95 protein-coding genes and 3 pseudogenes (1 of these 98 running past the window's edge) are annotated in these 115,343 nt (G+C 39.6%); 30 read left to right on the plus strand and 68 right to left on the minus strand.

Annotated features, from left to right (window positions below; translation table 11 throughout):
* The coding region (locus H6G69_RS10015; RefSeq protein ID WP_242072021.1) for a hypothetical protein at positions 1 to 209 on the minus strand (209 nt) is incomplete at its 3' end.
* Between the two features lie 1,558 nt (positions 210 to 1,767).
* Between H6G69_RS10015 and H6G69_RS10020 the strand changes: the two genes are divergently transcribed.
* A complete protein-coding gene (locus H6G69_RS10020; RefSeq protein WP_190685377.1) occupies positions 1,768 to 2,268 on the plus strand; it encodes a sterol desaturase family protein in 501 nt (166 codons plus the stop codon).
* Between the two features lies 1 nt (position 2,269).
* Here the strand turns inward: H6G69_RS10020 and H6G69_RS10025 are convergent, their stop codons facing one another.
* The gene (locus tag H6G69_RS10025; RefSeq protein WP_190685380.1) at positions 2,270 to 3,232 is read right to left on the minus strand and encodes an RNA-guided endonuclease TnpB family protein; all 963 of its coding nucleotides are present in this window, start codon (positions 3,230 to 3,232) and stop codon (positions 2,270 to 2,272) included.
* A 197-nt stretch (positions 3,233 to 3,429) separates the two neighbouring features.
* Here H6G69_RS10025 and tnpA point away from each other — a divergent pair, with 197 nt between their 5' ends.
* A complete protein-coding gene (gene tnpA, locus H6G69_RS10030; protein ID WP_277883370.1) occupies positions 3,430 to 3,699 on the plus strand; it encodes an IS200/IS605 family transposase in 270 nt (89 codons plus the stop codon).
* Between the two features lie 413 nt (positions 3,700 to 4,112).
* On the opposite strand, the pseudogene H6G69_RS10035 reads toward tnpA, so the two are convergent.
* The 4 genes and pseudogenes from H6G69_RS10035 to H6G69_RS10045 form a co-directional block, all read right to left on the minus strand.
* Positions 4,113 to 5,300, minus strand: a pseudogene (locus H6G69_RS10035) (RNA-guided endonuclease InsQ/TnpB family protein); the annotation flags it as partial.
* A 24-nt stretch (positions 5,301 to 5,324) separates the two neighbouring features.
* Positions 5,325 to 5,450, minus strand: a complete 126-nt coding sequence (locus tag H6G69_RS33840; protein WP_242072023.1) for a helix-turn-helix domain-containing protein — start codon at positions 5,448 to 5,450, stop codon at positions 5,325 to 5,327.
* A gap of 218 nt (positions 5,451 to 5,668) precedes the next feature.
* Positions 5,669 to 5,947, minus strand: a pseudogene (locus H6G69_RS10040) (colanic acid biosynthesis acetyltransferase WcaF); the annotation flags it as partial.
* A 23-nt stretch (positions 5,948 to 5,970) separates the two neighbouring features.
* Positions 5,971 to 6,549, minus strand: coding sequence for a YdcF family protein (locus H6G69_RS10045; protein ID WP_190685385.1), 579 nt, complete (start codon positions 6,547 to 6,549; stop codon positions 5,971 to 5,973).
* Positions 6,550 to 7,142: 593 nt separating this feature from the next.
* Here H6G69_RS10045 and H6G69_RS10055 point away from each other — a divergent pair.
* The gene (locus H6G69_RS10055) at positions 7,143 to 9,776 is read left to right on the plus strand and encodes a DUF4082 domain-containing protein (protein ID WP_242072024.1); all 2,634 of its coding nucleotides are present in this window, start codon (positions 7,143 to 7,145) and stop codon (positions 9,774 to 9,776) included.
* Positions 9,777 to 9,862: 86 nt separating this feature from the next.
* Here the strand turns inward: H6G69_RS10055 and H6G69_RS10060 are convergent, their stop codons facing one another.
* From H6G69_RS10060 to H6G69_RS10190, 27 genes are all read right to left on the minus strand, one after another.
* A complete protein-coding gene (locus H6G69_RS10060) occupies positions 9,863 to 10,882 on the minus strand; it encodes an SGNH/GDSL hydrolase family protein (RefSeq protein WP_190685388.1) in 1,020 nt (339 codons plus the stop codon).
* The gene (locus H6G69_RS10065) at positions 10,882 to 11,667 is read right to left on the minus strand and encodes a glycosyltransferase family 2 protein (protein ID WP_190685391.1); all 786 of its coding nucleotides are present in this window, start codon (positions 11,665 to 11,667) and stop codon (positions 10,882 to 10,884) included. Before H6G69_RS10065 ends, H6G69_RS10060 begins: the two co-directional genes overlap by 1 nt.
* Positions 11,667 to 12,854 (minus strand): glycosyltransferase, encoded by a 1,188-nt coding sequence (locus H6G69_RS10070; RefSeq protein ID WP_190685394.1) that lies wholly within the window; start codon positions 12,852 to 12,854, stop codon positions 11,667 to 11,669. Before H6G69_RS10070 ends, H6G69_RS10065 begins: the two co-directional genes overlap by 1 nt.
* Before the next feature lie 17 nt (positions 12,855 to 12,871).
* Positions 12,872 to 14,698: an asparagine synthase (glutamine-hydrolyzing) gene (gene asnB, locus H6G69_RS10075; RefSeq protein ID WP_190685396.1), complete on the minus strand. Its 1,827-nt coding sequence runs from the start codon at positions 14,696 to 14,698 to the stop codon at positions 12,872 to 12,874.
* A gap of 9 nt (positions 14,699 to 14,707) precedes the next feature.
* Positions 14,708 to 15,859: a glycosyltransferase gene (locus tag H6G69_RS10080; RefSeq protein WP_190685398.1), complete on the minus strand. Its 1,152-nt coding sequence runs from the start codon at positions 15,857 to 15,859 to the stop codon at positions 14,708 to 14,710.
* A gap of 68 nt (positions 15,860 to 15,927) precedes the next feature.
* Positions 15,928 to 17,283: a hypothetical protein gene (locus H6G69_RS10085; RefSeq protein ID WP_190685400.1), complete on the minus strand. Its 1,356-nt coding sequence runs from the start codon at positions 17,281 to 17,283 to the stop codon at positions 15,928 to 15,930.
* Complete coding sequence (locus H6G69_RS10090) at positions 17,283 to 18,290, minus strand: glycosyltransferase family 4 protein (protein WP_190685401.1); 1,008 nt, start codon at positions 18,288 to 18,290, stop codon at positions 17,283 to 17,285. Before H6G69_RS10090 ends, H6G69_RS10085 begins: the two co-directional genes overlap by 1 nt.
* A gap of 143 nt (positions 18,291 to 18,433) precedes the next feature.
* Positions 18,434 to 19,333 carry an FkbM family methyltransferase gene (locus H6G69_RS10095; RefSeq protein WP_190685403.1) on the minus strand — a complete coding sequence of 300 codons (900 nt, stop codon included), beginning with the start codon at positions 19,331 to 19,333 and terminating at the stop codon, positions 18,434 to 18,436.
* A 161-nt stretch (positions 19,334 to 19,494) separates the two neighbouring features.
* Positions 19,495 to 20,574, minus strand: a complete 1,080-nt coding sequence (locus H6G69_RS10100) for a glycosyltransferase (protein ID WP_190685406.1) — start codon at positions 20,572 to 20,574, stop codon at positions 19,495 to 19,497.
* Between the two features lie 128 nt (positions 20,575 to 20,702).
* Complete coding sequence (locus tag H6G69_RS10105) at positions 20,703 to 21,902, minus strand: glycosyltransferase family 4 protein (RefSeq protein ID WP_190685410.1); 1,200 nt, start codon at positions 21,900 to 21,902, stop codon at positions 20,703 to 20,705.
* 44 nt (positions 21,903 to 21,946) lie between these two features.
* Positions 21,947 to 23,143: a glycosyltransferase family 4 protein gene (locus H6G69_RS10110; RefSeq protein ID WP_242072025.1), complete on the minus strand. Its 1,197-nt coding sequence runs from the start codon at positions 23,141 to 23,143 to the stop codon at positions 21,947 to 21,949.
* A 44-nt stretch (positions 23,144 to 23,187) separates the two neighbouring features.
* Positions 23,188 to 24,255 carry an NAD-dependent epimerase/dehydratase family protein gene (locus H6G69_RS10115; RefSeq protein ID WP_190685413.1) on the minus strand — a complete coding sequence of 356 codons (1,068 nt, stop codon included), beginning with the start codon at positions 24,253 to 24,255 and terminating at the stop codon, positions 23,188 to 23,190.
* Positions 24,256 to 24,443: 188 nt separating this feature from the next.
* On the minus strand, positions 24,444 to 25,496 hold the full coding sequence (locus tag H6G69_RS10120; protein ID WP_242072026.1) for a glycosyltransferase: 1,053 nt from the start codon (positions 25,494 to 25,496) through the stop codon (positions 24,444 to 24,446).
* A 100-nt stretch (positions 25,497 to 25,596) separates the two neighbouring features.
* Positions 25,597 to 26,685, minus strand: a complete 1,089-nt coding sequence (locus H6G69_RS10125) for a glycosyltransferase family 4 protein (RefSeq protein ID WP_190685418.1) — start codon at positions 26,683 to 26,685, stop codon at positions 25,597 to 25,599.
* Positions 26,686 to 26,758: 73 nt separating this feature from the next.
* Positions 26,759 to 27,706 carry a glycosyltransferase gene (locus H6G69_RS10130; protein ID WP_190685421.1) on the minus strand — a complete coding sequence of 316 codons (948 nt, stop codon included), beginning with the start codon at positions 27,704 to 27,706 and terminating at the stop codon, positions 26,759 to 26,761.
* 103 nt (positions 27,707 to 27,809) lie between these two features.
* A complete protein-coding gene (locus H6G69_RS10135) occupies positions 27,810 to 29,465 on the minus strand; it encodes a glycosyltransferase family 4 protein (RefSeq protein ID WP_190685424.1) in 1,656 nt (551 codons plus the stop codon).
* Positions 29,466 to 29,781: 316 nt separating this feature from the next.
* Positions 29,782 to 30,978, minus strand: coding sequence for a DegT/DnrJ/EryC1/StrS aminotransferase family protein (locus H6G69_RS10140; protein WP_190685427.1), 1,197 nt, complete (start codon positions 30,976 to 30,978; stop codon positions 29,782 to 29,784).
* Positions 30,971 to 31,945, minus strand: coding sequence for an NAD-dependent epimerase/dehydratase family protein (locus H6G69_RS10145; protein WP_190685429.1), 975 nt, complete (start codon positions 31,943 to 31,945; stop codon positions 30,971 to 30,973). The genes H6G69_RS10140 and H6G69_RS10145 overlap by 8 nt, the downstream gene beginning before the upstream one ends.
* A complete protein-coding gene (locus H6G69_RS10150) occupies positions 31,935 to 32,903 on the minus strand; it encodes a methionyl-tRNA formyltransferase (protein WP_190685431.1) in 969 nt (322 codons plus the stop codon). Before H6G69_RS10150 ends, H6G69_RS10145 begins: the two co-directional genes overlap by 11 nt.
* A gap of 10 nt (positions 32,904 to 32,913) precedes the next feature.
* Positions 32,914 to 33,921: a hypothetical protein gene (locus H6G69_RS10155; protein ID WP_190685434.1), complete on the minus strand. Its 1,008-nt coding sequence runs from the start codon at positions 33,919 to 33,921 to the stop codon at positions 32,914 to 32,916.
* Positions 33,921 to 35,030, minus strand: coding sequence for an aminotransferase class I/II-fold pyridoxal phosphate-dependent enzyme (locus H6G69_RS10160; RefSeq protein ID WP_190685437.1), 1,110 nt, complete (start codon positions 35,028 to 35,030; stop codon positions 33,921 to 33,923). The genes H6G69_RS10155 and H6G69_RS10160 overlap by 1 nt, the downstream gene beginning before the upstream one ends.
* Positions 35,027 to 36,064 carry a Gfo/Idh/MocA family protein gene (locus H6G69_RS10165; protein ID WP_190685439.1) on the minus strand — a complete coding sequence of 346 codons (1,038 nt, stop codon included), beginning with the start codon at positions 36,062 to 36,064 and terminating at the stop codon, positions 35,027 to 35,029. Before H6G69_RS10165 ends, H6G69_RS10160 begins: the two co-directional genes overlap by 4 nt.
* Before the next feature lie 121 nt (positions 36,065 to 36,185).
* On the minus strand, positions 36,186 to 36,689 hold the full coding sequence (locus H6G69_RS10170) for an acyltransferase (protein ID WP_190685442.1): 504 nt from the start codon (positions 36,687 to 36,689) through the stop codon (positions 36,186 to 36,188).
* A 34-nt stretch (positions 36,690 to 36,723) separates the two neighbouring features.
* The gene (locus tag H6G69_RS10175; protein WP_190685446.1) at positions 36,724 to 38,010 is read right to left on the minus strand and encodes a polysaccharide ABC transporter ATP-binding protein; all 1,287 of its coding nucleotides are present in this window, start codon (positions 38,008 to 38,010) and stop codon (positions 36,724 to 36,726) included.
* A gap of 15 nt (positions 38,011 to 38,025) precedes the next feature.
* Positions 38,026 to 38,868 (minus strand): ABC transporter permease, encoded by an 843-nt coding sequence (locus tag H6G69_RS10180; RefSeq protein WP_190685448.1) that lies wholly within the window; start codon positions 38,866 to 38,868, stop codon positions 38,026 to 38,028.
* A gap of 35 nt (positions 38,869 to 38,903) precedes the next feature.
* Positions 38,904 to 39,332: a hypothetical protein gene (locus tag H6G69_RS10185; protein ID WP_190685451.1), complete on the minus strand. Its 429-nt coding sequence runs from the start codon at positions 39,330 to 39,332 to the stop codon at positions 38,904 to 38,906.
* Positions 39,333 to 39,725: 393 nt separating this feature from the next.
* Positions 39,726 to 41,075 carry a glycosyltransferase family 4 protein gene (locus tag H6G69_RS10190; RefSeq protein WP_190685454.1) on the minus strand — a complete coding sequence of 450 codons (1,350 nt, stop codon included), beginning with the start codon at positions 41,073 to 41,075 and terminating at the stop codon, positions 39,726 to 39,728.
* Between the two features lie 1,332 nt (positions 41,076 to 42,407).
* Between H6G69_RS10190 and H6G69_RS10195 the strand changes: the two genes are divergently transcribed.
* The 4 genes from H6G69_RS10195 to H6G69_RS10215 all read left to right on the plus strand — a co-directional run bounded on the left by H6G69_RS10195 (position 42,408) and on the right by H6G69_RS10215 (position 49,064).
* Positions 42,408 to 44,576, plus strand: coding sequence for a polysaccharide biosynthesis tyrosine autokinase (locus H6G69_RS10195; protein WP_190685790.1), 2,169 nt, complete (start codon positions 42,408 to 42,410; stop codon positions 44,574 to 44,576).
* 575 nt (positions 44,577 to 45,151) lie between these two features.
* A complete protein-coding gene (locus H6G69_RS10205) occupies positions 45,152 to 47,311 on the plus strand; it encodes a Tex family protein (RefSeq protein ID WP_190685459.1) in 2,160 nt (719 codons plus the stop codon).
* 253 nt (positions 47,312 to 47,564) lie between these two features.
* On the plus strand, positions 47,565 to 48,524 hold the full coding sequence (locus H6G69_RS10210) for a GDP-mannose 4,6-dehydratase (RefSeq protein ID WP_190685462.1): 960 nt from the start codon (positions 47,565 to 47,567) through the stop codon (positions 48,522 to 48,524).
* 276 nt (positions 48,525 to 48,800) lie between these two features.
* Positions 48,801 to 49,064: an ArsR/SmtB family transcription factor gene (locus tag H6G69_RS10215; RefSeq protein WP_397326915.1), complete on the plus strand. Its 264-nt coding sequence runs from the start codon at positions 48,801 to 48,803 to the stop codon at positions 49,062 to 49,064.
* A 4-nt stretch (positions 49,065 to 49,068) separates the two neighbouring features.
* Here H6G69_RS10215 and H6G69_RS10220 read toward each other — a convergent pair whose 3' ends face one another.
* A complete protein-coding gene (locus H6G69_RS10220; RefSeq protein ID WP_190685468.1) occupies positions 49,069 to 49,863 on the minus strand; it encodes a metal ABC transporter ATP-binding protein in 795 nt (264 codons plus the stop codon).
* Between the two features lie 45 nt (positions 49,864 to 49,908).
* A complete protein-coding gene (locus tag H6G69_RS10225) occupies positions 49,909 to 50,859 on the minus strand; it encodes a metal ABC transporter substrate-binding protein (RefSeq protein ID WP_190685793.1) in 951 nt (316 codons plus the stop codon).
* A 390-nt stretch (positions 50,860 to 51,249) separates the two neighbouring features.
* On the opposite strand from H6G69_RS10225, the gene H6G69_RS10230 reads away from it, so the two are divergent.
* Positions 51,250 to 52,941 (plus strand): iron uptake porin, encoded by a 1,692-nt coding sequence (locus tag H6G69_RS10230; RefSeq protein ID WP_190685470.1) that lies wholly within the window; start codon positions 51,250 to 51,252, stop codon positions 52,939 to 52,941.
* 550 nt (positions 52,942 to 53,491) lie between these two features.
* Here H6G69_RS10230 and H6G69_RS10235 read toward each other — a convergent pair.
* Complete coding sequence (locus H6G69_RS10235) at positions 53,492 to 55,219, minus strand: NFACT family protein (protein ID WP_190685473.1); 1,728 nt, start codon at positions 55,217 to 55,219, stop codon at positions 53,492 to 53,494.
* Between the two features lie 159 nt (positions 55,220 to 55,378).
* A complete protein-coding gene (locus tag H6G69_RS10240; protein ID WP_313950518.1) occupies positions 55,379 to 56,077 on the minus strand; it encodes a choice-of-anchor W domain-containing protein in 699 nt (232 codons plus the stop codon).
* Positions 56,078 to 56,099: 22 nt separating this feature from the next.
* Here H6G69_RS10240 and H6G69_RS10245 point away from each other — a divergent pair, with 22 nt between their 5' ends.
* Positions 56,100 to 56,426, plus strand: coding sequence for a hypothetical protein (locus H6G69_RS10245; protein WP_190685827.1), 327 nt, complete (start codon positions 56,100 to 56,102; stop codon positions 56,424 to 56,426).
* 325 nt (positions 56,427 to 56,751) lie between these two features.
* On the opposite strand, the pseudogene H6G69_RS10250 reads toward H6G69_RS10245, so the two are convergent.
* The 3 genes and pseudogenes from H6G69_RS10250 to H6G69_RS10260 form a co-directional block, all read right to left on the minus strand.
* Positions 56,752 to 57,147 (minus strand): annotated as a pseudogene (locus H6G69_RS10250) (glycosyltransferase); the annotation flags it as partial.
* Between the two features lie 162 nt (positions 57,148 to 57,309).
* A complete protein-coding gene (locus tag H6G69_RS10255) occupies positions 57,310 to 57,987 on the minus strand; it encodes a (2Fe-2S) ferredoxin domain-containing protein (RefSeq protein ID WP_190685479.1) in 678 nt (225 codons plus the stop codon).
* Between the two features lie 81 nt (positions 57,988 to 58,068).
* Positions 58,069 to 58,317, minus strand: coding sequence for an Asr1405/Asl0597 family protein (locus tag H6G69_RS10260; RefSeq protein ID WP_190685482.1), 249 nt, complete (start codon positions 58,315 to 58,317; stop codon positions 58,069 to 58,071).
* A 673-nt stretch (positions 58,318 to 58,990) separates the two neighbouring features.
* On the opposite strand from H6G69_RS10260, the gene H6G69_RS10265 reads away from it, so the two are divergent.
* The 6 genes from H6G69_RS10265 (at position 58,991) to H6G69_RS10290 (ending at position 67,313) form a co-directional block, all read left to right on the plus strand.
* On the plus strand, positions 58,991 to 59,545 hold the full coding sequence (locus H6G69_RS10265; protein ID WP_190685485.1) for a Dps family protein: 555 nt from the start codon (positions 58,991 to 58,993) through the stop codon (positions 59,543 to 59,545).
* A 727-nt stretch (positions 59,546 to 60,272) separates the two neighbouring features.
* A complete protein-coding gene (gene carB / locus H6G69_RS10270) occupies positions 60,273 to 63,536 on the plus strand; it encodes a carbamoyl-phosphate synthase large subunit (RefSeq protein ID WP_190685488.1) in 3,264 nt (1,087 codons plus the stop codon).
* Between the two features lie 748 nt (positions 63,537 to 64,284).
* A complete protein-coding gene (locus tag H6G69_RS10275) occupies positions 64,285 to 65,241 on the plus strand; it encodes an RNA polymerase sigma factor, RpoD/SigA family (RefSeq protein WP_190685491.1) in 957 nt (318 codons plus the stop codon).
* Between the two features lie 193 nt (positions 65,242 to 65,434).
* A complete protein-coding gene (locus H6G69_RS10280; protein ID WP_190685493.1) occupies positions 65,435 to 65,782 on the plus strand; it encodes a DUF760 domain-containing protein in 348 nt (115 codons plus the stop codon).
* A 477-nt stretch (positions 65,783 to 66,259) separates the two neighbouring features.
* Entirely contained in the window at positions 66,260 to 66,670 is a 411-nt protein-coding gene (mutT, locus tag H6G69_RS10285; protein ID WP_190685497.1) for an 8-oxo-dGTP diphosphatase MutT, read from the plus strand.
* Positions 66,671 to 66,707: 37 nt separating this feature from the next.
* Positions 66,708 to 67,313 carry a Uma2 family endonuclease gene (locus H6G69_RS10290; protein WP_190685499.1) on the plus strand — a complete coding sequence of 202 codons (606 nt, stop codon included), beginning with the start codon at positions 66,708 to 66,710 and terminating at the stop codon, positions 67,311 to 67,313.
* Positions 67,314 to 67,436: 123 nt separating this feature from the next.
* Here the strand turns inward: H6G69_RS10290 and H6G69_RS10295 are convergent, their stop codons facing one another.
* The 7 genes from H6G69_RS10295 to H6G69_RS10325 form a co-directional block, all read right to left on the minus strand.
* Positions 67,437 to 67,634, minus strand: a complete 198-nt coding sequence (locus H6G69_RS10295; RefSeq protein WP_190685502.1) for a hypothetical protein — start codon at positions 67,632 to 67,634, stop codon at positions 67,437 to 67,439.
* 112 nt (positions 67,635 to 67,746) lie between these two features.
* On the minus strand, positions 67,747 to 68,376 hold the full coding sequence (locus H6G69_RS10300; protein ID WP_190685505.1) for a low-complexity tail membrane protein: 630 nt from the start codon (positions 68,374 to 68,376) through the stop codon (positions 67,747 to 67,749).
* Between the two features lie 122 nt (positions 68,377 to 68,498).
* Entirely contained in the window at positions 68,499 to 71,618 is a 3,120-nt protein-coding gene (gene infB / locus H6G69_RS10305; RefSeq protein ID WP_190685507.1) for a translation initiation factor IF-2, read from the minus strand.
* A 479-nt stretch (positions 71,619 to 72,097) separates the two neighbouring features.
* On the minus strand, positions 72,098 to 72,373 hold the full coding sequence (locus H6G69_RS10310; protein ID WP_190685510.1) for a YlxR family protein: 276 nt from the start codon (positions 72,371 to 72,373) through the stop codon (positions 72,098 to 72,100).
* Between the two features lie 252 nt (positions 72,374 to 72,625).
* The gene (gene nusA / locus H6G69_RS10315; protein ID WP_190685513.1) at positions 72,626 to 73,936 is read right to left on the minus strand and encodes a transcription termination factor NusA; all 1,311 of its coding nucleotides are present in this window, start codon (positions 73,934 to 73,936) and stop codon (positions 72,626 to 72,628) included.
* A 106-nt stretch (positions 73,937 to 74,042) separates the two neighbouring features.
* Positions 74,043 to 74,504: a ribosome maturation factor RimP gene (gene rimP, locus H6G69_RS10320; RefSeq protein ID WP_190685516.1), complete on the minus strand. Its 462-nt coding sequence runs from the start codon at positions 74,502 to 74,504 to the stop codon at positions 74,043 to 74,045.
* A 152-nt stretch (positions 74,505 to 74,656) separates the two neighbouring features.
* On the minus strand, positions 74,657 to 76,105 hold the full coding sequence (locus tag H6G69_RS10325) for a hypothetical protein (protein WP_242072027.1): 1,449 nt from the start codon (positions 76,103 to 76,105) through the stop codon (positions 74,657 to 74,659).
* A 412-nt stretch (positions 76,106 to 76,517) separates the two neighbouring features.
* On the opposite strand from H6G69_RS10325, the gene H6G69_RS10330 reads away from it, so the two are divergent.
* Positions 76,518 to 77,204, plus strand: coding sequence for a peptidoglycan-binding protein (locus H6G69_RS10330; protein WP_190685519.1), 687 nt, complete (start codon positions 76,518 to 76,520; stop codon positions 77,202 to 77,204).
* Positions 77,205 to 77,225: 21 nt separating this feature from the next.
* On the opposite strand, the gene H6G69_RS10335 is transcribed toward H6G69_RS10330, so the two are convergent.
* Positions 77,226 to 78,119 carry an SDH family Clp fold serine proteinase gene (locus H6G69_RS10335; protein ID WP_190685522.1) on the minus strand — a complete coding sequence of 298 codons (894 nt, stop codon included), beginning with the start codon at positions 78,117 to 78,119 and terminating at the stop codon, positions 77,226 to 77,228.
* Positions 78,120 to 78,329: 210 nt separating this feature from the next.
* Positions 78,330 to 79,127, minus strand: a complete 798-nt coding sequence (locus tag H6G69_RS10340; protein ID WP_190685525.1) for a Uma2 family endonuclease — start codon at positions 79,125 to 79,127, stop codon at positions 78,330 to 78,332.
* Between the two features lie 465 nt (positions 79,128 to 79,592).
* On the opposite strand from H6G69_RS10340, the gene H6G69_RS10345 reads away from it, so the two are divergent.
* Positions 79,593 to 80,060 (plus strand): hypothetical protein, encoded by a 468-nt coding sequence (locus H6G69_RS10345; RefSeq protein ID WP_190685528.1) that lies wholly within the window; start codon positions 79,593 to 79,595, stop codon positions 80,058 to 80,060.
* A gap of 9 nt (positions 80,061 to 80,069) precedes the next feature.
* Here H6G69_RS10345 and H6G69_RS10350 read toward each other — a convergent pair whose 3' ends face one another.
* Positions 80,070 to 80,261 (minus strand): hypothetical protein, encoded by a 192-nt coding sequence (locus H6G69_RS10350; RefSeq protein WP_190685531.1) that lies wholly within the window; start codon positions 80,259 to 80,261, stop codon positions 80,070 to 80,072.
* 236 nt (positions 80,262 to 80,497) lie between these two features.
* On the opposite strand from H6G69_RS10350, the gene H6G69_RS10355 reads away from it, so the two are divergent.
* The 4 genes from H6G69_RS10355 to H6G69_RS10370 are packed head-to-tail and all read left to right on the plus strand — an operon-like array spanning position 80,498 to position 84,143.
* A complete protein-coding gene (locus H6G69_RS10355; RefSeq protein WP_190685535.1) occupies positions 80,498 to 83,071 on the plus strand; it encodes a tetratricopeptide repeat protein in 2,574 nt (857 codons plus the stop codon).
* Positions 83,072 to 83,096: 25 nt separating this feature from the next.
* Positions 83,097 to 83,378: a hypothetical protein gene (locus H6G69_RS10360; protein ID WP_190685539.1), complete on the plus strand. Its 282-nt coding sequence runs from the start codon at positions 83,097 to 83,099 to the stop codon at positions 83,376 to 83,378.
* Positions 83,379 to 83,413: 35 nt separating this feature from the next.
* The gene (locus H6G69_RS10365) at positions 83,414 to 83,668 is read left to right on the plus strand and encodes a UPF0175 family protein (protein ID WP_190685542.1); all 255 of its coding nucleotides are present in this window, start codon (positions 83,414 to 83,416) and stop codon (positions 83,666 to 83,668) included.
* Positions 83,658 to 84,143 (plus strand): DUF3368 domain-containing protein, encoded by a 486-nt coding sequence (locus H6G69_RS10370; RefSeq protein WP_190685546.1) that lies wholly within the window; start codon positions 83,658 to 83,660, stop codon positions 84,141 to 84,143. Before H6G69_RS10365 ends, H6G69_RS10370 begins: the two co-directional genes overlap by 11 nt.
* Before the next feature lie 75 nt (positions 84,144 to 84,218).
* Here the strand turns inward: H6G69_RS10370 and H6G69_RS10375 are convergent, their stop codons facing one another.
* The 3 genes from H6G69_RS10375 to radA form a co-directional block, all read right to left on the minus strand.
* Positions 84,219 to 84,488 (minus strand): hypothetical protein, encoded by a 270-nt coding sequence (locus tag H6G69_RS10375; protein ID WP_190685549.1) that lies wholly within the window; start codon positions 84,486 to 84,488, stop codon positions 84,219 to 84,221.
* A gap of 302 nt (positions 84,489 to 84,790) precedes the next feature.
* Positions 84,791 to 85,546 carry a Uma2 family endonuclease gene (locus H6G69_RS10380; protein ID WP_190685552.1) on the minus strand — a complete coding sequence of 252 codons (756 nt, stop codon included), beginning with the start codon at positions 85,544 to 85,546 and terminating at the stop codon, positions 84,791 to 84,793.
* A gap of 47 nt (positions 85,547 to 85,593) precedes the next feature.
* Entirely contained in the window at positions 85,594 to 87,171 is a 1,578-nt protein-coding gene (gene radA / locus H6G69_RS10385) for a DNA repair protein RadA (RefSeq protein ID WP_190685555.1), read from the minus strand.
* A gap of 176 nt (positions 87,172 to 87,347) precedes the next feature.
* Between radA and rpaB the strand changes: the two genes are divergently transcribed.
* From rpaB to H6G69_RS10400, 3 genes are all read left to right on the plus strand, one after another.
* Complete coding sequence (rpaB, locus tag H6G69_RS10390; RefSeq protein ID WP_010997963.1) at positions 87,348 to 88,076, plus strand: response regulator transcription factor RpaB; 729 nt, start codon at positions 87,348 to 87,350, stop codon at positions 88,074 to 88,076.
* Positions 88,077 to 88,215: 139 nt separating this feature from the next.
* Entirely contained in the window at positions 88,216 to 88,872 is a 657-nt protein-coding gene (locus H6G69_RS10395) for a cofactor assembly of complex C subunit B (protein WP_190685558.1), read from the plus strand.
* Between the two features lie 16 nt (positions 88,873 to 88,888).
* Positions 88,889 to 89,407 (plus strand): DUF456 domain-containing protein, encoded by a 519-nt coding sequence (locus H6G69_RS10400; protein WP_190685561.1) that lies wholly within the window; start codon positions 88,889 to 88,891, stop codon positions 89,405 to 89,407.
* 21 nt (positions 89,408 to 89,428) lie between these two features.
* Here H6G69_RS10400 and H6G69_RS10405 read toward each other — a convergent pair whose 3' ends face one another.
* Both H6G69_RS10405 and H6G69_RS10410 read right to left on the minus strand, forming a co-directional pair.
* Positions 89,429 to 89,674 (minus strand): DUF6887 family protein, encoded by a 246-nt coding sequence (locus H6G69_RS10405; RefSeq protein WP_190685563.1) that lies wholly within the window; start codon positions 89,672 to 89,674, stop codon positions 89,429 to 89,431.
* Positions 89,658 to 89,882 carry a DUF6888 family protein gene (locus H6G69_RS10410; RefSeq protein ID WP_199335907.1) on the minus strand — a complete coding sequence of 75 codons (225 nt, stop codon included), beginning with the start codon at positions 89,880 to 89,882 and terminating at the stop codon, positions 89,658 to 89,660. Before H6G69_RS10410 ends, H6G69_RS10405 begins: the two co-directional genes overlap by 17 nt.
* A gap of 352 nt (positions 89,883 to 90,234) precedes the next feature.
* On the opposite strand from H6G69_RS10410, the gene H6G69_RS34775 reads away from it, so the two are divergent.
* Positions 90,235 to 91,635, plus strand: a complete 1,401-nt coding sequence (locus H6G69_RS34775) for a protein kinase domain-containing protein (protein ID WP_190685566.1) — start codon at positions 90,235 to 90,237, stop codon at positions 91,633 to 91,635.
* A gap of 267 nt (positions 91,636 to 91,902) precedes the next feature.
* The gene (locus H6G69_RS10420) at positions 91,903 to 93,264 is read left to right on the plus strand and encodes an S-layer homology domain-containing protein (RefSeq protein WP_190685568.1); all 1,362 of its coding nucleotides are present in this window, start codon (positions 91,903 to 91,905) and stop codon (positions 93,262 to 93,264) included.
* Here H6G69_RS10420 and H6G69_RS10425 read toward each other — a convergent pair.
* From H6G69_RS10425 to psaA, 9 genes are all read right to left on the minus strand, one after another.
* The gene (locus H6G69_RS10425) at positions 93,257 to 94,633 is read right to left on the minus strand and encodes an AtzE family amidohydrolase (protein ID WP_190685571.1); all 1,377 of its coding nucleotides are present in this window, start codon (positions 94,631 to 94,633) and stop codon (positions 93,257 to 93,259) included. The two genes, H6G69_RS10420 and H6G69_RS10425, sit on opposite strands and share 8 nt — an antisense overlap.
* Positions 94,630 to 94,818, minus strand: coding sequence for a DUF4089 domain-containing protein (locus tag H6G69_RS10430; protein WP_190685575.1), 189 nt, complete (start codon positions 94,816 to 94,818; stop codon positions 94,630 to 94,632). Before H6G69_RS10430 ends, H6G69_RS10425 begins: the two co-directional genes overlap by 4 nt.
* A gap of 57 nt (positions 94,819 to 94,875) precedes the next feature.
* On the minus strand, positions 94,876 to 95,427 hold the full coding sequence (locus H6G69_RS10435; RefSeq protein ID WP_190685577.1) for a Uma2 family endonuclease: 552 nt from the start codon (positions 95,425 to 95,427) through the stop codon (positions 94,876 to 94,878).
* Positions 95,428 to 95,495: 68 nt separating this feature from the next.
* Positions 95,496 to 95,969, minus strand: coding sequence for a hypothetical protein (locus H6G69_RS10440; protein ID WP_190685580.1), 474 nt, complete (start codon positions 95,967 to 95,969; stop codon positions 95,496 to 95,498).
* Positions 95,963 to 96,523, minus strand: coding sequence for a DUF433 domain-containing protein (locus H6G69_RS33860; RefSeq protein WP_242072028.1), 561 nt, complete (start codon positions 96,521 to 96,523; stop codon positions 95,963 to 95,965). Before H6G69_RS33860 ends, H6G69_RS10440 begins: the two co-directional genes overlap by 7 nt.
* Positions 96,524 to 96,582: 59 nt before the next feature.
* Positions 96,583 to 97,092, minus strand: a complete 510-nt coding sequence (locus tag H6G69_RS10455; protein WP_190685583.1) for a hypothetical protein — start codon at positions 97,090 to 97,092, stop codon at positions 96,583 to 96,585.
* Positions 97,092 to 97,496: a deaminase gene (locus H6G69_RS10460; protein WP_190685586.1), complete on the minus strand. Its 405-nt coding sequence runs from the start codon at positions 97,494 to 97,496 to the stop codon at positions 97,092 to 97,094. The genes H6G69_RS10455 and H6G69_RS10460 overlap by 1 nt, the downstream gene beginning before the upstream one ends.
* Positions 97,497 to 97,836: 340 nt before the next feature.
* Positions 97,837 to 100,062: a photosystem I core protein PsaB gene (gene psaB / locus H6G69_RS10465; RefSeq protein WP_190685589.1), complete on the minus strand. Its 2,226-nt coding sequence runs from the start codon at positions 100,060 to 100,062 to the stop codon at positions 97,837 to 97,839.
* A 125-nt stretch (positions 100,063 to 100,187) separates the two neighbouring features.
* On the minus strand, positions 100,188 to 102,446 hold the full coding sequence (gene psaA / locus H6G69_RS10470) for a photosystem I core protein PsaA (RefSeq protein ID WP_190685592.1): 2,259 nt from the start codon (positions 102,444 to 102,446) through the stop codon (positions 100,188 to 100,190).
* A gap of 516 nt (positions 102,447 to 102,962) precedes the next feature.
* On the opposite strand from psaA, the gene H6G69_RS10475 reads away from it, so the two are divergent.
* Positions 102,963 to 104,453 (plus strand): hypothetical protein, encoded by a 1,491-nt coding sequence (locus H6G69_RS10475; protein WP_190685595.1) that lies wholly within the window; start codon positions 102,963 to 102,965, stop codon positions 104,451 to 104,453.
* 66 nt (positions 104,454 to 104,519) lie between these two features.
* Here the strand turns inward: H6G69_RS10475 and glsA are convergent, their stop codons facing one another.
* A complete protein-coding gene (glsA, locus tag H6G69_RS10480) occupies positions 104,520 to 105,419 on the minus strand; it encodes a glutaminase A (RefSeq protein ID WP_190685597.1) in 900 nt (299 codons plus the stop codon).
* Positions 105,420 to 105,530: 111 nt separating this feature from the next.
* Here glsA and H6G69_RS10485 point away from each other — a divergent pair, with 111 nt between their 5' ends.
* The 3 genes from H6G69_RS10485 to H6G69_RS10495 all read left to right on the plus strand — a co-directional run bounded on the left by H6G69_RS10485 (position 105,531) and on the right by H6G69_RS10495 (position 110,016).
* On the plus strand, positions 105,531 to 107,051 hold the full coding sequence (locus H6G69_RS10485) for a thioredoxin-like domain-containing protein (RefSeq protein ID WP_190685600.1): 1,521 nt from the start codon (positions 105,531 to 105,533) through the stop codon (positions 107,049 to 107,051).
* 28 nt (positions 107,052 to 107,079) lie between these two features.
* Complete coding sequence (locus H6G69_RS34645) at positions 107,080 to 108,132, plus strand: DUF952 domain-containing protein (RefSeq protein WP_190685602.1); 1,053 nt, start codon at positions 107,080 to 107,082, stop codon at positions 108,130 to 108,132.
* A 330-nt stretch (positions 108,133 to 108,462) separates the two neighbouring features.
* The gene (locus H6G69_RS10495; protein ID WP_190685605.1) at positions 108,463 to 110,016 is read left to right on the plus strand and encodes an NAD(P)H-quinone oxidoreductase subunit N; all 1,554 of its coding nucleotides are present in this window, start codon (positions 108,463 to 108,465) and stop codon (positions 110,014 to 110,016) included.
* Between the two features lie 70 nt (positions 110,017 to 110,086).
* Here H6G69_RS10495 and H6G69_RS10500 read toward each other — a convergent pair whose 3' ends face one another.
* The 3 genes from H6G69_RS10500 to H6G69_RS10510 form a co-directional block, all read right to left on the minus strand.
* Positions 110,087 to 111,385: a response regulator gene (locus H6G69_RS10500; protein WP_190685606.1), complete on the minus strand. Its 1,299-nt coding sequence runs from the start codon at positions 111,383 to 111,385 to the stop codon at positions 110,087 to 110,089.
* A gap of 272 nt (positions 111,386 to 111,657) precedes the next feature.
* Positions 111,658 to 112,890 carry a response regulator gene (locus H6G69_RS10505; RefSeq protein ID WP_190685609.1) on the minus strand — a complete coding sequence of 411 codons (1,233 nt, stop codon included), beginning with the start codon at positions 112,888 to 112,890 and terminating at the stop codon, positions 111,658 to 111,660.
* A gap of 28 nt (positions 112,891 to 112,918) precedes the next feature.
* Positions 112,919 to 115,343 carry the 3' portion of an ATP-binding protein gene (locus H6G69_RS10510; RefSeq protein ID WP_190685612.1) on the minus strand. It continues 326 nt past the right edge of the window, so only the last 2,425 of its 2,751 coding nucleotides appear in the window; the start codon falls outside the window, past its right edge — the gene reads right to left on this strand; its stop codon occupies positions 112,919 to 112,921.

Below are 115,343 nucleotides of genomic sequence, written 5' to 3' on the forward strand. Positions count from 1 at the left end.
AAGGCGATTTTTGTGACTGCTCTTCCTGTGTCTATTTTTAATCTTTGTTTTTCTTTGCCGTTTTCTGGATTTAGCAGTACTATTTCACCATTTTTTTTGCCGGCTGCTAGGGTTTGTCCATCTGCACTGAACGCTATGGTTTCTATTCCTGCTTTTGTTGTCTGAACTGCTGTTTGCTGCGCTACTGTGTATTCTGCTGTGTTTCCCAAATATAGGACTAATATTATCGTGCAGCAAATAAGAATCAAGTATTTAAATTTTTGCTTCATATTTTATTTGTCTTGCATTTTTGCTGTTTAACTTATCTCCAACCTACATTTTTGTGCTTTTTTGACTGATCACTCCTCCTTATATTTATTCACCAACAACAGTAAAATCAATTCCAGATTTTATGATTTAGAGTTTTACTTTGATTCTAAAAAATAAAACTTCAAAATCGTAAATTTGCAAAAGATATTCTTCACCCATCAAACAAAACTCCATGAAAATTTCACAGGCGTTTCGGTTTTTCACACCTGTTTACTTCAAAGAGTGGACTTTTTATCTATAGCAATCCTATTTGATTTGTGAAAATTAGTGAGATTCATATCCCCGACTTCTGCAAGAAGTTGGGGAGATTGTGCTTCACGAATGATTTAGGATTGCTATATGTAACATTACTTTGCTTGGTTCATGTCTAGAATTTTTCAATGATTATGACTATTTATTTGAACAGGAAAAATTTTCTGGCACTCATAAAAGTGTCAGATGCTTAACATGAATAACTTAAGACTAGCCATTAATAATAGGGAAATACTTATAAGTCAAGCTAGTGAATAGCAGCTATAAACTTAGACTGTTGGCATCTTGATAGTAGGCTATTAAATTAGTACATCTGTAGTTTTTATCTCATAAAATAATCTTGAAAGAAAATTGAAGAGAAGAAATCCACAGACGCTACAGTTTGCTTAAATACATTGTAAGTATACTCTCCATGAATATACGTAAAGATTGGATGAACTTTTCCATAATCATAATTAAGTAGATTGACAAAATACAGCTATTAGTATGTTATTGATATTATCTTCTCTATATCAAACAGAGAATTGAAGAATCTTCTGAATCAATGATTTGGGTAAAAAAGCCAACTATTCATTGTAGACTGCTAAACCTTCTCCTTCAGAGAATCTGCGCGAAGGATTTAGCGGGGGCTATTAAACTCCTGCAATTCATCCATGAGTAGCACAGAATCTATATCCAAGTCTGGCTCATCTGCAAATATATTCTATTTTAATAAAATGGTAGTCCTGGTCATTACATAACAGCATTGTTAGTTAGTATTCACTTTACAACCAACTAGCGATCGCACCTGTCAAGCTGATAAGACAAAAATCAAAAACAAATTTAGTCTAATTATTATATTCCAGTAATTATTGAAGATAGTCTGAATTACTGAATAAAACCTTAACCTAAATTTTCCCAAATTTTAAATTCTTCTTTGCTTATTGAGCATCTTTTAATAAGAAGATTATGGAAAAACATAAAAGGTCACTAAATCTATCGAGATTAAGATGTAAATATTTGTTGCCAAAAAAGACGAATTTGATTTTTCAAATTCAAGAATTTAATTCAGAAGCGGGTATGAGGGAAAGTGCAATTTCTCAAGTTAGACATACTCTTAGCCTCAATTACACTTTCTGCCCAGATCAAAGTGTATTTCTCTTTTAACTATTTCAACTAACTGCCGAAATTTTCGGTGAATTTTCTGGACTGATGTGAGGAGTAAAAATGCTTGAGACTATTGCTATTGCGTGGCTATTATTATTTTTTGGTGATTTTTTCTCTACATTCATTTACCACATACCTGAACACGTTTTTGGTAGTCTGCATTTAAAAACACACCACTCTTGGAAGAAAGACTTTCGCCACTATGCTATATTGACTGCTAATTTCCAAGTGTTGCTAGATGGGATTTTAGGAGCTTTACCTTATTTATTGATGGCATTTATATTCTGGTCTTTCTCTCCAAGTGGTGTAATTTTAGGACTGATACTAGGCCAGTTCCATGTATGGTGGAGACACGTTATTGTTTTGGGTTGGAATACCCCAAAGATAGTAAATATTGTGTGCCAAATTTTATTTATCACTACTCCAGAAAGACATTGGTTACACCACCAAAAAACAAATATGGGTTTTGGTGATATTTTTACTTTCTTTGAACAACCTGCACAAACTTGGTTGCGTTGGTTGCGACTTTTAAGGTTACGTCTGCGTTATTCACGTACTTAGGTCAACCGCCCCATCCCCTTGTGGATGGGGCTTGTAACTGACCGAGAGAATCGGTCGAAACATCCGGCATATTGACTGATGCCTGCTCCTCTGTCCCTTGGGTAGAGTAGAGAATGTAGTCATCCCTGATATTCTTGGCAGCATTGAGATCCGCGTGTGTCCGATGTCCACAATTTTTGCAATGGAATCTAGACTTGTGACGGTTTGTCCGTCGAATGTGCTTACAAATATTGCACTTGGCGGACGTGTAACGAGGATCTTGGTGAACTACTCGTTTACCCAATGCTTCTGCTTTGTAACTCAGGAATTGCTCTTGTTGGTAAAAAGCCCAACTACCCAACCATTTATTCATTTTCTTGCCTCGTCGCTGTGTGCGAATACTGGACAAGTCCTCTAGTACAAAAACTGCTACTCCTGGTTGGTTGGACAACTTTTTACTTACACAATGATTCGTATCCTTCATGAACCGCTTCTCACGTCCAGACAAGTTCAGCTCGGAGGAAGCCTCCGCTCTGACTTTGCGCTTAGTGTTCTTGGTGTAAGTGACAGTTGCTCCACAAAAGTCCCAAGTTTCAAAAACTTCTCTGAAATATTCAGGGACATCAAGAATTAAAGTGACTCGTTTACCAATACAACTAAGAGTTAATTGCTTACCTCTTAGCGTCATTGTGCGCTTATCGTACCTTAATCCTGACGTTGGTTTTTTCTTGGGGATGCTTTTAAACTTTGTAGCTTTGATTGCCTCAAGTGCGTTATCTCGAACTGTCTGTAACAAAGCAGAAGGCACACTGGGAAACTGAACCCTTAGTAGGTGATACAGTTCCTTGTGTGCCTTGTTTTTGTTGTAGGTACTGTTAGCAATAGACCAGTCAACATGTGCATTAAATATCTCTGCACACTGATTCATTAAAGGGAAAAACCTTTCTGATGGTAATTCAACTGGGATGCTAACAGTACGTTTCATTATGCTGTTTGCCTTTGCTCAAACTGCTTAAATATTGCCAGTTTTTGCAACTGAGGAGTTATTACAGAAATAGCATTGACTGGTATGCTTGCTGACTGCAAAATACCTATGGTTTCAAGTAATTCATTGTATGAATGACATACCTTAACCAAGTAAACTAGATTGGTCTGTTTTGGGTTTCTAGGATTATTTTCGCGTTGGAAATCATGCCTGACCACGTTCATGTATTCGTACAGGCAGATCACACAACTGCACCAGTAGAAATTGCTAAAACCATGAAATCAATTTCTGCTGTGCATATATTTAATACATTCAAAGACCTGAAAAAACGTCGTTTTTGGGGTTCTGCGATGTGGAGTGATGGCACGTTTTACTCATCTGTTGCTGGAGTCTCGGAAGAAGCAGTGAAGCGGTACATCGAAACTCAAAAACAGCGAGGTGATGCGTCTACCCAGAAACATAAGTAACTCATTGAGAAAAAAACGAACTATGTTAAGAAAAGTTAATTAACCTAAAACCCTTTTCCCTCCTGCCTTCTGCCTCCTGCCTGCTGCCTTTTCCCAGCTATAAATATTTACGCTGCTCTACTTATTGCTAATTAAGGGGGTATCGTTAGCGAAGCGGTAGCGAGGAACGAGCTTCACCCCCTTAATTCACGCCGCGCTTACATCTCCACCCACAAGGGGATGGGGTTTTACGCGCGATCAATAAATTTTATCAGAATTGCCTCCTCTCTAGGGAGGCATAAATTTAATTTCTGTGAATTTTCAATTAATCAAAGATTATAGTTTTCTCTGTTTAATAGGTTGAGCCGGATTACCTGCATAATTGACATCCTCCCACCGCTAACCCTTCGGGTGTAGCGGGGGATTCCCAAACCTCACGATTCGGGTTTCTGTTTCCTTCCCTTACGGGTTTTTCGCAACTGCCCTTTAGACTTATGCCTATCAGGTCTTATGTTCGCTCCACAGACTGTAACGGTGTGTCCCACCGCCACGCCAGTTGCCTCAAGTCGGGAAACCCGCCCACGGCACTGGCTCAAAATATTTCGACTGGCGTTGATGTCTCGGTCGTGGTGTGTTTCGCAGTTGGGACAGTCCCACTCCCTAACATTCAACGGCAGTTTATCAACAATATGTCCGCAGTTGCCACAGCGTTTAGAACTGGGAAACCATCGGTCAATTTTTACCAAGGTTCGACCATACCATTTGGCTTTGTATTCCAGTTGTCTCACCAACTCACCCCACGCAGCATCACTGATGGCACGAGCAAGTTTGTGATTCTTGACCCTTACGGGTTCGCCAGTCGCTTCAAGTCGGGAAACCCGCCCAACGCGCTGGCTCACCATATTCTTAACTGCCAAATCCTCCACCACTATCGTTTGGTTTTCACGAATCAGTCGAGTTGTCAGTTTGTGCAGATGGTCAATTCTTGTGTCAGAGATTTTGGCTTGAAGGCGGGCAACTTTGAGTCTTGCTTTGTCTCGATTACGAGAAGCTTTCTGTTTCCGACTCAAAGACTTTTGGGCTTTCCTCAACTTTTGATAGTGCTTGTCAAACGCTTTGGGATTAGCAATCTTTTCACCCGTACTCAGGGTAACGAGACTGCTAATCCCGACATCCAATCCGACAGCACTGTCAACGGTTCGGCTACGCTCACCGTTGACCCTGAGCGTAGCCGAAGGGTCAACTGGTTGCAAAGTTTCGTCAGTCGGATCATTAATCCGCAAACTGACAAACCATCGTCCAGAAGGTTCAAGCCTAACTGTGATGGTACTAGGTTCACACCCCTTTGGAAGTTGCCTAGACCATTTAATAGGCAATGGTTCAGAACACTTAGCCAAATAGACTTGTCCATCCTTCCACCGGAAAGCAGACTTGGTAAACTCTGCACTACCACCGCTACGTTTCTTTTTAAAGTTGGGATATTTAGCCCTACCTGCAAAGAAATTAGTGAAAGCAGTTTGCAGATGTCGCAAGCCTTGTTGCAGTGGTACACAGCTAACCTCATTCAAAAACTGGAGGTCATCAAGTTTCTTCCACTGCGTCAACATGGTGGAGGTTTGAGCGTAATCTACTCGCTCTTGCTTCTGCTACCAAGCCTCAGTTCTCGCCGCCAAAGCTTTGTTGAATACCAACCGCACACACCCAATTGTCCGGCGCAATATCTGTTCTTGCTCGGTGGTTGGGTAAAAACGGTAGCGGCAGGCTTTTTCCATGCTTCACATTTTACCATTAAATCTGTGAAATACATAAAACCCGCTATGTACCAAAGTTTATTTACTCACTCGCGGTCACTGAGCTTTGTCGAAGTGTCGCTCACCCCGTCGTCTGTTGCTGCTCCGCAACAACTCGACTCAGGGGTGAATCTCCTCGCTCGTCCCCATTCCTCTCACCGCCAAGCTGACGCTGTGGCGGTAGTCTCCTGGGGGTGCCAGATGATTACAGGAGCGAGGTTATCTATCCAAGCATCTTCTCCTAGCCAAACATAATCACCTATAATTAATCTCCAAGGAAACTTAATGCGGACTCCTGGCTTTATACGTACACCTTGACCAATTTGCGCTCCAAAGCGGCGAAGTATCCAAATTTTAAAAGCTGATATAGTCAGCCAGCGGTTTTGTACTAAAGGTGAGCCTAAGAAGTACCAGAAAACTTGTTTCCATAAAGATGCACCAGGAGTATAAGTACCAAGAGTATAGTTATTTAACCGCATATATCAACTAAATAAACAGTTAATTAAATACTTGCACCTGTATAACCTGTGAATACCCATAAAATAGAGCGTGCAATATCACGAAGAATGCTTAAAACCGATTCTTTCGCCTGGTCTGATGGTACAGCTAGCGAGGTAAAAGCAATTCCTTGACTACCAAGAACTATAGTAGCGATCGCCCTAGCTCTGGGAATATGTTCTTGAGATGTAATTAAATAAATATGCTGGATTTTACGATGTTTGAAGTCTGATACTAAGGTCGTGAAGTTAGTGACTGTATCAACAGCACGATAGTCAAGATGAAGTCGCCTATCAGGTATACCAGAAGCACGAAAAATTTGACGTGTTCTGATAGGGGTAAGACCAGAGGAAACCCAAATTTCTAGAGACGGATACCAGCGGGCAAATTCTGCGGTAAATGTTTCTCTTTCTCCTAATGCAGTACCACCAAGCATAAGAATAGCTTGGGGTTGAGGTGCTTGATGAAATGCGATCGCTAAACGTATAGGAATAAAAAGTACTAGGGTAAGGAAAAAAGTTATTGCAGCCAAAATCAAATATTTCTTGAGTTGGCGTGTAGATAGTTTTACCCAGATTCCCATCGATTTAACATAGGTTTTTCATAAAGAAGTTTACCATCATCTTGATGAGCAACGGTATAAAATCTATGGAATTAGATACAACAAAGCTAAAAAATTCATTGATTGATCACCATAAACTGAAACTTTATAATTCGTCTGAATACTTACCAGTTTTAGCTTTTAGGATTTATTGCTGTAGCTAAAGTCACGTAGATTTACCAGCATTCGATTTTATGGTATATGAATTTATGGTAAATTTACCCAGGCGGAATTTAAAATCTTCATGTTTATTGGGGAGGTAACAGTAATGACTGTTCACGGCATCTTTTTGATTTGAGCGATCGCATTCAAAACCAATGCCATCAAACCTAAGTTTTTCATCGATTTAACTTAGTGTTAGCCGCAAGTTTAATATTTCGGCATAAGTTTATTCTGCCAGTAAGATTTAAATCTTACTTGAATCTTACTCGAAAGAATTATTTGTCAAAAGTCTGCCAAAGAGTGGTACTTTTGTACGAAATCATGTTTTTTGTGTGCATCCCTAAATAGTTCTAAACCATCTGATTTATCAGATAGAAGTGTGTTTCCTTGATGACAATAGGCTGAGAGGTTCTATGAAGCTTTTTAATAATATTCTGACAGTAGTTTATTCTCCTACTGTTCTGTTGCTTGCTGCTTTCTTGGGGGCAGTTCCCTCCAATGCTGCTAATTTCACCCCAACGAACGCATACCAAACAACCTATTCAATTAAAATCAAAGACAGCAGCAATAACTCTGCTCAAAATGTTGGTATCAAAAAATTTCTGTCCAACATCCAATTAGCACAGGCAACAGTAAGCACAGTTTTTACAACTCAAACTCCTAGTACTTTCAAGACTGATAACTATCCCTACGAATTAGGGATGAAATTCCGCAGTACTACAGACGGAAAGATTACCGCCATTCGCTATTGGAAACCTGCTGGCGAGACCACAACTCAAACTTCACCTCACATTGGTAAAATCTGGTCAGCAACAGGAACTCTTCTGGCCAGTGTCACTTTTACTAACGAGACTGCTTCTGGTTGGCAAAAACAGGCTTTAAGTACACCACTAAATATTAAAGCTAATACGACTTATGTGGTGTCTGTGAATGCGAATAGCTACTATGCTTACACACAAAATCAACTAGCTACTTCAATAGTCAATAGTAATCTTCGCTCAGTTGCTGACGGTAACAATGGAGTGTTTGACTTAACTCGTGGAAATTTCCCGAAGAACTCCTACCGTAATAGCAATTATTTTCGTGACATCGATTTTGTTGCTGTTTCCCAAACACCAACACCAACACCAACACCAACACCAACACCAACACCAACACCAACACCAACACCAACACCAACACCAACACCAACACCAACACCAACACCAACACCCACTACTTCCTGGAAAGAGCGAATTCTCAACGCTGATGGCACTATAAATTGGACAGAATACACAAACGTAGCCAATAACTATCACAAGCGTGAAATGATTGATTATCGTTTCGGCCCTAAATATAGCGACTTTCACACCACAGAAGAATCTTTCCCGACGGTATATCAGCCATCAAGTGATGGCATCATTCGCAAAAACGCTGGTGCTTGGTGTCGAGTTGACCCAGGGCCAGATGGTGATCCAGGAGCTGCTTGGATGACATCGGGACAGATGCTATTTTCACCTGATACAGATGCACCAGCTGAGTATCAGTACGGCTCATCAAATATGCGAAATTCTGACGGTGCGATTAGCTTTACTGATAATGGATTGTGTTTAAGGGCACGCGCAGAATGGCTCGGGGATTGGTGGAATCGAAATAATATTAGTACCCCTACGACTCCATCAGTCAAGCAATATTCTGATGCCTCAGGCGGCACACTGCCTTTACCACCAATTGCAACTACTCGTTCAGTTGGTAGTTCTTTAACTGGTTTTTTGGCTTTCCAAAACGGAAAAATAATCTCTGCGGGTACTGGAAACGACGGCTATACCCAAGAAGGCGTGAGCTACGTTTCAGCAGCACTTGATAATGGCAAAGTGCCAACAGCCATAGTGGCTAGCAACAACAACGAATTTTTATTTGTAACCGTTTGGGACACTATTAACCGCAAAGGACAGTTGGCAGTAATAGCAGTCAAAACTCGTCAAATGGCTCAAGAGAACAGATTTTATTGGGGACTACCAGGTTGGCCTACTGTAAAAGGACTAAAGGTAATTGGGTATATTGATTTGCCATTTGCTGCACCAAATGCAGTTGATGTGACAGTAAGTACAAGGTTAGGCAATCCTCGTGGTTATGGTGATAACGCAAACGACGATTTGAACTTGCAGTCTGTACGTGATAAGTGGTATAGCACAGCGTGGGATACTTCCTACGGAGATAACTATTGGAAGCAGACTGCTCAAAGTGGATATGCAATTGTCAGTTCAAGAGCTGAAAATAAAGTTGCAATTATCGACATCCGCCCTCTGCTGAAGTACTACCGTAAAATGTACTTGACTACCCAAGCTAACTTTGATCAAACCAAGAATGAAGGTACAGCAGCTAATCAGTGGCCGCACACATTTAGTTATGCACCAGAACAGACCCCAGTTGTATCAAAAGTTTTAACTATCAGTCAGCCCACTGCTGTAGCAACAGGAAACAGATGGAATGGTTTTAAAGCACCAAGATCAGAATATAACGGGGAAGTTCAGAAGCCTTTAAAGACAGCTTATATTGCTTCTATGGATGGTACTGTACGTATGTATAATGTGGAGTCACTAATTCTTCCTAGTACTACAGCATCCGTTCCTGATAGCCCGTTTAAATCTTTCCAAGTAGGTAGAAATCCAGTGCAAATGTTTCATGGATTTCATAGCACTTCATGCGATGACTACTACATTGTAAGCCGTGGAGATCGAGCTATTTACTACACACAATACGACGGTACAGTTAGAGGCATTTTACGTGATTCCCGCCTCAAAGATCCTGTAAATGTTGCGGTGTCTTTCGATCAGGCTGGATATAGTGGCTCTGGTGCCAGCAAGTCAATGTATTCATACGTGATGTCTGTACTTGACTATGATGGCAAACAAGTTGTTGACTATATGGTGCAAGACGGGTTTAACTGGAACGGAGAACAGATAAAATTTACTGGGCCAAATGGAGAAAACTTAATCTTTATGCATGGATTTTCCAATCCAACTAAGGGTAAACCTTTTATGGTTAACTTCGATGAAGTTATTTAAAAGTTGTCTTCATAAAGAGTGAAATAATTTCAACTTTAATCTAAACCTTGTATATAACGTTATATACAAGGTTTTTTCTCATCAAGTTACAATTTTGTTGATGGTGATGCTAAAAAACAACCTTGAAATTTTTGCTGTATACAAAGCTGTTGAAAAATTAAATCAGCTGCTACTTGATAGCCTACTGCACTTAAATGAACTTCGTCTCGAAAGTAAGTTTCAACAACATTAGTAGGTAATTTAGACCAAGCATCGTAAGTATCAAAGATTTGTATTTGTAGCGACTTCAGCACTTGCATAAACTCCGGTTTATAAGGTGGAGTTGCAGGTTTGGGAATTAAGTCGTAACGATTAGGTGTAAAAAGTACGTAAATGGGTATTTTTTTATCGCGCACAAGCTTGGCTGCTGTTTTGAAAAATTCCATATTTTTTTGAAATTGCTGATCTACTTGTGCAGGAGATATCTGAGGAATTTCTTGATTAGAAAATGGGTTTAAGTTCACATTTCCGAAAACCCGAGGTATTATATAGCGATTCAAAGCTTCTTGAATTGCTGAAAGCGGAGGGTGATCTGGGTAGTTAGGATCTTTTCCTACACGTTCACTTGTGCTAGTAGGTTGAGTCAGGTCATGTGTGCCAATTTGCAAAATTACAGCATCACTGTTAAAAGTGCCGAACTCTTTTAAATAACCTAAGTGATTACCAATTCCCCATGAACCAGCAGAAGCATTCAAAACTTCTGTAGGTTGTCCTGAAGCTTGGATTTTAGCTTTTAATTGTTCTGTAATTATTTGTTTTTGGTCAATAGGATTGCCGCCATTCAGAACAGAGTCTCCAATCATTAATATTCTTAAACTTCCTTTAGCTTTTTGCAATTTTATGGGTTCAGAGCGTTGAGAATACTGGTTATATTCTATTCTTTTGCCAAAGCGAACTAATGATTGGTTGGGTTGAAAACGGTAGCCTGTATAAGTATCAGCTTGACTTAAAACCGGACTACCCAGCCCAAATAAAATTCTTAAAGCAAACTCAATACTGACTAAATTAAAAACGATAAATAATAATATTTTTTTATATTTACGCACTTTAGGAAAATTTTTCTGCATTAATCTTTGTGAGTCGAACTTTGATAATATTTTTCATATTCTATCAAGCGGATTGATAACAAAGTTTCGGCTAGCATTCGCTGGAAAGCATAGTAATAACCAGCCCATCCGTCTAAAATTCCTCCTTTGAGAATTAGACAATAAAATAAGATAACAAATGGAGCAAATAGTTTTTGTCTGCGGATGCGATCGCCTAAACTGAGTTCATCTACTGGAGTCTCCAGTAATTTCTTGACTTCAATTACCATATAGCGATCCTGCGCCCACAACCAACGACTCAAAGGTTTGCGATCATCATGATGAATATAGCTAGAAAGCATTGCTGATTCACCATTCACTTGCAAAAGCTGAGTGTGTCCATCATCTATATAAATTGCTTTATCTTTGCGAAAGAGAACTTGACGAGGCGGAAGTATTGTACCTCTTAAAGGTTTGCCAAACACACAGTATTTAAATCTGGTGAAGTAACCATTTATCTGGCTGTCTGCTGGTAAAGCCACAATTTCCGCAACTAGTTCATCTGTCACAATATAATCTGCATCTAAAGACAGTACCCATTGAGATTGTATTTTTTCCAAACCATAATTCCATTGAATAGCATGGGTATCAAATTTTCTTTGGAATACTTGTACTTGTGGATAAGATTGCAAAATTTCTAGAGTTTCATCATTGCTATAGCTATCAACAACTACAATTTTTGTAGCCCAAGCCAGATGTTGGAGAGTGCGTCCAATATTGGGTGCTTCGTTGTAGGTGAGAATCAGAGGGGTAACTTCTTGTAGCATCAATCCAAAAAATGCGCTTTTTTGATAATTTTGGTGTAAATGTCAACCATTTGACAAGCAATATTTTTCCAGGTGTATTGATCTAAAACTACTTGACGAGCGCGATCGCCCATCTCTTGAGATAATTGAGGATGATTTAAAAACTTCTCAATAGTATCAGAAATTTTTAAGATATCTTGGGGAAGGACATAACCAAGCTGATATTTTTCGACTACCGAAGCCAACGCTACACAAGGAGTAATCAGCACAGGAACGCCTGCGGCTAAAGCTTCTAAGACTGCTATACCAAAGTTTTCTGAATGAGAAGTTAAAGCGAATAAATCTGCACCTTGAAGATATAAATCTTTAGTTTCATTTTCTATGAATCCAGCAAAATGGGTGCGATCGCTAATACCTGTTGAAACAACCAAAGATTTTAGTTGCTCTGTGTATTCAGGAGAACCACTACCTGCGATCACAAGAGTAAAACGATAATTCTGGAGTTTACATAAGGCTGAGATTAAATACTCTAGCCCTTTTTTAGGATGTAAGCGAGACAAAAACAAGATAATGGGTTGATCAATAGGAAGATTCAAATGTTGACGTAAACGAAGACGTGCATCAGAAATAGTAGGAGGAATAGAGAGTCCATGTGGTAGGACAAAGCCACTAACTCCTAAATTTAATCTTTCAGCTTCTTGCTGTTCTAGTTCCGAAGTAAAATGAACTGCTTGACTATATTGTAGATTTGACCTTTCAATTAAATTAAGATAAACCTGTTTTTTTCTAGTACTTTGCTCAAGCGACCATTTACACAGCTGTCCTAAAGGACGAACAATATATGGGACATTTTTAAAACGGGCGATCGCCATTGCTATTGTAGATGGATAAGAAAAAATAGCATGAACGTGCAACAATTCATATTTATCAATGTTTTGCCATAACCATGTAGTCAGTTGACTGGAAAAAGCAAACTCCCGTATAGCATTAACTTTAGGGGAAAAGCGGTTAAAAAATCGAACAGGAACATCATTGTATTTTATAAGTTGAGCCAGAGGCACATCTAATAAATTATTACCGTTATCATTAGTTGTGACAATTTCAACATCAACATCAAGAGTTAGCAGTTCTTTCACTATTTCCTGCACTGCTTGACTTGGCCCACCTCTAACTGAGGCTACAGAGGGAATTACATGAAGAATTTTCATGTTTTTAACTTCAATAGCTATTGGTTAATTTTTTGCCACCAGTAATCTAGTATTGCTAAACTCCAACGCCGATACCAAAGTCTCATATCAACTTCTTGAGCTAATGGAGGAACTTTAAAATAATCATGCCAATCTTGATCTATCCATTTTTGAAAAGGAAATGAAAATCCTCTTTTAGGCAGATTAATTAACCAAGTTGGTAGTTCTGGAACTGATTGAATTAATGATTTCTTTTTGGATTCTAGACGTATGCTACTGGGAATAGAAGCGATAGTTTCTAGTAAGACCCTATCAACTAAAGGAACTCTTAATTCTAAACCCCATGCCATACTCATAACATCACTGTCTCGCAACAATTGGTTACGCATATAGCAGCTGAGTTCTAACAAACTTACTTCATCTTCTAAGGAAGGAATATTAGTATAATTGCTCCTATTTGTAAAAATGCAGCTTTCCCAATTGAGATTAGCAATTGTCGAATTAGATAAAGAATCTTTTAGATAATACTGAATAATTGTGTTAGCTTCTTTGTAGGAGAAAATTCCTCTATAACTACCATAGGCTGATGTAGTTGTTGGCTTTTGTTGTAAAAAATCTCCTAGACGCTTTTGTTGTGGAGATTTGCCCCAAGATGCTAATCCATTACCTAATACACCTGTTATAGGTTGAATTTTTTGCAGTTGTTGCCCCCAATGAACCATTCTTGGTATTTGTTGAAAGCTTTTATAACCTCCAAATAGTTCATCTCCTCCTAGACCTGATAAAACTACTTTGGTACCATCTTGATGCGCGACTTGGGAGACGCAAAAACTATTGAATCCATCTATACTTGGTTGATCAATACTTTGTAAAAATTGAGGTAATAAAGCTCTTCCCAAAGGTGCTGTTATTTTATATTCTGTATGCTCTGTATCAAATAGATCAGCAATTTTTTGGGCTATTTCTCCCTCATTCCATTCATTTTCTTCAAAAGCAATTGAGTAGGTGCGTAACTTACCTTTTTGGGTTTGACGTGCTAAAGCAAGCACAGAACTTGAGTCAATTCCTCCACTAAGGAAGATACCTACTGGTACATCACTTACAAAATGGTGTTGAATCGAATCAACTAAGGCATTTCTAATCTTTTCATTTGCTTCTGCCGCAGAAATTGCTTCTGGAGTGAAATCAATTTGCCAATATTGTTGTTGATGGATTTTACCTGCTTGCCAATATAAATAATTACCTGCATTTAAGCAGTATATACCTGCAATTAAAGTGTGTGGCTCTGGTACAGAGCCACTAATTAAATAACCATATAATCCCTCTACACTCCAGTTAATTGTGGGTAAACGGGATGCAAGGATAGATTTAATTTCAGAAGCAAAAACTAATGTTGAGCCTGATTGCCAATAATAAAGTGGCTTGATGCCCAGAGGATCACGTGCTAAAAAACAAGTTTTTTCTAGATCATCCCAAATTGCAAAGGCAAACATACCGCGAAAATAGCGGACACAATCAGTACCTACTCTTTGATAAAGTTTGAGAATTACTTCTGTGTCTGTTTGGGATTGAAACTGTTCACCTTGGGTAATTAGATCCTGGCGAATTTTTTCAAAGTTATAAATTTCACCATTGAAAACAATCCAGTAACGTCCATCAGGTGTAGACATGGGTTGATGTCCGGCAAAGCTGAGGTCGAGAATTGCTAAACGAGTATGGGCAAGTGCTGCTTGTTTTTCTTGAGCAATATAAATACCCAAATCATCAGGGCCACGATGTCGTATAGCAGCTTGCATTCCCTGAATAATAGTTTGCAAGTTATCTTGATAACGATCAATTGTCAGAATCCCAGCAATACCACACATTTTAAAATTTTAGCTCCTTACACTTGCTTGGAAATACTCATCCAAATAGCTAGTTAGAGTCGCTTTAAAACGCTCATACCCAAAAGTGTCAATTACTTTAGAACGCAATGCTTGAGGTTGATACATTAAAGCATTAGGATAAGTACCTTGTAAAATTTGATCTAGCGTCTGAGCAATTTCTTCTATATTATCAGGATTAACTAATGCCCCAAGTTCACCATCACAAAGCGCATCAATTGCGCCATCCTGGTTTCCTCCTAGTGTAGGCTTTCCACAAGCTAAGGCTTCCAGATAAACAATTCCAAAACCCTCTCCTTTACTTGGCATAGCAAATACATCACACAAGTTATAGTGAGGTACAAGTTCTTCATCTGGAATAAAGCCAGTCAAAGTTACATAATCTTGCAAGTTAAGGCTTTTAATTAGTTCTTCAATTCGCGGGCGGTCATTACCTTTACCTACTATTAAATAATGAACATTGGGAATTTCCTGGCGAATTTGGGGTAAGGCTCGAATAACTTGGTCATACCCTTTATAACCTTCACTACTAGATAATCTGGCTACGGTTAAAATTATTGGCTGTTCTGGAGTTAAACCGTATCTTTCTAGCAGTTGCTTGGGTTTAGGAGCAATTTTAAACTTAGATGGATCGAAAGTAACTGGTAAAAGGGAAATCAATTGTGGGTTAAGGTTTTGTTCTTTTAGGATGCGATCGCGTGTATAGTTGCTAACTGAAAGTATTTTTGTTGCTGCTTGTAAAGCGTTTTGTTTTATCGGATTTTTTAAATCCCATACATCAATACCATGAACTATTACCCAATAAGGAATTCCTGTTAAGCGATAAATCCAATAAGCGACAGGAGCAAAGTTAATATGACCAGTTAAAATTAAATTTGGTCGTCCTTTGATTGCCCCTACAAGCAGAGCTATAGCAAAATAAAGACTTCTAAAACTAGGGGGTATGTTTCCATAAAAATGGAAGGAAATATTTCTTTTTAAAAGTTTATTTTCTTTGGGTTGCTCACTATCAAGTTTGTTATAAACCTCTATTTTTGAATTAATAAATTTATCAGATATGGCCATTAAAAAAGCTTGTAAATAACTTTGTATACCTCCTTTTGTGTCAAATATATTTGGAATCCAAAAATGAAGCTTTATCATATAATTTTAAAATATATGTATATATAATAATTAAACTATTTATATTTCCTATGAAAATCAAATTTATACTATGTAAAATAATTTTTCATATCTAATTTTGGCAATAAAAATATAAATCCACTAAAGAACCAATAATAAACCACAGAAAGAGGATGAAAAACTACTTGACCTGGAAGAAATTGCAAATGTATAAAAAAAGCTACTAACGCCATATCTTTTAAGAAAGGACTGTAGAGATTTTTATATATAAACCATAATGCCATCATTAATGTAATCCTCATTCCATACCAAAATACAACACCAACTAACCCTACTTCGATAGTCATTTTGTGCATTTCTGCTTCTGCGCTAGGAGGTGTTGAACCAGGAGGTAAAGATAATAGTTTTTTGATAGGCTGCGCTCCTGACTGAGTTGCACCAGTACCATAGCCGTCCATAATAGATTTTCCAGGTACAGAATGAATGGATAAAGCATAGCCTATCCGTTCAGAAAATTCACCTGAAGATCCGCCGCGAGTTACAAAGGCATCAATTGCTGGAGCAAAATAACGAGACAAAAGTAGTACTACAATTACAGCAGGAACCGTAAGTTTTTTCAAAAATTTTAAAATTATTGCGAAATTATCAATACTTTTGACAACCAAATAACCTACGAAAATTAATGCTGAGTTTACCATTACTCCGCGAGAACCAGTCATAAAAAAATTAGCTATCAATAAAAATAGTTCTAAGAAGGTGATGATTCTCCAAAAATTTGATTGTTTTATCTGTCCTGTGAGTAAAGGTAGTAAAAAACCAAAACATACTACCAAATAAGCCGTATAAATATTAGGAAAAGCAAATACGCTTGATATACGGATTTTGCCATTTGCAAAGCCAAGTGCTTCTGAAGCTTCTTCTCCTCCTGGGGCAATATTGAGAAAACTAGAGGGAGGACTATAAAATTGAAATATTCCCAAAATACAAACTGGAATTAAGCAAAGAAGATAATTGCGTAAAAATTTAATAAAATCTTCTTCTGATTTAAAAATATATGGAAGTAGCCACATTAAAGGAACATAAAGTAAATAGCGACTAAGACCAAATATTCCAATAATAGGTGAGCCTAGATCAGGATTAAAAGACTGAAAAATTAACCATATTGAAGAGATAAATAAAAATATATGAACAATAGATGTGTATTTATTTTTAATTAGTTGAAAATCTGTACGGTAAAATAGAAAAAATTTTATATAAGCAATCAATAAAACTATATCTTTAAAAAGATATATTACATTGCTGGCTTGAGGTAATATCCATTTTCGCATAACACCATCAAATACTATTAAAAATAGTGTGGCTTTCACTAATTGCCGCCAATTAAGATTAGTAAATATTATACATATTATTATTAATAAAGTTAGAGCAAGAAGTATTTTATCCACTACATTATTGCTTCTATAGTTTGAAGATATGCTTTGGCAACTGTCTTTTTCTGGTGTTTTGCTAAATGGATTTGTCGATTGGTTTTGTCTAAATTGATTTTTTTAGGATGAGTTAATATATCTGCTAGTACTGTTGTCAAATTTTCTACATTTCCATTGAGAAATGTTAAGCCACATGAACCAATAGCGTCTTTTAATCCTCCTTCCTTTGAACCAACAACCAGACACCCACAGGCAATTCCCTCCAATGCGACAATTCCAAAAGGTTCCTGCCATTTAGAGGGAACAACTAATATTTTATGAGCATTTAGCAATCGAGCTAGAGTTTCTCCGCGCTGAGTTCCCATAAATTGGACTTGATCTGCAATCTCAAGATTTTTGGCTTGTTGTTGAAGATGAGTTTCTTCCGGCCCTTGACCGATAATTGTTAAACTGGGTTCCAACCCTTGTTGTTTAAGTTTTGCTAGTGAAGTGAGTAATAAATCAGCACCCTTATCCGAAACTAAACGCCCCAGAAAAACTAAGTCGCGATCGCGGGGAATTTCTGGCATTTCATAAAATACATCATCCTCGTAAGAATTAGGAATCACTTTGACTAAACCTGGGAGTTGATCGGCGATCGCTTGACTAGGAGCAATGTTAGTAGTGAAGTAAGTTATCCAATGTTTCAAGGCTGTTGGCAAAGTGAGTTTAGTTCCTGGATACCTATACCATGTTTGATGGGTAACTACTAAAGGTTTTTTGAGGAGTAAAATTGGCCAAATTGCCTTTAAGCTAATGCAGCCGTGAAAGCAAACATCACACCAAAGGATTAACTCGAATAACTTACTAATCGAAGGACAGCGAATCACTTCAAAGGGTAAATCATCAGCTTTATCTGTAGGTGTTTGCGTTACCAACTTGACATGATGTCCTTGTAAGGTAAATTCATGCGATAAATCAGAAATAACTGCTTCTAAGCCACCTATACTCGGATAAAATGCAGATGAGTATATTAAGATTTTCATAAATTTAATTTTCTCAATTAAAAGCCGATATGGCTCCCATCTAACTTTTTAAGTTAAAAATAATTTTAAGTCTTTTACGCCTGCGAAGGTAAGCTTTATAAGTTAGTTGTGATTTTAACTGTTAGACACAAGATATGTATTGTTTATTTACCATTCAGAGACATCCAACCGCTTTTTTGTAACCTGGTTTTGACTCTTTTTTCATCAAGAGTCGCCAGAAAACTAGGTGGTTCCCAAGGATGAATATAATTTTGTTCAGGAGAATGTAATATTGGTTTCCAAAAGCCTTTCCAAATTCTAAAAATTTTATAACCTTGAGCTTCTAAAAAGTCAGAGACTGAGCTAGGGTAGCCTTTATGTTCTTCAAAAACTATATCTCTAATTCGATTATGAGTAATCAGTTTGGTTGCACCTTGTAAAACTGACAATTCATGACCTTCAACATCAAGTTTCATAACTCCGATATCATCATTTATTACTTCATCCATTCTTTTGATGGTGACATTATATGTTTGTTCATAGTTAGTCGATGAGTTACTTACAGATGCTTCTGTCAGTTTTCCTGCTTCTCTATTTTCAGATACACACAATAGACCAATACCTGTACGATCAGATAAAGCTATTTGCTCTAAATTGATATGGTTCCAACCTAAATTTGATTGCCATTCATGAATATTCTTCAACAACTCCCTGTAAACTTCTGGGTTTGGTTCAAAACTGTACACTTTGCCAGTTTTTCCAGTTCTAGCTGCCATTAAACCAGTCATATAACCAATGTTTGCACCCACATCGACGGCAGTCTCGCCAGAATCTAATAATCTCCATAATATCTCAGTAACAATTAGATCATAAACTCCAGTACGACTGACTGCAAGATTGACAGGATCATATATGTTTGTAGAAATATTTATATTGACTCCCCAAGGAAATTTAACAAATTTATATTCTTTTGATTTGTCTTGGTTAGTTGCTAAGATGCGATTTATTACTTGCTGTGGTCTAAAAAAATATTCAGGTCTGTTTAAGTAATGTATTATATTCACAAATCTTTTCCTTAAAATATTTTAATGCGTAATAATTAATAGATTTAAAAAATTTTTATTTAACTCAACATATGAGATGTTACAGATATCAAAATCATTGATTTTATTGCATAAATTAAAGAATTATCTTGTATAAAATTCAGACTCTTATACAAGAATATTTAAAGTATGTTCGCAAATAATTTAGTTTGAATATTGAGATTATGAGTGTGATACCATAGATGAGCATTGTGAGCGATCGCTTCTCCTAAAGATAAAGTCAATTGCTTATGATTGTGGTTATCTACTAACCAATAATGCTGGTTTTCTTCTAATCCATCTTGCTCTTTTCCCCAAGCATAGTAGCTAGTACCAACTGGTATAACGCCATGAGCGCAGTAGGCAGCATATATAGTTGAGCGCGTTAGAAAATCTAGAGGATAATGAAAAAACCCTACCCATGATTCTTGCAAGATACTGCTGACTTTTTCCATAGATTGTTGCCCTAATGAAACTATAGGTATATTATTAATTTCAGCAATTGGCAGGGTTATTGGTGGGCCAATATCAATGATTTCTTGAATATTTAGTTCTAGACACACACGTTTCAAAGCAGATAAAGATTTCTCATAAACATTTGAGCGATTACCAGCACCACCAAAAACCACAACTTGTGGTTTTCGCTTATTTAGCGGCTCAATTGTTTCTGGCTCACCAACATTTGAAAACACAGGCAAGATAGGAATTTGCTGCTTTCTATTTGAGCCAAGTTTTTGCAGTATCTTGGCATATTCACGCTTATTAGTAACCGCATGATCGCTCATATTTACCAGACGAGCTACCAGGTATTTTTGTACTGGTTCTGTCCAAAATGCGCTACTCCAAATTGGATACCCAACAGCATAAAGTTCATGAAACATGGTCACTAAAATACCTTTATGCTTTCTGCTTTGCCACTGGTGTAATCCATCTATCAACCAAAAAGGACAACCCCGTAAGGCATAACCATAGCCTACATAATGTAGCAGGATATTAGTGACATTAACTTTTTCTAAGACAGAAACTAAGGCTTTTGCAGAACGTTCATCAACTTTGTGAATTGGGAAATTTTCTATTTCTGTAGCTCCATTCCAATTAGGATCGCCCACAAAAAAACAGGTTGTAATCCCAAAATCTTGACGCAATCGCCTAGCTAGAGCTAGGGAATAATCACCAACTCCGTTAGGGAATGGTGGCATTTGTGGAACAATCTGGATCATCATTTAGCGAGATTAATTGTTTTTACAAAAATAGATAATGTAATGAAGATATGTAAAAATGCTTAACTTGAGATAGCTAAATCTTTAATTATTCTGGCAAATTTTACCTAATGACCTTTCCCATACTATCTTTATGAGAAAATTTTCTGGAATAAATCTTGTAAACGTTCACGATAAAGTTTAGCAGTAAATTTTTGAGAAAATTGAGCAGCAATTTCACCTAAGCTGGCACAGTATTCTCGATTGTCTCTTAAAGTTAATAGTTTTGCGGCGATCGCTTCGGCATTCATAATCGGCACTCGCCAATTCTCATCAGGAACAGGTACACCGCAGTTGTCACTGACAATTACAGGTAAACCACAAGCCATTGCTTCCATAGCTACCCAACCAAAGGTATCAACTAAGGAAGGCAGAACGAGAACATCCGACTGCCAGTAATATTCGCGCAGTTGAGCTTTAGTCATCGTTGGCACATAATTAAATTTGCCCTCTGCTTTGTCCAAAAACTCAGTAATTTCTGAAGTTTTCGCACCAATTAAAGTCAGTTCCACACCAGAACCACATAAATCTATTGCTTGTAATAAGTAGGGAACTCCCTTACGTAAGCAGAGTCCACCTACAAATAACACACGCAATACATTAGAGTTTTTTGTAATTGGTGCTGGCGGTGGATAAAAGATATTTGTATCAGCCCATAACGTGATTGCTTCTAGTTTATTGGCAGCAAAGCCAGCCTCTAAAAAACTTCGTTTTTGTGGTTCGGAAATCACTAACAAAAAATCTGCCAGTTCAAATTCCTGTAATTTTTGTTTGCGCCAAGTCGGAGTATCTATATTTTCTGGTATAGGAATACTTAAATCTGATGCAGCTTCAGCGATAACTCTATCTAAAAAGTCAGGATGTACTTGATGACAATCTAAAAGAGTTTTCATACCGCGTTGATGGGCAACTTCCAAACACTGCAAAGCACAAGTTTCTACACCGACAAAAAGTTGGCTAGTGGCAGACTTTAATTGGCGAGCCGCCCATTGATCAAATAGATTATTGGTGGCTTCCCAATCAGATGCCTCTAACCTTTTACGCTGTATTTGTTTGAAATACTGAATTGCCAGAGGCCAGGGGTACTCTTTTACATGATGCAAATCCATTTCTGGACAACGACGATTAATTAAGCGATCGCTTCCAAACAGCAGAGAAAACAAACTGCCCCATTTACCTGGAGCATCAATGACAGAGCAGAAAAAGTTATCCAGTTCGCCTAGTTCTTGAGCAGCTAGAGCAATCTGATATATCTGATGAACGCTGCTATAGGCAATACTAATTCCTGACACGGTAAAACCTAATTGAATTTTTACGGTGGATACTATGAAATCTGCTAGTTATAATTAGCCCTACTGTAACGTTCTAATGCATCTGCTACTCCATCGGCACAAACACTAAAATCCATTTCTTCGCTTAACTTCCGGGAGGCTTGCCGCATTTGTTGTACCTGTTCTGGTTGTTGAGCTAAAGATACTATACACTGGGTTAGTGCTTCAACATTGTGGAAGGGGTAAATCAAACCATTGACTTCTGGATGTACCATATCTCTCCATCCCAGCACTTGGTCAGATGAAATTACTGCTAAACTTGCAGAAATTCCCTCATTAATTGCACATCCCCAAGTTTCTGATGATGGATGAATGAGAACATCACCTGTTCCTAAATAACCTGGATATTTTGACTGTGGAATTAAACCAGGAAAGTAAATACGCCGTCCATCAGCATGAGCTTGAGCATAAGTTTCCAATTCTGGACGTAGCACCCCGTCACCTAACACCAATAAAGCTGCATTCAGTTCTTTAGGAATTTGGCAAAACGCTTGTATAACATCCATTGGATAGCGATCTGGGCGGTGTTTAGAAGCCATAACAAATACAACTGTATTTTTATCTAGCCCTAATTCAGCCCGGATTTGCGTTCTAAATTCTAAACGCTCTGGTGTTTGGACATTAAACCAGTCATTATCAACGTTGTAAGGTACGTAGAAAAGACGTTCCTCTGGAACATGGTGATTAAGATAAAACTCTTTGTTATAGGAACCAATATATAAAGCTGCTGCAATGCGGTTAAGAAAAACAGACAGCCCCAAATCTCGAATCTGGTTCTTCCATGTAGCTCTAGGGAAAAAGTCTTCACTTTCTCCGCGCAAAAATAAAGGAGTTCCTGTGGCTTGGCAAGCTAAAAGTGCTAACCAGCAGGTTGCATAGCCGTAACCATGTACCCATACTGCATCAAATTTTTCTTGGGCGATCGCTTTATGAACGCCCAAATTCAAAAGTGTCCAAAAACTACCACCATCATCTGTAATCGGGGAGTGGTTGTCTAAAAATACATAATCATATCCCTCTAAGACTGGAATATCCCATTTCAGAGTCATTTTGAGTTGAGGATTATAAAACGCTTTTACTCCTCGCTGAGACATATACATCACTTTGAAACGAAAGCGACTGTCTTTTGCCAAAAATTGAAATAGGGGTGCATGATATTGAACCGGGCTTTCCATTAGGATGCCGATATACGGTGTCTTCATTTTATATCTGCTTTCAACAGTGAAATTTGCTCAGAATTTTTTGTTTACCCAACTGAAGCTAGAGAGTCGACTTTAGGCAATTGCAAGAATTGCTGCATGGTTTCTTTGAGAGAAATTTGAATTTTCCAGTTGGGGTAGTCAGTTTGGAAACTAGTCAAATCGCTGATGTAACAGATGTGGTCGCCGACCCTGTTTTGATCGATGTATTCTGTCTTGATAGATTTGCCAAATAATTCTTCAAAAGAAGCGATCGCTTCTATAATCGAAGTGCTATTCTCTCTTCCACCGCCTAAGTTATAAACTGCTCCACATCTCGGAGATTCGTAGAAGGTATAAAAAGCGGTGCAAACATCATAAGAATGAATATTATCTCTAACCTGCTTGCCTTTATAGCCAAAAATTCGATAATTTCTACCTTCACGGAAGCAACGAGCAAGATAAGCCAAGAAACCATGCAATTCTGCACCTGAATGGTTAGGGCCTGTTAAACATCCACCCCGGAAGCAGACAGTCGGCATACTAAAGTAGCGGCCGTATTCTTGTACCAGAATATCAGCAGATGCTTTAGAAGCACCAAACAAGCTGTGCAAGCAAGCATCAATGCGACAGCTTTCACTGATACCATTCCAATCTTCTGGACGTGCATACTCCCAACGAGTTTCTTTTTCAATTAAAGGTAATTCATTAGGGGCATCACCATAAACTTTATTAGTACTCATAAAAATAAATGGTGACTCTGGGCAAGCTTGTCTAGTAGCCTCTAACAAATTAAGCGTACCCACTGCATTAATATCAAAATCGTCAAATGGTCTGTCTTTAGCTAAATCATGGGATGGTTGAGCCGCGCAGTGAATGATGGCATCAGGACGAATTTCTTTGAATAGGTCTAAGATTTTAGCGCGATCGCGAATATCTAAGGTATGATGTTCAAATTGTTCACAAGCTTGTTGTAAGCGTTGCAGATTATGAGTTGTATCACCATCCGGCCCAAAGAAATCTCGCCGCATATTGTTGTCAATGCCATGCACTGACCAACCCTTTTGATCAAAAAAAGAAACTGCTTCAGAACCAATCAGTCCAGAGGAACCAGTAACAATAACTTTCCGCTTCATAGTGTATTAATTAGTTTGTAATTTGTGTTAACTTTTCTAATGGTAAACTGGCAAATTATATCTAAAAAATAAGGTTTAGAGATTTTATTTGCTTTCTATGTGAAATTATTTCTACTAAGTGTTAGTGACTTTTAAGGTAATACACTAATATCACTATACATGGATTTTAGGTAAGTGTTAGTCAATTTTTATTGTGTTAAATCTGCTATTTTTACATCTTGATTTTTCATCAAAAATTTACCATAATCATCGGCTGTTTTCTCCCATGTAAAAGTGTTGTAGTAACCATCCATATCATTAGAGTTTATTATTTCACTAAAGGTTTTTTGAAGTTGTGGAGGAAAAGGTTGCAACATATCTTCAAAGAATGGTTGTAAGTCAAGTACTCCTCCAGCTAAGGTTGCAAAAACTGGCATTCCAGACTCTAACATTTCATTCAAAACCAGTCCCCAACCTTCTACTCTGCTAGTAAACAAGCCAGAGTCATGGTTTGCCAGTAAATTACTAAGTTGGCTTCTTTCAAAGGAAGGTATAATTTTTAGCCTACCTGACTGAATCATATCTATGGGAAAATCTTTTTCAGCAGCAGTACCACATCCAGCAATTGTGAAAGAGTCTTGAGGATTTGATGCTGCTCTTTGAATTATAAAATTAACGAGTTCCTTAATTCCTTTGTGGGCTGCCCAGCGACCAATCCAGAGAAATCGCATTCCTGTTTGTGCGTTGTTTGTGCGATGAATCCGAATCTGTGTGAGTTCTACTTGTTCTGCTTTTGAAAGTGCATTATTATAAGAAAATAATTTATTTCTCCACCACGGAAACCACTTTTTCATCCATTGTAATTCTAAACTACCAAGACAAAGAATGTATTTAGCTTTTGACCATCCTAGAAGTAATAAAATTATATTGACTAACGCAAATAAATAGCCAAATGGCAATAGCAATATTTCTTTTATTTTTTGAGGATTATTTAAATTATTTACTATATATAAAATATCAGGCTGAACACTCCGAGCTACTACTAAACCTGAATTAGCAACTTGCTTTGTAATAAATGGAGCGTAACAATCAATTACATCAAAAGGTTGTTGCGTCTGAAGAAATTCATCTAGCTTTGTTCGCATAAGTTGAAGGTTTTGAAGACCTTGCCACCATCTTGTTTGACCAGGCATCGGATAAGGAGACCACAAAGTAACATCATGTCCTTGTTTCCGAAATGCATCTGCTAGATTAATTGCCATCTGACCAGCACCAAATTCAGGTGCTAGGGGCGAGTGTGTAGCTATGAGTATACGCAAAGGTCGCATAATATTAAAATATAACTCAATTACTATAAATTACTTAGTTATTTTGATAAATATCTAAATGTTTTTTAACTACATTTGACCAACTCAAAGTTTCTATCCACTCTCGGCACTGAGTTTGATATACTGAATACTCAGATGTAGATAAATTTACTAGAAAATTCAGAGCTTCTGCGATCGCCTCGCCAGAGTTTTGCTTGACAACCAAACCAGTATTTCCCTTATCCACAAACTCGTGCATTGCTCCTGCGTCTGTGCAGATGGTTGGAGTTCCACAAGCTTGAGATTCTAGTAATGTAAAACCCATTAATTCTGGGATAGAGCTGTAGTTACCATAGCAGTCGGTGTGAACTGAAGGTAATAAGGTTACTCGTGCAGTGCGGTATTCTTGTAACAATTGGCTATCATCTGCATTATGAACAAATTCTACAGATAAGCCTTTTGCCAAGTCTTTAAGATAGTCGTAAAATTCCTGGTTATAAACTCTACCTATAATTTTTAGTTTGTAATCTGGGCGGTTTAAAATGCGCAAAGCATCAATTAGATAATTGATACCTTTATGGGGTAAGATTCTTCCGACATACAGAATTTGGTTTTGTTTTTTTAAGGCTAAATCAGGGCAAAATTTATCTGTATCGATACCACCTTTAATTAAAACTGATTTTTTTTGCAATTCAGGTGGAATAAAGTCTAAACCAAATCGAGAATAAGCGATCGCATTTTTATAGCCTTTGAATACTGGTAGTTTATGATTAAGTACGAAACTTCCACCACCACCGTAGTCTGTAACAAAAACTCGTTTACCTAGCAAAGAAGCTGTTAAGCATCCTAGATCGGAAACTAAAGTATAGATATGGTGAATATGTACTATATCGGCATTTAAAATTGAACTTAAGTACTGGAAACTAAGAGGATTAATCTTGTTTCCATGAATTAAATGCTTAACTGGATAGATTTCAATTTTGAGATTATCTTGACTATAAGATTTGCGTACCGATGAAAAACTTATAAGAGTAGTATCTACAAATTTTGACATCCAAGAAGCCAGTTCAGTAGGATAGCGTTCGCCACCACCTATAACTGATGAATTATCAAAATAAGTTGGGGTAATATGAACAACTTTCATGCATTTGGCTCAATTAATCTAAAATCATAAAATATAATATTCAACAGCAAGTAATTTCTAGTAATTTAATTTTTTAACTGGATAAATCTGTGTTTAGATTAGCCACATTTTCCCAATTGGCAATTTCTTTAAGAGCTAAACGAATACCTTGTTGTGAGGCTTCATGGAAGTGGCAAGTCCTTGAACCAAATCGCCAACGTAGATATAGTGAATATATTTTTGATGATCTCCAAGAAAGCTGAGGAATTTTTTGATACCATAGATAGTTCAAAATAGTTCCCGAATAATGTGTTCCTTTTATCATACGTAGAAGATAATCTTCTTTGAGGCGACTTGATGGCATAATGTGGGTCATCTTCAAAGATGTAAACTGTCCTGTACCCAAACCCATATGACAGGCTGTTAAAGCAATATCTGTGTCCCCACAACTAGATAGAAGTTTTCCCTTGCGATCCATATTCATCCGTCTAGAGTCATGACTAATCAATTTGGCATATTGATCAGCGACAATTTTCCGAACACAAAGCCCCGCTCCACAGGGAATAGTTTCATTATTTTGCAATACATTCGACCAACTGTCTCGCTGAAATTCTCTAATTGCTAAATATGGTAGTAAAGGTTTTGTCCACTCTGGAGGTGGTTCTTCAAATTCAGGTCTTATTTGTCCACCCCAAGCCCCTATTATTGTATAGTCCTTGCTAATTTTTAAAGCAACTTCTAAATAGTCTGAGTCTAAAATATTATCATCGTCAACAAAGACTAAAGTTTCAGATGTTGCCTCTTTAATGCCTCGCAACCTTGCAGGAGTTAAGCCTAATTGTTCTTCACGAATATGGCGAGCTTGAGAATGCCAGCTTAAGTCAATTTCTGATGAAATAACTCGGTCACTAGCATTATCAACAAGTAATAATTCCCATAAATTTTTTGGTAAGCTTTGTATTTTAAGTGCCGAAATCGCTTTTCTAATGTAATCAACTTTGGGATTATGACTACAAATAATTACACTTATAAATGGTTGCATAATTTAGATTTAGTTTTTCATTACTTAATTTAGAAAATTAGTTTACTAAAAAGCTTGAAATATTTGGTAGTCCATAAAAATGGTTTTTGTTAAAAATTTAAATTTAATTTTTTGATAAAAAATTTTGTAAATGCCATAACATCTCTTCTGGCAATAATCGACTTATGTGGCCCATTTTCCCAAAATTATCCATCTTGATCATTTTAAGCCAAATATGCAGTCGTTGATCTAGTGGCAAAAGATGAGTATTGAACTTAATCAATTCATAAGGGTCTATATTTACGCTTGAAGTGGAGAACCAAATTGGCATATAGACATCAGGTTCACCAAGAAACATTTCGTCTGTTCCGATTGAAGCTACTGGTATAGTTACTGGAGGCAAAGTAGCACTATGCAAGTATATATCTTCCAAAAATTGCAGCCAGTTGCTTCCCATATGTGTTTCTGTAATTTTTCTTCTAGTAGCTTCTCCAAGAGAGATTCGGAATTGCGCATCTTCGATCAATTGCGCAATAACTTTTGTATACTCCTCCAAATTCCGTACCCGAATCATATTACCTGTCAAACCAGGCATATCAGCAGCCAGAATTTCACATGTATTAGAAAATATAGAGCGAGTCACCAAGGGTAAACCATAGCATCCAGCTTCCAGTAATGATGTATTCGAGATAAAAGGGAACGAGTCAACATAGATGTCAGCTGCTTGATAAAATATAGCTGTGTCTGCGGACTGTCCAAGTACTTGAATTCTCCCCTCTGTTTGCTGGATGGCTGCTGACCAATCTTCACTATCACCTGGGCCAATCACAAGTAGTATGGCTTGCTTATGCTGCTTCAGTAATGGAACATGTGCTTCGGCAAAATTGATGCCGTCAATTGTCTTATATTTAGGGCCCCTAGCAATGGAGAGCAGAAGGACACTATCTTTAGAAATACCAAGATGTTCCTTTGCCTCTGCGCGGGAAAGCTTCCTGTGCATAGGCTCAATAACGGTAGGAAGGAGCATGTTCCGATGTGGCTCTATTCCTCTACGTTCTTGGGTAAGCCGCATCCCAGATTCACGAAGATTGACTATAACATCGCTGATAATGCCTCCAAACCAAAAGCAGTGATCACCATGATTCACCCGAAGAACAGGTGGACATTGATCTTTATTTGCAAAAGCAATAGTAGGAATGACATCGTGTTCCCAAGTATGCAGCACAACCATGTCAGCAAATGTTGCATATTTGCGTAGTCTTTTGGCTCTGGAGACATAGCTACTAGTGCCTGCATTCAATCGGTATATCTGACCTTGACTTTTCAAAACGGCATTTTTGAACTCTTGTGGTATCTGAGATGGTACTTGCCGTGTTAACACAAGTGAATGCGAACGCTCCGTATCCTGTTCAATCCAACGCCGAAGCAATCTAGGAATTCCACTAAAAGGACTAAAAACATTGGTAGCAACATGTAGTATGTTCTTTGGTTTCGTAGAAAATGAGTTGTTTTGATTAGGAGGAATACTTTTTGGTATAGTTTTTTGCCCAATCGTCAGGAGAATATGTTCAAGTTCGGGACTTACAAAAAAACCACAATGATTATTCTGAGCATAAAGACCTGCTATTTGGGCATATGCGGCAGCGGCATTATAATTGGACTGCATTATATGATCTCTTGCCTGTGCAACAAGACAACGAAAAACTTGGAAGTTCTGTTTAATACGTTGGTTGCCTTCTTTTCGCCAAAGACTAAGTGTATCGCTAGCCCATTCTTCCATACAACTATCTTGCTAACTCCTGCTAACTGTTGCTAATTTTATGAAGCATCTGCATATCCTTTGAGAATTTTATCTCTTAACTACAAAAACAGAAAACTTTGTTAATTGGAATCACTACCCAATCATCATCAAGTCCCGGAAAGATATAGCTACGAATTACCTAAATTCATCTGGTTATAAGGGAATATACTCACCGCTCTCTACTGACTTTTCAGGGTTTTCTCTGTTCTTTATTTTATTTATAATGCCCGAAAAGTAACAGAACAGAGATAGTCCTTAACACACCATCAACCCTCTAACAATGGTGATTTGATACTTAACACGCCTTTTTTAGCAACTCTATTACCCGCTCCTGTTCTTGCTCAGTCATCTGATGGAATAGTGGTAAGATGATCGCACGCTCTTGAGCTTGTTCACTCTCAATCAAACGCTGACAACTTCCTGGTTGGCAATTACAAGCATCAGCCTCAACACCACAAGACCAAGGTTCTATGCTATAGGCTGGTTCCCTGTGAGCGCACATGATTCCCCGGCGGGTAGAGACACCAACATCTAACATTGCCTGCATCACTTGTACTTGATCGCATTTCTCTGGTAGGCGTACACAGAAGCTTTGCCAGTTACTTCTTGCCCAACTTGGTTCTGTTGGTAATTTTAATCCTGGCACATCTGCCAGCAGTTCTTGATATTGCTGTGCTAGGTAACGGCGACGTTCAACAATTTCTGGTAGGCGTTTGAGTTGTTCTCTACCAACAGCTGCTTGAATGTCAGTCATGCGGTAGTTGTAACCTAACATGGGGTAAGACTCAAATATTACCTGTTTGGCACCGTGGCGCACGGTATCAGGTACGCTCATTCCATGTTGTCGCCAAAGACGAAATTGCTTGTCCCATTCTGGGTTGTTGGTAGTTAGCATTCCACCGTCACCAGTAGAGATGATTTTGCGGGGGTGGAAGGAAAAACAAGCAATATCTCCGTGGGGTTTACCGATTTTTTCCCATTGCCCATCCCAGAGAATTTCACTACCGATCGCACAAGCCGCGTCTTCAATTACTGGTAAATTATGACTACGAGCAATATCTAGAATTACCTTTAAGTCGCAAGGCATTCCCATCTGGTGAACTACCAAGATGGCACGAGTGCGATCGCTAATCACATCCTCAATTAACATTGGATTGATGTTGTATGTCTGTGGTTCAATATCCACAAACACCGGGATCGCACCGCAGTAGCGAATACTGTTGGCAGTGGCAATGTAGGAATGGCTGACGGTAATTACTTCATCTCCAGGTTGCACACCTACAGCTAACAATGCCAAATGCAAGGCTGTGGTGCAATTAGATACAGCACAAGCATACTTGCCGCCTACGTAAGCTGCGAATTCTTGCTCAAATGCAGCTACTTCTGGCCCTTGAGTCACCCATCCTGCTAAAATCGGACGCTTCGCAGCTTCGGCTTCAGCCTCACCCATCCAGGGTTTGGCAATGGGGATAGTTTGGATTTTTTCAGACATTGCTTGCTTCCTTTGTTAGCTTTTGTTCACGCCACCAAGCTACTAACCGTTCTAATCCTGCTTCTAAAGATACTTGCGCCTCAAAGCCTAAAAGTTCCTTAGCTTTGCTCACATCTGCTAACCGACGCTGTACAGGGTTAACTTTACGCTCTGGGCCATATTCTGGCTGTAAATCTGACCCCATAACTTTTGCCAAACTATAAGCTAGGTCATTTAAGCTACTTTCCACACCGCTTGCAATGTTAAATACTTCGTCGGTAACATCAGCTTTAGCAGCAAGAATGTTAGCTCTGGCAATGTCCTCGATATAGACAAAATCCATCGTCTGTTTGCCATCGCCAAAAATTAATGGTGGTTGACCTGTAGCAATGCGCTCCATCCAGCGAATCAGCACTTCAGTGTATACACCGTAAATATCCATCCGTGGGCCATAAACGTTGAAGTAGCGTAATGCTACATAATCTAGCCCATACATATCGTAGAAACTACGCAATAAACCTTCATTAAAGACCTTAGCTGCACCGTAAAGAGTGCGGTTGTTGTAGGGATGATGTGATTCGGTAGTGGGGAAATCTTCTGCCATACCGTAGATGGAAGCAGAAGAAGCAGCTACTACCTTTTTCACTTTGGCTTTGACTGCTGCTTCTAATACGTTGAAAGTTCCATCGGCTAGAACTTCCAAGGCTAGACGTGGTTCTTCAGCACATTGGGTAATGCGGATGGCTGCTTGATGAAAGACTACATCCACACCTTGCATAACTTCTCCTAGGAGTTTTTGATCCCGGATATCGCCTTCCACAATTACTAAAGGGCCATGCTCTTTTGCCCAAGCCAAGTTGTTGATTTGCCCGCGAGTGAAGTTATCCAGAATAATAATTTCTGAAGCCCCTTCTTTCACCAGTAAATCGGCAATGTGGGAGCCTACTAAACCTGCACCACCTGTAATTAATACTCGTTTATTTTGCATTTTCTTTTAGTTTGGTAATTTCCGCTTCAAGAGTTTGAATACGATTTAGTAACTCTGATGTACGTAAGCCTAAACTTGTTTTTATAGACTTAATTATATGGGCTGCGTCTGTTCTTGCTTCACCTACTAATTGAACTTCATAAATTCTTAGTACACCATCACCAGTCAGAATATCGACAAAACCTTCTGTTTTAGACCTTGCAATCACTCTACCAGGTATTCTACCTACATAAACTGGTGGATTGTTTACAGGCTTGGCTTGCCAAATTAACAGTTTTTTACCTTGAAAATATGTATAAGCTCCTGGAAAAGGAGGAACTAATGAGCGAATTAAACAATCGATACTGCGAGTAGAATTTGCCCAGTCTATTTCTCCATCTTCAGGAAGGCGAGTACAGCCATAAGTTGCTTCAGCGTTATTTTGTTTTATGCCTTCATAACCATGAAATGTCTTAATAACTGTCTCACCTAAATTTTGCTGCTGAATTTGATTTAATCTGTCATACAAATCAGCTACTGTATCATCCATGTGAATAGGAATTAATTCTTGAAATAAAATATTCCCTTCATCTAAATCAGGGGAGATTCTATGAATACTAATTGCCGCACAAGGTTCATCATTAATAATTGCCCAATTAACGTTAGCCCGTCCTCGATATTGGGGTAACGGAGAATAGTGAACATTGATGAATGTAGATAGTTCAATCAGTGATAGTGGCAAGATTTGATTGTAAGAAGAAACTACCACGCAATCAGGCTGAAGCTTGAGAATGAGTTCTTTGATTGCTTTTTGTGAGGTATCGGGAAATACTGGGATATTGGCTTGTTTTGCCAAATTAACTACAGGATCATCTATATCAGCATCACGTACTACTCCTTGAACTTGACACTTAGATATTAAAGATTCTAAGGCAGTTAAGGTAGTAGTACCTATACCAATGAGCAGTACGTTTGCCATTACTACTTCCTCACAGGAGTTGCACAAATTCCAACTCGGATGTTTGAGACTGCAAGCCTCCTCGCCAAATCACTTCAGCAGCTTTGAGTCCTCCTGTTTGCAGGCGCACAATAGGTTCAGGGCCAACGGCTGACGGGAGGATGCCCATATGTCCTGGTTTTGGTTCAATTTCGGGACAGACTGGGATGTAATGAGCCGCAAAAGCAGACCTTTCAATGTCACCCCAGTATTGAGCGACTATTGTACCAGGCCAGTATTTAGCGATCGCCACAGCATCTTTTTCTGTCAAGATTGGCTCTAGCCGTGGTTGTAAAGCTACTAAAATGGCATCATAATTTTTATCTGTGGATGCCTCAACCAAGCTATCAACAGTATCTACTGTTGCGCCTGCTTGAACTAAACCACGCTCAATAAAGCTGCGAAAAGGATTGTCGCACAACAATAAAATATTGCTGGTATAAACTGATATGCCCGCATCAAGCAAGAGTTTGGCTGCCATAATTCCCAAGAAGGAAAATACATCCACTCCTGGGTGACGTTCGTTTACGCCTACCACTTGGATATCTTTGAGGCGACAAGCAATCAAATCCACGTCTTCTGGTCTAAACTCCCAAGCTTCGTACATCAAACCAATGACAGCACTGGGTTTCATCCAGCCAATCATCTCGCCGTTAATGGGGCGGACGTGTCCACTGTTAGTGATGATGTCTGCTTGAGCAACTATTTCTGGAGTTTTTTGGGTGATGAATTCGATGCGATCGCTAACTCCAGCAATATCACTGAGTTGCTGTGTTAAAGCTTTAACTTGCTCTTCAGTCCCATAGCGAGTAGTACGGGTAACGGCATAGACCTTTTTCGCTCCAGCCATCGCTGCTACCACGGGTGTGACTGCATAAGCTCCAGTGGCTGCTTCTGTCAGGACGATCGCATTTTGCAATTGTAAATTGCAACGCTCGATAGCTTGACGCATCAAAGCAACGAGGCGATGAGGGTTTAAACCAGGACGTGTATCGCTCATTAAGCTGGCACTCCTTGGAGAAGGTTCTGGAGGCTTTGGGCAACGGTGCTTACCTGTGTAGGGGTGAGTTCTGGATACATAGGTAAAGACAGAACTTGTTGAGCAGCTAATTCTGAGTGGGGGAAATCACCAGCTTGATAGCTTAAATCAGCGTAAGCCTTTTGTAAATGCACCGGGATGGGATAATGAATACCTGTTTGAATTTCTTGCTGGTTGAGTTGCTGCTGTAGCCATTCCCGCTGAGTAGTGCGGACTGCGTAGACGTGATAAACGTGACGGTTATGGGGTAGAGCTACAGGTGTAGTTAAACCAGAGTTTGCTAAAAGTTGATTGTACTGCGCTGCGTGGGTTCTTCTAGCTTCTGTCCAGGCTTCAATGTAGCGTAACTTAACTCGTAAGATTGCGCCTTGAATACCATCCATACGATAGTTATAGCCTTTGAGGATATGGTGATATCTGGTTTCTTGACCCCAGTCCCGCAGCATCTGCATGGTGTGAGTGTATTCGGGATTGTTGCTGACAATCATACCGCCTTCACCGTAAGCCCCTAAGTTTTTGCCTGGGTAAAAGCTAAAACAACCAATATCGCCAATACTACCGACACGTTGCCCTTTATACTCAGCCCCATGTGCTTGGGCAGCATCTTCAATGACTACCAAACCATGACGACGGGCAATTTCCATAATTGGAGCCATATCTGCGGGTTGACCGTATAGATGTACAGGCAAAATGGCTTTGGTGCGTTCAGTTATGGCTGCTTCGATTTGGTTGACATCGATAGTGTAGGTAATAGGGTCGATATCAACAAAAACAGGTGTCGCTCCGGTGTAGCAAATTGCGGCTGTGGTTGCCACAAAGGTAAAAGGTACAGTAATTACTTCGTCGCCAGGGCCAATTCCCGCAGCTAATAACGCTAGATGCAAGGCACTAGTACCTGTATTGACAGCAATACCATAATCTGCATTACAGTAACTAGCAAATTCGGCTTCTAAAGCTTTAACTTCACTACCTAAAACGAATTGGGTACTTTCCAGGACTTTTAAAACGGCACTGTCAATTTCGTCTTTGATGCTAAGATATTGAGATTTTAAGTCTACAAATGGAATCACGCTGCTACCTCTGCTAAATTCAGTTCAATTAATCGACCTTGTTGTTTTAAAGACTGGGTAGCAGCTTCGAGAATTCTGACTATCCGCAGTCCTGCTTCCCCACCGGTAATTGGGCGATCGCCTTTGGTAATACAATCAATAAAATGTAAGCCTTCAGTTCGTAATGCTTCGCTCATATCTAACTTGGGCGACCACATATCCCCTGTGCGATAGCCAATCAACATTTGGTAAACGCTTTCCGAATTCCCATTCAGGGTGATTCCCTTGTCGTAAATTTTGATTTTTTCGCTGGGTTCTAAGTCATCGTAAACAATCATTCGTTGACTACCACCTATTAGCGTGCGGCGGACTTTGACAGGTGCTAGCCAATTGACATTAATATGAGCAATTAAATTATTTTCAAAGAATAAGGTCAAGTAAGCTATATTTTCAGGTTCCCCTGGTACGTGACTGATACCTGTAGCGGAAACGGCGTAAGGCTGAGATGGCAAAACATAGTTCATGATGGAAAGGTCGTGAACTGCCAAATCCCAGATTACATTCACATCATGCTGAAACAGTCCCAGGTTGACGCGGACAGAATCATAATAATAGATATCGCCTAGCTGTTTAGTAGCAATCAAGTCGTGCATTTTGCGGACAGCACCGGTGTAGACAAAGGTGTGATCTACCATCAACACTAGGTTGCGTTTTTCTGCTTCCTCAATCAAGCGCATCGCTTGTTCGGAGGTGGTAGTCATAGGTTTTTCTACCAGTACGTGCTTGCCAGCTTTTAATGCTGCCAATGCTAAATCAAAGTGGGTAGAAACAGGGGTAGCAATAGCGATCGCATCAATGGTTGGATCTTTTAGTAAGTCTCGACTATCTGTAGTCACATTCACTGCTGGATAGCGAGCTTGTACTTTAGCTAATAGTTCTGGCTTAAAATCACTAACACTAGTAACTTTAGCTCCTGGAATTTCCGCAAAGTTTCTTACTAGGTTAGGGCCCCAGTAACCATAACCAATCACACCGATATTAATGTTGTTCCCCATTGTTTGTTACTAATTAAAATGTGTATTTCTATGAATTGGCAGGCAATAAAGTGAATGAAGAGAAAATAACTTCATTCTGATTAACCTATAAAGATTTAAGTAAAATTCCTGCTTTTTAAAATTAGCTAACTGATATCTCCAGATTTTGAGAACGATTTCTCACGTCCCCAATCACACGAGCCGGAACCCCTGCCACAATTGCATAATCAGGAACATCGTGGGTGACTACTGCACCAGAACCAATAATGGCTTTTTCACCAATAGTTACTCCAGGCAGGATAGTAGCGTTACTACCAATAGAGGCAGCGTGCTTCACCAAAGTTCTGATTGTGTACCAATCATCGGCTGTTTTTAAACTGCCATCTTCATTGGTAGCGCGGGGATAAAGGTCATTGGTAAACATAACTCCATGACCGATGAATACTTCATCTTCTAGAGTTACGCCCTCACATAAAAAGCTATGTGATGAAATTTTACATCTGCTTCCAACTCTGACATCATTCTGAATTTCCACAAATGTCCCAATTTTGGTTTCATCACCGATTTCGCAACCATAAAGGTTAACAAGATTGGGATGAAAAATTTTGACATCTGTGCCTAATTTGACATCATTATTTACTGGCATTTATTGTCTACCTGTCGCTTACTAAAGCTGATAATTAAACTTTTTCTACAGATTTCCAAACTGCGTCTTCCAAATAAAGGCATTCATCTGCTTGCCATTGATACTCTGGACGCTCAAATTTGTGCATGGTTACTTCAAAGGGGCAAATTTCTCTGAGGTTCTCAAGTAAAGTCTCACTGCGCCGTTCAGAAAACCATGTAGTTAAGGTGTATGAACCCATATACAGTCTAGACTTGGGTAGTTCACAGCGTAAAATGTATGTTCCTGGCTCACGGCGAAATGGCGCATCCGGCTCATAAAACCAGAAAATACAAATAGGTTGTTGCAAAGCACTAACTATTTGAAAAGAAAACCACAAACTTTCATGGGGTTGAGTAACGTGTAGTGCAAACTCAACAGTAATCGGCTGTCCCCAGGCGTGAACGCCTTCAGCCTCAGAAGTATGTACTCTTGCCCAAGCTACATAGTTGCCAGTTTTAGTTACAGGTGCTTGATAGTAAGCTGGTTGCTCAGAATCATCTTTTTGTCCAACTAGATATAGTTGAACTGCTTTGCTAGTATTGCCATCAAACTGCACATTACCTTTAGATAGTAGTATGCAACGTTTGGTTAGTTGGGCGATCGCCTGCATACTATGACTAACGAATAAAACAGTGCGTCCCTCTTTAGTGGAGACATCACCCATTTTTCCTAAGCACTTTTTCTGGAATGCTGAATCACCCACAGCCAAAACTTCATCAACAATTAAAATTTCTGGCTCTAAATGGGCAGCTACAGAAAAAGCTAGTCGCACATACATTCCTGAAGAATAACGTTTGACTGGGGTGTCTAAAAACTTTTCTACTTCAGCAAAGTCAACTATTTCATCAAATTTTTTCTTAATCTCAACTCTACTCATCCCCAGTACAGAACCGTTGAGATATATATTTTCTCTTCCTGTTAGTTCTGGGTGAAATCCCGTTCCAACTTCCAACAGGCTAGCCACTCGCCCTCTGATTGCTATACGGCCTTTGGTTGGTTCGGTAATGCGACTAAGAACTTTTAAAAGTGTAGATTTACCTGCGCCATTACGCCCAATTACGCCAATGGCTTCGCCTTGTTTAATCTCAAATGAAACATCGTTTAATGCCCAAAATTCTTCACGAGTTGGGTCGGCTATTTTTTTTCCAGATGGTTGGAGAAATTTCTTAGTTAATGACTTAGCACCATCAGCAATGACATCACGTAGAGCTTTATAACGGTAGAAACCGGAATTTTCCTGCTGGTGACTAATAATGTATTTTTTACTGAGATTTTTGACACTAATTACAACATCAGACATCTGCTTTTCTCCTTTTTAAATTACATCAGCAAACGTCCGTTCCATTTTGCGGAAATACCAGATACCACTTATTAGTAAAAGTACAACTAATCCCAGCGATAGTGTAAATCCTGGCCAGTAGATTTTGGCATCACCCCCAATAATCGCCCAACGAAAACCATCAATCACTCCCACCATTGGATTTAGAGAGTATAGTAAACGCCATTGTTCTGGTACCACGTTACTACTAAAACCTACAGGCGATATATATAATCCAAATTGGACTATGAATGGCACAACATAACGAAAATCTCGATATTCCACATTTAATGCTGCAAACCATAATCCAACACCTATAGAAGCAGCAAAAGCGACGGCAATAAATAAAGGCAGTGTCAATATTCGCAAATCAGGAACAAAGTTGTACCAAGCCATTAATCCCAGCATAATCATGCCAGAAATCATAAAATCTACAAAGCTAACAATTACGGAACTAATGGGTACAATCAACCGAGGAAAATAGACTTTAGAAATTAAATTGGCGTTACCAATTAAGCTATTACTACATTCACTCAAGGCTGTAGAAAAAAACTGCCAAGGCAACATAGCCGCAAATACCAAAATGGGGTACGGTACTCCTTGTGAAGGTAGTTTTGCTAAATTGCCAAATACAACAGTAAATACCACCATTGTCAAAAATGGTCGGATCAATGCCCAGGCTATGCCTATTGCAGTTTGCTTATAACGCACTAAAATGTCACGCCAAGCAAGAAAATACAACAGCTCTTGATACCGCCATAGGTCTTGCCAATATTGGCGCTCTGTGCGCCCAGCTTCAAGCACTAGCTCTGGCTTAGACGCTATACCTTCATTACTCATAGTGATTTTTAAATAAGATGCTATTTAATTAACTGTTAGCTAACAAATTGAAAATCTTTCATACTAGAAGCGTTCAGCAGCCGTGAATGTCTGCGCGTAAACTCTCCAACAGACGGGTTCCCTTGGGGATCAATCACACCTGTTACCTGCTGCCATAATTCTGGTGGAGCTAGCTTAATTTCATAAACGCGTTCATCAGTTTTACGGACGTGATACCACTTTGTTTGCTGGCACTGATCACACCAGAAAGCTTCTAACCATTCTCCTTCAAGATGAACTGCGGTTTGACTAGCTACTAGCATTAGGGCATTTCGCCGATTTATTCCTCTTTGCTGCAACTGCCCGGCTTGATCGGCAAATAGATTGTATTTTTGACTCATACTATCGAGATAGCAACCATGTATGGGGCAGTAGATAGCTCTTCTTTTAGAACGCTTGCGATTTCGGTCACATCTTCTCTGCAATTCGGCCTCCCAGATTAATCAATAAAATAACGAAATAAGGAAGGTTACGTTGGAGAGGCTGAGATCAAAAAGACCATCAAAGCCCAACTCCTAAAACTTGAATACAATATATTTTAGTTGTGATGAGTTTATTTTCTTTGTTAATTGCTAAAGGCTATTTTTTAAATCCTTATAGCTATTGAGTTTGATTTGATTTTTGTATTAAAAAAAATAATTTTAACGTAAATTTTTAAGTTTTTTTATAATATAGATATATTTAGCCTCCTTAGATTCAATTATGAGTATTTTATTTGTCTAAACTGTATCATACATTTCATGTATTTTAGACGAAATTGATTGAAGTTTTTCAGAAGAGAATGTGATTTCTTTTCTGAAAACTTCTGCCTACAATAGTTAATTCGTATGACTTTGAGATACAGCAATCGCCTCATCAGAAGATACTACTTGCTGCAAAACATCAAGATATTGTTGCGAGATTAATTTAGGCGTAAAATGCGATCGCAAATATTGACGACCAGATTTACCCATACGTTCGGCTAATTGGGGATCACGGCTGATTAAGCGAATAAATTGAGCCAAACCGTGACCGTCCCCATTATCAAATGTCCCACCACAGTTAGCTTCTGCGATCAATTGTCTAAGATATGAATACGGAGAACAAATAACTGCTATTGGTCTTCCAGCTGCTAAGGCTGAGTAAAGCTTACTAGGTACAACTAGGCCTTCTGTTGTTTCATCTACACTCACGAAAGATAAATCACAGGCTGTTAATGAGTAAGGAAGTACCTTTTTATCTTGATAGGGCAAAAATGTAAAGTTTCTCAGACCTAATCTATTAACTTCACTAATTAATTCTTCTCTCTTGGCTCCACCACCTATGCAAACAAACTGAATTGGTTCATCTTGTAACTCTTTAGCAGCTTCTAGCATAGTGTCAATGTCGTGACAGCGACCCATATTGCCAGAATAAAGTACTGTAAATTTATTGACGAGGTTGTGTTTCCAAGCAAACCAGTTTTCTTCCTTGGCAATGGGGACAATCAACTCTGGATTAGCCCAACTGTGAATGACAGAAATTTTATCTTCAACCTGAGGACAATGAGCTAATACTCGTTGCTTCATCGCTGGGCTTAGAACTACAATGCCTTTGGCATTTAACCAGACTTGTCGATTAATAGCGTGCCAAACCTTTACTAGCCAATGACGCTTGGAAACTACTCCTAAAGCGATCGCAATGTCTGGATAAAGATCATATATGATGCAGACATACGGCAATCTAAACAATAAATACGCTAAATATCCTACAAGAGGCAAAAAAGGAGGGGCTGTCGTTATTAACATTACATTATTTCGTTGCCATGCTCTCAGCACATAAAGCACAGCGCGTAAAGTATATAGAACACCATTAACTGCTTTACCACGAATTCTCCCAGGCCAAAGTTGGGCAGTCCGTGAGCGTTTAACGCTAACCCTTTCTACTCGCTCTACAGATGGTGCTTTTTGGGTGTGAAACGCATAACCAGGTTGACTAGTAAAAACTTCAACATCTACCCCTTGCTGACCTAGTTGTTTCACTAGTTCCTCAATTAATTGTCCTGTTGCAGCAAAGTCTGGCGGAAAATATTGAGTAACTACAGACAATTTAATCGCTTGCTGAGTATTTATAGAATGCTCATTTTCTGCTTCTAACCGAGTAGAAATGGATTGTGAGAATTTTTGGTTAATCCATTCATTAAGTCTCATCGGCTGTATCCTACTTGAGAATCTAAAGAGTTTTAAGGAAATACTACTGAACTACTAAAGCCATTAGTCTATAAATTCAATGTTTATGAGTGACTGTTTTCAGCCGGAAAAATACTAAATGTATTAATCACTTGCCATACCTCTATTTCCTGAAGTTTGACTATAATACTAGTAAACTTCATTACTGGAATTAGACAGTCAAAATTTAATACTTGGTACTTTAAAATACATTAAATACAGAACACACACTAAAATATGAAGCCTGATCTTCTAAAAAATCTTTCTTGATCTTGATATTGATATTTAGAAAGAAATTTGTATTGTTGTACAGGGTATCCTTAATGCAAATAGATAAATTTACGGATGATGTCTATTCTAATTTACAACAGACTATTCGTTATCTTACATGGACTTCGACAAGAATACTGAACTTTACGTAATTAAAATTTTACCTTCATTTTTTCATCATTAACTTTGCTTGTTCCTGGTTAGTTTTATGTAACTTCTAATTATTGACACTCTATTATGGTGAGATTTTAAATCGTAGAATACCATGATTCAAAATGGACTGTCATGCTTCATCAAAAATTTATCTTGCTTAAATTGCTTTAAACAAAATCTTTATAATTTTTTTTTAAATCTCATAATTAATTTTTATGTATGTCCAATTATTATTTTTTTATTAAGATTAGTGCCGTCTCATTTCATCTAATCCTTTAGTTATTCTTAGTATATTATATTATCTTATGTGACTAATCTATTTCTATAGACAGAGGCTAAATTAATAACAAGTTAGCTACGCATTTATTTTTTCCATATTGTCAAAATTTTTATATTAGCAGACTTTATAAAATTATAAAGATATAGTTGATGAAAACATAAAAATTTTCTACGAATATGAATAATAGTTTTTAATCATAACATAAAAAGTACACATTTTTTATTACGTCTTAACTACAATTGTACTGAAAATATGTATTCTGAAACTCTAATAAATTTATGACAAGTTATTGAATAAGTTAGATAAAATTTACTATAAGTTGCTGAACAATAATTTTTCAACATAAAGTTTGAATACTTCAATGATAATACTAAGTAAAAAAATATCATTTTATACTTTTGAGTATTTTGTTTTCATACAGGACTTACGCAAAATTATGAAAAAACGAACCGCAAAGGGCGCAAAGGACACGAAGTTATAAGAGTTCGAGAGGGTTCTTGCGTAAGTCCTATCATAGTTATTTTTCTCTTTATTATTTAGATAAGACCTAATTTTAAAGAAAAAATTGTTATAAATAACTTGTATTGTTTATTACCAAACATTCATCAATGATGGAAAATTATCCTTCTCAATTCTCAAACTCTGGACATACTAATAACTCTGGACATATGGTAATTCAGAATCAATCTCTCGCTTGGGCAGAAGAGCAAGAAGGAGGTTGGAATTTTCAAGAAATACTCGGCATTTTACAGCGCAGATGGCTAATTATTTCTGGAGTTGCGGCTGTTGTAATGGCTGGTATTGTGGTTGGCTTAACACTGAATCCAACCAAGCCAGAATATGAAGGAGGTTTTCAGCTTTTAGTAGAACCAGTAAATGAAGATAGTCAAACTGTAGATGTTGTCAAAGAAGACAAAGGTTCAAATCAGTCTGGTTTAGATTATGATAGTCAAATTCAAATTCTCAGGAGTCCTGTGATTTTAGGAGATATTTTAAAGCAAGTACAAGTAAATTATCCAGATATAAACTATGATGCACTATCTCAAAATTTAAATGTTTTTCAATTAGAAAAAACAAAGATTATACAAGTTACTTATCGAGGTGATAATCCAGATCAAGTAAAAGTTATCTTGGATAAAACTGCTCAATATTATCTAGAATATAGTAAAGAAAAACGGCAAACGAAATTACGCCAAGGGCTTCAGTTTGTAGAGCAACAATTGCAAATTGCTCAAAATCGAGTAGATCAGTTGCAAAAACAACTACAAGCCTTTAAACAGAAGTACGACCTTAATGATCCGGAAACAGAGGCACAAGCTTTAGATTCGGAAAATGTAACATTGGCTGGACAAAAGCAGACCATTAATGTTCAGTTAGCACAAGCTCGTCTTAATTTAGCCCTTTTGCAAAAGCCTGATGGTGAGAAAGCTGCACTCATTAATGCTTCTTTGTATCAGCAGTTAATTAATCAAAAAAATCAATTAGATGTTCAGGTAGCTGCGGAATCTACTCGCTTTCAACCAAATAATCCCACACTTCAATCACTAAAAGAAAAGAGAGATAGCCTTTTACCTTTGATTAACCAAGAAGCAAAGCGTATTTTAGATACTAAGCGTGCTGAAATAGTTACTGGTATAAGAATTTTAGAAGTACAAAATCAGGCACTAGCAAAAAGGGAACAAGAGCTAGCACAAAAACGCCAACAGTTGCCTGTTTTGTCTCGACAATACGTTAATTTGCAAAGGAGGTTACAGGTTGCAGTAGAAAGCCTTAATCGTTTTTTATCTACTCGTGAGACCTTGCAAATTCAACGCTCGCAAACGGAATTTGGTTGGCAATTAATTCAACCACCAGTTAAACCAGGATATCCAGTTACATCGTCAAGTTTAAAACGTAATCTGATCTCTGGATTAGTAGCCAGCATTCTGACAGGAATTGGTGTAGCTTTACTATTAGAAAAATTAGATAGTACATATAATACAATCAATGATTTAAAAGAAAAAGTAAAATTGCCTGTGTTAGGGAATCTACCTTTTGAAAGGCAAATTCAAACTGAGCAAGAGCGAAATTTTGTGCAGAATATTCCTCTAATCAATTTACCTAAATATTTTTCGGAATTTTTGCCTGATTCCAATGTTGCTACATTGCAAGAAAGTAGCAATTACTCTACGAATTTCTTAGAATCTTTACGGGTACTCTATACCAATATTCAACTATTAAGTTCTGATCGCACAATTAAGTCTATCGTTATTAGTTCAGCTATGCCAGGTGACGGTAAATCTACGGTTGCTTTTAATCTAGCTCAGATAGCTACAGCTATGGGTCAAAAAGTATTACTGGTAGACGCAGATTTACGCAGACCAACAATCCATAATTTGGCAGATTTAAATAATCTTTGGGGCTTGAGTAACTTAATCTCCACAAACTTACCAATGGGAGAAGCCATACAGCAAATACCTACATTGAGTAACTTATCTGTAATTACTTCTGGGCCAATACCGCCTGATGCTACTAAATTGCTCTCATCTGAAAAAATGAAGCGGTTGATGGCAGAATTTCATACTTCTTTTGATTTAGTAATTTATGATGTTCCTCCATTAGTTGGACTGGCTGATGTAAGCTTAATTGCACCACAGACAGATGGTATTTTGATGGTTGTGAAGATTCGCAAAACTGAATCATCCATTTTAAGACGTGCTTTAGAAAACTTAAAAATTTCCCGCTTAAATGTTTTAGGTATGGTTGGTAATGGTGAAAAAACTCCCTTCCCTCGGTATTGATTGATACTGAAGATGACTATCTTTCAACGTACAGTATGATACAAAAAATCATGCTTCAATGAATTGCAGAATTCACTGATGAAAAATTGTCACTACTGACTTAGCTATTTTTTAGCGATTTGCCTTTGTTTATTCTCATTTTTCTGTAAAAGTCTATGGGTACTGATGAGAACTATAACAAGTAGTATCAGTTGTATCTGCCAAGGGGCCAATACCAAACTGACAAATAAACTGATGGCTGTAAATACACTTATCAAATAAGCAACTTCATCATGGCATTTTTTCGATAAATATCCGGTTACTAAACCAGTAAATAAAGGAACTAAGAACAACAAAGGCATAGCTGACTATCTCCTAAGCTAAATGTAAATTATTTATGAAGTTAAAATAAAGTTTGCTTGATAATTGTGGTTAATTTTACATCTAAAGATGTTTAAGTCACAATACTCTAAATAAACAATCAACTAGTAAAGATTCCGCAATTATTCGGTAAATAAGCTTAACATCCAGTGTTGTTAGTGCCGTAACGATTTAGCATATTAGCTTTAGATGTAACCTTTTCCAGTGAATTTCCGATGCTGAACATTCCTCAACTATTGGCAACTGAACTAGACCTCAAACCTTATCAGGTGCAGAACGCTCTGGAACTTTTGGCGGAGGGTGCAACAGTCCCGTTTATTGCACGTTACCGTAAAGAGCGCACTGGTGAGATGAATGAAATTCAATTGCGCGATTTGTTTGATAAGTATAATTACTTAACAGAATTAGAGGAACGTAAAGCAGTAATTTTAAATACGATCGCAGAACAAGGTAAGCTGACTGATGAATTGAAAGCGAAAATTACTGCTTGCCTACAAAAAACTGAACTTGAGGATTTATACTTACCTTATCGACCAAAGCGACGTACTCGTGCCACAATTGCTAGAGAGAAAGGATTAGAACCACTAGCTGAATTCATCAAATCTCTGAATACAAAAAACGGCATCTCGGCCTCTTTAGAAACAGAAGCAACCAAGTATATCTCTGAAGAAAAGGGTTTAAAAACTGCGGATGACGCTCTTAAGGGTGCATCTGATATTTTGGCAGAAGAAGTAGCAGAGCAATCTCAACTACGAGCTTATTTACGCGATTTTTTCGTAGAAACAGGAGTATTTGTTTCGCGCATTAAGGATGATTATCCTGAAGGTACAACTAAATTTGAAATGTACCGAACTTATCAAATCAAAGTCAAAAATATTGCTCCACATAATATGTTGGCTTTATGTCGAGGTGAAGCTGAAGGTATCTTGAGCTTTGACATAATCTTTGATGAAGATGTGGTACTTGGTTATTTAGAATCTCAGGTTATTAAGACAAAAGTCCGCTCAATTAGAGATTTTTATCAGGTAATGCTGAAAGATGCATTCAACCGTTTGATGAAAGCTTCCCTCACAGGAGAAGTAATTGCTGAAAAGAAAAATTATGCAGATATAGAATCAATCAAAACTTTTGAGTCCAACCTGCGAGAATTATTGCTATCTGCACCAGCAGGGATGAAACCAACACTGGCAATTGATCCTGGTTTTAGAACTGGTTGTAAAGTAGCAGTTTTAGATGAAACTGGAAAATTTTTAGAATATCAAGCAGTTTTCCCTCACCAAGGTGCGGAACAACGTATAAAAGCAGCACAAACTGTTAAAAGCTTAATTGAAAAATACAAAATTGAGCTAATTGCCATTGGCAATGGTACTGCATCTCGTGAAACTGAAGAATTTGTCGCCCAAGTATTACAAACACTAGACCGTAAACCTATTAAAGTTGTGGTTAATGAATCGGGTGCATCGATATATTCTGCGAGCAAAGTAGCTCAAGAAGAATTTCCTGATTTAGATGTGACAGTTCGGGGTGCTATTAGTATTGGCCGGCGTTTGCAAGATCCTTTAGCAGAACTAGTAAAAATTGATGCTAAATCAATTGGGGTGGGACAATATCAGCATGATGTTGATCAAAAGTTATTAAAAAAGAAACTGGATGAAACTGTAGAAAGTTGTGTGAATTACGTGGGTGTAGATTTAAACACAGCCTCTAAGGAGCTTTTAACTTTTGTTTCCGGTATTACAGCCACAGTTGCTAATAATATTGTGAGTTATCGTAATCAAAATGGCGCATTCAAAAATCGGCGACAATTGTTAAAAGTAACTAAGTTAGGGCCGAAAGCCTTTGAGCAAGCAGCAGGATTTTTACGGATTCGGGATGGGGAGAATCCATTAGATAATACAGCCGTGCATCCAGAAAGCTATCCAGTGATTGAGGCGATCGCAGCTGATCTCAATGTACCATTACATCAGGTGAGCCAAATCGCTGAAAAACTAAAAAAAGTCAACCTGAAAAAATATATCACTGACACTGTTGGTGAACCTACACTACGTGACATCCTCAGCGAATTAGAAAAACCAGGCAGAGATCCTCGCGCAGAATTTAAATATGCCACCTTTAAAGAAGGAATCAAAGAAATTAGCGATTTACAAGTAGGAATGGAACTAGAAGGAATAATTACTAATGTTGCTAATTTTGGAGCTTTTGTCGATATTGGTGTACATCAGGATGGTTTAGTACATATTTCTCAACTAGCCGATAGGTTCGTAGATGACCCCAAAAAAATTGTTAAAGTAGGGCAAGTTGTAAAAGTCAAAGTTCTAGAAGTGAATGAAAAACTTAAAAGAATTAGTTTGTCGATGAAAGCTCTCAAGCAATAGCTTCTCCATCGATAGCAGCTAAAGCTAAAATTTATCAGAAAACAGATACTAGAAAACTATGAATAAGTTTTCTGTTTGCTGATTTTCAGTTTCGCTGCATCTTAATTATCTAAATTGTGAAAAAATAATTAAAATCAACACTATCAAGAATTACTAAAACGAGCCAAATTTTTTGATCAGAGGTATACTTTGTCTGAATATGTCAAACTATGTTATTGACATCTAAAAAGCCATTTTCATGAAATAAAAACATATGAAAAAAGCAATTATCTGTGGAGTTTCCGGGCAAGATGGAGCTTACTTAGCACAGTTATTACTGAAAAAAGGATATTTCGTCTGTGGGACTTCGCGGGATGCTCAAATGTCTTCATTTCAAAATTTAGTGCGTTTGGGTATCCGCGACCAAGTGAAATTAGAATCTGTTTCACTGACTGATTTTCGCAGCGTATTACAAGTGCTAACCAAAATTCAACCTGACGAAGTGTATAATTTGGCAGGACAAAGTTCTGTCGGTTTGTCTTTTGACCAACCAGTCGAAACACTCGAAAGCATTGCCACTGGTACACTCAATTTGCTAGAAGCAATTCGGTTTATCGGTGCGCCAATTAAAATTTACAACGCTGGTTCTAGCGAGTGCTTTGGTAACACTGGCGAACAATCGGCAGATGAAACTACACCATTTCGTCCTCGTAGTCCTTACGCAGTTGCGAAAGCGACAGCATTTTGGGAAGTAGCCAACTATAGAGAAGCTTATGGCTTGTTTGCCTGCTCTGGTATTTTATATAACCATGAATCTCCATTGCGACCAGAAAGATTTGTAACACAAAAAGTGATTACAGCTGCATCTCGCATCGCTAATGGCAGTCAAGAAAAATTATATTTAGGAGATATTTCTGTTCGACGAGACTGGGGTTGGGCGCCTGAATACATTGAAGCAATGTATTTGATGTTGCAACAAAACGAGCCAGATGACTATGTAATCGCTACTGGAGAAAGCAACAAATTAGAAGATTTTGTTATAGAAGCCTTTACCTGTTTAGGTTTAGACTGGCAAGAATATGTAGTTATTAATAATAGTTTATTTAGACCTACTGACATTACATTCGGTCAAGGAAACCCAAATAAAGCTCAAGAAAAATTGGGATGGCAAGCTCAATATAAAATGAGGGACGTTGTACGTATGATGGTAGAGGCCAAGCTAAAATCTCTGTAAAAAGGATTAGCTTAATTTCTATCATTGTAAATAAAAGCAGCAGTTTCAAGTGAGGGATGAGATTGGCTGCTGCAAATGATTTATAAGAGATTAATTTTATCTAGTGGGGTGATTGGCTCGGCTATTTATATTATCTAACCAAAAGATTTTATAATAGTTGTTTAGTTAGCAGTTAATTAATTAAAAATGAGTCAATCTCATCAAATATCTCCCAGAGATAGGGATATTATATCATCGCCAATCGACCAAATTCTGAGTATTGAAAAGTCTCAAAGGATGGCAGAATTTTTTAGCTTCCTGGGAGATGCTAACCGTCTGCGGATACTTTCTGTTTTGGCACAAAAAGAACTTTGTGTGAGTAACTTAGCGACATCACTAGATATGAGTGAGTCTGCTGTCTCTCACCAATTACGTAATTTACGAGCTATGCGTTTAGTTAGCTACCGCAAGCAAGGGCGGAATGTATTTTATCGACTCCACGACAATCATATTTTTCATCTTTACCAAGCTGTAGCTGAACACTTAGATGAACCAGATTAAAATTTTAATTGTGATTGTGATGATAGCGGCTAAACCCTGGGCCATAAGTTGCTAAGAGGTTTTCGGGTGACAAGGCTATTTCAGGTTGACCAGTACAAACAACTGTTTGGTTAAGGCAAAGGACGCGATCGCAATGGCGACTTACCATATCAATATCATGCGAAACTTGTAATATCGTCCAGCCTTCTTCTTGCTTCAACTGGTTTAATAAAACATAAAAATCTGCTGCACCTTGCATATCAACTCCAGCAAAAGCCTCATCTAATACCAAAAGTTTTCGCGGCATTACTAAACAATAAGCTAGTAACACCCGCTTCAGTTGACCACCACTGAGAGTTCCAATAGGTTGGTTTCGCAAATGATAAACCCCAGTTCGTCGTAAAGCTTCTGTTATCGCCGTTGTTTTTTCTCGATTGCGTCTCCAGACTTTAGCAAACAGGGAATCTTCGGTTTTACTTTTGAGACTTTGACTTTTAATTTCATTACTCCATCCCAAACCAATTAATTCACTTACCGAAATTGGGAAACTGCGGTCAAAGATGAAATTTTGTGGCATATAGCCCAAAAAATGGCGTAAATTACCCAACTTTGCCAAGGGGCGACCAAAGATTTCGACTTTGCCAGCACTACGGGGGAGTAATTCTAAAATTGCCTTAACCAAAGTACTTTTACCCGCACCATTAGGCCCAACTATTGCCGTATCTGTTCCTTGTAATAATTCAAAAGAAACATCTCGAATAGCTAAATATTTACCCTGATATACTGTTAATCCATCTACTTTTAAAATAGTTGTCGTCATATTTTTCAGTAATTTAATTATTAATTAATTTGGTTTTGCACAATCCTATTTACAAGACGCTTCTATCGTTTTTAAATTTAATCTCATAGCTTGGAAATAATATTGCGGATCTGTCTTACCTGTTTCTAAGGAATCTAATGTTTGCAAATCTAACTTTAAATCTTGTGCCAGGCTTTTCAATAATTTATTATCGATTCCTGGTTCACTAAATAAAGCTTTAACTTTGTATTGTTTGACTGTGTTTACTACCTTCTGCACATCTGATGGCGATAATTGATCTTCGGGAATTTGGACTACAGCCACTTGCTTGAGGTTATAGCGTTGTGCCAAGTACGGATAAGCATCATGAAAAGTTACAAAAGTACAGTTTGGGTTTTTCTGTAAAGTTTGCTGAAATTCATTATTTAACTTTTCTAATTCCTGGATATAACCCGCAGCATTAGCTGTATAAGTAGCTTGATTTTGAGGATCAGCAGCAATTAACCCATCACGAATATTTATGACCTGCTGTTTTGCTAATACAGGATCTAGCCAAACGTGCGGATTACCTTCTGTATGTTCGTGTGCGTGGTCTTCTCCTTTTTCTTTGACAGTTTCGACAACTGGTGAAATTTCATTCACAGGTTTAATACCTTTACTAGCATCAATTTCAACCAATTGTGAATTTTGGGAATTTTTGACTGTGTTATCGAGAAATTCTTCCAAGCCTAAACCATTTTTCACTAAAACTTTAGCTGTAGCGATCGCTTTTACATTATTTGGTGTTGCTTGGTATTCGTGTACCTCCATACCTGGTGGTACTAAAATTTCTACCTCTGCTGCATCACCAGCCACAGCCTTAGTAAACAGGTAAATCGGTAAAAACGTTGTCACAATTTTAGTTTTGCCTAACTGTGATGATGGCGTTGATGCAGCCTCCTGCGCTTGTGGCGAATTTTCACTACTGGCTTGTAGTGTTGATTTTGATACAGTACAGCCAGCATTTAGTAAACACATTAGTAAAGCACTTAAAGCTAGAAAGCTACTTCCTCGCGTACTTTTGAGCGCAGATGCACGCTTACTACTCACCGTGTTTTCTCCTTGCAACAATAGTAATCTTACGTTTGGGAAATTTTTTGATAATGAAACTTATTCTAACAAGAATATTATAATTATTATCATTCTCAAGTGAGATTTTGCAATTTTATTTGTATAAATTACAACTCAAGATTTTGGAGTGTAACTTTTTTGCTGCTGATAAATACTTAAAAAATTCAATATTTCTTGACTTTATTTGTTAAAAAAGCTGCCTAATACTGATAAGATTTTGAGATACTTTTTTAAAAGTTGTATTCTCAGTAGCATAGTTTTATATACTACTGAAATAAAAAGTGTGAGGATAAACAAATGCGCAAACAATGGCAATACTGGCTGATTAGTTCAGCCTTTTTTAGCAGCATAGTCTCTGTCAGTGGAAATACTTTGGCAGAAGAAATATCAACTACATCAAATATAAGCACTCAACCATTTACTGAAGTTAAATCTGAAGAAATAATTGATAATAATCCTCAAGAAAAAGTAATTGCACAAGTGACCTCTGTGTCTCAGTTATCAGATGTACAACCTACAGACTGGGCATTTCAAGCCTTACAATCTTTAGTAGAGCGATATGGTTGTATTGCTGGTTATCCCAACAGTACATATCGTGGTAGTCGCGCCCTGACACGCTATGAGTTTGCTGCGGGTTTAAATGCTTGTTTAGATAGAGTTAATGAATTAATTGCTACCGCCACAAGTGAATTAGTTACAAAACAAGACTTAGCCACACTACAAAAACTACAAGAAGAATTTGCCGCAGAACTCGCAACATTAAGAGGTCGTGTAGATGCGTTAGAAGCACGTACCTCTGAGTTAGAAGCCAATCAATTTTCCACCACCACTAAACTGAGTGGAACTGTCATTATTGCGCCTATTGGTATTTTTGCAGGTGATAATGCCAATGGCGACAGAATTGATAGAGTACCTTTTTTAGGGGATAGAGTACGTCTTGATTTAAACACTAGTTTTACAGGTAAAGACCTGTTAAGAACTCGCTTACAAGCTACAAACTTGAATGCTTTATCTAGCTCAACCCTAACACCAGAGGGTGATTTGCGATTTACTGCTGGTACTTTTAGCACTGACAATAATAATGAAGTGGCGATAGACGCACTATTATATAGCTTCCCTCTGGGTGAAAAAACAACAGTTGTACTAGAAGCCAATGCTGGTGCTGCGGATGACTTTACAAATACAGTCAATCCCTTTTTTGACGGTGACGGTGATTTTGGTGCTTTGTCTAACTTTGGTACACGCAACCCTATTTACTATCCCGTTGCTGGTTCGGGAATCGGTGTTAGACACGAGTTTAACGATAATTTAGAACTGACACTGGGATATTTAGCCAGCACATCTAACGACCCTACACCAGGAAATGGTTTGTTTAATGGAGCTTATGGTGCAATTGGTCAATTAACTGTCAAGCCAATTCAAGGTTTAACCCTTGGCTTTACTTACGTTAATTCTTATAACGCTGACTTGGGTGCTGGTAGCAACCTGGCAAACTTGCGTACTGCTTTGGCCAGTAACCCAGTTTTAGTAAATGCTTTAGGAGGAGTTGACCTACCAATTTCTAGCAACTCCTACGGTATCCAAGCATCTTTTCAACTTAGCCCAAAATTTGCTATTGGTGGCTGGGTTGGCTATACCAACACCCGCACACTTTCGGAAGTGGCTACAGTAGGCTTAAATATACCTCGCGGTGAATTAGACATTTGGAATTATGCTGTTACACTGGCATTCCCAGATTTGGGTAAACCCGGTAGCGTTGGCGGTATTATCGTGGGGATGGAACCGAAAGTTACTGGTGCTAGCCAGGGAATTAGAGATGCAGTTGGTACAGATCCTGATACCTCACTACACATTGAAGGCTTTTACCAGTACAAACTCAGCGATAATATCACCATTACTCCTGGCGTAATCTGGTTGACGGCTCCAGATCACAATAACAACAACGACGATATTGTGATTGGTACGGTACGCACCACGTTCACTTTCTAAATTATTCTCAAACAATCACCAGAAGTAGAGATTTAGCAATGCTACGTCTCTACTAGAACAACCTTAAATAAAAAGACCAGCCTCCCACAGCCGGTCTATCAAATGTTGTTTCGCGTTGTCTTCTCAAGAGAGTTAAAACCCAATTGCGCGTTCCCAAAAATGCAACGGGCAACTTTTCTTAACAATATTGTAACAGCCAACACAGTTTTTTCTTAAAAATTTACTGAAAAAAGATATGAGCTATCTAGATTGCCTTCTATCTTTCTGAATAATTCACAACTACCGCAAGATAGAGGGGGGAAGAAGTGTGAAGTATGAAGTGTGAAGTATGAAGTATGAAGTGTGAAGTGTGAAGTGTGAAGTGTGAAGTGTGAAGTGTGAAATATTATCCTTCTGCTGTTTGACCATTGACTAAAAAAGGGTTAGTGGTTATTGGTGTGGGGTGTGGAGGGAAAGAGTAAGCTATTTTTTTACCAGTGCGAATTCCAGCCCTCACTCCCACCCCTACACCCTACACCCCACACCCCACACCCCACACCCTTCTTCTTGACTATTGACCATTGATAAATTGCGGTTTCCCCCAAAGGATGCGCTCTTGTTTATAAATGGCAATTCCGGGTTTGGCTCCTTTGGGTTTATAGACGTACTTTGGCTGGGTATATACTACTGGTACTTGGTCGCTTTGACGCGCACGGCTGTAATAGGCAGCGAGGTTAGCGGCAAATTCTAAGTCGCTGGCTTCTGGGACTGCACCAGGTTCTAGGCGCATTAGTAAATGGCTTCCGGGAATTTCTTGAGCATGAAACCATAAATCATAATCTCCTGCTACCCGAAAAGTTAAATAGTCGTTTTGCCGATTATTGCGCCCGATTAAAATCTCAAAGTTGTTGGGCGTGCGGTAACGATGGAAGTTGGTGTTGGCAGATTCTTCTGTGCTGCGGTTGCGATATTCTGGGTCTTCTAAATACTTTTGTCCAATTAATTCATCGCGGATTTCTTCTAAGGCTTGCAAGTCTTCGGCTGTTTGATAACTTTCAATTTGCGCGATCGCAGCTTCTACTTGTTCTAAATACTCAATTTCTGATTTTACATCTAATAGTAACGGTTCCACAGCAGAACGGGCGCGTTTAAGTTTTTGATGCTGCTTATAAAGACTTTGAGCATTCTGTACAGCATTTTTATCTGGCTGGAGGGCGATCGCAACTGGTTCATCTGTCTCAAAATCAGGTAGGGTAATTTCTTTCATCCCTGGTTGCCAATTTTGTAAGTTCGCCATCAATAAATCAGCTTTTTGGCGATAATCATCAGCTTGATCTGATTGCTGCAAGCGTTCTGTAAATGTTTGCGCTTTGATTTGCAACTTAGCCAAAATATTATTTAATTTCTGGCTCAATTGATGGCGTAGTTGGGTAAATACCTGTTGATTGAGTTGGTCAGTATAATACTTGTTGAGTAAGGATTGCGTATCTTTAGCTGGTGCGATCGCACCCCAACCCATGACTGTATATCCGGTTGCTGTCCAAGCTGGTTGAAATTTACCTAAATCTAAAGCTTGTAACCATTCTTGCCAATGTTGAAATAATTTGTTCCAATCCTCAGCAGTCAGTTTATCAGTCGTTGTCTCTGCTGGGATGTTAGCTGCTAGCAGCATCGAATTTACTAGTGCTGCACTTAAACCACTATAACTTTGAATTAGTTGACGCTTGATTGCACCCGGAACTAAGCTCACCCTTTCTTGCCAACGGATTTGAGATTCGCTCAAACTAGGAACTGGGCCTGTAAGTTTAGGCGGAATTTCATAAGGCTGCCCAGTTTGAATTGGACGCACGCTCGATTGTTGCTCGCTAACTTGATGGGCAGCAGTAATGATGAAATTATTGGCATCGGTGAGAATGACATTACTGTATTTGCCCATAATCTCTACATATAAATGATAGAGAGCGTTTTCTCCCGGACGACGAGCAAATTGTAAATCAATAGCGCGTTCCCAAGGTGCGATCGCTTCAATTGCCACTAAAGCCAAACCACTCAATTGATGTACTAGTTGTTGGCTAAAGGTAAAAGTATCTGGTAATCGTGGCGGCGGATCACCTATACAAATGCGTGCAGCTTGGGGATGCCAAGAAATTTCCAGCCATCCCCGTTGTTTTAAGGTACGTAAAGCCACAGCAATAGTATGGCGATCGCGCTGATAGACTTGTTCTAAACGCGATGGCAGCCAGTAAGCGCGGAGTTCGCTACAAGTAGCTGTGAGAGTGGTTAAGTCAACTGGTTGCACAAAAATAAGCCATTAGCGTTCAAAGGTCGATGCTCAGTATATGCTATCGTGTCTGGCTGAGTCTGATCATTATAAGAAAAAGCGATCGCTGTTGATAAATGCGATCGCTATTGTCCTAGCAGTAATTTTAAATTGTCTTGTCTGTTGACAAAAATCTGCTTATTGAATAGCTGCCTTTTTTCTTTTCAACGCTGCTACGCCTGTCATACTGGCAACGAAGATAGCACCGAGAGTAGTAGGTTCTGGGACTGACTGAGAAGTACCCACTTTAATTTGAAAAGCCAGATTAGAACGACTAGGTGCAGTGCCTACCCAGCTAAGTGCTGTTTTGCCAGTTAAAGTGAACGGAGTAGAAATTCCAGCCAGATGAAGATAATCTAAATCAGCAGTAGTAGTAGCTGATGATGCTAGGTTGCCTAAAGCTGTACCATTGAGGATTAAATTAGTTAAAGCAACACTATTTTGCAGGTTATTACCACTACCTTTATTAGCAAAGGTACGGAAAAAGATATCTGTAACAGGGCCACTAAACTCTTGAGTTACTAATTGAAATGTTTGGCTGGTATCAAAGACTTTGTAAGTGACTTTGCTACCTGTATATTCCAAGCTAAAATCCCAGACTTTGCTGTTACCCCAAGTAAAATCAGCTTTAGCTACAGGTAAACCCGCACCAACGGTAGCTCTCACATTTCTATTGATGCCAATTTCACGTTCGCCGTTTCCACCAGTACCGTTGTTACCAATTCGGCCCTCAGCAACGAATAACTCTTTAAAATCTCCCTTATCCAGAAGCAAGTTAAAATCTGTATCGTCAAAATCTGAGTCAGCATCTTGGGAGGTCAACGGAACAAGTGACACAGCTTTTGCTGGGTGAGGCGCAATGAATAAACCTAAAGCTACTAATCCAAAGGTCAAAAATAATTTTCTATTTCTTCTAAGCTTGTTGAAAGCTGGCATAGTTTCTCCTGGTAGCTTACACCTAATTGATTTCAATGTTTTGCAAACACAAACAAATTTAGCGTTGCTGAATCGAGGTATAAAAATCAAAAATTCCATCTATCAAACTCTTACTCTCTGCATCTTTGCGCGGCAGTCGCTACCCTGCGGGAACGCTTTCAGCGAAGAAGTCTGGGAACCTGCCCAACGCGCTGCTTTGCCTCTGCGTGAGACAAATTCATACTTTCAATCTCCAACGCCACAAATTTAGTATTAAAAGATTACAAATTTTAAATTAATTAGTATAAATTAGTTTCGGTAACAAATGTAGTTTTATGTATTGATTTTGTCTTATCAGGATAAAATATAGTCTGCTACGCTGTCTAGACTTAAATTTGATTTTAATTAAAAATTAATATAAATACCAAAATTCACTCTTTTTTCTGTAGATACTTACGTACAAATACAAGATTTAGCTGATCAAATATATTGATATTAAAAAGTTTTTCTAGATATTTTGAAGACTAAGCAAATAAAAAAATGGGTAAAACAAGATTAGTTTTACCCATTCCCTTTAATCCAAGAAAGCAAGTTGGTTATTTGGCAAGCAATACTGGTTCTTTAACGGATGGCTGCATAATTCGGATGTAAAGTTCACTTAACTGAGTAGCTACGCCATCCCAACTAAATTTAGTTTCAACGCGCTTTCTACCAGCCTCACCCAATTTATCCCGCCATTGGGAATTCAACAGAATTCTATCAATCGCATTTGCAAATGCTGGTACGTTTTGCGCTGGTGCTAATAAACCCGTCTCTTCATGAACTACTGTAAATTGAAGTCCACCAACATCACTAGCGACTACAGGTGTACCACTAGCCATTGCTTCAATTGCTACAAGTCCGAAGGGTTCATAGTGGCTAGGAACAACGCACACATCAGCAGCAGCGTAGTAAGTCGGTAAATCTTCACTCAGACGACCAGGGAAGATGGAAGAGCCTGTTTGTTTAGCATCTACATAGTTCAGAGTTTATATATCTAAAATAAATTTTTGAATATATTAATCAACCCAGCTACAACTTTTGCATCTGCCTTGCAAAAGTTATAGCCAAGCTTTTCAGGAACACACTAACCGTCTCTCTTTACAATCTTCTCATTAAACTAGAGAATTTTTCATAGAAACTTTATCGAAATTAGATATATTTATTGCAATTTCTTCTATTTTATTAATTTGCTTATTGTCGTGCTTTTCAGCAAGGTGTTTATCCATCAAAGCGGGAACTTGTGAGGCTTGAATGCGGCTATAGCGAGTCTTATCAGGCATGACTAAATTAGGCCCAGCTTTGCAGTTTTTCATACAGCCTGTTCCTTTGATGGTAACTTGGTCTTCTAAACCGCGATCGCTCAAAGCGGCCTCAAAAGCTTGGCAAACCTCCTTACCACCACGTTTCCAACAATCCGACTTTTGACAAACTAAAATAGTCTGTTTTGGCTTGATTGATGCTTTCGGCTCATTGACTGGCACTTCCTCTAATGAAGTGCTAACCGAACTTCTACCCAAATCAGCACACGCCGCCATGACACGTTCAGCTTTCAGAGTAAATTCACCTTTTTTGGCATCATATTTTTTTATACCTACTACTTGCAAGTAAGTACCTTTTGGTAATCTCCAATCAAATGCTGCCCGTAAGTGTTTAGCTAGCTTAACGTAGCATTCACCCTCAGAAGTCTGTAATTTTAAACCTTTTAGCTTATAGCTATCTTTAATCACAAAATCTATAAATCTACCTTCCAGGCAAAATTCCGTAATTTCCCTAGTGCAGATAGTACCCATATTTTTACCCTTATGATTTCCTTAAATAATCTTGTTCTAATTGCCAGAGAGACTTCAGACATCTGTCGTTAGTTATTACTGCTAGTAGCGACTATGCCAACTATTCTCAAGAAAGCGAATCATTTCTTGACGGCAGTCTGTAAATCGCCGCAACACGCACCAAACCTGCACTATGGCTAAAGGATGTGCAGTTTCAACTTGCAATGGCTGGTTAATCTCACAACTACAGGGAATATCTAACTCTTTTAAGCGTTGATAGACTTGCCAGCGGTCTGCCCAATTAACCTTGACAACGTACTTTTGGTCTATTTGTGAACCGGAACTATTCAAGAGACGAACCCTCAAAAGTGCGACAACCTTGCAGGAAAGAGTGTGCTTTTACTCCCTGATTTTGAGCATCTAGGGAGTACAGCTTCTTTAAACCAGGATAACTTAAGTGCAAACTATTCTCAATTATTTTTGGTGAAAAATATGAAATTTTCTCATTAACTTGGGTAATGTCAACAGGCTCAAAAGCTTATGTCATCAAGTTTTGATTTGATTTTAGATTGATAAAAAATTTGCAAATTTACCTTGTGTATTTTTCTGGATAAGGCAAGAAAAATGCAGAATAGTCAGTTTTAAGCTCTCTCATCTATGGAACTGACAGATGAAAACACAAAATCAAAGGTGTAAATTCTTAGGTGTATACTTTCCTACTGGCGAAATTCTCTAGTAACTCAACATTTTTGCAATATCAGGATATATGGCAGCCCTTTAAGTTACAAAAAAACCACATTTTATTCCTTATTTTCAGACAATAGCAGTAATTGAGAAAGCAAATTAAATACACGTATTATGTCATCGGTATAGTTTGAAGCTATAAAGAGCAAAAATTTGCAATTATAACGACAAAAAATTTTAGAATTTTATGATATTCTTTGGGCTTGCTTCTATTTTTTAGAATGTTAATATGTAAAAACTAAGCAGTTAAAAACTCTAACTGTAAAAAGCGAGGAGAACCATGTCTGATACGCAAACTTTGTTACAAAATTTTGGTCAGGTTTATGACAATCCTGTATTGTTAGACCGTAGCGTGACTGCTCCAGTTACAGAAGGATTAAACGTAGTATTAGCTAGTTTTCAGGCATTATACTTGCAATATCAAAAGCACCATTTTGTCGTTGAAGGTGCAGAGTTTTATTCTTTACATGAATTTTTTAACGACAGTTACAATGAAGTACAAGACCACGTTCATGAAATCGGTGAAAGATTGAATGGATTAGGTGGCGTACCCGCTGCTTCCTTCAGCAAATTAGCAGAGTTGACTTGTTTTGAGCAAGAATCTGACGGCGTATATTCTTCGCGCAAAATGGTTGAAAATGATTTAGCCGCAGAACAAGCCATTATTAACGTGATTCGCCGCCAAGCTGCTCAGGCAGAAAGTTTGGGCGATCGCGGTACACGTTATCTGTATGAGAAAATTCTGTTGAAAACAGAAGAAAGAGCTTACCATTTAGCGCATTTCTTAGCAAAAGACAGCTTAACTTTAGGCTTTGTTCAACCTGCTCAAAACTAACAAGCTGATCATTGATTTCAGTCTATCTCAGACAGAATATCAATTTGGTACTTTTAGAGATTAAAAGAATCTAAAAAATGGCAAAGAGGCTGATTGCTTCTCTGCCATTTTTTATTTATGTATACAAAAAATAATCACCAGCAATAACTGTTTTAGAGGCATATTAAAAATAGTTTGTAACCGACTAATTAAGAATTATTTCTAATAACTAAAATGTCTCAATTTTATTAAATATAAATAAAACTGTAAGAATAAACTTCAATTACTGCAAATGTCATCATTTTTAAATAAGAAATATTTGCACATTATCAACTACAAAGCTTTTAAGAATTAATTAAAATTACTTACCCAAAGAGTAGCCCAGAGCATGAGATATTAAAAGATATATATTTGTCATCTATCGTTGGATATTTTTTAGAATGCTTTGACAAAAGAGTAGAGAAAGAAGCTAATTTTTTTTACGTTCATTGTTCACCCCGAGGAAAAAATCACACTCATCAAGCCCAGGTGATGAGAAACTAACTAATACAAGTTAGTATTTTTACTCGGTATTTGCTACCCAGGAGAATAAAACTTCATATTTCCTACTTTTTTCTTTGCCGTTGAAAGTCACCGTCTCTGTTACGATTCAACCTGGAAAACTTAATAATAGACAAGATGACTAAGGGCAAAGACCCTTAAAATAATCAGGATTTGATTTGTATTTTCTTACTCCAACCCAAAGACTATGCCCCGCCGTCAAGACATCCGAAAAATATTACTGTTAGGTTCTGGCCCCATTGTGATTGGGCAAGCTTGTGAGTTTGACTACTCTGGAACCCAAGCCTGTAAAGCTTTGCGCGAAGAAGGTTATGAAGTGGTGTTGGTGAATTCCAATCCCGCAACTATTATGACTGACCCAGAAACGGCCGATCGCACGTACATTGAACCGTTAACACCAGAGTTAGTCGAAAAGGTCATCGCTAAAGAACGCCCAGATGCTTTATTACCAACAATGGGGGGACAAACTGCCCTTAACATCGCTGTTACCTTAGCTAAAAACGGTGTCTTAGATAAATATAATGTAGAGCTAATTGGTGCAAAGTTAGCTGCGATCGAAAAAGCGGAAGACCGCAAATTATTTAATGAGGCGATGGCCAAGATAGGCGTGCAAGTATGTCCTAGTGGTACAGCTTCATCTTTGGAAGAAGCCAAAGCGATCGCTCGTAGAATTGGTACATATCCGTTAATTATTCGTCCGGCTTTTACTTTAGGCGGTACTGGTGGCGGTATCGCCTACAACCAAGAAGAATTTGAGGAAATGGCCCAGGTGGGGATTGATGCTAGCCCCGTTTCCCAAATTCTCATTGACCAGTCTCTCCTCGGCTGGAAAGAATATGAACTAGAAGTTATGCGCGATTTGGCAGATAACGTGGTGATTATCTGCTCCATCGAAAACCTTGACCCGATGGGAATTCACACAGGTGATTCAATTACAGTCGCGCCAGCCCAAACCCTCACCGACAAGGAATATCAACGGTTGCGGGATATGTCGATTAAAATTATCCGCGAGATTGGTGTAGAAACTGGTGGTTCTAATATTCAGTTTGCCGTCAGTCCGGTGACGGGGGATGTAGTAGTAATTGAAATGAACCCCCGTGTATCCCGCAGTTCGGCGTTGGCTTCTAAAGCCACAGGTTTCCCGATAGCTAAAATGGCGGCGAAGTTAGCTGTGGGTTACACCTTGGATGAAATTAATAACGATATCACCAAGAAAACTCCCGCATCATTTGAGCCGACAATAGATTATGTAGTCACGAAAATTCCCCGCTTCGCTTTTGAGAAATTCCCCGGTTCCGAACCCGTGCTGACTACTCAAATGAAGTCGGTAGGCGAAGCAATGGCGATGGGACGGACATTTAACGAATCCTTCCAAAAAGCACTGCGTTCTTTAGAAACTGGTCGCGCTGGTTGGGGTTGTGACAAAGCCGAAAAATTACCCAGTGGCGAACAAATTCGCGCCTTGTTACGCACACCCAATCCCGATCGCATTTTTGCTGTGCGTCATGCTATGCAGCTAGGGCTAACCAACGAAGAAATCTACGAACTAACAGGGATTGACCCTTGGTTCTTAGATAAAATGCAGCAATTGTTGGATACAGAAAAATTCCTCAAGCGCACACCTCTAAATCAGTTGACTAAAGAGCAATTATATGCAGTAAAACGTGATGGATATAGCGATCGCCAAATTGCTTTTGCTACCAAAACCAGCGAAGATGAGGTGAGGGCATATCGGAAAAAATTGGGAGTTGTGCCAGTTTACAAAACGGTAGACACTTGTGCGGCGGAATTTGAAGCGTTTACTCCTTATTACTATTCCACCTACGAAGAAGAAACAGAAGTTTTACCCACCGATAAACCCAAGGTCATGATTTTGGGTGGTGGCCCAAACCGTATCGGTCAAGGAATTGAGTTTGACTATTGTTGTTGTCATGCTGCTTACGCTTTAAAAGCAGCTGGCTATGAAACCATTATGGTCAACTCCAACCCAGAGACAGTTTCTACAGATTACGATACTAGCGATCGCCTCTATTTTGAACCATTAACTAAAGAAGATGTTCTCAACATCATCGAAGCCGAAAACCCTGTAGGCATCATCGTCCAGTTCGGCGGACAAACCCCATTAAAATTATCACTACCTCTGCAACAAGCACTCAACGCTGAAAATTCAGGACTCATCACTAAAATCTGGGGTACATCACCTGATTCTATCGACAGTGCCGAAGACCGAGAACGGTTTGAGCAGATTCTTAAACAGTTAAATATTGCTCAACCACCCAATGGTATTGCGCGCAGTTATGAAGATGCGCTGATTGTTGCTAGACGTATTGGTTATCCTGTGGTGGTGCGTCCTAGTTATGTATTAGGTGGACGCGCAATGGAAATTGTCTACTCTGATACTGAACTGGAACGCTACATGACCTTTGCGGTGCAAGTAGAGCCGGAACATCCCATTTTAATTGATAAATTCTTAGAGAATGCGATAGAAGTTGATGTAGATGCGATCGCTGACCATACTGGTAGGGTGGTGATTGGTGGCATCATGGAACACATCGAACAAGCCGGAATTCACTCTGGCGACTCTGCTTGTTCATTACCTTCAATTTCTCTGCCGCCAGCAGTTCTCAATCAAATCCGCACTTGGACAGTGCAACTAGCGCAAGCGCTTTCTGTTGTTGGGTTGATGAATATTCAGTTTGCTGTTGTGGGTGTCGGTTCCTACTCTCCCCAAGTTTACATTCTCGAAGCCAACCCCCGCGCTTCTCGGACTGTGCCTTTTGTTTCTAAAGCGACAGGCGTACCTTTAGCAAAACTGGCATCCTTAATTATGTCGGGTAAAACTCTTGAGGAATTAAGATTTACTCAGGAAGTGATACCTTCTCATATTGCGGTGAAGGAAGCCGTTTTACCCTTTAATAAATTCCCTGGTACAGATACCCTATTGGGGCCAGAAATGCGCTCGACTGGTGAAGTTATGGGTATTGACAGCGATTTTGGCCGCGCCTTTGCCAAGGCAGAATTAGCTGCTGGCGAGCGTTTACCCCTTAAAGGTACTGTATTTGTGTCCATGAGCGATCGCGACAAAGCCGCAGCCGTTCCTGTAGTCAAGGAATTTATCGACCTTGGTTTTACCATCATGGCAACCTTCGGCACAGGTAAAGCCCTGCAAGAACAAGGGTTAAATGTTGAATTGGTGCTGAAACTGCATGAAGGCCGTCCCCACGTCCTCGATGCGATTAAAAACCAGAAGATTCAACTTATTATCAACACACCTTCTGGCGAAGAAGCTCACACTGATGCTAGACTAATTCGCCGCACCGCCTTAGCTTATAAAATTCCGATTATTACAACCATTGCTGGTGCTAAGGCTACCGTTGCGGCTATTCGTTCTCTGCAAAATACCACTTTGGATGTAAAAGGCATCCAAGATTATTGTCTGAATCTTGAATAGCTCTTTGCCTGGCAGGGGCAACGAATTTACTGGAGTATAGGGGGTGAGGGGCAGCTAAAAGATTGACTATGCCTCTTACCCTTTTTTTGGCATCTACTTTAAGCAGTATTTACAAGAAAAATTAAGTAATTATTATAGAAGAAACCTTATAGTTTCTATTGAGATATTTTAACAAATATGAGTAAGTTATTTTTCTTTTTAGGAATTTTTATTAACTTATTCTGCTAATAAGTGACAATACTGTATGTTAATAGATGCTTACTAACAACACAGTTGAGAGGTAGCAAAATGAAAGTTAACTGCTCAGGTTCAGCCAAAACTTTTCCTCGCAAAATTTCACTTAACCTTTAACTTAAAAGTTTTAGCTACATCAGCGTTACATTTGATTCACCCTAGTGTCAACCTATCATAACCATTTTCAAAACCAATTATTTTACTAATAATGGGCTTTTCAAGACTTCTCAGAAATGTTACAATTGTTAATAAAGCGTCAAGAGAAACTTGATAGTTCTTCAAACTGTTCTCTATCCGTAGATACTTGTACAAACAGAGAAAAAACTGTAACGTCTAGCAGTTAAGAACCTATTTTTGATTAATAAAAGCAACCAACCACTGGGCGCGTAAATCGTACACAAAAATCAGGGTTCCTAGTCCAACTGGGCAAACCCCTCAACAAAAATCTATTACTTATCTACCTAATTAGTTAATGACCCAAGCTATCAACACAACATCACCAACGAGTAGTACTATGAAGACTGCTCCGACAGCCACAGACCTTGTGCGGACTTATCTGCGTGAGATTGGCCGTGTACCCTTGTTAACCCATGAAGAAGAAATTCGCTATGGCAAACAGGTGCAGCGTTCAACCGCTTTACAAGAAATTCGAGAATCCCTAGCTAGCAAGTTGGGTCATGAACCAACATTAGAAGAATGGGCCAACGAAGCCAAGCTAGATACAAAAGAATTGAATGCCGCGATCGCAGAAGGCGAAACTGCTAAACGTAAAATGGTGGAAGCCAATTTGCGCTTAGTGGTATCTGTTGCTAAAAAATACATCAAGCGCAATGTTGACTTACTAGACCTGATCCAAGAAGGTAGCATTGGAATGCAGCGCGGTGTAGAAAAGTTTGACCCCACCAAAGGTTATCGGTTTTCTACCTATGCTTACTGGTGGATTCGCCAAGCAATTACGCGGGCGATCGCCGAAAAAGCGCGTACTATCCGCTTACCCATTCATATCACCGAAAAATTAAATAAAATTAAAAAAGCCCAACGTCAGTTATCTCAACAGCTAGGTCGCGCTCCCTCGGTAGGGGAATTAGCTCAAGAACTAGACTTAACCCCCAAACAAGTAAGAGAGTATCTAGAAAAAGCGCGTTTACCCCTTTCTCTAGATTTGCGCTTAGGAGATAACTACGACACCGAACTTGGCGAAATGTTGGAAGATCCAGGCGCGTCTCCCGAAGAGTTTGTGATGCAAACTTCTCTGTCATCTGATTTAGAGCGCGTCATGGAAGAACTCACTCCCCAGCAGCGAGAAGTCATCACCTTACGCTTTGGTTTAATTGACGGTCAAGCTCTCACCCTCGCCAGAATTGGTGAACTTCTCAACATCAGCCGCGAACGAGTTAGACAAATCGAACGCGAAGCCTTAAACAAACTTCGCAAGTCCAAAGCTGCTATGAATGAGTATTTGGCTAGTTAATTCTTGGTGATTAGACCATCAGTCGAGAAAATACTCTGATTTTAGTACGGTTACACCGACTTCCAAGAGAGAATGTGCCTGTTAAATTATTTAACAGGAAGACCAAAACGGCAGCTAAGTTAGATTGATGACAGGCACTTATTATCTCAGTTGCAAACATAGCAGCCAGCAACGCCAATACAGGAGGTAAAACGTGAGTAACCAACCCAATCGAGTTTCAGAATTCTTTAACAGCGATGCTTCAGAAACTAACAACTTGCTGTGGCAATATGTTAAATCATTGAGTCCTGATACGGTTAGCCAGCTATCTAAACCAACATCTCCCGAAGTTTTCCAAGTCATGGAACGCAACATCATTGGTTTGTTGGGTAATTTACCACCCGAACACTTCAACATGACTATTACAACCAGCAGGGAAAGTCTTGGTCGTCTGCTCGCTTCCGCCATGATTAGTGGTTATTTCTTGCGGAATGCTGAACAAAGAATGGATTTTGAACTAGCATTACAAGGTACTGAAACCAACAATCAAGAAGTTGAATAGTGATGCTTTTGCCTGCAAAAATTCAAAATTTTTGATTTGATTTTCTACCACAAGCAATGTAGCTAAATCATCAGTTTCTCTCGTGCAGAATCCTGACAACATACCTATCCCAAATTTCAAATTCCTGCAATGCGTTAGCGACATTTTAAATAGGGCTAACAATCGCTAGCGCAGTTAGGATTTGATTGATGTAGCAGTTATCTTTGATTGCTAAATTCCTAGTTGAGGCAGGGAATAGGGAGTAGATTTGTGTTTAAATCCTACACGAACCGCTATAGCAATATTACTGTTTGCTAAATATAGCTATTATAGTAAGTATCTAAATAGCAGACAATTTATAACTTGTGCCAAGCCACAACATCTGCGACAATATTTAATAAATTAAAAGTACTTTTGACTAAGAATCTACATAAACTCGGCAGAACTAAAATTAGCCTGCCGAGTTTTTTAATGAGTCATCTATCATCCCCATAAACTATGAATGAAATTAGTTCTATTCCCCATAAAATTATTGGTGTAGCTGTAATTTGGAACGACGAACAACAAATTTTAATTGATCGCCGTCGTCCGCAGGGTGCAATGGGTGGTTTATGGGAATTCCCAGGGGGCAAAATTGAGCCTGGCGAAACAATTGAAGAATGTATCCGGCGAGAAATTACGGAAGAACTCGGTATAGAAATTGAAGTCAAAGACCATCTCATCACTATCGACCATACTTATACTCATTTGCGCGTTACTTTAACCGTGCATCACTGTCACCTTTTAGCAGGTATCCCTCAACCTTTAGAATGTGATGAAGTCCGCTGGGTAAGCTTAGATGAATTAGAGAATTACACTTTTCCTCAAGCCAACAGTCAAATTATTGCTGCTTTGAAAGGTGCTGTATAAATCGCTGAGTAACTGCGATCGCAGGAGGTAAACTTTCATGGCCCATATCTTTTCAGAAACATTCACTAAAGAAAGTTTTCTTTCCCAATACCAAGACAATCCCCGCTATGAATTAGCAGATGGAGAACTAGTTGACATGGAACCGACTGGGCCACACGAAACAGTGAGTGGCAAAGTTGCAACTCAAATTGGTGTCCACATTGTTGCAGAAAAACTTCCCTGGTTTATTCCTCGCACTTGTTTAATTTATCCCTTTGCGGATGCAGCTACAGTTCGTCGTCCTGATGTTGTAGCTCTTGATGAAACTGTTCTCGACCGAGAACCTCTGTGGGAGCGAGAACCTGTAATTACGCTGGGACGCTCAATTAAACTAGTGGTGGAAGTTGTGAGTACTAATTGGGAAACTGACTATGCTCGTAAAGTAGAAGAATATGCTCTGCTAGGGATTCCTGAATATTGGATTGTAGATTATCGCGGATTGGGCGGAGTCGCATTTATCGGTAAACCCAAACAACCAACATTCACAGTTTGTCAACTGGTTGAAGACAGTTATATTCAACAACAATACCGATTACATCAATTCATTAACTCACCACTGTTGCCGCGTCTGCAACTTCGCCTCGACGATATTTTGCCTCGTTGAGTATGTTGTTTCAAATTAATAGGACTTACGCACAACCAATAAACAAAAAATTGAGGAAGCACTTAAAAAATGCTTCCTCTAAAACTTATTGCTAAAAACTCAGCCAGCTAATTTAACTGGATTTTAATAAGCTAAAGTTTCTAAAGTTTCTCTTAAATATTTTTGTACTTGCTGTTCCAAGCGCAGTCCTTGTAATTGGCTATCACGTTCTAGTTGCCAGCGTTGAAAACCAGAACTATTAGCGATCGCACACTTGAGACTGTACCAAATTTCGGTATCAGCAGGGAATTGAAAGTTACTAGCAGCAGGAGTTGGAGTCATAGTCCCTTATTCCTCAACTTTAAAAGTTATGGCAGTTTTCGTTCTGAGCAAATACGAATCTGCCCCTAGGGGACAGTGTATACTCTGCGAAATATTCATCGGGTTCCAAATTTTAGGGCTGCTGTGAATTTTTATTGATCCCCATGAGGGATTGAAATAACCTGGGTAAAATTTGATTAACTTGCACCCCTAAAATGGTGAAATCATGCTTGATTCTTTCTAAAGATAACGGTTCTAGCGCAGCAAATTCTGTGTCATTTGTCACTAAAATTCGGGCCACACTCACAGGAACCTGTAAAAATAAATTACTTGCTAAAAAAGCTAAAGCCGCCAAACCCAAACCCAAACCATGCCACTGGGGCAGAAAGCTCACCAAATGCTCCACATGAGGAACAAATTGATAAAGCTGCCACAGCATGACAGTTAATATTATTGCTGTTATTAAAGACAGAACTCGATTAAATTTTGTATTAATTAAACAAAGTATTTTTCGCTGTTGTTCGGTCAAATTTTCGGGTTTGAGAGCTATCCCCAAAAGCGAATATATATAAAATGGACGGCGTAGCTGCATCCATAAGAGTGGGGTGACACCAACAATGGCTACTAGTAATACTTCTCCCCACACAGGTAAAAGTGGCTCACCGATAGCTAAAAATAACAAGCACAATACCAAGAAAATTGGCAACGTTGCTAATCCAGCAATGTGAACCCACAATATCGGGTCAGAGCGAAACGAAGACATACTGTAAGTGCTGAGTTTAAGGTGCTGAGTGCTGAGTTGGAAGTTTTGCGTGTGGAACCTAGCTTAATTTTCAGTTCGACACACTTCAACTTTCACTGAAACTCAGCACTTAGTGTTAACCACTATCTTGTCAATGTGAGGGTACGACGTTTTGTCACCATCTGGTAGGCTTCAATAATGTCGCCTTCTACCCAGTCATGGAATTTATCGACGTTGATACCGCATTCATAACCGGCATTGACTTCACGAACATCGTCTTTGATCCGTTTGAGGGAGTCCAGAACACCTTCGTAAATGACTTTACCGCCACGACGCACGCGCAGTTTGCAGTTCCGCAACAGTTTGCCTGACTGCACATAACAACCAGCAACGGCTCCTTTGCCGACTGGGAAGACAGCACGCACTTCGCACTGACCAAGAGGTTCTTCAACCAATTCAGGTTCCAACAGACCTTCCAAGGCTCCTTGAATATCTTCGAGGAGTTTATAGATAATGTTATACTCCCGAACATCAACACCAGCCTCATCAGCAGCTTGTCTTGCGCCACTGGCGTAGGTGGTATTAAAGCCAATGATGACTGCGTTACTAGCCGCAGCTAAGTCAATGTCTGTTTGAGTGATTTCCCCAGCCGATGCTAACAGCATTCGGATTTGCACTTCGTTTTGGGGGATTTGCTTCAAGGAACCAATGATTGCCTCTACAGAACCTTGCACGTCGGCTTTGAGGATTAAGTTGAGTTCTTTCAACTCGCCTTCTTGAGCTTGTGCTGATAGGGTTGTGAGGGTAACGCGTCCCTGTAACAGTCGTGATAGACGTTGTTTGTCGGCGCGATCGCTGGCAATAGAACGAGCTTCTTTTTCGTTCTCAAACACCTCGAATTCATCCCCGGCGGCGGGTACATCGCTTAATCCCAATACCTCAACGGCAAAGGAAGGTGTAGCCGCATCTACTCTGCGACCGCGGTCATCGACCATCGCCCGGACTTTCCCAAAGGCTGAACCGGCAACAAGAATATCTCCAACGTGCAGAGTACCGTTCTGAATTAACAAGGTCGCAACTGCTCCCTTCGCCTTATCCAGATGTGCTTCAATTACGGTTCCTCTGGCCAAGCGATCAGGGTTAGCAGATAGTTCTTCTACTTCCGCTACCAACAGAATCATTTCCAGCAGTGTATCTAGGTTTTCACCTTTGATAGCACTCACGGGAACCATGATGGTTTCACCGCCCCATTCTTCTGGGGTTAAACCATACTGAGTTAATTCTTGTTTAACTCGGTCTGGTTGCGCGCCTTCTTTGTCGATTTTGTTAATTGCGACAACAATTGGCACTCCTGCGGCTTGCGCGTGGCTAATAGCTTCCACTGTTTGCGGACGCACACCGTCATCTGCTGCTACCACCAAAATGGCTATGTCTGTCACCCTTGCACCTCTAGCCCGCATCGCGGTAAAGGCTTCGTGACCGGGGGTATCTAAAAATACAATCTGGTGCAGCTTACTGTCGTGTTCTATGTCCACATGGTATGCACCGATGTGTTGGGTAATACCGCCAGCTTCCCCAGCCGCAACTTTAGTTTTGCGAATGGAGTCGAGGAGGGTTGTTTTACCGTGGTCTACGTGACCCATAATTGTCACGACTGGCGGACGACGAAGGAGATATTCTAAATCTGCCACGTCGATCATTTCTGTGACTTTGCGCGCTTCTGCTTCTGGTTCAGCAGTTTCGACTTCTACTTCTAGCTCTTTTGCTACTAAGGTAATGGTCGGGATATCCAGATTTTGGGTAATGCTGACCGCCATTCCTTTCATGAACAGGATTTTGACAATCTCTGTATCGGCAACTACCAACTCGTTAGCGAGTTCTTGCACTGTCAGTGGCCCTGTTACCACGATTTTGGCAGGGCGATCGCGTTTTGGTTCCGCTTCTTGACGGCGGTTTTGCTCATTCCGGTTGGTAGATTTTTTATTATTTCTGGTAGTGGGGGCGGCAATCGCTGTGGCTGCGGTCTGTGCAGGTCTAGCAGCTTTTGGTTTAGGAGGACGAGCTATAGAAAGGCTGACCTGAACTGTGGCTGGAATTTCCAGACCGTCCTCATCAAGAAAATCATCCTCTTCAAAGTCGTCATCGATAATTGGTTTGACCCGTTTACCTTTAGGCCCGCCTTTCCCGGCTTTTTCTTTAACTTCGTCAATGATTTCCTCTTCTTGCCACTTTTTCCCTCCTTTAGCAAGACGAGGTGGGGTTGGCCGTTTCAAATCCAGGATATCTGGTACGACAGGCTCGTCGTCTACCCCCATTTTGGCAGCAACGCCTCCTGATGGCCTATTCGGCGGTGTTGCTAGTGGTGCTGCTGCTGGTTCTGATGAACGTACTGGTCTTTGGGGGCGTGGCCCATCTGTCGAACCTGGACCCGAAGGACGATTTGAGCGCTGCTCTGGTTTACCAGAACCAGGGGCGGGCCGACTTGGTTTTGGCGTAGGTGGAGCTTGTGGTGCTTCTGTTTGAGACTGAGAAGGTTTACCAGCTTTAGTGGGTTTTGCCTGGTCGCTGCGATCGCGTTTGAGGATCGGTTTAACTGCCCCAGTAGCACTAGCCCCAACTTCTGATTTTTCTGCTGGTCTGGCTGGTGGTGCAGATAGCTGTGGCTTTTGCGGCTTTTCTGTCCTTGGCTTGTGCGCAGGAGTTCTTTCCGGTTTTTCCGGTTTTTCTGAGGCCGCTATATTTTCTGGCGCTGGCGTATTCGGTTTTTGATTCGTGTCTGTGACAGCTGATGCTTGTGAATTCTCAGACTGATTCCGTGGTACTGGTCGGGTTGGTGCCGTCGGCTTCATGGATGAGGGTGGAGCGAAGGGCCGTGGAGGTGCGGGAGGATTGCCTTCAGAAGAAGCAAATGGGTTGTTGGTAGCTACTGATGCCTCTGGGGCATTGGTGTTAGGATTTCTCAATATTTTGGGTTTGCGAATTTCCAAAATTTGCTGTTTGTGTGGTGGTGCAGGTCGGCTATGAGAGCCAGCTTGATGTGAATTTGGTTTATGGTTAGTTGTTCCTAGTTCTTTTTTAGGTGTTCCATTCGTAACTGCCAGTTTTTCGGCAGCCGTCCGGATACGTTCTGCCTCTGATTCTGAAATTGTGCTGCTATGGCTTTTGACCGCAATATTGAGCTGGTCGCAAATTGCTAGTAGCTCTTTGTTATCCAAATTCAATTCCTTTGATAATTCGTAGATTCTAACTTTGCCGTTGTTCATCCACTCTTCCCCTATAATTTACAGTTTTTTGCGGATGGTTGCCTGGGAGTGCGACATCTCCATCCTTTAGATCACTGTTTTTCGGTTGCCCTAGGTAATTTTGCCGGTGCCTCCAATCAGGAAAGAGAGATGTTTCGGTTTAATGTTGGCATCTGTGCCAAAGATGGCGGTTTTCTGGCTCCCATAAAAATTTTTTCTTAAAAAAAACTTTATTGGAACTTGTGATGCCGAACTGCGAGAGTGCGCTACCAGGTTGCCATTCTGTAGTTGTTTGTTTTGCTGATTCTGAGTCTTCCACAACACAATCGAGTAAAACTTGTTGGGGGTATTGGCTCGTTTCTCTTGGGATTAGAGATCCGTTTGCTAATTCACCCATTTACTATTTTGGCACTAACCCAAACAATTGCAGAGGGTGTGACTTAAGCACGAACATTTCGGCTTTCGGCACAATCCTCTGGGGATTACCGCCATAAAGTTTTTCAACCTGAAATTTGATTTTGGTGATGACTTGGGGCTAGACGTTGCCACAATGTTTGGTACAGTGTTTCTGGCACTGATGCTTGTAGCGATCGCCCTAATCTATTCTTTTTTTGTGCCGCTTGCAAACAAGTTGCTTGCGGGCAGATATAGGCAGAACGCCCCATGCCCTGATCTAATTGTACCTTTCCAGATGGAAAGACGCGGATAATCCGCCAAAAGTCTTGTTTTAATGCGACTTTACGGCAACTAATACAACGCCGATAATTCGGTTTCATCAGTTTTTCAAGGCAGGAGGCCAAACAATTTTAGATTCTAGATTTGGGATTGTCGCCACTATTGATTAATAATTATTGCTGATGAAGAATTTTGAATTTTTTCTTGATTCCATCAGGTAATTATCCATCATTAGTTTGCTTGCCAAGTCAAGCTAGTATAACTAACTTTTTACTTATACCTCATATTTTTTCAGGTAATTATTCAAACTCATACTGAGGTAAATATTAGCAGAACTATCCACAGCAAAGAAATTACTCTTCATCATTGATTTCTAAAGACTCATCGTCTAATTCCTCTTGATTTTGCTCATCTAGTTCTTCCATTTCCAGATCATCTTCTAGGTCAATGTCATCTTCCTCTAGTTCCATTTCTTCTTGTTCTAGCTGTGCTTTAGCACGGGCAACTGCAAATTTGGCATCTTCCGCTGCATGATCATATTTGGCTTTATCTTTAATATCAATCTTCCAGCCTGTCAATCGGGCTGCTAACCGGACGTTTTGTCCTTCTTTCCCAATTGCCAAACTCAGCTGGTCTTCAGCTACTAGTACATGAGTTTGCCGTGTTTCGGGATCCATTAATCTGACTTCATCGACCCTAGCCGGACTTAAGGCGTTAGCAATATAAGTTGCGGGGTCTGGAGACCAACGAATTACATCAATTTTTTCACCACGTAGTTCATTTACTACTACTTGAATTCGTGATCCCCTAGCACCAATACAAGCACCTACTGGGTCAACATCACGGTCTAAGGTATCGACGGCAATTTTGGTGCGGGGGCCGACATAACGCGACGGTGGATTTGCTTCCCTAGCTACGGCTACTATCCGGACTACTTCATCTTCTATTTCTGGAACTTCGTTGGCAAATAGATAAACCACTAAACCCGCATCTGCACGGGATACTAAAAGTTGTGGCCCACGTTGCTGACCTTGAGAAACTTTCTTTAAGTAGACCTTAAAGGTGGCATTAGCACGATAGTTGTCATTGGGCAATTGTTCTCGTTTTGGCAATTCAGCTTCTACTTCTGGTTGACCAAAATTACTGCTAACTGCCAAAATTACTGATTGTCTTTCAAACCGCAAAACTCTGGCTTGCAGTACAGTTCCTTCTAAGTCTTGGAACTCTTCTTGCACCATTTGGCGTTGTTGATCTCGTAGTTTTTGCGCCAGGACTTGCTTAGTTTGCATAGCCGCCATCCGCCCGAATTCACCTTGGTCAGGGGTGACATCTAAAACGACAGAATCTCCTAATTGAGCTTCTGGGGCAACTTGTTGTACTTCGTCTAGAGAAATTTGATGGTCAGTGTTACTAACTTCTTCAACGATGGTTTTGGTAGAAAGAACGCGAAAGCCTTCGCCATCAATATCTAATTCAACTTCAAAATTATCAAAATAATCTTCATCAAATTGCTTGCGTTCTAAATTTTGGGCGCGACGATAACGTTCGTAACCTTTTAGCAGTGCTTCTCTAATAGCTGATTGAACTGCTAGACGCGGTAAGTTGCGCTCTCGACTAATACTTTCAATTAATTCTTTTAAACCTGGTAGACTGACCATTGACATAAGCAATCTCCTTATAAAAATTAGTGAAGAGAAATTAGGCATTAGCGAATAGGGATTAGAGAGAAGTTTTACTCTAGCCCCTAGTCTCTAGCCCCTAATCCCTTGTTTAGCGACGCTCGTCTAGTTGCACCCTAGTAATTACAGAACGAGGAATTTCGACGACACGACCTTTTTGGTTTAAATAAATTTTGGTTTCATCCCGGCGAATCAACTGACCATTCCACTCTGGTTGTCCGTCGTGGGGTGGTGAAGTGATCACAATTACAGGAAATCCTTTAAATGAAATAAATTCCCGGTCAGTTACCAATTGCCTTGAAATACCTGGACTAGACACCTCTAAAACATAAGCATCTGGAATGATTTCCGCCGCATCTAAGCAGGTTTCTAAAGCGCGGCTCATCCTTTCACAGTCATCCAAACCAGTATCCTGCTGAGGATTACGGATATCTACCCGCAAGACTGGTGGACGTTGGTGAGTGTGAAAAACTGCGCCAACGACTTCTAATCCCAGTTCTGTTGCTACTGGTGTCGCCAAATCAATAATTTGTGGGACTAACGGATGAGTCATGCGAAATTTCAATAAAAAAAGTGGGCTTCTACCCACTTCCTGCGATAGGGATATCTTCCAAGAAGTCTTGTGACGAACTGATGATAGTTCGCCCTAAATTGAGTGTAGCGCATTTCTCTCAGAGTCAATAGTCAAGAGTCAATTGTCAATGGTCATTTATCCTTAAATTCAATGAGTGCAGAACTTTGCTCTACTATTGGCTGAATGTATGATTGTGTTCTTAGCTGTCTGGTTTGCTCGACAATTTCATCTATATCTTCTTGAGATAAGCGTTGCACGTAGTTGAGTTTGACTTCTTCTAAAAAATCAAAAACTAAACTTTGAATTTCGGAAAGTACACGTTTTTGCTGGATTTCTTCTCCTAATGCTTTACTAAAGCTTTCTACTAGTTGGGTTGTGAGTTTTGCGCCTACGGGATCTTCGACTGCGCTGACTATGGCGTTATAAAAGCCACTGGTAATTTGGGTGGCCAGTTGTTCGCTAAGTTGGGTTTGGGCTTGTTCTAAGCCTGGGATGATTTGAAGATTTCGGTAAATGGGAACTTGGTGGAGGGCAGTATTGATATTGTGTTGTAAAATTGCGGCTAATTCTGGCTGAATTTTCGGGAAAACATGGTAAACCACGGTTTTGACTAGAATGCTGGCGATCGCTTCTATTTCATTTACGTTATTAATATCTATATATGGGCGCAAACTCTCTTGTTGTGCCATCCACCGCGTAAAATCACCTTGTTTAATAGAAACTTGTGTCTGATTAATTACCCTCACCACTACAATTTCTGTGATTTCTTCGGCGAAATTTGCTACCATTGCCTGACTCAGTTGCCTCTGTAATGGTTGAATATGTAATAGTTGTGCTTGGTCAAGTCTGACTATTACAGGTATTATTCGCAACCATCGCCACAATGGTAGCAACAAAAATAAGTCATACCATCGCCATAAAATTGCGTTAAACCAGGTAAAACTTGGATGGCGGCGTTTTATCAAAAACACGCGTCCGAGGAACTCTATGCCAAATAAAGCAATAAAAGGTAAATCTATTAACCAAAAATCATTAATATAGTCGTTATTTTCACCGATTTGACGGTAGTAGTTAGTAGCAATTAATGGACTAATTTTTTCATTAAAAAAAGTAATTTCTTGATTCCAGCCTTTTTGAGAGAGGTAAGCTTGACTCCAAAAAGTGGCGAAGGACTGTTTTGCCGAATTTTTACCGATGCGATCGCGCATTCGATTTTTGATTTTTTCTAGAGTCCCACTCTTACCACTTCCGGCAAAGGGATTACTATCAATTATCTCTACACTGAGACGGGTTAATTCTTCTAACTTTTCCTTGGCTTGAGGAGATGTTAACCCTGTCTGGCTAACTTGCTCTCTTAACGCATCTACTTGCTGTAAATAATGTTGTGTTTCTCTATGCGGTTCAATACCTTTAATTGGATCGTAAATGTTAGTAATTTTAGGAATTTTTCGCAAGTAGAAATCACGCCACGGTACGTAACTCAAATCAAATGCTACTAAACCTAAGTTGACGGCGGCGATTAATGCCATCAATCTTTCAAACCACAAGTTTCTCCGGGTTGTTGCTTTTTGAGTAAACATTTTTAGTCTTAAATTATACAGGCTTTAAATTTTAACTTATAACCTAAATATTGAGTCTGAGTGTGACTATTTATCTCAATTCATGGGCTTTAGTTCCCTAACTTCTTGCAGAAACAGGGGATCTTTTTGTTGAGATACGGAAATATCGGCATCCAGTTTGATTATGGAAATTATCTGCGTAGCCTGGAAGTAGGGAGTAGGAAAGAGTGATTTTGGGGTACGGATTTTTTTCAAAAATCAAAGATGAGTCCTATATATCTAGAAAAAATGTCAAAAAAATGATTAGTTAAATTTAATTAACTGAATAATAATTAATCACAAATGATTAATCCTTGATAAAAAACACTTAAAGAAACGTAAAATGCACCTGTTAATATATTTACGGCTGATTTAACCCCAAGGAGTTTGAAATATGTGGTGTGGGTTTAATAAAACCAATGCGATTATTGCAGCGACTTGTGTAGTCACAGCTAGTGTAGTGATTTCTGACAGTACCTTTGCTGCTCGTCAGCGTAACTATACACCCCAAGAATTTCGTGCTGTCTTGCGAGGGCTGGGTTATAACGTCAAGGTAACAAATGGGCCACTCACTGATGATGCCACTAAAAAGGCAATTCGTGACTTCCAAAAAGGTTACAAACTTGGTGTTGATGGCATAGCTGGCCCCAAAACCCAAGACTTTGCTGCAAACATCGTCCAGATTTTACAAGCAAACTTAAATGTGGTACTCAAACCAAATCCACTGCTTCCCCGCGATCAATTTTATGGCGATCGCACAGAACAATTAATCAAGGAGTATCAGAAAAAACATCAACTTCAAGAAACAGGAGTGGCTGATTTAGCACTTCGCCAAAAATTAAATGCTGAAGCTAAAGAAGTTCTAGGTAAGCCAGGAACTCAGCCATCACCAAAACCAACGGCTTCACCTACAACAAAACCGACGGCAAAACCAACGGCAAAACCAACAACAAAACCAACGGCAAAACCGACAACTTCACCAACAGCATCGCCAACAGCTTCACCAACAGCGACACCGACAGATACGCCAGCAGCTACGCCAACAACAACACCAACGGCTTCACCAACACCAACACCCTAAGCTTTAGCTAGCCCTAACATTTTAAATTCTTTGGTTAGGTTCTTCTAAAGGTCTGCCTTTGGGTGTGGGTAGAATTGGGCGGCGGTCATCGTAAGGCATAGGAATGTACTGTACAGTTGGCCGTCCTCCCTGTGGTTGGGGATACAAATCCATAAGATCGTAAATTGAACGGGGTAGTCCGACGGTGACGGGCAACCCCATTTCTGTTGCTTCCTCAACGGTTATTGGATAGTCGTGAGTCACGCGTCCGGTTGTTAATGCTTCAATAATTGGTTCAATATTTTCTGGCTGAACCTTTTGTTTGGGGATATTATCTTTGAGCAGAGTCCGCACAAAGCGTTGTACTTGTTGAATGGCTTTGCCTGCCAAGTCTGCCATGATTAAAGTTTGATCGTCAACTTCACCGATAGGTTTATCTTGGACGACTTTTAGAATACTAGCGGCTGGATAGTTACCTAATTGCGGATCGACTGGCCCCAAGACAGCATTAGCATCCATAACAATTTCATCAGCAGCCAAAGCCAGCATTGTACCGCCACTCATGGCGTAGTGGGGGACAAAAACGGTGACTTTGGCAGGGTGACGAATTAATGCCCTAGCGATTTGTTCGGTAGCGAGTACCAAGCCACCAGGAGTGTGCAGAATTAAGTCAATAGGAACATCAGCAGGCGTGAGGCGAATTGCTCTGAGGATTTGTTCTGAGTCTTCAATTGTGATGTAGCGGGAGATGGGGATTCCTAGTAAGCTGATAGATTCTTGACGGTGTATCAGCAAAATCACCCGACTTTTGCGTTCTTGCTGGAATTCTTGCAAGCTGCGAATACGCCGATATTCTACTTGTCGCTTTTGCCAAATGGGTTGCAGAGAAGAAAGCAGGAGAAAAATCCAGAATAAATCACCAATACCAAAGCCCATAGGTTTGATTGTCCAAAAATAACGGTTAACGTCATTTATTGTGACAACCTTTGAGTAATAGCAAGTCTATCTAGGGGTTTATCTCAATTTAAAAAGGGGTGTAGGGGAGAAAAACTCATCATTGGTAGCGTGTGCTTTGTAGCTTTAATGGTTGCTTGACTTGTAGGAAAAGTCTTCCCTGACACCCTACACTTTTGCACCCCTACACCCCTACAATTCATCAGGATTCACACCCAATTGGCGTAAACGTTCTGCTAATAGTTCTGCTTTTCTTCTTGCTTGTTCTGCTTCTTGTTCAGCAATTATCGCCCGTTCATTAGCCGCAGCAACTTCTTCTGTAGGCTCCAGGATTAATTCTCCTTCTAGGGTGAACCAGCGTAACCATAACCTTTCAATATCTCGAAATGTGCCTTGCCATACACCTAAACTTAAACTTAACTCTGGTATGAGTACACGTCCTTGAGTGAAATTCATAGGTTCATAATGACCGCCGACTAATTGAAAGGCTTGGAGTTCATTGGTGTAGCGACTAAAGACAATATAGTAAGGAATCCGCAAAATTTGTTCATAAACTTCCCATTTACTGGGTGGTTTATCTTCTGCTTTTTCACCTGTGCCTAAATCTTCGGCTTCTGTTTTGGGAGATAATAATTCCACAATCACAAAAGGATTTGCAGGTTCTTGCCAAGTCACATAACTTAAGCGCAAATCTTCACCTTTGTAGAGTTTTTTTACACCAACAACCCCAAACCAATCTGGGCGTTTATACCATAAAGGATGCTGCACATCATAATAAAGATTCAAGTCAGCAGCACTATAAACTAATTCGGGATTCCAATTAATAGGTTGAAAAGTTAAATATAAAAGTAACGGCTGTAAAAAATGAAAATCGTCTGGCAAACCTGGTTCCTCTGGGTTATCGCTGGGTAAATCATACATTGTTGGCAGCGTTTCGCAAGGTGGACGCGGCGGCTCGGATTGGGGAATATAGTTATAAGAAGTAGTCATAGTGTGTAATTCGAGATGTTTAAATACTCGACTTGTTGAAGAAGTCGGTTATCTTGATATTTAAGCATGATTTAGGATTGCTATATTTTAATTCAACAATTCAAGGTGCGTTAGCCTCTGGCACAACACACACTACTTAATTAAATTAAAAAAGTGTTGGTTGGGGAGCCACTTGTGTGGGCGGTTTCCCCGACTTGAGCAAAGTGGCGTTGAAGCGGAGCGTAACCCAACAAAATTCTAAAGCGTTGGGTTTCACTGCGTTCCACCCAACCTACTTTTAATACACTATTTTAGTTTAGACACGCCACTACAGCACAACACCCGCTACTGAATTAAAGCTCGTAATTACCGAGAATTACTTGAGTAATAGTATAAAAAAATTTTCTTAATTGCTTATAAGTAACTATAATTGCCTAACTGACTTGGGGAACACTGAAATTAAGTCCAATTTAGGGTGTATGAAAAATGCCAGAAGTAAAAGTCAGTGCTAAACTTTCCTCAGCAGATCGGGAAGCGGTGATGCAAGCAATTGCCACTATTAAAGACAAGTTACCGTTTTTGGTAGATTTAACAACGGAGGAGCGTAAATCTTTACCTAAGCTGGGTGATAAGAGTCGTGCGTTTGTGAGTAAGGCGTTGGAAATAGCTGCACAAAACCCTGACTTTTTACCACGTTCTTTTGATGTGGATGAAATGCGCCGCGATATTGAATTATTTGAAGCTTTGTATCCTATTTTGCTGTCGTTGACTCAACTGCAAGAACTGGTGGATGATACATCTGTGGCTGTGGGTAGTGAAGCTTATGCTGCGGGGTTGCTGGTTTATAACTATGCAAAAGCTAGTGGTAAGGGTGCTGGTTTAGAGACAATGGTTGATGATTTAGGGCGAAGATTTGCCCGGAAAGCGAAAAAAGTGCAGCCGCAAGCTTTGTAAGTAGAGAAATTAACTCGACATTTGAGCTTCTGAGCCTGGATGTTTTAGTTTAAAGTGAAAAACTCCGAGTTCAAAGCTTAAATTTTGCTGTTGTAAGTGAAAACGTTCTTGTTTTAAACGAGAACGTTTTCGTTTTAGGTGAGAATGTTCTTGCTTGAAACGAAAACATTTTAGTTTGAAGTGAGAACGTTTTCGTTTCATGTGAAAATTTTAGTGTTTGGAACTAGACAGTTGAGGGTTAAAGAGTAATCACGCAGAATAATCTTGATAATTACAAAGTTCATGAGTTAACAGATACCCGACTTCTTTAAGAAGTCGGGTATCTAAGCCCTTTCATTTTGGCAAACATAAAAAATTAAGTCTTTCTAAATCCGAATTGGCTAATGCGTACTGAGTAGTTATCTTGGATGTATTAGTTCTGACACCTAAATCTTTTAATGAATCCCCAAAATAAGCCCAAGAGTTTACAGGATATTCTCAAACAACGGCAGCAATCAGGGTTTGTTGGTCGTGAGGAACAAGTTAATCTATTTCGCCAAAATCTAGAATTACCTTTAGACGATTCTCGACGGCATTTTTTATTTAATGTTTGGGGTCAAGGAGGTGTGGGTAAAACTACATTGCTGCGCCAGTTTCGCCAAATTGCGTCAGGTGCAAAAATTATTGCGGCTTACGTTGATGAGGGTGAAAAAAGTGTCCCGGAAGTTATGGGGCGTTTGGCGGAAGAGTTGGAACAGCAAGGTCATAAGCTGGCGCAGTTTACGGAACGCTACAAAGTTTATCGCCAGAAGCGTCAAGAATTAGAAACTGACCCTGAAGCACCGCAAGGTTTCTCGGCTTTTGTGGGGAAGACTGTAGCGAAAGCGGGAATGGGGATGGCTAAACAAGTTCCCGGTTCTGGTGCGGTGTTTGGCTTGATAAATGAAGATGCTGTGGCGACTCAAGCGGGGGAATGGACAGCTTATGTAGCGAAAAAGTTAACGAATAAAGATGAAATTCTCTTAGTCCAAGAACCAATTGAGGTTCTGACTCCGTTATTTTTAGAAGATATTTCTAAAATTGCCCAAAAGTCTGCTCTTAGTTTGTTCTTCGATACCTATGAACGCAGCGAGGAATTTCTTGATAGCTGGCTGCGAGAAGTTTTAGATGGTCGCTATGGTGAAGTACCTCTCAATATATTGATAATTATTGCTGGTCGGCAAGAATTAGATAAAAACTATTGGGCATTTTATGAGGGGTTAATGGTTCGTTTCCCTTTAGAACCATTTACAGAAGCAGAAGCTCAACAGTATCTCACCCGCAAAGGTATTACTAACAGTCGAGTTATAGAAGTAATTTTACGTCTTTCGGGAAATTTACCCTTGTTAGTCGCAACATTGGCGGCGGAAACTCCTACTGACCCCAGTCAAGTAGGTGATCCTAGCGGTACAGCAGTAGAACGCTTTTTAAAATGGATTGATGACCCCAAGCGGCGACAATTAGCTGTAGATGCTGCCCTTCCCCTTTGTTTAAATCGAGATGTGTTGGCTAAATTGCGCGGTGAAGAAGAGGCGGATAGTTTATTTAGCTGGCTAAAAGAAATGCCATTTATTGACGAACGCACCGATGGTTGGGCTTATCATGATGTAGTCAAAACGCAAATGCTGCGCCACAAGCGGCTTATATCTCCGCAAAGCTGGGCTGATTTGCATGGCAAATTAGCCGACTATTACGACACCTTGCGGAATAATTTACACTTAGAAGAAGACAAAAAACAGCGCGATCCTGCTTGGCAAAATTACACACTGAATGTTTTGTATCACGGTTTATGTCAGTCCCCACAGAGAAGTTTACCTGCTGCTTTAAATCAATTCCTCGCTGCACTGAAAAATCAACGTTCTTTTGCCAAACCCTGGGCAGAAAGAATGATACAAGCAGGTAAGGATACAGGTGTTGCTGAAATTCAGCGTTGGGGTGAAAAGTTAGCCAATGGTTTAAAAGCTTATGAGGAAAAACAGTATGAAATTGCTGTTGAAATGTTTACAGCGTTGTTGAGTAATTCCTTTCTTGAAGTCAAGTGGCGTGCAGTAGCTTTAGACTGGCGTGGTGATATTTACACCCAATCAAATCAATACTTAAAAGCTTTAGAAGATTTAACTGAAGCTATAAAATTAGTCCCTGATGAACCTGAATCTCTATCAGCTAGAGGTCGAACTTACAGGGCAATGAAACGTTATGAGGAAGCACTGCAAGACTTTAACCGTGCCATTGAACTTAATCCTAAATATGATTGGGCAATTGCATATCGAGGTCGAACTTACAGGGCAATGAAACGTTATGAGGAAGCACTGCAAGACTTTAACCGTGCTATTGAACTTGACCCCAAATACTATTGGGCAATTGTAAGTCGAGGTAAAACGTACCGCTTAATAGAGCGTTATCAGGAAGCAATACAAGACTATAACCTTGCCATTGAACTTAATCCCAAACTTGACTGGGCGATCGCACGTCGAGGTCAAACTTACCATTTAATGGAGCGTTATGAGGAAGCACTAAAAGACTTTAACCGTGCTATTGAAATCAACCCTAACCTTGACTGGGCGATCGCAAATCGTGGTGAAACTTATCTTTTAATACACCGTTATCAAGAAGCACTACAAGATTTTAATCTCGTTATAAATTTAGATGCAGATAATGATTGGCCTTTATATACTCGCTCTTTAGCATATAAAGCACTTCAGCAAAAAGACAAAGCACAGGCTGATTTAGCACTTGCCATAAAGCTTGCTCAACAAAGATATGAAAAAGATGCTCAAAACTGGCAAAATATATTCAATCTAGCCATCTACTGTTTAGCTGCTGAAAATATAAAACCAGCAGAAGATTTATATAATTACGCACTATCACAAGCTGCTTCCTTGCAGAGTCAACGTAATGCAATTCAAGACCTAAAGGACTTTTTAACAATTTTCCCAAATCACGAACCTGCCCAATCTATGCGTCAGCTATTACAATCTTCCTTAAATATTTAAGGTACTATTCAATTACCATAAACCTATGAAACCATCAGCTAAACCCTCATCTTGGCTAGAGAAAGGTATCCTAATTGAAAAAGTCAATAGTGTAAATCTGTTTAAATTCACAGACGAACTGCACGCTCGAATGCAAGAACTTATAGATAAAAAACAAGCTGATTCTCTAACACCAGAAGAAGCGGCTGAACTAGAAGCAATTGGCGAATTAATTATGATTGTTACTTACATGAATGGCATGATTGCTGCTGCGGCACAAAAACCCCAGGAAACTGAAACCTGGGAACAGCGATTAGATAAAAACTAGGCGTTGTCAAAGCAATTATTTTAGAGGCAAAATTTATGCGAACCATACCGATACATTTACCAGAAACAGTATTTTCTGCACTTCGCAAAAATCCTGAAGAATTTATCCAAGAAATGCGAATTGCCGCAGCCGTTAAATGGTATGAACTAAGTGAAATATCACAAGCCAAAGCAGCAGAAGTCGCAGGGCTAAGTCGTGCAGAATTTATTAGTGCTTTATCACGCTATCAAGTAGACTTTATGCAATATACTGCCCAAGAGTTAGTTGAAGAACTAGCCAATGTTGATTAAGCGTGTAATTATTAACTCTTCACCGTTAATTGTGCTTTTGAAAAGTCAACAAGCACAATTAATTCCACAACTATTCATAGAAATTTTAGTGCCATCAGGAGTTATTGAAGAAGTCACTACTAAAGATGATGCTGCATCAACGCAATTACCAAGCATTTCTTGGATACAAATAATAAAAGTTGATAGCATTGCACCTGAAATAGCAGCTTGGGATTTAGGAAAGGGTGAATATCAAGTATTAAGTTTGGCACTAAAAAATTTAGACTATGCTGCCATTGTTGACGATAGAGCAGCACGGCGTTGTGGTCAAGCCTTAAATATTACAACTATTGGCACAGGAGGATTACTGATATTAGCAAAAAGACGCGGATTAATCCCTAGCATATCTCCTGGAATTCAAGCTTTGCGCGACGCTGGTTTGTGGTTATCTGACAGTTTGGTTAATGTGTTAAAAAAACAAGCAGGAGAAGATTGATAGCAGGTGTTTTATCCTAAGGTTTGTTAGATGTCTAAATACCAGACTTTTTTGAAAAGTCTGGTATCTAAACTACTACATCAAAATTTGCCGGATTAAAATACTCATCACTTCATCAGCATTTCCGGTTGATTGCAGTGGACTCCAATCTCCCACGCTGGCGTAGCCAATTACTTGCAAATAGTGAATGGTACTTGTAACAGCTTTGGTAGAACCAATCAGTAAATGCTTAATCGGTTCTCTAGTGGGAAATTGCATCTGGGTTGATGCAGTGGGTGTATCTAATTCTTCGCCACGGAAATCTTGTTCTAATTTAGACTGGGCGGAATTTGATGATTGTGTCATGATTGATTTGTATTCCTCGTAGGTTTACATAAAGGCGATCGCAGACTCTTGCCGGAGAGCGATCGCCTTTATCATGCTTTTATATTAAAGTATAAAATTATACTTGTCAAGCATGAGTGCAAAAATTTTTATTATTAATTTTCAGTTTGTTATGACAATAATTTAATAGCAACTTGTGATTTATAAAGGCTAATTGGAAATAATCTCTAGCATTAATAATTAGTTTTTAAATAATAAAATCCCCGGCTTCTCAAAGAAGTCGGGGATCTGAGGATTAACTAGTCTAAATTTTTTGCAAAAATCTAATCTTGTGGTTCAATACCTGCTGCGCGTAACTGTGCAGCTAGGCGTTCAGCACGTTGTCGTTCTTGTTCAGCGCGTTGCTTTTCTAGTTCAGCGCGTTGCCTTTCTTGTTCAACTAATTCAAAACCCCATAGTAATAATTGCTCGTTTCCATCCCACCAGCGCAACCAGTTTCCTGTGCGATTTTCATGAGTACCTTGCCATACACCCAAGTAAAGATTCATCTCGGCTATCCAATAATGTTGATGATTATTGGGTGTTTGTAAGCTATATCTACCTGTATTTGCATCTAAGCGATAGACTTCTAAATTACCGCTAGCTGGTTCAAAAATAGCGTAATTTGGTACTTTTAAAATGCACTCATAAAAAAACCATTTACCAGGGGGGTAGGTAGGTTTAATAGAATATTCTCCGCCATCGGTATCAGACAAAAATTCTATGACAATTACAGGGATGTCTCCTTCTAATTGCGGGGTGTAACTCCGAATTACTTCTTTTCTATCAACGCTAATGTTGGGAATATATGCCCAGTCTGGGGCTTTAACTACTGTTTGCCCATTCAAAGTAGCGCAGATGCCGTAATTTGTGGGAGTAAGCGCATTTGGTGGTAGTTTTCCCGCTAATTCTAGGCTTTGGGTTAAGGCTGCGGCTAAGGCTGGTTGATTGATGTTATCCACAGGATCATCTGGAAGAATGTAATCATCGGGTAGTTTTTCCCAAGTGATTTGGTAGTTTTGGGTGACGGTGGATGTCATGCTGAGTAGGGGTGTGAGGGTTTAGGGGAGATTTTGTAACCTGTTACCTATTCGTCGTCTGGATCTAAGTCGCTTTCTTCGATTGTATGATGGGGGATGGCGGCGATAATTGCATCGATTACCTTTGAGACTTGTAAAATTTCCAGATTCATATCGGTGAATTTTGTCCCTTTTGGCACGATCGCTCTTTTAAATCCCAATTTAGCAGCTTCTTTTAACCGCAGTTCCATTTGGGAAACTGATCGCACTTGTCCACCTAACCCGACTTCCCCAATCAACACTGTACCTGGATCAACGATGCGATCGCGGAAACTGGCAACAATGGCAATAGCTATCCCTAAATCAACCGCAGGTTCTCCGACATTTAAGCCACCAGCAGAAGCTACATAAGAATCTAGCTTAGACATGGGAATGCCTACCCGCTTTTCTAATACGGCAAGAATTTGGACTAATCTGTTGTAATCTATACCCGTTCCTGCCCGTCGAGGTGAGGGATAACTCGTAGGACTAACTAAAGCTTGTAACTCAACTACAATGGGGCGTGTCCCTTCGCAAGCTACAACGATAGCTGTACCGGGTGCGGGATCATCTCGATTACCTAAAAATAACTCTGAAGGGTTAGAAACTTCTCGCAGTCCTTGTGCCACCATTTCAAAAATGCCGATTTCGTGGGTTGCACCAAAGCGGTTTTTGACTGTTCTTAATAAGCGGTGGGAGGCAAAGCGATCGCCTTCAAAGTACAATACTGTATCTACTAGGTGTTCCAATACTTTCGGCCCGGCGATCGCACCTTCTTTGGTGACGTGTCCGACAATTAACATAGTGATGTCTTCGTGCTTCGCCACTTTCATCAAGGCTGCTGTACATTCTCTCACCTGTGCCACAGAACCAGGTGCAGAAGTCAACGCCGGGAAAAATACAGTTTGAATACTATCAATTACTGCCACATTTGGCCTGAGAGAATCTATTTCTCGTAAAATTTCTTCCAAATCTGTTTCTGGCAAAACATACAAATCTGCACCTATACCCTCAGTGGGGACTACTTCTACTGGGGCTGGCAATACTTCAGTATTTACAGGCAATTCCGATTCTTCTGTATCTTCTGCTGCTTCCGTTTTTTTACCATTACCATTGCCAACTACACTCACAGGTTTAGATACACCTAAGCGCAAAGCTCGTAATTTGACTTGTTGTCCTGATTCTTCGCCAGAAACGTAGAGAATGCGGTATCTCTGCGCGAGTTGATTGGATACTTGCAACAATAATGTCGATTTCCCAATTCCCGGATCACCCCCGATTAATACCATCGAACCGGGAACTACACCACCGCCTAAAACTCGATCTAATTCTCCGTAACCGGATTCCCAACGGGTGACTTGGCGATCGCTAATTTGATCAAATGTAAGAGAAGCTCTTGGTTTTGCTGGTTTTGCAGTAGATTTTCCACTATTTTGCTCTTTATGCCAACTACCGACTCCCCCCCTCGTGGGTACATCAACTGATGATTGAATGGCAATTTGTTCTTCTAAAGAATTGTAAGTACCGCAATTAGGACATCGACCAAACCATTGGGAAGATTCTGCCCCACATTCGTTACAAATGTAAAATGTTTTCGGCTTTGGCATTCTTAAATCTTAATTAAGTTAATTAATCTTAATTTTTTCTTAATTCTCACAAAATTCTAAAATCCAAGAATAGTGGTTTTTACGGCATTTTTCAAATCAAATGAGAGAATGATATCTTAATAATATGGTATTAAAAATTAATCATGAAAAATTTTAGTTAAGGAGCGTTGAGAAACTTGGAAAGTCATAAAGAAAAAATCCTGGTAGTAGACGATGAAGCCAGCATTCGCCGGATTTTAGAAACGCGCCTTTCAATGATTGGCTACGATGTTGTCACTGCTGGCGATGGCGAGGAAGCGTTAGACACTTTCCGCAAATCTGATCCCGATCTAGTCGTCTTGGATGTGATGATGCCAAAGCTAGATGGTTACGGTGTGTGTCAAGAGTTACGTAAGGAATCTGATGTTCCTATTATTATGCTAACAGCCTTGGGCGACGTTGCTGATCGCATCACAGGTTTAGAATTAGGCGCAGATGACTATGTAGTTAAGCCATTCTCCCCCAAAGAGCTAGAAGCACGGATTCGCTCAGTCTTACGCCGCGTAGATAAAACTGGTGCTTCGGGAATTCCCAGTTCTGGGGTAATTCACGTAGGAAATATCAAAATCGATACCAATAAACGACAAGTTTACAAAGGCGATGAGCGAATTCGCTTAACAGGAATGGAATTTAGCTTACTAGAATTGTTGGTAAGCCGTTCTGGCGAAGCTTTTTCGCGTTCGGAAATTTTGCAAGAAGTTTGGGGATATACCCCAGAACGCCATGTAGATACGCGGGTGGTAGATGTGCATATATCTCGATTACGGGCAAAATTAGAAGACGACCCCAGTAACCCAGAATTAATCTTGACTGCACGCGGTACAGGCTATTTATTTCAACGCATAATCGAACCCGGAGAAGAGTAAAGGAAAGTATGAAGTATGAAGTGTGAAGTATGAAGTGTCTTCTTGCAGGGTAGTGTGAAATTTGAAGAGTTTCCAGCCTGTTTCTCGTTGTGTACTATATTTTTCAGACTTCAGACTTTAGACTTCAGAATTTAGAAAGATGACTAAACCTGATTCCAATCAAGTTCTGCGCCGTTTACCCATAGTCGTTGGTGGGTTAGGCGCTATACTTTTGCTGATTAACCGTGTATTAACACCAGAACTCACAGAGTCTCAATCTCGTGGTGATGTGTTGGGTGTAATTTTAAGTGCTGTGCTAATTTTAACGGGTTTAATTTGGCAACAAGTACAGCCGCGATCGCCTGATGCTGTCGAACTGATTGGAGAAGAAGGTTTTATCTTAGCCACAGACTTACCAGAAGCCGTGAAAACCGAACTAGCCTGGGCATCTCATTTGATATTAACTAACACAGTTACGCGATCGCTTGTAGTTGTATATCAAGGCAAAGTTTTGTTACGTCGCGGTATTCTGGGACTTAAATCTGAAGTAGTACCAGGGCCAATCTTAAAACGGGTTCTCGAAAAACAACAGCCAATTTATTTAGTAGCTTTAAACGTCTATCCCGGCAAAATTGAATTTGATTATTTACCCGAAAATACTCAAGGCTTAATTTGTCAGCCAATTGGCGATAAGGGTGCGATGATTTTAGGAGCAAATGCGCCCAGAAGTTACACAAAACAAGATGAAAATTGGATTGCTGGCATTGCTGATAAATTAGCTGTAACTCTCCAGCAATTGGGAGTAGAAGCTGAATAATTATAAATTACAAATTATGCTAATTATTTATTGGTTACTAGTGGCTGTAATGGTTGTGGGAATTATTGGTGCTGTAGTCCCAGCAATTCCTGGTAGCAGTTTAATTTTAGGTGCAATTATTATTTGGGGAATTGTGAGTGGTTCTTTTGCAGCGATCAAGATACCTTTAATAGTGACAGTGATTGTTTTGCTTTTAAGTGTCGGAGTTGATTTTTTAGCCAGTTACGTAGGCGCAAAACAAGCAGGTGCTAGTAAATGGGGGCAAATTGGCGCAGTTGTTGGTTTAGTATTAGGAATATTAGGATTATTACCAGCTTTACCTTTTGGTGGGCCATTATTAGGAATGTTATTCGGGCCGCTAATCGGTGCAATTATTGGTGAATTTATTTATCGTCGAGAATTATGGCCAGCAGTAAAAGCTGGTATTGGAATTGTCGTCGGTACATTAGTCGGAAATTTGATTCAAGGTTTGTTAGCAGTTGCAGCAGTCGCAGTTTTCCTCGTGACAACTTGGCCGCAAGTATTTGGTGGTTAGGTTCAATTAAATTAGAAAAGCTTAACCTTGAGAATCTTGCTTTTTTTTATCAGCTTGCTGAATACGCTGCCTAATTGCTTCTTCTGCTATGCGAATATTTTCTTCAATTGGTTTACCATCTTCAGTAAACATTGGCCCGTACCATGTAGCTTCTGAGTCAGGAGTACGGCGGCTATATAATATACGTAAAGGCTCTACATCCTCCCGATGTGTAAGTGCGTAAGCTATCAATTCTTTGTTAGTCATAGCTTCAAAATTCGGTTGCATTGAAAAACCTCCAATTTCCATCAGGGGGTACAATGATTTGAATTTCCTCATTGACGAAAATAAACACAATTCTAGTTTGCTCGTCAAAACGGAATAACTCTATACTGCGATAGCTGTTTGATAACATCTGGCAGACACGCACACAGGCTTGTGCTTGTTCGTTGGTAGGATTTATAGTCTGTTCCTCAATTTTGACATAAATAATCATAAGTCCTACCAGTGGGTTGCGAGAAGCGACAGCGTAATATTGAATAAGTAGCCCTCTTCTGTCACTTTCCGGGAGAGCGATCGCTAGAAGCCTCATGAGGCAATCAATACAAGCTATACTATTAGAAAAAAATTGGTCTTGTATTTGTTATTAGAAAATAATCGCGCGATCACAGGCTATACAAAAGCTCCAGAATTCAGAAATGGCAAAAGTTTTCGGAAAGTGACAGAAGAGGGGTAGGCTGTTAGTTTGGCTTACCTCAATCCACTCTTCAAAATGGGTTTACGGCTTCTACTCAGAATAGTTTGTACTTAAGCCATAATGGATACATTTTCTGGTAAGTGTATAAGTTATGACCTGCTGCTTAAATCCAGGTTGCGATAACCCACCCTATCCCAATGGCGTAAAGTTCTGTTCTAAATGTGGCTTTTACTTAATAGTGCTGAGAAACCGCTATCGTCCGATTAAATCATTAGGTGGTGGAGGATTTGGCAAAACATATTTGGCAGAAGATATCGATAAACTTAATGAGCTTTGTGTTATCAAACAATTTGCACCACAAGCCCAGGGAACTGCATCACTCAATAAAGCTACAGAATTATTTGAACAAGAAGCAAAGAGACTCCACCAGTTAGGCAAACATCCCCAAATTCCCACGCTGTTGGCGTATTTTAATGAAGATAATCGCCTGTATTTGGTACAGGAGTTAATCGAAGGACAAAATTTACTAGAAGAATTACAACAGCAGGGAACTTTCAACGAGCAAAAAGTTAAAGAATTATTGCTGGATTTGTTAGGGATTCTCAAAACAGTTCATCAACATAAAGTTATTCACCGTGATATTAAGCCAGATAACATTATTCGTCGGAACGATGGCAAGTTGGTATTGATTGACTTTGGCGCATCCAAGCAACTGACAGCAACGGTAATTACTCAACTAGGAACTAGCATTGGGACTTTTGGTTATGTGCCACTCGAACAGATGCAGGGAGGTGAAGCTTACCCAGCTAGTGATTTATATAGTGTCGGTGCAACTTGCTTTCACTTGTTGAGTGGAATTCCACCTTGGGAGTTGTGGCAAAGACAAGGTTATGGTTGGGTTTTTAGTTGGAGACAGCATTTGCAGCAAAGGGTAAGTGAAGAATTTGGGTGTTGGCTAGATAAATTGTTGCAAATAGAACAGCAGCAGCGTTATCAGTCGGCTGAGGAAGTTTTACAAGCATTAAATTCACAGCCAATACAAGGAACTCAGCCTGTTTCACCTTCAGTAATAATTGAACATAAAAATGCTGAGGCTTACTATCAAGAAGGATTAGACAAATACAACAACCAAGATTTTCGTGGTGCAATTGAAGATTACACCCAAGCCATCAATATTAATCCCAACTTTGCAATGGCTTACTTCAACCGAGGTAATGCTCACGATGAAATAGGACATATCAAAATAGCAATTAAAGATTACACTCAAGCCATCAATATTAATCCCAACTTTGCAATGGCTTACTTCAAACGGGGCAATGCTTACAATGAATTAGAAGATAAGCAAGCTGCAATTGAAGACTATACCCAAGCTATCAACATGAATCCTAATTTTGCAGATGCTTACTTCAACCGAGGTATTACTTATGATGACTTAAAACATAAGCAAGCTGCAATTGAAGATTTACGAAAATCTGCTGATTTGTATAATCAACAAGGACAAGAAAATGACTCTCAAGATGCCATAAAATGCATTAAAGAATTTGAGCAATAACTAGGTTGTCGGCTTGTTCAAAAAGTTAGCAGTATTATTCACATATAAAAGGAAATAATTTTAGTAATAATGGTTACTCTAAATTATCTAAAGTTATGATTAGCGATCGCGTACATAATCAAAAATATACCAAAAACACAGCATTACTTATCCTGATTATTATTATCTTGCTGGACTCTTTGAGCGATCGCCTCAAATCCCATTACGCGAAATTGCACCAGTCTACGCTAGGGTAGAAATGAACACGCTATCCATCACTTCCTGCTTGTGCTTCCCTGTAAACGCCCAGCCGTCTTTGTCAGTTTGGCTGTTTTACTTGCTTCCTTAACAGCCTGTAATAATACTCCAGCCGCCAAAAACCTGGAACAATCTTTGGCAGCTGATCCTCGGCTGCAAAACAATTCAAGTATCTTTGGGGAAGCAAATAATAAGCCAACACAACCACAACAAAACCAATCGACAGTTCAGCTACCTGCTGATTTTCCCAAAGAGATTCCTTTATATACAAATGCCACACTTCAGGAAGTGACACCTGCTAGTGGTGCAGACAATAAAGTATCAACTCGCTGGCTAAGTTCCGATCCCAGCAATTTTATTACTAGCTTTTATCGCAGCCAATTACAGGATAATAACTGGCAAATTGTACAGCAGCCAACTGATGATGTTGGTAGTTTTGCTGCACGTCGCAATAATTTGCTGCTCAATGTCTCGATTCAAGCTCAATCAGTTACAAATGCTGCACCTAATCAACCACAAACAGCAACCAGTTTAGTAATTGAGTACGTTCCTAATAGTAGTACAACGGCACAATCAACGCCAACCACTGATACTCCGCCAGCAGGAAACTCGCAGTTTATCGGCCCAGTCGCACCTAATAATACAGCAACTCCGCCAAATAATACATCCAATAACCAAACACCTGCTGCTTCTATTGAATTTACAGATTTAAATAAAACACCTCAAGAACTACGTCAACATATTCAAGATTTAGCTGCATTAGGTGTTCTATCTATTGAGCCACAAACAACTAAGACAAACTCTAATCCCACAACCCTATTTGAGCCAAATAAAGTTATTACTCGGCGAGTATATGCGCGTTGGCTAGTTGCGGCGAATAATGCGATGTATGCAAATAATCCAGCCAAGCAAATACGTTTAGCATCTGAAAGTACGCAGCCAGCTTTTAGTGATGTAGCAAAAACAGACCCAGATTTCCCCGTAATTCAGGGATTAGCCGAAGCAGGTTTGATTCCCAGTCCCTTATCTGGCGATTCGACTACAGTTTTGTTTCGCCCTGATGCACCTTTGACACGGGAACAATTAATTTTATGGAAAGTACCTTTAGATACTCGCCAAGCTTTACCTACTGCTAGTTTAGATGCAGTCAAGCAAACTTGGGGTTTCCAAGATGTGGGTAAAATTGACCCGAAAGCATTACGGGCTGTTTTAGCTGATTTTCAAAATGGCGAACAATCAAATATTCAGCGAATATTTGGCTATACAACGCTATTTCAGCCGAAAAAACCAGTTACTCGTGCTGAGGCGGCTGCGGCGTTATGGTATTTTGGTACTCAAGGCGAGGGAATATCGGCGGTGGATGCTTTAAAGTTAAAGCGATCGCCTAATTAAATTTTACTGCTGTAACTATGCCTTGCTTCTCTAGCACTGCGGCTACCCGCAATATCAATGCTTCATTATAAGGTGCTGCTATTAACTGCACACCTAAAGGTAAAGCATGAGGACGCTGAATTGGTACTGATAAAACAGGTAAACCAATGAAAGATAATGGTTGTGTAAATAACCCTAAGTGGGGACGCACCAGAATTTCTTCGCCATCTATGATCATTGTTTGTTGACCAATCAATGGTGCGGAAATTGGTGTAGTGGGCGCGAGAATGATATCGACATTTTGAAAAACTTCTCGAACACGATCTCGATACCATTGGCGAAACCGTTGTGCTTGTAAATACCAATTATTAGGAATTAACGCCCCAGCCAAAAAACGATCGCGTGTTGCAGGATCAAAATCTTCAGGACGCGTTTTTAATTTATCTAAATGCAGATTTGCACCTTCACTGGCCGTAATCACAAAAGCTGCTGCACGGGCGCGTTTAGCTTCTGGGATGGTGACATATTGGGTTACACCTAAAGCATCTGCTACGGTTTGGACTGCGGCTAAGGCTTCTGGTGTTGCACCTTGGCGAAAATAATCATCTGCAACGGCAATTCTAATATGAGAGATATCTTGATTGAGTTGCGGTAAACAAAATTCTACAGGACGTTTTGTACAAATGCGATCGCGCTGATCTTCACCTTGCAGCACATCAAAAATCGCCGCAATATCTTGCACAGAACGGGCAAACGGCCCAATGTGGTCAAAACTACTAGAAAATAAAGCGACACCAGCGCGAGATAACCGCCCGTAAGTTGGTTTTAAACCAAATACACCACATAAAGCCGCAGGTACGCGAATCGAACCATTAGTATCTGAACCTAATGTAAAAGGAACCAACTCAGCCGCCACCGCCGCCGCCGAACCACCAGAAGAACCCCCCGCTACTCGCTGCAAATCATGGGGATTATGAGTCGCACCATAATGGGAATTTTCTGTAACAAACCCATAGGCGTACTCATCCATATTTAAAGCCCCAACCAACACCGCACCAGCTTGTTTCAACCTTGCTACTGCGGCTGCATCTTGGCTGGCGAGAGGATTTTCAGCATTAATTTTTGAGCCTGCTAAGGTTGTTAAACCAGCAATATCAAACAGATTTTTGACAGCAAACGGCACACCAGCTAGTAAACCGGGATTATTACCTTGGGCGATTTCTCTATCAATTCGCGCTGCATCTGCTAAAGCCGTTTCTGTAGTGATAGCTGTAAAACAATTCAGTTCATGATCTCGTGCGGCAATTTTCGCTAACGCAGCTTGTGTTACTTCCAGTGCGCTAACTTTACCACTTTGCACAGCAGCTGCTATCGAGACAGCATCATTCATGGTTCAAATGTGGGTGCAGGTTCGATTTCTTCTGATATGGGAAAAGAGTTTACTATTTGAGCGATCGCTTTAATTCTCTCAAAATTTGCTACCACCCCATCCCGATACTCATCTTTGATTTCTAATTCCAACAACAAAGACATTTGCTCAACATATTCACCCACATCAAAACCCTGACTTTCCATCTTGATTGCTTTGCGCTCTTTGCGTACTTTGCGGTTTAATTTAAGTCTTTGTCAACTTTAATTACTAACAATCGCACCCACTGATATAGCTATATCTGGAAACGCTATTGGGTAGATTATCCCATCTATTAATGTCAATTTTGAAGTGTATGCCCCATCTTGGGGCTGCCGAAATATTATAAGCTGCCTATTTTTTAAGTTAACTACCCAGTATTCTGGAATGCTAACTTCAGCATATATTTTACTTTTGACTTCTAAATCCTTTTCTAAGCTGGAATTTGCATATTCAATTACCCAAAAAATATTTTCTGGATAAGGATGATGGGTTAAATATTCACGCCCTAACCTTTGCACAATCGCAATATCAGGTTCAGGTTCAGAGTTGTCAGGTAAAGTTATTGGTTTATCTAGCCTAATCATGGCGCGATCGCCCAATAATTTAATTAGATATTCTCCTGCTTCACTGCTGAAATATGCGTGTGGTTCCCCTTCCGGCGACATCTCAAAAATTTCTCCCTTCAGTAGTTCCACACGTCGGTTATCTAAAATACCCGCCGCAATCATACGATGATATTCGTCTATTGTCCATTTTGCTGTAGTTAGACTCATAGCGATCGCTTTTCTATTGCCTTTGTTATTTGCATATCAATCTAGCCGATTATCAAAAAAATATTAGATTAGCTTGTGATGATTTTTTTCATAATGCAGCCAACCTCACCATAGCCAGGATTGCCAACTAAACCTTGTAAATTGTTATGTTCAATATCTTCATCTTGACCAAGCTTACTTGTCCATTTACCATCAGGTAATTGTCTAGCAACATGGGTTGGTACTCTGCTGGAATTAACGTATATTGAAATTTTTTGAAATCCTAGTTCTAAACTATCATCTTGGCAGACTTCATAACCGAGTGTCCGAAATGCTGCTTGAAAAGCTTCAAGTGTTTCTTCTCTAGAAACCCCAGGCGGCCAGTATTCTTGATTTTGGGCATCTGGCCACCACCAAGTTTGTTCATCTTCTGCTACCCAAGCAACACAGTTATAGTCAGTTGTATCTGGACTTGTCAGTTTGTAACCGTGGATAATTAGATTGGGATAATCACGTTCAATAAAAGATTTGACATAATTAGCCCAATTGTTATTACCTACCACTGATATCCCCTTTGCCTACCCCATTCGAGCCAAGCTTTAGTCATTTCTTTTGTATTTCCTCTATATTCCGAAGATACAGGATCTTCTCTGGAAATAGATTTTAATGCCCAAAACCAGCGTCCTGATTTTCTTTCAAGTTCTCTCAGCAGTACAGGTATTACGGCCTCACCCATTCCTATTATTTGTTGATATGCAGGGTGCATCGACATTTGATTAGTAGATGATACGCCACGAGTTTCTTCACGCCATTGCTGGGCTAGTGTCATGAAAGTTGATTCTATTTCTGCTTGACTAGAAAGATTTTGAGAGAAACTAGAATTATTCTCATCAAAAATTTGCAGTTCTTTTCTATTTGTTAGTTGTGCGGCATAAGCAACAGCCGCTTTGATATTTTCTAATGTTAGTGCTGGATAATCTTTGACTATTTCCTCAAATGTTAGTCCTTCTGCTAGGTTATCAAGAATAACTGAAACCATCACCTGTGTACCTGTAATGTGTGGCTTACCATGACAGACTTCATGATTAATAGTGATTTGTTCTTGCCAATTTATCATTTGTTTCAATGATTTTGGTTAAGGTTGTTGATGGGCGATCGCTTTTCTTTTACCTATTTTTATACCATTACCAAAGATTCATCTTCTTGCCAAGTAAACAAGGGTTCAAGTTCACCTGATTCAGCAAATGTGATTGCTGCTATTAAGCATTGGGGTAAAGTAACACAAACTTTCTCAGAATAATTTCCCGCTTGTCCACCTACAACTAATTTTTGATCATTTGCAGAATTGATATTATTGATTTTTGCATTTATTAATGCTTGATAAAAAACAGCTAAATTAATTTTTTTAATAGAACTATCTGATTTGGGTATTTCATAATCAATTGGATGCAAAAGATAATAAAAAGTCTCGTTATCTAAAGTTGCAGTCACAACATATTGACCATCATTGCCTCCACCAATCATCATATAACTTTGATCATCAGCCTCTAAACTAACTAAAGTTTTACTTTTACCATCTAACTCACAAATAGCTATTTTAATTTGTTGCCAATTTGGATTTTCAATATATGTTTCTTCATTTCTGTTTCCTATCCATTTATCTGTATATAACTTAGATACAAACATTATTTTTTCCTTGTCTTGGGAGCAGTAACTTTAGTTTTTTTACTTTCACTGGGAGTAATAATTTCTAATTCTTCTATACCTAATTGATAAGCCATAGAATTAACAGCACCTTGTAAACCACAAGCACGACATAAATCCCTATCTACATTCAAACGCACTTTGGCTGCTTTAATACCTGCTTCTAATACTTGCTGAAAAGCATCAGCTTCTGCATGAGTTCTAGAAATATTGTTAACTTTCAGAGTGATTTGCCGACGGTAAGGATTACTACTAGAATTTATACCAAAAAAAGTTTGACCATTTATTTCTAGTTTAGCAATTGTTGATCCGTCCGTTTCACTATCAGCAGGAGGTAAACCCAGATGCTGTCTATATTCAGCCAAGTCATCAAAAACACTGTCCATTATATTCCTCTAATTCCATTCACGAAAAAATCCCCCACCTTGCGGCACGGGATTTTTTGTTACTATACCTACAAAACTAGCTTAAAATCTTTGGGTGCGTTACGGCTTACGCATAACAGGGCATGATTCTTGCTGATCAGAGCTTATGAATTATTTTCGCTACTCTTAATGAATTTATAAGCTTTATATCCGCCATAGGTTAATAATGCTCCTACTGTGATCACCCCGGCCATCAGCGAAAATAGTCTATTTAAGCTTTTACTTAATTACTAACCAACAAAAAATCCCCCACCTCGTGGCGGGGGATTTTTATTACTTACCTACAAAACTAGTAGCCAGATCAACCGAACTTACCAGCAGTGGAGGCGATGAGGAACGCTGCGTAGGTGAGGACATAGCCAACGGTGAAGTGAGCTAGACCAACCAAACGAGCTTGAACGATGGAGAGAGCAACGGGCTTATCTTTCCAGCGAACTAGGTTAGCTAGAGGAGTGCGTTCGTGCGCCCAAACCAAGGTTTCAATTAACTCTTGCCAGTAACCTCTCCAGGAGATGAGGAACATGAAGCCAGTTGCCCAAACTAGGTGTCCGAAGAGGAACATCCAAGCCCAAACAGACAGGTTGTTCACGCCGTAGGGGTTGTAACCGTTGATCAACTGTGCAGAGTTAGCCCACAGGTAATCACGGAACCAGCCCATCAGGTAGGTAGAGTTTTCGTTGAACTGAGCAACGTTGCCTTGCCAGATACCTAGATGTTTCCAGTGCCAGTAGAAGGTTAACCAACCTACTGTGTTCAATGCCCAGAACAGAGCTAAGTAGAAGGAGTCCCAAGCGGAGATGTCGCAAGTACCGCCACGACCAGGGCCATCGCAAGGGAATGCGTAACCGAAGTCTTTTTTGTCTGGCATTAATTTAGAACCACGAGCATCCAAAGCACCTTTGACTAGGATGAGGGTGGTGGTGTGTAGACCTAGTGCGATCGCATGGTGTACCAAGAAGTCGCCAGGGCCAATTGTTAAGAAGAGGGAGTTTGTGCCAGCGTTAATGGCATCTAACCAACCAGGCAACCATACGTTTGCATAGTTGGGGTAAGCTGTGTAGGCTACGCTGTCAGGGTTGGACAACAGAACATCCAATCCGTACAGTACTTTACCATTAGCAGCTTGAACGAATTGAGCAAATACTGGCTCAATTAGGATTTGCTTTTCAGGAGTACCGAAAGCAACTACTACGTCGTTGTGAACGTATAAACCTAAGGTGTGGAAGCCTAAGAAGAGAGATACCCAGCTTAAGTGAGAGATAATCGCTTCTTTGTGCTTCAGTACGCGATCTAATACGTTGTCTTTGTTTTGTTCGGGGTCGTAGTCACGTACCCAGAAAATTGCACCGTGGGCAAACGCACCAACCATCAAGAAAATCGCAATGTATTGATGGTGAGTGTATAAAGCTGCCTGGGTGGTGTAATCCTTAGCGATAAACGCATAGGAAGGCATGGAGTACATATGCTGTGCTACCAAAGAGGTAACAACACCTAATGCAGCTAAGTGCCAGCCTAATTGGAAGTGCAGCGAGTTGTTGTAGGTGTCATAAATACCTTGGTGAGGTAAGTTGAACGGCCCTTCAACTGGTTTGCCAAAGAAAGTTTTGGCATTCAACGCTTCTTTGAGACTATGACCAATACCAAAGTTGGTACGGTACATATGACCAGCAACGATGAACAATACAGCGATCGCTAAGTGGTGGTGAGCAATGTCAGTCAACCACAGAGCTTCTGTTTGAGGATGGAAACCACCCAAGAAGGTCAGAATTGCTGTACCAGCACCAGTGGATGTACCAAAGATGTGGCCTGCTGTATCTGGGTTTTGGGCGTAAACGTTCCAGTTACCTGTAAAGAATGGCTGTAAGCCTGCTGGGTGGGGAGCAGTGGTTAAGAAGTTATCCCAACCTACGTGCTGTCCGCGAGCTTCGGGGATAGCAACGTGAATCAAGTGACCAGCCCAAGCCAAAGAGCTAACGCCGAACAAACCAGCGAGGTGGTGGTTGAGGCGAGATTCAGCACTCTTGAACCAAGCAAGGCTGGGACGAAACTTGGGTTGCAAGTGCAACCAACCAGCGAACAATAACAGAGCAGCAAATAGGAGTAGACCTAATGAGCCGATGTACAGTTCTTGGTTTGTCCGCAGACCAATGGTGTACCACCAGTGATAAACACCAGAGTATGCAATGTTTACAGGATTACTAGCACCAGCTTGGGTAAAAGCTTCAATTGCAGGTTTACCAAAGTGGGGGTCCCAAATTGCATGAGCAATTGGGCGGACGTGTAGAGGATCTTTAATCCACTCTTCAAAGTTACCTTGCCAGGCCACATGGAACAGGAGGCTGGAAGCCCACAGGAAGATGATTGCCAGATGTCCGAAGTGGGTAGCGAAAATCTTTTGGTAGAGACTTTCTTCTGTGACACCATCATGGCTTTCAAAATCGTTACCTGTAGCGATCGCATACCATATCCGACGAGTGGTCGGGTCCTGTGCGAGATCCTGGCTAAATTTTGGAAATTTTGTTGCCATAGCTTTGATATTTCCTCTGACCCTTAGCCATCAGGTTTCAGCTTTGGGAGTTCTGAGCTTTGAGTTCTAAGTTTTGATTACTCAGCACTCAGCACTCACTACTCAGCACTCCGTATAACTGATTGCTATCCTACTGAAAGAATATGTGCGTGGAAGAATGCCCAGGTTGTTGCAATTCCTCCTAGGAGGTAGTGTGCTACACCAACAGCACGGCCTTGAGTGATGCTCAGAGCGCGGGGTTGGATTGCAGGTGCTACCTTCAGTTTATTATGCGCCCAAACAATGGACTCAATTAGTTCTTGCCAGTAGCCACGACCACTGAACAGGAACATTAAGCTGAATGCCCATACAAAGTGAGCGCCCAAGAAGATTAGACCATAAGCAGATAACGCACTGCCGTAGGAGTTGATTACTTGAGAAGCTTGCGCCCACAAGAAATCACGCAACCAGCCGTTGATTGTGATGGCACTTTGGGCAAAGTTACCACCAGTAATATGAGACACATTACCAGCTGCGTCTACAGTTCCCCATACATCAGATTGCATTTTCCAACTGAAGTGGAAGATCACAATTGATAGGGAGTTATACATCCAGAACAATCCGAGGAATACGTGATCCCAACCAGAAACTTGGCAAGTACCGCCACGGCCAGGGCCGTCGCAAGGGAAGCGGAAACCTAAGTTGGCTTTATCGGGGATCAAGCGAGAGCTGCGAGCGAATAGTACGCCCTTCAGCAGAATCAGAACTGTTACGTGGATGGTGAAGGCATGGATATGGTGAATCAAGAAGTCGGCTGTACCTAAAGCAATAGGCGCAGCTGCAACTTTACCACCGACAGCCAAAATACCACCGCCAAAAACGTAGCTAACTGGTTCTAAAGCGTTTGGTGCAGTGCCACCAGGAGCCAAGGTGTGTAGGTTCTGCACCCATTGGGCAAACACTGGTTGCAACTGAATTGCATTGTCAGAGAACAAGTCTTGGGGACGACCCAACGCACGCATTGTGTCGTTGTGGATGTACAAACCAAAGCTGTGGAAGCCAAGGAAAATAGACACCCAGTTCAGGTGGGAAATAATTGCATCCCGGTGACGAATCACCCGATCCAGAACGTTGTTTTGATTCACAACAGGATCATAATCCCGCACCATGAAGATAGCAGCATGAGCCGCACCACCGACGATTAAGAATCCACCAATCCAAATGTGGTGAGTAAATAAGGTCAGTTGAGTTGCGTAGTCAGTTGCCAAGTATGGATAGGGGGGCATCGCGTACATATGATGCGCGATGATGATGGTCAGCGAACCCAAGAAGGCAAGGTTAGTTGCCAATTGAGCGTGCCAAGAGGTGGTCAGGTTTTCATAAAGACCCTTGTGACCTTCCCCGGTGAAGGGGCCTTTGTGGTTTTCGAGGATCTCTTTGATGCTGTGACCAATGCCCCAGTTTGTGCGGTATTGATGACCAGCGATGATGAAGAGTACAGCGATCGCTAGGTGGTGATGAGAAATATCAGTCAACCACAGACCACCAGTCACAGGGTTTAAACCACCCTTGAAGGTTAAGAAGTCAGCATACTGACCCCAGTTCAAGGTGAAGAAAGGTGTTAAACCAGCAGCGAAGCCGGGGAATACATCAATCAACAGGCTCTTGTTCAGGATGAACTCATGGGGCAAGGGGACATCTTTAACAGCTACCCCTGCATCCAAAAGCTTGTTGATAGGAGCGGAAACGTGAATTAAGTGTCCAGCCCATCCCAAAGAACCGCAGCCTAACAGTACTTGCAAGTGGTGGTTCAGCATCGACTCCACATTCTGGAACCATTCCAGTTTGGGAGCGCGCTTGTGGTAGTGGAACCAGCCAGCAAACAAGAACAAGCCTGCTAATACCAAGCCGCCAATAGCTGTTACGTAAAGCTGGAAGGAGTTGGTAATACCCCAGCCACGCCATACTTGGAACAAGCCAGAGGTGATTTGAATACCGTGGAATCCACCACCAACATCACCATTTAAAATGTCTTGTCCCACAATGGGCCAAACGACTTGAGCACTGGGCTTCACGTTCAACGGGTCGCTTAACCAGGCTTCGTAGTTAGAGAACTTCGCGCCGTGGAATATCATCCCGCTTAACCAGATGGTCACAACGGCCAGGTGTCCGAAGTGAGCCGCAAATATTTTGCGGGAGATTTCTTCTAAATCGCTTGTATGTGTATCAAAATCGTGGGCGAGAGCGTGGAGGTTCCAAATCCAAGTGGTGGTTTTGGGGCCTCTAGCTAGAGTTCTGTCGAAGTGTCCGGGTTGCGCCCATCTTTCAAATGAGGTTGGTACCGGGTCGTTATCGACTATCACTCTTGCTTTCTTTTCCTCTCGCTCCGGAGGACTAATCGTCATTCGACCTCCTCTCGTGATAAGGAATGAGGAATCATGAAACCACAAAGTGATCCTTAGTCGCCTTCTCCAGGGTTGTGGCTGGAGCAGCGATAGAAGACGCTATGTGGAAGTTTGTTTCTGTTGAATTATAAAGTCTTTACTTGTACATTGTTGGAGAGATTTTAACAATAATTCAAATTCCTCAGATTAACTGTCTGATCTTGCTTTTAACTTTAAACTCCTGAGCAAAAAGTCAATACTTTCCCTATTTAATTTACAAAGAATAACAATTCGTTAAATTTATGATTAGTGGGTATAATTCTTGCAAACTCAGTATTCAAGCTCTTAATCTGCAATATTTTAGTGCTAGATAATAGCATCTGTTTGCGAAAATTGTAAAAAATATCACCGCTTTACTAGCACTTCTAAAAAAGCAAACTCATTAGCTAAAATATTACCTTTTGGGCTATGGTGTCCGATGGCTACTTTATTTCAAAATACTTTTTAGTTTTTACAGACTATAGCTAGGTATAAAGCATGAATTTGTGGTATGTGAATACTTTAAAGCAACTCCTATCCAGGAGTTTTAGCATTTATAGGTGGTTATTCATACTAGTGTTGGCTATAGGGTTAAGCAGTTGTGGTGATCGAGCTGCTAGTCAAGATGTATCTGTCGTCTCTACAGAAAGACCTCCACAGATGTCGCAACAATTTAATGAAGTTGCACCACCAGACGTAATTCAAGAACTGCGCCAAACTTTAGAAATTTATCGACCACAAGTTACAATCATTTCACCTCAACCCAACGAATTTCTTCAAGACACTACAGTTACCGTTCGCTTGCAAGTAAAAGATTTACCCATATTTAAAGACCCACAGTTTGAATTAGGGCCGCATCTCCACGTAATTCTGGATAATCAACCTTATATACCTGTATACGATCTAAATCAGCCATTGATTTTACCAGACTTAGCTCCGGGTACACACACTTTACGAGTATTTGCTTCCCGTCCTTGGTATGAAAGCTTTAAAAATGAAGGTGCTTATGCCCAAACAACGTTTCATATTTTTACCAAAACGGATGATAATAACCCTGATCCTAGCCTTCCTTTATTAACTTACAGCTATCCCCAAGGCAGTTATGGAGCCGAACCCATCTTACTGGACTTTTACTTGACTAATGCTCCTCTGCGGCTAGGTGCTAAAGATAATTCTGACGATCGCTTCAGTGATTGGCGGATTCGCTGCACAATTAATGGTGAAAGCTTTGTGTTTGATCGCTGGCAAGCAGTTTACCTCAAAGGCTTTAAACCTGGGAATAATTGGGTAAAGCTAGAATTTTTGGATAACCAAGGTAACGCTCTCAAAAATGCTTTTAATACTACAGTGAGATTGGTTAACTACCAACCAAAGAGCAAAGATACCTTATCCCGCATTATCAGAGGTGAACTTAAGACTGATGAGGTACGCAGCATTGTAGATCAAAATTACACAGCCAAGCCACCACTTCCAGAACCGACACCAGCACTAGAAGAACAACCAATTCCCACACCGGAAATTCCAGAGGTAGTTGCACCACAGCCAGAGGTAACGCCAACACAGCAAGCTACTGAGTCGCCATCACCACAGCCAGAGGTCACACCAACACCAGAACCTCAACCGACAGTTACGCCGACACAGCAAGCTACTGAGTCACCATCACCACAGCCAGAGGTCACACTAACACCAGAACCTCAACCGACAGTTACGCCGACACAGCAAGCTACTAAGTCACCATCACCGCAGCCAGAGGTAACACCAACACCAGAACCTCAACCGGAAGTTACGCCGACAGCGCAACCGCAGTCGGAGGTAACAGCAACACCTCAACAAACAGAAGTTCTGGGAAAACAAGAAACGGAGTCTTTAAAATCTAGGTTGGGTAAGTATTTTCAGCGTCGTCCGCGTCCAACGTCTCTGCCGAGTTTAGTTCCTGGGCTACCAGAGGTTATTGAGTCACCTGTATCAGAACCAACATTAGAGGAGTGAGAGATGGAGATATTTTTTTAACGCAGAGTATCGCTGAGGTAAGCGCGGAGGTACGCGGAGTTTTTTTTAGAAGATACTCAATTCTAATTTTGTTGCTAGAGATTCGATAAAAGCGATCGCAGCTACAGAATTTCCGATGCTATCTAAGGCGGGACTGTAGCAGGCGATCGCTCCAACTTTTGGTACTATGGCTAAAAGTCCGCCACTTATGCCAGATTTCATCGGTAGACCAATTTTGATTGCGAATTTAGCAGAGTCTTGGTAGAGTCCGCAGGCTAACATGACTGCATTCACTATCTGGTAATGGTGTAAATTATTGCCAGTGGCTAATGATTTTCCTAATAGAGCTAAATCTTCAACTCGTCCAGATATACAGCATATTTGCTCGTATGTGTCAAGAGCTATTTCGGGATTTTCGAGACGGTTGTTTTCGGCTAGATAATTGGCTATCGCTTGGTTAACACTCGAAGGTGAAGCGCGCACTGAAGCTAGCATGACTTCATCTAAATATAGTTGAGAACCTGTTAACTGATTTAACCATTGACAGAGATTATAAGTGCGATCGCTTGCTGTCTTTCCTGGTAATTTATCCGCTAGAGTAATTGCACCACTATTAATCATGGGGTTGCGGGGATGTCCATCATCGGCAATCAATTGATCTAAAGAATTGAAAGCTGCATCGGAAGGTTCAACTCCAACCCACTGTAAAACGGTGTCTACACCGATTTTTTCTAGCAAATACAGAAATGAAAAAGGCTTGATTACACTCATCAATGGAAATACGCAATCAGTATCTCCTAAGCTGTAAGTTTTTCCGGAAACACAAAAGATGTGAATGGCGAACCAAGCAGGGTTAGCTACAGCTAATTGCGGGATGCGATCGCATACTTTTCCATATACAATCTGAATCTTAGCTTGTTCTACCCAAGCAGCTAAATCAGTGGTAGTGATATCTAGACTTCTCAAACTTGATACAGCCTCAAGATAATTTTTCAGTAAGGTATCGCAGTCAGCAGACTTCCAACTTTTCTTAACAGTACACCTACACCCTTGTTTCTTTACAGGAAAGAATACCTTATGACACCACGAGTCAGAGCGCCAGAATTACCACAAAATTATGCTTGGCTAAACACTGACAAACCATTATCCTTAAAAGAACTTAGGGGTAGAGTTGTCATCCTAGATTTTTGGACATACTGCTGCATTAATTGTCTGCACATCCTCCCTGACTTGAAATATCTCGAACATAAATATAAAGACAGTCTGACGGTTATCGGCGTTCACTCAGCAAAATTTGACAACGAAAAAGAAACCGAAAACATTCGCCAAGCTATCTTGCGCTATGATATCGAACACCCAGTTGTTGTAGACCAAGAGTTTCGGATTTGGCAAGAGTACACTGTGCGCGCTTGGCCAACTTTTATGATTATCAATCCACAAGGTTATGTGATTGGTAATATTTCTGGTGAAGGTAAGCGCGATGTTTTAGATAAGTTAATTGCCAAAGTGATTGAGGAACACCAGCAAAAAGGCGCAATTAACTTCCAACAAATCAGCCATATCTTAGAAAAACAGCAACAACCAATAATCTCACCCTTAGCTTTTCCGGGTAAAGTTTTAGCCACACCAGCAGGTTTATTCATAGCTGACTCTGGACATCACCGCCTAGTCATGAGTAGCTTGAATGGCGAAGTGCTGAATGTAATTGGTACAGGTAAGCCTGGTTTAAAAGATGGCAGTTTTAGCGAAGCCCAGTTTTCTGCACCCCAGGGAATGGCATTTGATGTCGAAAGCCAAAGTCTTATTGTTGCTGATACCGAAAATCATGCTTTGCGAAGAATAGATTTAAAACATCAAGTAGTTGAAACTATTGCTGGAACTGGTGAACAAAGCCGCAACATTTATCCTCATGTAGGTCATGCTTTAGCCACAGCACTCAATTCTCCGTGGGATTTAGTGAAAGTGGGAAATATTTTATTCATTGCAATGGCTGGTTCCCATCAAATTTGGCAAATGGATTTAGAAACTAATATTGTCAGAACTTATGCAGGAACTGGTGCAGAAGGTTGCGTTGATGGCACATTAACTGAAGCTGCTTTTGCTCAACCTAGCGGTATGACTACGGATGGGCAAGAATTATATATTGCTGATAGTGAAATTAGTTCAATTCGTGCTGTGGGAATTGTTGAACCTTACCAAGTCAGAACTGTTTGCGGTAGTCAACAATTATTTGGCTTTGGTGATGTGGATGGACAAGGTACTGATTTAAGGCTACAGCATTGTATGGGGGTTGAATATGCTCAGAATTTTCTGTGGGTAGCAGATACTTACAACCACAAAATTAAATTAGTGAGTCCTAATAGTGGTAATTGCCAAACAATTTTGGGAGACGGTGTAGCTGGTTTGCACGATGGCAAAGGACACAATAGCCGCTTTTTTGAGCCTTCAGGATTGAGTGCTATGGGTAATTATCTATATATTAGTGATACCAATAACCATGCTATTCGCCGCTTAGATTTAAATACCTTTGAAGTCACAACGCTGAAGTTTGCTGGGTTGTGTGCGCCAGATATTTGTCTTCCTGCTGAAAATTTTTGATCATAAGCATTTGAACCATAAATCTACTATGAAATTAGTAATTTTTGATGTTGATGGTACGCTCACTAATACCAACAAAATTGATGAACAATGTTTCGTTAGTGCTTTGGCGTTAGAATTTGGCTTTGGGGATATTAATACTAATTGGGATGAATATGAAAATGTTACTGACGCGGGAATTACTCAGCAGATTTTTCAAGATAGATTAAAGCGTATTCCTTCACCAGCAGAAATTGAAAAATTAAAAAAGTCTTTTGTCAATCTACTTCAGCAGCTAATTACTACAAAAGAGTATTTATTTAGCAGTATTCCTGGGGCGGCAAAAATATTAGCAGAACTACAAATTGATTCAGACTGGTGTGTAGCGATCGCCACGGGTGGATGGTATGATTCTGCTGTATTAAAACTGCAAAATGCCGACGTAAAAATAAAAGGTATTCCTGTAGCTTCCTCAGACGATGGAGTTTCACGACAAGATATTGTTAATACTGCTATTATCAAAGCTCAAAATACCTACAAGGTTGAAGACTTTCAAAAAATTGTGTTTGTAGGTGATGGAATTTGGGATGTCAAGACTGCTAATAATCTAAATATAGCCTTCATTGGCATAGCAGAAAATCAACAAGCTACACAAGAGTTAATCAAAGCTGGTGCTATTACAGTAATTCCTGACTTGCAAGATAGCGAATTCTCAAAAATCTTAAACAACGCCAAAGTTCCTCAAATGAAAAGTCCATACATTCTGCATATTACACAGCGAACACAGTGGGAAAATGCTAAACATAATCATAGCTATGTTCCAGATTCGCTAGCTAATGAAGGGTTTATTCACTCTTCAGAAATATCACAAATTATCAAAGTAGCTCATAGATTTTTCTTAAATCAAAAAGAATTAGTTATACTTGTAATTAATAGCAATAAAGTTAAAGCTGAAATTCGCTACGAAGCGGCGGAAGCAGGAGAATTATTTCCGCACATTTATGGAGCTTTAAATTTAGATGCTGTTGAGCAAGTTATAGATTTTGCACCAGGAAGTAATGGTTATTTTGATTTACCGCCACAACTAAAAGATTTAGTGTAAAATAATAAAATATATTAGCTAAGTTATTCAAATAACTGCTACCAAGTATATTTAGCAATACGGATATTGATTTAGTTGAGCTTCTAATCAGACATAGAGGATAGCATCTGTACTGACAAGATACAAAATCCAATTTAAACTATAATTTAATTTGATGATTAGGATAGATTCTTGGGTGGTAGTTAGCTGCTACGCTTCTTTTAAGCTACTTTTACTCAAGAGTCAGTCTATGCCAAAGACATAAAGGTGAATGCAACTTTGGTGATGAACAATAGATAAAATGAACAAAGTTAGCCTTAATGTCTAATCGCCAAAACCTATATATCTCTCATGGATTTTGCTAATCTTGCATCCCAGTTAAATGCTGGAACAATTCTGCCAGAGGGAATTGTCATTGTTACCCTCTTAGGGGTTTTGATTGTTGATTTGATTTTGGGGCGTACATCCGCACGTTGGATTGGATATCTAGCGATCGCAGGTTTACTAGCCGCAGTTGTCGCCCTAGTCTATCAATGGGATAAAATCAATCCCATTTCCTTTACTGGTAGCTTCACTGGTGATGACCTCAGTATCGTCTTCCGCGGTATCGTTGCTTTATCTGCCGTTGTCACCATATTGATGTCAATTCGCTACGTCGAGCAGAGTGGTACTGCTTTAGCAGAATTCATCGCTATTCTGCTGACTGCTACCCTAGGCGGAATGTTCTTATCCGGTGCTAGTGATTTGGTGATGATTTTCATCTCACTAGAAACCTTAAGTATTTCCTCCTATCTGCTGACAGGCTATACCAAGCGTGACCCCCGTTCTAACGAAGCAGCGTTGAAATATTTGCTGATTGGCGCTGCTAGTACCGCCGTATTTTTATACGGTGTTTCGCTGCTATATGGACTATCAGGCGGTCAAACAGAATTAAGTGCGATCGCAGATGGTATTGCCGCAGCTAACGTCAGCCAATCCTTAGGTTTGGTGATTTCTCTTGTTTTCGTAATTGCAGGTATTGGCTTTAAAATTTCTGCTGCACCCTTCCACCAATGGACACCAGACGTTTATGAAGGCGCGCCCACTCCTGTAATTGCCTTTTTGTCTGTTGGTTCCAAAGCAGCCGGATTTGCTTTAGCCATTCGCTTATTGACCACAGCCTTTCCCCTTGTCGCCGACGAGTGGAAGTTTGTCTTCACAGCCCTTGCTATTCTCAGTATGGTTTTGGGTAACGTGGTCGCCCTAGCACAAACCAGTATGAAACGGATGCTAGCTTACTCATCCATTGCTCAAGCTGGCTTTGTCATGATTGGGATGATTGCTGGTACTGAGGCAGGATACGCCAGTATGATCTTCTATATGCTGGTTTATCTGTTTATGAACCTGTGCGGTTTTACCTGTATCATCCTCTTCTCGCTACGGACAGGAACCGACCAGATTGCAGAATACTCAGGTTTGTATCAAAAAGATACCTTGCTGACATTAGGGTTAAGCATTTCTCTGCTGTCTTTAGGTGGTATTCCACCCCTAGCTGGATTTTTCGGCAAAATTTACTTGTTCTGGGCGGGTTGGCAAGCTGGTCTCTACGGATTAGTCTTGCTAGGTTTGGTGACTAGCGTTGTTTCTATCTATTACTACATTCGTGTAGTCAAGATGATGGTAGTCAAAGAACCCCAAGAAATGTCTGATGCAGTTAAAAACTATCCTCCAGTAAGCTGGAACTTACCTGGTTTAAGACCTTTACAAGTTGGACTAGTGATAACTTTAATTGCTACTTCCTTAGCTGGCATCTTATCTAATCCACTGTTCACCTTAGCCAACAACTCTATCTCTCATACCGCAATTCTACAAGCGACAACTGCACGCGTAAGTTCAGTTACTCTAGAGCAACCTGAAAAGCTTTAGTTTGCCTGTAATTACATTAATGGCTAATAGCTAATCATCTGTTTGTGAAAGGCTATTAGTCATTTTTTATTTACTGAACTGGAATAGTAATCACAAACTCTGAACCTTCTCCTGGTACAGAATATACATCTAGACGACCTTCATGCTTGTCTACAATAATTTGGCGAGCAATTGATAATCCTAAACCTGTACCTCTGCCAACAGGCTTAGTAGTAAATAAATGCTCAAATATTTTGTTTTGAATATCTGCTGACATTCCTATGCCATTATCTTTAATGCGAATAACAGCATAATTTTCATCCTTGCTCAAAGCAGTCTCAATGGAAATTTTGTTAGGTTTTTTTTCAATTTCGCTATAACTACGCCCTATATTAGATTCTTCTAAAGCATCAATAGCATTAGCCAAGATATTCATAAATACTTGATTTAATTGACCACTAAAGCAAGTTATTGAAGGTAAGTTCCCATAATTTCTCATAACTTGAATTTCTGGGCGAACTTTAGAAGCCTTTAAGCGGTGTTTAAGAATCATAATGGTACTATCAATCCCATTATGAATGTTACAAAAAACTTTATGATCGCTATCAGCACGCGAAAAATTTCGCAGGCTAGTGCTAATGTTGCGAATGCGTTGTACGCCTTCTTTCATCGAAGTAATTAAATATGGTAAATCAGAGCGAATATACTCTAAATCAATTTCTGCCATTTCTTCTTGAATAGTTGGCACTGGCTGGGGATAATTTTGCTGATAAAGGTCAATAATTCTAAATAGGCTTTGAAAATAATTAGCCGTATGACCAAGATTTCCGTGAATGCAGCTAACCGGATTATTAATTTCGTGAGCGATACCAGCTACTAACTGACCTAAAGCTGACATTTTTTCTTTTTGGACTAGCTGGAGTTGATATGCTTGTAAATCTTTGAGTGCTTGAGAAAGTTCTCCTGTTCTTTCTGCAACTAGTTTTTCTAGAGTTTTTGTTAAATAACGTAATTGCAGATGGGTCTTAATTCTGGCTAAGACTTCTTCTTTTTGACATGGTTTAGTAATATAGTCTACTGCGCCGAGACTTAATCCTTTGACTTTCGTTTCTGTATCGGATATTCCTGTCATAAAAATAATAGGAATATCTTGTGTTTCCGGATTTTTCTTGATTTTAATACAAGTTTCAAATCCATCAATTACAGGCATCATTACATCTAATAAAATTAAATCTGGCTGTTTATCTTGAATTTGTTCTAATGCCTTTTCGCCATTTCTAGCTGTAATAACATAAAATCCCGCATTCGTTAAAGCATCAGAGATAATTTCTAAATTAGTAGCAGAATCATCTACGATTAAAATTAATCTGTTGTCTGGGAAACTTAGCATTTGTATGTGTTGATTTGAGTTTGGCAAACAGGACTTAATGAGTCAACTACAGGTAAATTTGGGCAAAACTAAGTAAATATACTGAAAAATTATATATAAATATACATTTTTTGCCTACTATAGCCTTTTAGTTATGTTTCCCAAACTCGTAGCAGCTGTTACCATTTTGAGAAAAGTTAATCCCAGCAGATTGGTTAGTATACTAAATGTTTAGAGGTGTTACATTTATAGTCGCTGTTGACAAGCTGAGTAAGTAAAATCCCTGATGTAGTTTAATGATCGTATTCTTGACGAATGGGAAGAGAAATTGCAAACTTAGCACCTTCGCCTGGTGAACTTTCCACCTCCAGAGTACCACCATGCTTATCTACAACAATCTCACGCGCGATCGCCATTCCCAAGCCAGTACCTTTACCTAAAGGTTTAGTGGTAAAAAACTGCTCACACATTCTTTGTTGTACTTCTGGAGACATCCCAATCCCATTGTCAGCAATCTTGATCAATACAGATTGTTCGTCATTTGTGACCGAAGTTTGAATCAAGATTGTTGGTTCTTCTGGACTCTCGGAACCTTCTGCTTTTTTAATTCCTTCATCAATAGCATCAATCGCATTAGCTAAAAGATTCATCAAAACTTGGTTGATTTTGCCGGAATAACACTCTATCAAAGGTAAATCACCGTATTCTTTAATAATATTAATTGCCGGTCGTGTGGCAGTATCTTTTAAACGGCTACCCAAAATTACTAAGGTGCTATCAATGCCTTCATGTAAATCAACTAACTGACAATCACTGTCATCTAAACGCGAAAATAAGCGCAGCGATCGCACAATTTGTTCAACGCGATCGCTCCCCATTCTCATAGAAGCTAAAAGTTGTGGTAAATCTTCTTTTAAGAAACTTAATTCAATTTTTTTAGCAAAAGCTTCAATTTCGGGAATCGGATTTTTTGTATAGATTTCGTAAAGATGTAACAAGTGCATTAAATCATTAATATACCTTTGAGCATGGATTAAGTTACCTGCAATAAAATTCACTGGATTATTAATTTCGTGGGCAATTCCCGCAACTAATTGCCCTAAAGATGACATTTTTTCTTCCTGCGCTAGTTTTAACTGTGTTCTTCGCAGTTCTAAATGAACATTAATTCTTGCTAATACTTCCTCATGTTCAATCGGCTTAGTAATATAGTCTACTGCTCCTAGCTGTAACCCTTTCACCTTATTGACTGCATCAGACAAAGCCGTCATAAAAATTACTGGAATATCTTTAGTTTTAGGATTGGATTTTAAAATCCGACAAGTTTCAAATCCATCCATCCCTGGCATCATTACATCTAATAAAATTAAATTTGGTAATGATTCTTCTACCTTTTCTAAAGCACTTTTGCCATTTTTGGCAACAGATACTCTATATCCTGCTTGCGTTAATATTTCTAGTAAAATTTTGATGTTAATTGGTACATCATCAACAACTAATATTGAATTATTAGGTATATTATTCATCTAAAAAATCTATCTAGTAATTGCATTTTTAAGGTAATAACGGCTTGATCATTTCCACAATTGCTTCATCTTCAAATTCCTCCAGTAAAGTTAAAATTTGATTCGTAAAAATTGTATATTTTATATCTAGATTTTGAATGCGCTGGGCTTCTTCTTGAATGCCAATAACGTAACCAGATTTAGCTGCTTGATATAAGTTAACTAGTTCCATTGCTGGCGGGAATATCATGTCATTAACTTGATATTTATTTGGTTCTAAATCTTTTTCAACATCTTCATAAACCCAATCTATTTTTAAATAAACTTGTAACTGATTAAATAATTCATCTACTTGTACTGGTTTCGGCAAAAAATCATTACAACCAGCATTTAAACTTTGCTGACGGTCTAAATTAAAGACACTAGCAGAAGAAGCAATAATAACCGTCTCTGTAAATTCTGGAAATTGGCGTAAAAATTGTGTCATTTGAGAGCCGCTCATTTCCGGCATCTCTAAGTCAGTAATAATTAAGTCAGGCTTGTAGACTTGTGCTTGAGATATACCTTCTTGTCCATTACTTGCTTCTATTACATAAAATCCAACTGGTTCTAGCAAATTAACAATCACCGCCCGATTATCCCAAATATCATCTACTACCAAAATTGTTTTTTGATTTCCTTTGTATCTAATGATGTGATTGTGATCTTTGTCAAGATGGTTAAGGATAGGTGATATACAATTTGTAACTTTTGGGACATCTAAGTCGAACCAAAATTTACTACCTTGACCATAGATACTTTCAACTTTAATTTCACTACCCATCATTTCTATAATTTGTCTGCTGATGGCTAGTCCTAAACCAGTACCTTCAGCTTTACGAGAACTGTCTCCTACTTGTTCAAAAGGTAGAAAAATTTTCTGTAATTGATCTGGCGACATACCAACGCCTGTATCTTCAATTTGAAATCTAATTTTGTGATTGACTAATTCTGCATCTAAATTACTGATCACACTCACTATCAATTTGACTTCGCCATAGTCTGTAAATTTAATCGCATTTCCTAAAATATTAAGTAATACTTGGCGTAGACGTTTTTCATCAGCATAAATATTAGAGGGAATATTGTGATTTATTTTGTAGTTTAAAGCTATATCTTTTTGTTCGGCTTTGATTTTGCATATATCATAAACACTTAAGATTAAATCTTGAAGATTAATGTTACTGGGATATAGTTCTAATTTTTGAGATTCAATCTTAGCGATATCTAAAATATCATTAATTAACATCAATAAATGTGAGCCACACTGATAGATAATTTTGATACCATTTTGTTCTTCTGGTGTACCTTTAAAACTGCGTTGGAGAATTTGTGCGTAACCTAAAATTCCATTCAAAGGAGTGCGTAACTCGTGACTCATGTTAGCCAGGAATTCACTTTTGGCTTGGTTAGCAGTATCGGCTAATTCTTTAGCTGTTTTTAATTCTGCTGTTCTTTGTTCAACGCGTATTTCTAATTCCTGATTTGTGTTTTCTAAAAAAGTAAAAGATTCAGCTAGCTGAGTTGCCATTTTGTTAAATGATTGCGCCAGAATACTGAGTTCTTGAACATCGGGAAGTTCTACAGTTTGTTCAAGATTACCTGAGGCGATCGCACTACTAGCTTGAGCTAAACGTAAAATGGGTATTACAATCCAGCGGGAAGTATATATGCCTAGAAATATCGCAATAATTAATGCTCCCAAACACAACAAAATAGTTGTCCGATTATTAATGTCAATTTGTGCTGTAAAATCACTTTCTGGCACAATTACTACAACTAACCAATCCAAACCTAAATTGTCTTGCCAAGGGGTAACTTTAATAAATTGGGGTTCACCTTTAATTTGTAATTTAAAACGTTGACTAATTTGAATTTTTTTAAACCCACCAAACTTCTTTTGTAAATAATTAGCTGTATCTTTAATTAAAGGATTATTACTATTTAAAGCAGAGATTCTCTGAGCTTTGCCATAAATAACATCGTAGGGTGGCTCGTTAGTTGAAGAAGCTACAATTAATCCTGACTTTTCTAAAACAAAAATTTTTCCATTTTTACCAAATTTGATATCTTTAAGAAAATTGCTGATTTGTGTTAATAATAAATCAACACTAAGCACTCCAGCTAAACTATTATTATTGTTATAGACTGGGTAACTAGAAGAAATAGAAAATATCTCTGGCTTATCTTCCCATTGATAAATTTCGCTCCAGACAGGTTTACCAACTTTGACCGCATCTGAATACCAAGCTTCGTCACGGGGGTCGTAGTCTTTAATACCTGTTAGTTGTTTACGATTTCCTTGATGATCTGTAGTATAAATATAGAGTTTTCCCAAACCAATTTTTTCAGAAACTTCATTAATTAACAGGTTGCCATCATTTAAACGTTCAACGCCAATAAATTCGCCCTGAGGATTGGCAAAGCTAATATAG

The organism is Nostoc sp. FACHB-110 (assembly GCF_014697425.1).
In the GTDB taxonomy this organism is placed as follows: Bacteria; Cyanobacteriota; Cyanobacteriia; order Cyanobacteriales; family Nostocaceae; genus Nostoc_B.

Coding starts and splice junctions, on each gene's coding strand:
- H6G69_RS10125 (WP_190685418.1), bottom strand. CDS start 26,685: ATGAAAGTTGTTCATATTACCCCAACTTATTTTGATAATTCATCAGTT.
- H6G69_RS10290 (WP_190685499.1), top strand. CDS start 66,708: ATGGCCCATATCTTTTCAGAAACATTCACTAAAGAAAGTTTTCTTTCC.
- H6G69_RS10065 (WP_190685391.1), bottom strand. CDS start 11,667: ATGCTACAAGAAGTTACCCCTCTGATTCTCACCTACAACGAAGCACCC.
- H6G69_RS10220 (WP_190685468.1), bottom strand. CDS start 49,863: ATGACGACAACTATTTTAAAAGTAGATGGATTAACAGTATATCAGGGT.
- H6G69_RS10120 (WP_242072026.1), bottom strand. CDS start 25,496: ATGGCAATTAATCTAGCAGATGCATTTCGGAAACAAGGACATGATGTT.
- H6G69_RS10165 (WP_190685439.1), bottom strand. CDS start 36,064: ATGGGGAACAACATTAATATCGGTGTGATTGGTTATGGTTACTGGGGC.
- H6G69_RS10335 (WP_190685522.1), bottom strand. CDS start 78,119: ATGGGCTTTGGTATTGGTGATTTATTCTGGATTTTTCTCCTGCTTTCT.
- H6G69_RS10460 (WP_190685586.1), bottom strand. CDS start 97,496: ATGGACAGTGTTTTTGATGACTTGGCTGAATATAGACAGCATCTGGGT.
- psaA (WP_190685592.1), bottom strand. CDS start 102,446: ATGACGATTAGTCCTCCGGAGCGAGAGGAAAAGAAAGCAAGAGTGATA.
- H6G69_RS10100 (WP_190685406.1), bottom strand. CDS start 20,574: ATGATGATCCAGATTGTTCCACAAATGCCACCATTCCCTAACGGAGTT.
- H6G69_RS10070 (WP_190685394.1), bottom strand. CDS start 12,854: ATGAAAATTCTTCATGTAATTCCCTCTGTAGCCTCAGTTAGAGGTGGG.
- H6G69_RS10295 (WP_190685502.1), bottom strand. CDS start 67,634: ATGACTCCAACTCCTGCTGCTAGTAACTTTCAATTCCCTGCTGATACC.
- mutT (WP_190685497.1), top strand. CDS start 66,260: ATGAATGAAATTAGTTCTATTCCCCATAAAATTATTGGTGTAGCTGTA.
- H6G69_RS10225 (WP_190685793.1), bottom strand. CDS start 50,859: ATGTGTTTACTAAATGCTGGCTGTACTGTATCAAAATCAACACTACAA.
- H6G69_RS10255 (WP_190685479.1), bottom strand. CDS start 57,987: ATGGGTACTATCTGCACTAGGGAAATTACGGAATTTTGCCTGGAAGGT.
- H6G69_RS34775 (WP_190685566.1), top strand. CDS start 90,235: ATGACCTGCTGCTTAAATCCAGGTTGCGATAACCCACCCTATCCCAAT.
- H6G69_RS10500 (WP_190685606.1), bottom strand. CDS start 111,385: ATGCTAAGTTTCCCAGACAACAGATTAATTTTAATCGTAGATGATTCT.
- H6G69_RS10020 (WP_190685377.1), top strand. CDS start 1,768: ATGCTTGAGACTATTGCTATTGCGTGGCTATTATTATTTTTTGGTGAT.
- H6G69_RS10090 (WP_190685401.1), bottom strand. CDS start 18,290: ATGAAAATCTTAATATACTCATCTGCATTTTATCCGAGTATAGGTGGC.
- H6G69_RS10430 (WP_190685575.1), bottom strand. CDS start 94,818: ATGGAAAGTCAGGGTTTTGATGTGGGTGAATATGTTGAGCAAATGTCT.
- H6G69_RS10230 (WP_190685470.1), top strand. CDS start 51,250: ATGCGCAAACAATGGCAATACTGGCTGATTAGTTCAGCCTTTTTTAGC.
- H6G69_RS10330 (WP_190685519.1), top strand. CDS start 76,518: ATGTGGTGTGGGTTTAATAAAACCAATGCGATTATTGCAGCGACTTGT.
- H6G69_RS10135 (WP_190685424.1), bottom strand. CDS start 29,465: ATGGAAGAATGGGCTAGCGATACACTTAGTCTTTGGCGAAAAGAAGGC.
- H6G69_RS10195 (WP_190685790.1), top strand. CDS start 42,408: ATGGAAAATTATCCTTCTCAATTCTCAAACTCTGGACATACTAATAAC.
- H6G69_RS10370 (WP_190685546.1), top strand. CDS start 83,658: ATGTTGATTAAGCGTGTAATTATTAACTCTTCACCGTTAATTGTGCTT.
- radA (WP_190685555.1), bottom strand. CDS start 87,171: ATGCCAAAGCCGAAAACATTTTACATTTGTAACGAATGTGGGGCAGAA.
- H6G69_RS10325 (WP_242072027.1), bottom strand. CDS start 76,105: ATGTTTACTCAAAAAGCAACAACCCGGAGAAACTTGTGGTTTGAAAGA.
- H6G69_RS10155 (WP_190685434.1), bottom strand. CDS start 33,921: ATGAGCGATACACGTCCTGGTTTAAACCCTCATCGCCTCGTTGCTTTG.
- H6G69_RS33860 (WP_242072028.1), bottom strand. CDS start 96,523: ATGATAAATTGGCAAGAACAAATCACTATTAATCATGAAGTCTGTCAT.
- H6G69_RS10395 (WP_190685558.1), top strand. CDS start 88,216: ATGACTAAACCTGATTCCAATCAAGTTCTGCGCCGTTTACCCATAGTC.
- H6G69_RS10300 (WP_190685505.1), bottom strand. CDS start 68,376: ATGTCTTCGTTTCGCTCTGACCCGATATTGTGGGTTCACATTGCTGGA.
- H6G69_RS10400 (WP_190685561.1), top strand. CDS start 88,889: ATGCTAATTATTTATTGGTTACTAGTGGCTGTAATGGTTGTGGGAATT.
- H6G69_RS10080 (WP_190685398.1), bottom strand. CDS start 15,859: ATGATAAAGCTTCATTTTTGGATTCCAAATATATTTGACACAAAAGGA.
- H6G69_RS10130 (WP_190685421.1), bottom strand. CDS start 27,706: ATGCAACCATTTATAAGTGTAATTATTTGTAGTCATAATCCCAAAGTT.
- H6G69_RS10505 (WP_190685609.1), bottom strand. CDS start 112,890: ATGAATAATATACCTAATAATTCAATATTAGTTGTTGATGATGTACCA.
- H6G69_RS34645 (WP_190685602.1), top strand. CDS start 107,080: ATGAAATTAGTAATTTTTGATGTTGATGGTACGCTCACTAATACCAAC.
- H6G69_RS10365 (WP_190685542.1), top strand. CDS start 83,414: ATGCGAACCATACCGATACATTTACCAGAAACAGTATTTTCTGCACTT.
- nusA (WP_190685513.1), bottom strand. CDS start 73,936: ATGTCAATGGTCAGTCTACCAGGTTTAAAAGAATTAATTGAAAGTATT.
- H6G69_RS10110 (WP_242072025.1), bottom strand. CDS start 23,143: ATGAAGACACCGTATATCGGCATCCTAATGGAAAGCCCGGTTCAATAT.
- infB (WP_190685507.1), bottom strand. CDS start 71,618: ATGAACAACGGCAAAGTTAGAATCTACGAATTATCAAAGGAATTGAAT.
- H6G69_RS10405 (WP_190685563.1), bottom strand. CDS start 89,674: ATGCAACCGAATTTTGAAGCTATGACTAACAAAGAATTGATAGCTTAC.
- H6G69_RS10380 (WP_190685552.1), bottom strand. CDS start 85,546: ATGACATCCACCGTCACCCAAAACTACCAAATCACTTGGGAAAAACTA.
- H6G69_RS10375 (WP_190685549.1), bottom strand. CDS start 84,488: ATGACACAATCATCAAATTCCGCCCAGTCTAAATTAGAACAAGATTTC.
- asnB (WP_190685396.1), bottom strand. CDS start 14,698: ATGTGTGGTATTGCTGGGATTCTGACAATTGATCGTTATCAAGATAAC.
- H6G69_RS10060 (WP_190685388.1), bottom strand. CDS start 10,882: ATGCAGAAAAATTTTCCTAAAGTGCGTAAATATAAAAAAATATTATTA.
- H6G69_RS10175 (WP_190685446.1), bottom strand. CDS start 38,010: ATGTCTGATGTTGTAATTAGTGTCAAAAATCTCAGTAAAAAATACATT.
- H6G69_RS10210 (WP_190685462.1), top strand. CDS start 47,565: ATGAAAAAAGCAATTATCTGTGGAGTTTCCGGGCAAGATGGAGCTTAC.
- H6G69_RS10360 (WP_190685539.1), top strand. CDS start 83,097: ATGAAACCATCAGCTAAACCCTCATCTTGGCTAGAGAAAGGTATCCTA.
- H6G69_RS10310 (WP_190685510.1), bottom strand. CDS start 72,373: ATGAAACCGAATTATCGGCGTTGTATTAGTTGCCGTAAAGTCGCATTA.
- H6G69_RS10340 (WP_190685525.1), bottom strand. CDS start 79,127: ATGACTACTTCTTATAACTATATTCCCCAATCCGAGCCGCCGCGTCCA.
- H6G69_RS10475 (WP_190685595.1), top strand. CDS start 102,963: ATGAATTTGTGGTATGTGAATACTTTAAAGCAACTCCTATCCAGGAGT.
- carB (WP_190685488.1), top strand. CDS start 60,273: ATGCCCCGCCGTCAAGACATCCGAAAAATATTACTGTTAGGTTCTGGC.
- H6G69_RS10355 (WP_190685535.1), top strand. CDS start 80,498: ATGAATCCCCAAAATAAGCCCAAGAGTTTACAGGATATTCTCAAACAA.
- H6G69_RS10350 (WP_190685531.1), bottom strand. CDS start 80,261: ATGAAACGAAAACGTTCTCACTTCAAACTAAAATGTTTTCGTTTCAAG.
- rimP (WP_190685516.1), bottom strand. CDS start 74,504: ATGACTCATCCGTTAGTCCCACAAATTATTGATTTGGCGACACCAGTA.
- H6G69_RS10275 (WP_190685491.1), top strand. CDS start 64,285: ATGAAGACTGCTCCGACAGCCACAGACCTTGTGCGGACTTATCTGCGT.
- H6G69_RS10170 (WP_190685442.1), bottom strand. CDS start 36,689: ATGCCAGTAAATAATGATGTCAAATTAGGCACAGATGTCAAAATTTTT.
- H6G69_RS10245 (WP_190685827.1), top strand. CDS start 56,100: ATGAATAAACCTAAAGCTACTAATCCAAAGGTCAAAAATAATTTTCTA.
- H6G69_RS10425 (WP_190685571.1), bottom strand. CDS start 94,633: ATGAATGATGCTGTCTCGATAGCAGCTGCTGTGCAAAGTGGTAAAGTT.
- H6G69_RS33840 (WP_242072023.1), bottom strand. CDS start 5,450: ATGGAAAAAGCCTGCCGCTACCGTTTTTACCCAACCACCGAGCAAGAA.
- H6G69_RS10190 (WP_190685454.1), bottom strand. CDS start 41,075: ATGAGACTTAATGAATGGATTAACCAAAAATTCTCACAATCCATTTCT.
- H6G69_RS10485 (WP_190685600.1), top strand. CDS start 105,531: ATGACACCACGAGTCAGAGCGCCAGAATTACCACAAAATTATGCTTGG.
- H6G69_RS10495 (WP_190685605.1), top strand. CDS start 108,463: ATGGATTTTGCTAATCTTGCATCCCAGTTAAATGCTGGAACAATTCTG.
- H6G69_RS10180 (WP_190685448.1), bottom strand. CDS start 38,868: ATGAGTAATGAAGGTATAGCGTCTAAGCCAGAGCTAGTGCTTGAAGCT.
- H6G69_RS10455 (WP_190685583.1), bottom strand. CDS start 97,092: ATGTTTGTATCTAAGTTATATACAGATAAATGGATAGGAAACAGAAAT.
- H6G69_RS10055 (WP_242072024.1), top strand. CDS start 7,143: ATGAAGCTTTTTAATAATATTCTGACAGTAGTTTATTCTCCTACTGTT.
- psaB (WP_190685589.1), bottom strand. CDS start 100,062: ATGGCAACAAAATTTCCAAAATTTAGCCAGGATCTCGCACAGGACCCG.
- H6G69_RS10345 (WP_190685528.1), top strand. CDS start 79,593: ATGCCAGAAGTAAAAGTCAGTGCTAAACTTTCCTCAGCAGATCGGGAA.
- H6G69_RS10145 (WP_190685429.1), bottom strand. CDS start 31,945: ATGCAAAATAAACGAGTATTAATTACAGGTGGTGCAGGTTTAGTAGGC.
- H6G69_RS10025 (WP_190685380.1), bottom strand. CDS start 3,232: ATGAAACGTACTGTTAGCATCCCAGTTGAATTACCATCAGAAAGGTTT.
- H6G69_RS10205 (WP_190685459.1), top strand. CDS start 45,152: ATGCTGAACATTCCTCAACTATTGGCAACTGAACTAGACCTCAAACCT.
- H6G69_RS10150 (WP_190685431.1), bottom strand. CDS start 32,903: ATGGCAAACGTACTGCTCATTGGTATAGGTACTACTACCTTAACTGCC.
- H6G69_RS10215 (WP_397326915.1), top strand. CDS start 48,801: ATGGCAGAATTTTTTAGCTTCCTGGGAGATGCTAACCGTCTGCGGATA.
- H6G69_RS10435 (WP_190685577.1), bottom strand. CDS start 95,427: ATGAGTCTAACTACAGCAAAATGGACAATAGACGAATATCATCGTATG.
- H6G69_RS10045 (WP_190685385.1), bottom strand. CDS start 6,549: ATGGGAATCTGGGTAAAACTATCTACACGCCAACTCAAGAAATATTTG.
- H6G69_RS10140 (WP_190685427.1), bottom strand. CDS start 30,978: ATGTCTGAAAAAATCCAAACTATCCCCATTGCCAAACCCTGGATGGGT.
- H6G69_RS10265 (WP_190685485.1), top strand. CDS start 58,991: ATGTCTGATACGCAAACTTTGTTACAAAATTTTGGTCAGGTTTATGAC.
- H6G69_RS10410 (WP_199335907.1), bottom strand. CDS start 89,882: ATGATTATTTATGTCAAAATTGAGGAACAGACTATAAATCCTACCAAC.
- H6G69_RS10115 (WP_190685413.1), bottom strand. CDS start 24,255: ATGAAGCGGAAAGTTATTGTTACTGGTTCCTCTGGACTGATTGGTTCT.